The 115,343-nt window shown below is 54.4% G+C and carries 102 protein-coding genes, 1 tRNA gene and 2 pseudogenes (1 of these 105 only partly in view); 55 read left to right on the top strand and 50 right to left on the bottom strand.

The features are described 5' to 3' along the window. Together F8R23_RS21325 and F8R23_RS21330 are read right to left on the bottom strand one after the other, a co-directional pair. A protein-coding gene (locus F8R23_RS21325) for a threonine/serine dehydratase (RefSeq protein WP_112349461.1) crosses the window boundary here: on the bottom strand, positions 1 to 798 show its 5' portion. Its footprint begins 171 nt before the window's first position; the window shows 798 of its 969 coding nt (coding positions 1–798); its start codon is at positions 796 to 798; its stop codon lies off the left edge, out of view. Next, positions 795 to 1,400 (bottom strand): helix-turn-helix transcriptional regulator, encoded by a 606-nt coding sequence (locus F8R23_RS21330; RefSeq protein WP_129936199.1) that lies wholly within the window; start codon positions 1,398 to 1,400, stop codon positions 795 to 797. The genes F8R23_RS21325 and F8R23_RS21330 overlap by 4 nt, the downstream gene beginning before the upstream one ends. Positions 1,401 to 1,503: 103 nt before the next feature. Here F8R23_RS21330 and F8R23_RS21335 point away from each other — a divergent pair. Further along, positions 1,504 to 1,638 (top strand): annotated as a pseudogene (locus tag F8R23_RS21335) (MFS transporter); the annotation flags it as partial. A gap of 67 nt (positions 1,639 to 1,705) precedes the next feature. Beyond that, complete coding sequence (locus F8R23_RS21340) at positions 1,706 to 2,986, top strand: YidR family protein (RefSeq protein WP_151415968.1); 1,281 nt, start codon at positions 1,706 to 1,708, stop codon at positions 2,984 to 2,986. Between the two features lie 34 nt (positions 2,987 to 3,020). Here the strand turns inward: F8R23_RS21340 and F8R23_RS21345 are convergent, their stop codons facing one another. Further along, positions 3,021 to 3,365, bottom strand: a complete 345-nt coding sequence (locus F8R23_RS21345) for a YceK/YidQ family lipoprotein (RefSeq protein ID WP_129936201.1) — start codon at positions 3,363 to 3,365, stop codon at positions 3,021 to 3,023. 303 nt (positions 3,366 to 3,668) lie between these two features. On the opposite strand from F8R23_RS21345, the gene ibpA reads away from it, so the two are divergent. From ibpA to F8R23_RS21360, 3 genes are all read left to right on the top strand, one after another. Continuing rightward, positions 3,669 to 4,082 carry a small heat shock chaperone IbpA gene (ibpA, locus tag F8R23_RS21350; protein WP_099064446.1) on the top strand — a complete coding sequence of 138 codons (414 nt, stop codon included), beginning with the start codon at positions 3,669 to 3,671 and terminating at the stop codon, positions 4,080 to 4,082. A gap of 110 nt (positions 4,083 to 4,192) precedes the next feature. Next, positions 4,193 to 4,621, top strand: coding sequence for a small heat shock chaperone IbpB (gene ibpB / locus F8R23_RS21355; RefSeq protein ID WP_099064447.1), 429 nt, complete (start codon positions 4,193 to 4,195; stop codon positions 4,619 to 4,621). Between the two features lie 165 nt (positions 4,622 to 4,786). Beyond that, positions 4,787 to 6,445, top strand: a complete 1,659-nt coding sequence (locus F8R23_RS21360; RefSeq protein WP_112349455.1) for a putative transporter — start codon at positions 4,787 to 4,789, stop codon at positions 6,443 to 6,445. Positions 6,446 to 6,499: 54 nt separating this feature from the next. On the opposite strand, the gene F8R23_RS21365 is transcribed toward F8R23_RS21360, so the two are convergent. The 10 genes from F8R23_RS21365 to F8R23_RS21410 form a co-directional block, all read right to left on the bottom strand. After that, a complete protein-coding gene (locus tag F8R23_RS21365; RefSeq protein WP_099065693.1) occupies positions 6,500 to 7,753 on the bottom strand; it encodes a valine--pyruvate transaminase in 1,254 nt (417 codons plus the stop codon). Between the two features lie 134 nt (positions 7,754 to 7,887). Then, positions 7,888 to 9,954 (bottom strand): alpha-amylase, encoded by a 2,067-nt coding sequence (locus F8R23_RS21370; protein ID WP_151415969.1) that lies wholly within the window; start codon positions 9,952 to 9,954, stop codon positions 7,888 to 7,890. Between the two features lie 161 nt (positions 9,955 to 10,115). Beyond that, on the bottom strand, positions 10,116 to 11,093 hold the full coding sequence (gene ghrB, locus F8R23_RS21375) for a glyoxylate/hydroxypyruvate reductase GhrB (RefSeq protein WP_129936203.1): 978 nt from the start codon (positions 11,091 to 11,093) through the stop codon (positions 10,116 to 10,118). A gap of 158 nt (positions 11,094 to 11,251) precedes the next feature. After that, on the bottom strand, positions 11,252 to 12,520 hold the full coding sequence (locus F8R23_RS21380) for an MFS transporter (protein WP_112349451.1): 1,269 nt from the start codon (positions 12,518 to 12,520) through the stop codon (positions 11,252 to 11,254). 97 nt (positions 12,521 to 12,617) lie between these two features. Further along, positions 12,618 to 13,577 carry a sugar kinase gene (locus tag F8R23_RS21385; protein WP_099065698.1) on the bottom strand — a complete coding sequence of 320 codons (960 nt, stop codon included), beginning with the start codon at positions 13,575 to 13,577 and terminating at the stop codon, positions 12,618 to 12,620. A gap of 6 nt (positions 13,578 to 13,583) precedes the next feature. After that, a complete protein-coding gene (locus tag F8R23_RS21390) occupies positions 13,584 to 14,336 on the bottom strand; it encodes a sugar phosphate isomerase/epimerase family protein (protein ID WP_129936204.1) in 753 nt (250 codons plus the stop codon). A gap of 184 nt (positions 14,337 to 14,520) precedes the next feature. Continuing rightward, the gene (locus F8R23_RS21395; RefSeq protein ID WP_129936312.1) at positions 14,521 to 15,537 is read right to left on the bottom strand and encodes a LacI family DNA-binding transcriptional regulator; all 1,017 of its coding nucleotides are present in this window, start codon (positions 15,535 to 15,537) and stop codon (positions 14,521 to 14,523) included. 138 nt (positions 15,538 to 15,675) lie between these two features. Beyond that, the gene (locus F8R23_RS21400; RefSeq protein WP_085115192.1) at positions 15,676 to 16,338 is read right to left on the bottom strand and encodes an OmpA family lipoprotein; all 663 of its coding nucleotides are present in this window, start codon (positions 16,336 to 16,338) and stop codon (positions 15,676 to 15,678) included. 267 nt (positions 16,339 to 16,605) lie between these two features. After that, entirely contained in the window at positions 16,606 to 17,064 is a 459-nt protein-coding gene (locus tag F8R23_RS21405; protein WP_151416024.1) for an N-acetyltransferase, read from the bottom strand. Further along, complete coding sequence (locus F8R23_RS21410; RefSeq protein WP_085115194.1) at positions 17,040 to 17,603, bottom strand: DNA-3-methyladenine glycosylase I; 564 nt, start codon at positions 17,601 to 17,603, stop codon at positions 17,040 to 17,042. Before F8R23_RS21410 ends, F8R23_RS21405 begins: the two co-directional genes overlap by 25 nt. Before the next feature lie 198 nt (positions 17,604 to 17,801). Between F8R23_RS21410 and F8R23_RS21415 the strand changes: the two genes are divergently transcribed. Both F8R23_RS21415 and F8R23_RS21420 read left to right on the top strand, forming a co-directional pair. Next, positions 17,802 to 19,790, top strand: coding sequence for an autotransporter outer membrane beta-barrel domain-containing protein (locus F8R23_RS21415; protein ID WP_129937743.1), 1,989 nt, complete (start codon positions 17,802 to 17,804; stop codon positions 19,788 to 19,790). An 821-nt stretch (positions 19,791 to 20,611) separates the two neighbouring features. Then, positions 20,612 to 21,358: a LuxR family transcriptional regulator gene (locus tag F8R23_RS21420; RefSeq protein WP_129936206.1), complete on the top strand. Its 747-nt coding sequence runs from the start codon at positions 20,612 to 20,614 to the stop codon at positions 21,356 to 21,358. On the opposite strand, the gene F8R23_RS21425 is transcribed toward F8R23_RS21420, so the two are convergent. Beyond that, positions 21,317 to 21,976 (bottom strand): acyl-homoserine-lactone synthase, encoded by a 660-nt coding sequence (locus F8R23_RS21425; RefSeq protein WP_165367289.1) that lies wholly within the window; start codon positions 21,974 to 21,976, stop codon positions 21,317 to 21,319. The two genes, F8R23_RS21420 and F8R23_RS21425, sit on opposite strands and share 42 nt — an antisense overlap. A gap of 363 nt (positions 21,977 to 22,339) precedes the next feature. Then, complete coding sequence (locus F8R23_RS21430) at positions 22,340 to 23,680, bottom strand: MFS transporter (RefSeq protein WP_151415970.1); 1,341 nt, start codon at positions 23,678 to 23,680, stop codon at positions 22,340 to 22,342. A gap of 262 nt (positions 23,681 to 23,942) precedes the next feature. On the opposite strand from F8R23_RS21430, the gene glyQ reads away from it, so the two are divergent. The 6 genes from glyQ (at position 23,943) to F8R23_RS21460 (ending at position 32,305) form a co-directional block, all read left to right on the top strand. Further along, positions 23,943 to 24,857, top strand: coding sequence for a glycine--tRNA ligase subunit alpha (gene glyQ, locus F8R23_RS21435; protein WP_129936209.1), 915 nt, complete (start codon positions 23,943 to 23,945; stop codon positions 24,855 to 24,857). A gap of 9 nt (positions 24,858 to 24,866) precedes the next feature. Further along, positions 24,867 to 26,936, top strand: coding sequence for a glycine--tRNA ligase subunit beta (gene glyS, locus F8R23_RS21440; RefSeq protein ID WP_151415971.1), 2,070 nt, complete (start codon positions 24,867 to 24,869; stop codon positions 26,934 to 26,936). A gap of 320 nt (positions 26,937 to 27,256) precedes the next feature. Then, positions 27,257 to 27,976: a DUF3053 domain-containing protein gene (locus F8R23_RS21445; RefSeq protein WP_112349443.1), complete on the top strand. Its 720-nt coding sequence runs from the start codon at positions 27,257 to 27,259 to the stop codon at positions 27,974 to 27,976. Between the two features lie 553 nt (positions 27,977 to 28,529). Further along, entirely contained in the window at positions 28,530 to 30,449 is a 1,920-nt protein-coding gene (locus tag F8R23_RS21450) for a PTS mannitol transporter subunit IICBA (RefSeq protein ID WP_099062267.1), read from the top strand. Between the two features lie 58 nt (positions 30,450 to 30,507). Next, entirely contained in the window at positions 30,508 to 31,659 is a 1,152-nt protein-coding gene (locus F8R23_RS21455; protein ID WP_129936211.1) for a mannitol-1-phosphate 5-dehydrogenase, read from the top strand. Between the two features lie 94 nt (positions 31,660 to 31,753). Next, the gene (locus tag F8R23_RS21460) at positions 31,754 to 32,305 is read left to right on the top strand and encodes an MltR family transcriptional regulator (protein WP_221344842.1); all 552 of its coding nucleotides are present in this window, start codon (positions 31,754 to 31,756) and stop codon (positions 32,303 to 32,305) included. Here F8R23_RS21460 and F8R23_RS21465 read toward each other — a convergent pair. Then, entirely contained in the window at positions 32,302 to 32,910 is a 609-nt protein-coding gene (locus tag F8R23_RS21465; RefSeq protein ID WP_085115203.1) for a LysE family translocator, read from the bottom strand. The genes F8R23_RS21460 and F8R23_RS21465 overlap by 4 nt on opposite strands. Positions 32,911 to 33,049: 139 nt before the next feature. On the opposite strand from F8R23_RS21465, the gene F8R23_RS21470 reads away from it, so the two are divergent. Together F8R23_RS21470 and F8R23_RS21475 are read left to right on the top strand one after the other, a co-directional pair. Next, a complete protein-coding gene (locus F8R23_RS21470; RefSeq protein WP_151415972.1) occupies positions 33,050 to 34,516 on the top strand; it encodes an aminotransferase-like domain-containing protein in 1,467 nt (488 codons plus the stop codon). 72 nt (positions 34,517 to 34,588) lie between these two features. Then, positions 34,589 to 34,951: a YibL family ribosome-associated protein gene (locus F8R23_RS21475; protein ID WP_151415973.1), complete on the top strand. Its 363-nt coding sequence runs from the start codon at positions 34,589 to 34,591 to the stop codon at positions 34,949 to 34,951. Between the two features lie 34 nt (positions 34,952 to 34,985). On the opposite strand, the gene F8R23_RS21480 is transcribed toward F8R23_RS21475, so the two are convergent. The 5 genes from F8R23_RS21480 to fdhD all read right to left on the bottom strand — a co-directional run bounded on the left by F8R23_RS21480 (position 34,986) and on the right by fdhD (position 40,284). Further along, on the bottom strand, positions 34,986 to 35,765 hold the full coding sequence (locus F8R23_RS21480; RefSeq protein ID WP_151415974.1) for a class I SAM-dependent methyltransferase: 780 nt from the start codon (positions 35,763 to 35,765) through the stop codon (positions 34,986 to 34,988). A gap of 114 nt (positions 35,766 to 35,879) precedes the next feature. Next, positions 35,880 to 36,551 carry a 6-hydroxyaminopurine reductase gene (gene yiiM / locus F8R23_RS21485; RefSeq protein ID WP_129937749.1) on the bottom strand — a complete coding sequence of 224 codons (672 nt, stop codon included), beginning with the start codon at positions 36,549 to 36,551 and terminating at the stop codon, positions 35,880 to 35,882. Positions 36,552 to 36,645: 94 nt separating this feature from the next. Continuing rightward, positions 36,646 to 38,574 carry a methyl-accepting chemotaxis protein gene (locus F8R23_RS21490; protein WP_129937750.1) on the bottom strand — a complete coding sequence of 643 codons (1,929 nt, stop codon included), beginning with the start codon at positions 38,572 to 38,574 and terminating at the stop codon, positions 36,646 to 36,648. A 125-nt stretch (positions 38,575 to 38,699) separates the two neighbouring features. Then, the gene (gene sodA, locus F8R23_RS21495; protein ID WP_037421110.1) at positions 38,700 to 39,320 is read right to left on the bottom strand and encodes a superoxide dismutase [Mn]; all 621 of its coding nucleotides are present in this window, start codon (positions 39,318 to 39,320) and stop codon (positions 38,700 to 38,702) included. A 127-nt stretch (positions 39,321 to 39,447) separates the two neighbouring features. Continuing rightward, positions 39,448 to 40,284, bottom strand: coding sequence for a formate dehydrogenase accessory sulfurtransferase FdhD (fdhD, locus tag F8R23_RS21500; RefSeq protein WP_151415975.1), 837 nt, complete (start codon positions 40,282 to 40,284; stop codon positions 39,448 to 39,450). 144 nt (positions 40,285 to 40,428) lie between these two features. On the opposite strand from fdhD, the gene fdnG reads away from it, so the two are divergent. The 8 genes from fdnG to selB all read left to right on the top strand — a co-directional run bounded on the left by fdnG (position 40,429) and on the right by selB (position 50,673). Then, the gene (fdnG, locus tag F8R23_RS21505; protein WP_151415976.1) at positions 40,429 to 43,476 is read left to right on the top strand and encodes a formate dehydrogenase-N subunit alpha; all 3,048 of its coding nucleotides are present in this window, start codon (positions 40,429 to 40,431) and stop codon (positions 43,474 to 43,476) included. 12 nt (positions 43,477 to 43,488) lie between these two features. After that, the gene (gene fdxH / locus F8R23_RS21510) at positions 43,489 to 44,388 is read left to right on the top strand and encodes a formate dehydrogenase subunit beta (RefSeq protein WP_129936219.1); all 900 of its coding nucleotides are present in this window, start codon (positions 43,489 to 43,491) and stop codon (positions 44,386 to 44,388) included. Beyond that, positions 44,385 to 45,020: a formate dehydrogenase cytochrome b556 subunit gene (gene fdoI, locus F8R23_RS21515; protein WP_085115214.1), complete on the top strand. Its 636-nt coding sequence runs from the start codon at positions 44,385 to 44,387 to the stop codon at positions 45,018 to 45,020. Before fdxH ends, fdoI begins: the two co-directional genes overlap by 4 nt. Further along, complete coding sequence (gene fdhE / locus F8R23_RS21520; RefSeq protein ID WP_129936220.1) at positions 45,020 to 45,949, top strand: formate dehydrogenase accessory protein FdhE; 930 nt, start codon at positions 45,020 to 45,022, stop codon at positions 45,947 to 45,949. The genes fdoI and fdhE overlap by 1 nt, the downstream gene beginning before the upstream one ends. A gap of 139 nt (positions 45,950 to 46,088) precedes the next feature. Next, positions 46,089 to 46,736, top strand: a complete 648-nt coding sequence (locus tag F8R23_RS21525) for a DcrB/PsbP domain-containing protein (RefSeq protein ID WP_129936221.1) — start codon at positions 46,089 to 46,091, stop codon at positions 46,734 to 46,736. 34 nt (positions 46,737 to 46,770) lie between these two features. Then, entirely contained in the window at positions 46,771 to 47,376 is a 606-nt protein-coding gene (locus F8R23_RS21530) for a glutathione S-transferase (RefSeq protein WP_151415977.1), read from the top strand. A gap of 67 nt (positions 47,377 to 47,443) precedes the next feature. Beyond that, positions 47,444 to 48,835: an L-seryl-tRNA(Sec) selenium transferase gene (selA, locus tag F8R23_RS21535; protein ID WP_129937753.1), complete on the top strand. Its 1,392-nt coding sequence runs from the start codon at positions 47,444 to 47,446 to the stop codon at positions 48,833 to 48,835. Then, positions 48,832 to 50,673, top strand: a complete 1,842-nt coding sequence (gene selB / locus F8R23_RS21540; RefSeq protein WP_151415978.1) for a selenocysteine-specific translation elongation factor — start codon at positions 48,832 to 48,834, stop codon at positions 50,671 to 50,673. Before selA ends, selB begins: the two co-directional genes overlap by 4 nt. 23 nt (positions 50,674 to 50,696) lie before the next feature. Here the strand turns inward: selB and F8R23_RS21545 are convergent, their stop codons facing one another. Beyond that, positions 50,697 to 51,944: an MFS transporter gene (locus F8R23_RS21545; protein WP_151415979.1), complete on the bottom strand. Its 1,248-nt coding sequence runs from the start codon at positions 51,942 to 51,944 to the stop codon at positions 50,697 to 50,699. Between the two features lie 219 nt (positions 51,945 to 52,163). On the opposite strand from F8R23_RS21545, the gene F8R23_RS21550 reads away from it, so the two are divergent. Further along, a complete protein-coding gene (locus F8R23_RS21550) occupies positions 52,164 to 53,156 on the top strand; it encodes an acyltransferase (RefSeq protein ID WP_129936226.1) in 993 nt (330 codons plus the stop codon). Here the strand turns inward: F8R23_RS21550 and F8R23_RS21555 are convergent. From F8R23_RS21555 to xylA, 5 genes are all read right to left on the bottom strand, one after another. After that, positions 53,151 to 54,074, bottom strand: a complete 924-nt coding sequence (locus F8R23_RS21555; protein WP_151415980.1) for a GlxA family transcriptional regulator — start codon at positions 54,072 to 54,074, stop codon at positions 53,151 to 53,153. The two genes, F8R23_RS21550 and F8R23_RS21555, sit on opposite strands and share 6 nt — an antisense overlap. A gap of 2 nt (positions 54,075 to 54,076) precedes the next feature. Then, positions 54,077 to 54,628 carry a cysteine hydrolase family protein gene (locus F8R23_RS21560; RefSeq protein WP_129936228.1) on the bottom strand — a complete coding sequence of 184 codons (552 nt, stop codon included), beginning with the start codon at positions 54,626 to 54,628 and terminating at the stop codon, positions 54,077 to 54,079. Between the two features lie 100 nt (positions 54,629 to 54,728). Next, positions 54,729 to 56,123, bottom strand: a complete 1,395-nt coding sequence (locus F8R23_RS21565; protein ID WP_112349427.1) for an amidohydrolase family protein — start codon at positions 56,121 to 56,123, stop codon at positions 54,729 to 54,731. Positions 56,124 to 56,269: 146 nt separating this feature from the next. Next, positions 56,270 to 57,721 carry a xylulokinase gene (gene xylB, locus F8R23_RS21570; protein WP_151415981.1) on the bottom strand — a complete coding sequence of 484 codons (1,452 nt, stop codon included), beginning with the start codon at positions 57,719 to 57,721 and terminating at the stop codon, positions 56,270 to 56,272. A 45-nt stretch (positions 57,722 to 57,766) separates the two neighbouring features. After that, positions 57,767 to 59,086 carry a xylose isomerase gene (gene xylA, locus F8R23_RS21575; protein WP_112349425.1) on the bottom strand — a complete coding sequence of 440 codons (1,320 nt, stop codon included), beginning with the start codon at positions 59,084 to 59,086 and terminating at the stop codon, positions 57,767 to 57,769. A 366-nt stretch (positions 59,087 to 59,452) separates the two neighbouring features. Between xylA and xylF the strand changes: the two genes are divergently transcribed. From xylF to xylR, 4 genes are all read left to right on the top strand, one after another. Then, a complete protein-coding gene (xylF, locus tag F8R23_RS21580) occupies positions 59,453 to 60,448 on the top strand; it encodes a D-xylose ABC transporter substrate-binding protein (protein ID WP_129936230.1) in 996 nt (331 codons plus the stop codon). Positions 60,449 to 60,477: 29 nt separating this feature from the next. Beyond that, positions 60,478 to 62,019, top strand: coding sequence for a xylose ABC transporter ATP-binding protein (locus F8R23_RS21585; protein WP_151415982.1), 1,542 nt, complete (start codon positions 60,478 to 60,480; stop codon positions 62,017 to 62,019). Next, positions 61,997 to 63,181: a xylose ABC transporter permease XylH gene (gene xylH, locus F8R23_RS21590; protein ID WP_129936232.1), complete on the top strand. Its 1,185-nt coding sequence runs from the start codon at positions 61,997 to 61,999 to the stop codon at positions 63,179 to 63,181. The genes F8R23_RS21585 and xylH overlap by 23 nt, the downstream gene beginning before the upstream one ends. 96 nt (positions 63,182 to 63,277) lie before the next feature. After that, on the top strand, positions 63,278 to 64,456 hold the full coding sequence (gene xylR, locus F8R23_RS21595; RefSeq protein ID WP_129936233.1) for a D-xylose utilization transcriptional activator XylR: 1,179 nt from the start codon (positions 63,278 to 63,280) through the stop codon (positions 64,454 to 64,456). Positions 64,457 to 64,509: 53 nt separating this feature from the next. Here the strand turns inward: xylR and F8R23_RS21600 are convergent, their stop codons facing one another. After that, positions 64,510 to 65,364, bottom strand: a complete 855-nt coding sequence (locus F8R23_RS21600) for a LysR family transcriptional regulator (protein WP_129937758.1) — start codon at positions 65,362 to 65,364, stop codon at positions 64,510 to 64,512. Between the two features lie 126 nt (positions 65,365 to 65,490). On the opposite strand from F8R23_RS21600, the gene F8R23_RS21605 reads away from it, so the two are divergent. The 13 genes from F8R23_RS21605 (at position 65,491) to F8R23_RS21665 (ending at position 77,940) form a co-directional block, all read left to right on the top strand. Beyond that, positions 65,491 to 66,690, top strand: coding sequence for a CynX/NimT family MFS transporter (locus tag F8R23_RS21605; protein WP_151415983.1), 1,200 nt, complete (start codon positions 65,491 to 65,493; stop codon positions 66,688 to 66,690). Between the two features lie 76 nt (positions 66,691 to 66,766). Beyond that, positions 66,767 to 68,113, top strand: coding sequence for an esterase-like activity of phytase family protein (locus tag F8R23_RS21610; protein ID WP_151415984.1), 1,347 nt, complete (start codon positions 66,767 to 66,769; stop codon positions 68,111 to 68,113). A 101-nt stretch (positions 68,114 to 68,214) separates the two neighbouring features. Continuing rightward, positions 68,215 to 68,309, top strand: a tRNA-Sec gene (locus F8R23_RS21615). Positions 68,310 to 68,471: 162 nt separating this feature from the next. Further along, positions 68,472 to 69,638, top strand: coding sequence for a tyrosine-type recombinase/integrase (locus F8R23_RS21620; RefSeq protein ID WP_151415985.1), 1,167 nt, complete (start codon positions 68,472 to 68,474; stop codon positions 69,636 to 69,638). 22 nt (positions 69,639 to 69,660) lie between these two features. Next, a complete protein-coding gene (locus tag F8R23_RS21625) occupies positions 69,661 to 70,665 on the top strand; it encodes an ABC-three component system protein (RefSeq protein WP_170288000.1) in 1,005 nt (334 codons plus the stop codon). Continuing rightward, positions 70,653 to 71,126 carry an ABC-three component system middle component 2 gene (locus F8R23_RS21630; RefSeq protein WP_151415986.1) on the top strand — a complete coding sequence of 158 codons (474 nt, stop codon included), beginning with the start codon at positions 70,653 to 70,655 and terminating at the stop codon, positions 71,124 to 71,126. Before F8R23_RS21625 ends, F8R23_RS21630 begins: the two co-directional genes overlap by 13 nt. Then, entirely contained in the window at positions 71,119 to 72,948 is a 1,830-nt protein-coding gene (locus F8R23_RS24245; protein ID WP_211369082.1) for a hypothetical protein, read from the top strand. The genes F8R23_RS21630 and F8R23_RS24245 overlap by 8 nt, the downstream gene beginning before the upstream one ends. Positions 72,949 to 73,943: 995 nt before the next feature. Continuing rightward, entirely contained in the window at positions 73,944 to 74,207 is a 264-nt protein-coding gene (locus F8R23_RS21640) for a helix-turn-helix transcriptional regulator (protein ID WP_151415987.1), read from the top strand. Next, the gene (locus F8R23_RS21645) at positions 74,204 to 74,449 is read left to right on the top strand and encodes a hypothetical protein (RefSeq protein ID WP_151415988.1); all 246 of its coding nucleotides are present in this window, start codon (positions 74,204 to 74,206) and stop codon (positions 74,447 to 74,449) included. Before F8R23_RS21640 ends, F8R23_RS21645 begins: the two co-directional genes overlap by 4 nt. A 5-nt stretch (positions 74,450 to 74,454) precedes the next feature. Beyond that, positions 74,455 to 75,000: a host cell division inhibitor Icd-like protein gene (locus F8R23_RS21650; RefSeq protein ID WP_151415989.1), complete on the top strand. Its 546-nt coding sequence runs from the start codon at positions 74,455 to 74,457 to the stop codon at positions 74,998 to 75,000. Beyond that, positions 74,997 to 75,260, top strand: coding sequence for a hypothetical protein (locus tag F8R23_RS21655; RefSeq protein ID WP_017891201.1), 264 nt, complete (start codon positions 74,997 to 74,999; stop codon positions 75,258 to 75,260). Before F8R23_RS21650 ends, F8R23_RS21655 begins: the two co-directional genes overlap by 4 nt. After that, entirely contained in the window at positions 75,257 to 75,592 is a 336-nt protein-coding gene (locus F8R23_RS21660) for a DUF5375 family protein (protein ID WP_151415990.1), read from the top strand. The genes F8R23_RS21655 and F8R23_RS21660 overlap by 4 nt, the downstream gene beginning before the upstream one ends. A gap of 14 nt (positions 75,593 to 75,606) precedes the next feature. Next, a complete protein-coding gene (locus F8R23_RS21665) occupies positions 75,607 to 77,940 on the top strand; it encodes a primase-helicase zinc-binding domain-containing protein (RefSeq protein WP_151415991.1) in 2,334 nt (777 codons plus the stop codon). A 457-nt stretch (positions 77,941 to 78,397) separates the two neighbouring features. Here F8R23_RS21665 and F8R23_RS21670 read toward each other — a convergent pair whose 3' ends face one another. Genes F8R23_RS21670 through F8R23_RS21685 form a run of 4 tightly spaced genes read right to left on the bottom strand, consistent with a single transcriptional unit; the run spans position 78,398 to position 82,457 of the window. Beyond that, a complete protein-coding gene (locus F8R23_RS21670; protein ID WP_244953406.1) occupies positions 78,398 to 79,717 on the bottom strand; it encodes an FKBP-type peptidyl-prolyl cis-trans isomerase N-terminal domain-containing protein in 1,320 nt (439 codons plus the stop codon). Positions 79,718 to 79,725: 8 nt separating this feature from the next. Further along, positions 79,726 to 80,124: a hypothetical protein gene (locus F8R23_RS21675; RefSeq protein ID WP_151415993.1), complete on the bottom strand. Its 399-nt coding sequence runs from the start codon at positions 80,122 to 80,124 to the stop codon at positions 79,726 to 79,728. Positions 80,125 to 80,163: 39 nt separating this feature from the next. After that, positions 80,164 to 80,757 carry a response regulator transcription factor gene (locus tag F8R23_RS21680; protein ID WP_062869158.1) on the bottom strand — a complete coding sequence of 198 codons (594 nt, stop codon included), beginning with the start codon at positions 80,755 to 80,757 and terminating at the stop codon, positions 80,164 to 80,166. Beyond that, on the bottom strand, positions 80,754 to 82,457 hold the full coding sequence (locus tag F8R23_RS21685) for a PglL family O-oligosaccharyltransferase (protein ID WP_244953407.1): 1,704 nt from the start codon (positions 82,455 to 82,457) through the stop codon (positions 80,754 to 80,756). The genes F8R23_RS21680 and F8R23_RS21685 overlap by 4 nt, the downstream gene beginning before the upstream one ends. A 621-nt stretch (positions 82,458 to 83,078) precedes the next feature. On the opposite strand from F8R23_RS21685, the gene F8R23_RS21690 reads away from it, so the two are divergent. The 9 genes from F8R23_RS21690 (at position 83,079) to F8R23_RS21730 (ending at position 90,922) form a co-directional block, all read left to right on the top strand. Continuing rightward, positions 83,079 to 83,630: a fimbrial protein gene (locus tag F8R23_RS21690; protein WP_151415995.1), complete on the top strand. Its 552-nt coding sequence runs from the start codon at positions 83,079 to 83,081 to the stop codon at positions 83,628 to 83,630. Between the two features lie 38 nt (positions 83,631 to 83,668). Beyond that, entirely contained in the window at positions 83,669 to 84,241 is a 573-nt protein-coding gene (locus F8R23_RS21695; protein ID WP_244953408.1) for a fimbrial protein, read from the top strand. Between the two features lie 106 nt (positions 84,242 to 84,347). Then, positions 84,348 to 86,873 (top strand): outer membrane usher protein, encoded by a 2,526-nt coding sequence (locus F8R23_RS21700; RefSeq protein ID WP_151415996.1) that lies wholly within the window; start codon positions 84,348 to 84,350, stop codon positions 86,871 to 86,873. Between the two features lie 61 nt (positions 86,874 to 86,934). Further along, entirely contained in the window at positions 86,935 to 87,681 is a 747-nt protein-coding gene (locus F8R23_RS21705) for a fimbria/pilus periplasmic chaperone (protein WP_151415997.1), read from the top strand. Between the two features lie 35 nt (positions 87,682 to 87,716). Further along, positions 87,717 to 88,373, top strand: coding sequence for a fimbrial protein (locus tag F8R23_RS21710; RefSeq protein ID WP_170288001.1), 657 nt, complete (start codon positions 87,717 to 87,719; stop codon positions 88,371 to 88,373). Continuing rightward, positions 88,366 to 88,884: a fimbrial protein gene (locus F8R23_RS21715; RefSeq protein ID WP_151415998.1), complete on the top strand. Its 519-nt coding sequence runs from the start codon at positions 88,366 to 88,368 to the stop codon at positions 88,882 to 88,884. Before F8R23_RS21710 ends, F8R23_RS21715 begins: the two co-directional genes overlap by 8 nt. A 13-nt stretch (positions 88,885 to 88,897) precedes the next feature. After that, positions 88,898 to 89,386 (top strand): fimbrial protein, encoded by a 489-nt coding sequence (locus tag F8R23_RS21720; protein ID WP_151415999.1) that lies wholly within the window; start codon positions 88,898 to 88,900, stop codon positions 89,384 to 89,386. Between the two features lie 14 nt (positions 89,387 to 89,400). After that, positions 89,401 to 89,949 carry a fimbrial protein gene (locus F8R23_RS21725; RefSeq protein WP_151416000.1) on the top strand — a complete coding sequence of 183 codons (549 nt, stop codon included), beginning with the start codon at positions 89,401 to 89,403 and terminating at the stop codon, positions 89,947 to 89,949. Beyond that, positions 89,942 to 90,922, top strand: a complete 981-nt coding sequence (locus F8R23_RS21730) for a reverse transcriptase domain-containing protein (protein ID WP_151416001.1) — start codon at positions 89,942 to 89,944, stop codon at positions 90,920 to 90,922. The genes F8R23_RS21725 and F8R23_RS21730 overlap by 8 nt, the downstream gene beginning before the upstream one ends. Positions 90,923 to 92,410: 1,488 nt before the next feature. Here F8R23_RS21730 and F8R23_RS21735 read toward each other — a convergent pair. Next, positions 92,411 to 92,797, bottom strand: a complete 387-nt coding sequence (locus F8R23_RS21735) for a hypothetical protein (protein WP_151416002.1) — start codon at positions 92,795 to 92,797, stop codon at positions 92,411 to 92,413. A 590-nt stretch (positions 92,798 to 93,387) separates the two neighbouring features. Here F8R23_RS21735 and F8R23_RS21740 point away from each other — a divergent pair. The 3 genes from F8R23_RS21740 (at position 93,388) to F8R23_RS21750 (ending at position 95,207) form a co-directional block, all read left to right on the top strand. After that, positions 93,388 to 94,206 carry a winged helix-turn-helix domain-containing protein gene (locus tag F8R23_RS21740; protein ID WP_151416003.1) on the top strand — a complete coding sequence of 273 codons (819 nt, stop codon included), beginning with the start codon at positions 93,388 to 93,390 and terminating at the stop codon, positions 94,204 to 94,206. Then, the gene (locus tag F8R23_RS21745; protein WP_151416004.1) at positions 94,190 to 94,639 is read left to right on the top strand and encodes a hypothetical protein; all 450 of its coding nucleotides are present in this window, start codon (positions 94,190 to 94,192) and stop codon (positions 94,637 to 94,639) included. The genes F8R23_RS21740 and F8R23_RS21745 overlap by 17 nt, the downstream gene beginning before the upstream one ends. Positions 94,640 to 95,015: 376 nt before the next feature. Beyond that, on the top strand, positions 95,016 to 95,207 hold the full coding sequence (locus tag F8R23_RS21750) for a 3-deoxy-7-phosphoheptulonate synthase (RefSeq protein ID WP_244953409.1): 192 nt from the start codon (positions 95,016 to 95,018) through the stop codon (positions 95,205 to 95,207). Between the two features lie 131 nt (positions 95,208 to 95,338). Here the strand turns inward: F8R23_RS21750 and F8R23_RS21755 are convergent, their stop codons facing one another. The 13 genes from F8R23_RS21755 to F8R23_RS21815 all read right to left on the bottom strand — a co-directional run bounded on the left by F8R23_RS21755 (position 95,339) and on the right by F8R23_RS21815 (position 106,488). Then, positions 95,339 to 95,644, bottom strand: coding sequence for a hypothetical protein (locus tag F8R23_RS21755; protein ID WP_151416005.1), 306 nt, complete (start codon positions 95,642 to 95,644; stop codon positions 95,339 to 95,341). A 352-nt stretch (positions 95,645 to 95,996) separates the two neighbouring features. Next, the gene (locus F8R23_RS21760; RefSeq protein ID WP_151416006.1) at positions 95,997 to 96,581 is read right to left on the bottom strand and encodes a helix-turn-helix transcriptional regulator; all 585 of its coding nucleotides are present in this window, start codon (positions 96,579 to 96,581) and stop codon (positions 95,997 to 95,999) included. A 209-nt stretch (positions 96,582 to 96,790) separates the two neighbouring features. Beyond that, positions 96,791 to 97,624, bottom strand: coding sequence for an MrpH family fimbial adhesin (locus F8R23_RS21765; RefSeq protein ID WP_151416007.1), 834 nt, complete (start codon positions 97,622 to 97,624; stop codon positions 96,791 to 96,793). Between the two features lie 79 nt (positions 97,625 to 97,703). After that, entirely contained in the window at positions 97,704 to 98,216 is a 513-nt protein-coding gene (locus F8R23_RS21770; protein ID WP_244953410.1) for a fimbrial protein, read from the bottom strand. Positions 98,217 to 98,293: 77 nt separating this feature from the next. Then, complete coding sequence (locus F8R23_RS21775; RefSeq protein WP_139281213.1) at positions 98,294 to 99,121, bottom strand: MrpH family fimbial adhesin; 828 nt, start codon at positions 99,119 to 99,121, stop codon at positions 98,294 to 98,296. A gap of 282 nt (positions 99,122 to 99,403) precedes the next feature. Continuing rightward, positions 99,404 to 100,222, bottom strand: a complete 819-nt coding sequence (locus F8R23_RS21780) for an MrpH family fimbial adhesin (RefSeq protein WP_151416009.1) — start codon at positions 100,220 to 100,222, stop codon at positions 99,404 to 99,406. Positions 100,223 to 100,246: 24 nt separating this feature from the next. Further along, a complete protein-coding gene (locus F8R23_RS21785) occupies positions 100,247 to 100,753 on the bottom strand; it encodes a fimbrial protein (RefSeq protein ID WP_170288002.1) in 507 nt (168 codons plus the stop codon). Then, the gene (locus tag F8R23_RS21790) at positions 100,750 to 101,238 is read right to left on the bottom strand and encodes a fimbrial protein (RefSeq protein WP_244953411.1); all 489 of its coding nucleotides are present in this window, start codon (positions 101,236 to 101,238) and stop codon (positions 100,750 to 100,752) included. The genes F8R23_RS21785 and F8R23_RS21790 overlap by 4 nt, the downstream gene beginning before the upstream one ends. 10 nt (positions 101,239 to 101,248) lie before the next feature. After that, positions 101,249 to 101,911, bottom strand: a complete 663-nt coding sequence (locus F8R23_RS21795) for a fimbrial protein (protein WP_151416010.1) — start codon at positions 101,909 to 101,911, stop codon at positions 101,249 to 101,251. Positions 101,912 to 101,954: 43 nt separating this feature from the next. Then, a complete protein-coding gene (locus F8R23_RS21800; protein WP_151416011.1) occupies positions 101,955 to 102,713 on the bottom strand; it encodes a fimbria/pilus periplasmic chaperone in 759 nt (252 codons plus the stop codon). Positions 102,714 to 102,752: 39 nt separating this feature from the next. Beyond that, positions 102,753 to 105,287: an outer membrane usher protein gene (locus F8R23_RS21805; protein ID WP_151416012.1), complete on the bottom strand. Its 2,535-nt coding sequence runs from the start codon at positions 105,285 to 105,287 to the stop codon at positions 102,753 to 102,755. Between the two features lie 36 nt (positions 105,288 to 105,323). Continuing rightward, positions 105,324 to 105,869: a fimbrial protein gene (locus F8R23_RS21810; RefSeq protein ID WP_151416013.1), complete on the bottom strand. Its 546-nt coding sequence runs from the start codon at positions 105,867 to 105,869 to the stop codon at positions 105,324 to 105,326. Between the two features lie 88 nt (positions 105,870 to 105,957). Then, a complete protein-coding gene (locus F8R23_RS21815; protein WP_151416014.1) occupies positions 105,958 to 106,488 on the bottom strand; it encodes a fimbrial protein in 531 nt (176 codons plus the stop codon). 403 nt (positions 106,489 to 106,891) lie between these two features. On the opposite strand from F8R23_RS21815, the gene F8R23_RS21820 reads away from it, so the two are divergent. Next, positions 106,892 to 107,641: a winged helix-turn-helix domain-containing protein gene (locus tag F8R23_RS21820; RefSeq protein WP_151416015.1), complete on the top strand. Its 750-nt coding sequence runs from the start codon at positions 106,892 to 106,894 to the stop codon at positions 107,639 to 107,641. A gap of 198 nt (positions 107,642 to 107,839) precedes the next feature. On the opposite strand, the gene F8R23_RS21825 is transcribed toward F8R23_RS21820, so the two are convergent. From F8R23_RS21825 to F8R23_RS21840, 4 genes are all read right to left on the bottom strand, one after another. Beyond that, on the bottom strand, positions 107,840 to 108,331 hold the full coding sequence (locus tag F8R23_RS21825; RefSeq protein ID WP_151416016.1) for a hypothetical protein: 492 nt from the start codon (positions 108,329 to 108,331) through the stop codon (positions 107,840 to 107,842). Next, the gene (locus F8R23_RS21830) at positions 108,315 to 109,109 is read right to left on the bottom strand and encodes a winged helix-turn-helix domain-containing protein (RefSeq protein WP_151416017.1); all 795 of its coding nucleotides are present in this window, start codon (positions 109,107 to 109,109) and stop codon (positions 108,315 to 108,317) included. Before F8R23_RS21830 ends, F8R23_RS21825 begins: the two co-directional genes overlap by 17 nt. 302 nt (positions 109,110 to 109,411) lie before the next feature. Continuing rightward, entirely contained in the window at positions 109,412 to 112,747 is a 3,336-nt protein-coding gene (locus F8R23_RS21835; protein ID WP_151416018.1) for a GLUG motif-containing protein, read from the bottom strand. 66 nt (positions 112,748 to 112,813) lie between these two features. Then, on the bottom strand, positions 112,814 to 114,352 hold the full coding sequence (locus F8R23_RS21840) for a ShlB/FhaC/HecB family hemolysin secretion/activation protein (protein WP_232810869.1): 1,539 nt from the start codon (positions 114,350 to 114,352) through the stop codon (positions 112,814 to 112,816). Between the two features lie 613 nt (positions 114,353 to 114,965). On the opposite strand from F8R23_RS21840, the pseudogene rhuM reads away from it, so the two are divergent. Then, positions 114,966 to 115,332 (top strand): annotated as a pseudogene (gene rhuM / locus F8R23_RS21845) (RhuM family protein); the annotation flags it as partial. Between the last annotated feature and the right edge of the window lie 11 nt (positions 115,333 to 115,343).

Consider the following 115,343-nt stretch of genomic DNA (forward strand, 5'->3'; position numbering starts at 1 on the left):
ACGCATGGCCTGTTTGATTTCCGCTTCACTGACCAATATTTTGCGATTGATCACCTGCTGACACAGCGGGAAGGTGATGGCACCCGGTTCAACGCCGCCGGCAGTGCCATCAGACAGGGTGTCCTGCTCTTCTACCGGGTAAATATGACCGGCCTGCAGTGCGCTATACATGCTGGTGGCATTTTCCGGCCAGCAGGCAATAAGCTGGGTTTTCGGCGACAATTGCTGCAAAACGGTGCCAATTCCTGAGATATAACCCCCGCCGCCCACGGCGACGAATACCGCATCTAAATCCGCTTGCTGCTCCACCAACTCCATGCCGCAGGTACCCTGACCGGCAATCACCTGTGGGTCGTTATAGGGGGAAATATAGACCTTGCCCTGTTCAGCGGCGGCCTTTTCTCCCGCCTGTTCGGCATTCAGCGCGTCACCCGGTACCAGCTCGACCTTGCCACCCAGTGCACGGATGGTCTCGAGTTTGATCGCGGCCGCTGTCTCCGGGGCATACACCGTCACGCTGACGCCCATCAATTTTCCTGCCAGCGCGACGGCTTGGCCGTGATTGCCGGTCGAGGCAGCGATCACTCCGCGACTGCGCTGTGACTCACTCAGCAGCCGCAGTTTGTTGCTGGCGCCGCGAAACTTGAAAGAGCCGGTATGTTGCAGATGGTCGCATTTCAGATACAGCTCGCAGCCCAACTGCTGTGACAGCAGCACGCTGCGTTCCAGCGGGGTCACGCGAACCTGCGGGCGCAATTGCTGATGGGCGGTAACAATCGCGTCAAATAGCTGACTCATACAGACTCCTTGATATTTTTCAGATAGTTGTAGACGGTAGCGCGGCCTATTCCAAGGATTTTGGCGACGTAGCCGGCGGCATTTTTTCCTTTGAAGGCCCCCTGGTGATACAGAGCCTCCACCATTGCCCGCCGGCCCGCGCTGTTAAGCGTGTTGAGCGTCTGCTGGCGTTGTTGCAACCATTGGTGAATAAAGGTGTTGATGCGTTCCTGCCAGTCGTCCTGGAACAGCACGTCCGGCTGTGGTTGCAGGGCATTACCGCCAAGAAAGACTTCCAGCGCGGCTTTGGCGCTTTCCAGCACGGTGATATCAAGATTGATGCACATCAGACCAATAGGGTCGCCATTATCATCGCGCAATACTGCGCTGATAGAGCGCAGTTGACTGCCATCCCAATTGCGCTTCAGATAGGGGCCGATCACCTGCAAACCGCGATCGTCCTGTAGTTCGCTCAGGTTGGAGTCTTCGCCCAGCTCACGCTGCGATCGGTTATTGCTGATGTAAACCAGCTTCTGGCTGGCAAGATCGTGAAGTGCCACTTCGGCGTAAGGGGAGAACAACAACGTAATGGCATCGGCGATGGCGTGGTAGCGGTTCAGCATGGCGATCTTTTTTTGGATTTAAAAATCCAATTTAGAATTTATTTTCTAATTTGTAAATCACTAAGCTTCCCGATTCGGTGTTTTTTTTGATCAATCTTGTATTTTTGGTAACGGTTTTGCCTCCATCACCGGGTCGCTGGTGTCATCGCTGGCACCGACCCGGTTGATCGGTTTGACCGGCGGGGTGTTTAACTTTGTCGGTGGGCTGGGGGGGATCACGGTTCCGCTGGTGGTGGGTGATGTGAAACGCGTCTGCTGATCCGGTAAGATGGCGGCTCAGTGCCAGCATGAGCAGGGGAGCCGCCATGAGCCATCGGGAAAAACAGCTGACTTTTGATCCACGTGGACATCAGTTAACCAATATTAACGTCTGGACGCCGGACAGCCAGTGGCTGGCTTATGACGTACGCCCGAGCGGCGCTTCTTTCACCGGCCTGAGCATCGAACGGGTGAACGTTGACAGTGGGATGGTGGAAGTGGTGTATCGCGCTCAGCACGGTGCCCACGTGGGCGTGGTGACCGTCAGCCCTGATGCACCGGCGCGCTATGCCTTTATTCACGGCCCAGAGCATCCTGATAGCGTTTGGCATTACGATTTTCACCATCGTCGCGGGGTGATCGTCAGCGAACCGGATCGCGAACTGGCCATTACCCTCGATGCGATGGATATCACCGCACCTTATACCCCAGGCGCCCTGCGCGGCGGCACGCACGTTCACGTGTTTAGTCCGGACGGCAGTCGCCTGAGCTTTACCTACAATGACCACGTGATGCATGAGCTGGACCCGGCGCAGGATTTGCGAAACGTTGGGGTGGCCGTACCGTTACAGGGTGTGAATCCCCCCAAGCAGCATCCGCGTGAATATGATGGCAGCCATTACTGCGTGCTGGTCAGCGAGACTACGCCGCAGCCGCAACCGGGCAGTGACCAAATTAATCGAGCTTACGAAGAGGGCTGGGTCGGCCAACATGGCTATATTCGGCCAGACGGACGGCAGCAGCGCTGGGCGCTGGCGTTTATCGGCGATACGATTTCCAGCAGCGGTGAAACGTTACCCGAGGTTTTCATTGTTGATTTGCCGCAGGATGACGCCGATTACGCCAAAGCCGGTGCCCGTCCGTTGCAAGGCACCGCCACCCATTTACCTGCGCCTCCGTTGGGGGTACGTCAACGTCGGCTGACCTTTACCGGCCGGCGGCGTTATCCCGGCGTGGTGACCACTCCCCGTCACTGGCTGCGCAGCTCACCCGACGGCAGTATGATCGCCTGCCTGATGAAGGATGACACGGGAGTGGTGCAACTGTGGACGCTTTCACCCAATGGCGGTGAACCGCACCAGGTCACCCGCGGTGAGCAAGGGATCCAGTCGGCATTCAGTTGGCATCCGCAGGGGGGCCGGATTGCACTGGTGTGTGATAACAGCCTGATGTTGTGTGAGGTGTCCAGCGGACGGATGCAGCGTTTGACGCAACGTACTGCACTGCCGCCATCGGGGGATGCGATTGTGTTCTCGCCGGACGGCAGCAAAGTGGCGTTTATGCGTGAAATCGACGGATTCAGCCAGATTTTTGTGGCCGAGGTGTGAGCTAATGCGGGTACATGGCCCGCATCAAACTATTTTACTGCGGCGTGGCCGCGGCGGCATGAGCAGGGTCGCCGCTGGCGGCCAGGTTCTGCTCTTCACCGCGCAAGATGCGTGCTTTCGGTGAGTCTGCGGTGCCGTCACTGCCGGAGCGCATGTAGTCGTAAGGTAGTAATACGGTGTCCATCACCGCCGAGAATGGCAGGTCCAACGCGACCAGCGGCATCATTGCCCAACTGGTGTTGTCGTCCTTCAGAACATCCATGCTGGCACGGGTGCCGGGATAGTAGCCCTGATTCGGGCCGGTGTGACTCATCACACTGGAGCAGCCGTTGCTCGCTAACAGCATGCAACTGGTTGCAATCACTCTTATCGTTTTCATTTTCCATCCTGCAGGGTGCTGTTCCCCAAAATCTGCTGATCTATAACATCTTGTGGATGTTTTAAAAGGAGCAAGAGTCCGCTCTGTGGCGGCCGTCTCAGTTTATTGTAAGGGATAAAAAAACTTTCGCCGCACTGATTATCATTTTTTTGCTCGTCCGCGCTTGAAATGGTGAAAGCAACCCCCATTTTCTTATCAGATGTAAATTAAGAATTCGCCGTAAGGGAATTCTGATTATTTAGTCTGTCCCAATGGGAAGGCTTAATTATTAAACCTCGCTGAAGTGCCTTAGGAGGCTGTTTTATGCGTAATTTTGATCTCTCTCCGCTCTACCGTTCCGCGATTGGCTTTGACCGTTTGTTTAATGCGTTGGAGGCGGGCCAGAGTCAGGGGAATGGCGGTTATCCCCCTTATAATGTTGAGCTGGTGGATGAAAATCATTACCGCATCACCATCGCGGTGGCCGGTTTTGCCGAGCAAGAGCTGGAAATTACCGCTCAGGATAACCTGCTGATAGTACGGGGCGCCCATAATAACGAACCGGCGGAAAGAACCTACTTATATCAAGGTATTGCCGAACGCAACTTTGAACGTAAATTCCAGTTGGCCGAACATATCCAAATTAAAGGCGCCAAATTGGAAAACGGTCTGTTGTATATCGATATGGAACGTATCGTGCCGGAAACATTAAAACCGCGCCGGATCGAAATTAAATAATGCCTATTTCATCGGCGGAACGAACCGCCGGTGCAATGAATGTTAGTCAACTTGCCTGCCGTCAGGGGGCGATTTAAACATCATCTCGCTTCATAGAAGGAGTTAATACTATGCGCAATTACGACTTATCCCCGCTGCTGCGTCAGTGGATCGGTTTTGACAAGCTGGCCAGTTCAATGGGCGGCCAGGAGCCGCAAGGGTTCCCGCCTTACAACATCGAGAAAAGCGACGATAACCACTACCGCATTTCTCTGGCGCTGGCCGGGTTCAAACAAAGCGAGCTGGATATTGAAGTTGAAGGTCCGCGCCTGACCGTGCGTGGCAAGCCGACGCCAACGGAAAAACAGGTGGAATATCTGCACCAGGGGTTGGTGTGTAAAGAGTTCACCCTGACCTTCACGCTGGCTGAGCATCTGCAGGTGTCCGAAGCTCAGTTTGAAAACGGCCTGCTGCATATTGATCTGGTGCGTCAGGTACCGGAAGCCCTGCAGCCACAGCGGATTGCCATCGGCACCACGCCAGGGCTGGAAGCCAAATAATCGACTGAGAAATAGTTAAATTTTCAGGGGAAGTCCTAACGGGCTTCCCCTTTGCTTTCTGTGGCACAAGCCACAGTCACCCTTTCCCGCTTATGCCAAAATCCCTGTTAATTATGCGCCTTTAACCGCAAAGCGGTTGTTAAACTTCTGGCAAGGATGTGACCTATGAGCGAAATCGCCCTGACCGTCAGCATGTTGGCGTTGGTGGCCGTTCTCGGGCTGTGGATGGGTAACTGGAAGATCTATGGGGTGGGACTGGGCATCGGTGGGGTGCTGTTCGGTGGCATTATCGTTGGGCATTTCGCCCAGAGTTGGCAGCTCAATCTTAACGGCGACATGTTGCACTTCATCCAGGAGTTCGGCCTGATCCTGTTCGTTTACACCATTGGTATTCAGGTCGGTCCGGGTTTCTTCTCTTCATTGCGGGTCTCCGGACTAAGGCTCAACGGTTTCGCCATTTTACTGGTGTTGGTTGGCGGGGTCGTTGCTGCAGTGGTTCACAAGCTGTTTGCCGTGCCGCTACCGATCATTCTGGGCGTATTCTCCGGGGCGGTCACCAATACACCCGCGCTCGGCGCCGGGCAGCAAATTCTTACCGATTTGGGGTCTGACCCGGCCCTGGTCGATCGCATGGGCATGGGCTACGCCATGGCTTATCCGTTTGGCATCTGCGGCATTCTGCTGGTGATGTGGCTGATACGCCTGTTTTTCCGCATTAATATCGAGCGGGAGGCGCAGGCGTTTGAAAGTAGCCTGGGAAACCAGCGCGAACTGCTGCACACCATGAACGTGGCTGTGTGTAACCCCAATCTGCAGGGAATGGCGATCAAAAATGTGCCGTTGTTGAACGGTGAGGACATCATATGTTCGCGGCTGAAACGCGGCGATTTGCTGATGGTGCCGGCCCCACTTGAGAAGCTGGAACTGGGCGACTATCTGCATCTGGTGGGCAAGCGCGAAAGCCTGGAAAATGCCCGGCTGGTGATTGGCGAGGAGGTCGACGTTTCGCTGTCAACGCGCGGTACAGAGCTGCAGGTGGTGAGAGCGGTGGTGACCAATGAAAAGGTGTTGGGCAGTAAAATCCGCGATCTGAACCTGAAGCAAAAATACGACGTGGTGATCTCGCGCCTCAACCGTTCCGGCGTCGAGCTGGTGGCCGGCAGTAATGTGACGCTGCAATTTGGTGACATTCTCAATCTGGTGGGCCGACCTGAATCGATCGAGGCGGTGGCAGCGATTGTCGGCAACGCCCAACAGAAGCTACAACAGGTGCAGATGCTACCGGTGTTTATCGGTATCGGTCTGGGCGTGCTGCTGGGGTCGGTGCCGCTGTTTATTCCGGGTTTCCCGGCGGCATTGCGTCTGGGGCTGGCCGGTGGCCCACTGGTGGCGGCGCTGATCCTTGGGCGTATCGGCAGCATCGGCAAGCTGTACTGGTTTATGCCGCCCAGTGCCAATCTGGCGCTGCGTGAACTGGGGATCGTGTTGTTTCTGGCGGTGGTCGGGTTGAAGTCGGGCGGCAACTTTGTCGATACGCTGATTAACGGTGAAGGGTTAGCCTGGATTGGCTATGGTGCGCTGATTACCGCTATCCCACTGCTCAGCGTGGGCATACTGGCACGGATGGTGGGCAAGATGAACTACCTGACGCTGTCCGGCATGCTGGCAGGGTCGATGACCGATCCACCGGCACTGGCCTTCGCTAACGGTTTGCACCCGACCAGCGGCGCTGCCGCGCTGTCCTATGCCACGGTTTATCCGTTGGCGATGTTCCTGCGCATTATGTCGCCGCAGTTGCTGGCGGTACTTTTCTGGGCAATGTAAAAAACAGGGCCATGTAAAACGACGGGGCGCCACGCGTGCGCCCCATCTCAACGATCAGCCTGCGTCCTGGTGCGCGCGTTCGATCTCTTCCGCCAGAATTGCCACGCCACGCTCAATTTTCTCCGGATCCGGCACGTAGTTCATCCGCATGCACTGATGGGTATGCGGCCATTCGTGCTCCAGCCCCGGGAAGAAGTAGTGACCCGGTACCATCAGCACGCCGCGTTTTTTCAGGCGCTGATACAGCAGTTCGGTAGTGATTGGCAGATCCTTGAACCACAGCCAGAGGAAAATCGCCCCTTCCGGTTTATGGATCAGGCAGCGCTCCGGCGACAGGTAACGGCGAATAATCTCGATAGTGTGCTCGACACGCTGCTTGTAAAACGGGCGGATCACCTCGTTTGACAACCGCAGCAGGTCGCCGCGTTCAATCATTTCCGTGGCCATCGCCGGCCCGATGCTGCCCGGTGACAGGCTGATGATACCGTTCATGTTGGTCAGGGCGCTGATGGTCTTCTCATCGGCGATCACAATGCCGCAGCGTGAGCCGGGCAGGCCGAGTTTCGACAGGCTCATGCACAGAATGATGTTAGGGTTCCACAGCGGCGTTGCGTCGCTGAAGATAATGCCGGGGAAGGGCACACCATAGGCGTTATCGATCACCAGCGGAATATTGCGCTGTTGCGCCAACCGGTCGAGCTTCATCAGCTCTTCGTCGGTGATCACGTTGCCGGTAGGGTTAGTCGGGCGTGATACGCAAATCATGCCGATGTCATCACCGATGTTCAGGTGTTCGAAATCAACGTGATACTTGAACTGGCCTTCCGGCAGCAGTTCGATGTTGGGCTTGGCCGAGACAAACAGCCCTTCGTCCAACCCGGCATCGGCATAGCCAATATATTCCGGTGCCAGCGGGAACAACACGCGGCGGCGGCTGCCGTCGGCATAGCGACCGGCAAACAGGTTAAACAAGTAGAAAAACGCGCTCTGACTGCCATTTGTCAGTGCAATATTCTGTGGTGATATCTGCCAGCCCAGCTCGTCGCGCAGCAATTTGGCCAGGGCTTTCAGCAGGGCGTCTTTGCCCTGCGGCCCGTCATAGTTACACAGCGCCTCGGTCAGTTTGCCCTGGTCGAGCATCTCCTGACACAGCTGTTTGAAGTAGCTTTCCATCTCTGGAATTTGCGCCGGATTACCGCCGCCAAGCATGATGGCGCCGGGGGTGCGCAGGCCTTCGTTCAGGTCATCCATCAAACGGGTAATGCCCGCGTAACGGGTAAATTTGTCGCCGAAAAGTGAAAAAGTCATAGGTGCAGCTGTATTGTTTTTAGCAGGTAATCCCCCACCATACCGCCAGACAATTTTCGGTGCAATGCGGTTCATAAAACAACCTCCGGGAGCAAATTTCACCCAGTGGTTATTTATCAGCATATTCCGCTGAATTAATATGACCGATCGCCGACCCACACCACCATCACCTTATCGCCGCCGAGCCGGCGGCTGAAGGCGTAATAGTGCGCCGTTTGCTGCGACTGCTGGGTGCCGGCACCGATCGCCGGATGGCGGGCGCGGAATTGTCCCAGACGCTGCCAGTGGGCCAGCAGGGGAGCTTTGTTGCCCTGCAGTTCGCTCCAGTTCATGTCGGAACGGGTACCCTGCAGCGGATCCGAACCGGTCGGGCCAAGCTGACGGCCACTTTCATCACCGTAGTAAATCTGTACCGCGCCGGGGGCCAGCAGCAGCAGATCGGCGGCGCGCTGTTGCAGCGGCAGGGACCCTTTGGCATCGCTGGTAAAGAACAGCCGGGTATCGTGCGAGGAGATATAACTCAACACGTTGAAATCCTGTAGCTTGTCGGCCATCTGTTGATAGGTGGCGTCGATGCTGGAGAAGCAGCCCAGAGCCAGCGACGCCTGATCCTGGAAATCAAAATTGATCATCGCGTCGAAGCCGTTCTGGTAATAGTCGCTTTTCATCACGCCATGTCCCCAGGCTTCTCCGGTCATCCAGAACGGGGCGTTATCCAGCGCCTGCTGCGGATGGGCGGCTTTCCACTCGGCCAACGCCGCCGTGGCACGCTGTTTCAGCAGCGCCAAGGTCGGTTTCTCAACGTGCTTGGCGGTATCGACGCGGAAGCCGTCAATGCCGTAGTCGCGAACCCATTGACTGAGCCAGGTCGTCAGGTAGTCACGGGTAGTGGCACCGGCAATGTCCTGTGCGGCGCTATCGGGTTTGTGGCGATAAAACAGCGGTAGACCGCTGGCACCGGGCGCTTCAGTTTTGATGTCCGGGAGGAAAGCCAGCGACATGGTGAGGTCGTCATAGCCCGGCGAGTCGTAGTCGCCGATATCGGTGCGGATCCAGTTTTTGCCCCACCAGGCGTCCCAACCGGCCTTATCGCTGAAGTTGATGTAATCATTGAAGCTATGCCAGTTTTGACCTGCGCCCGGTCGCCAGTCGCTCCAGTTTTTACCCAGCGTTTTTTCGATCTCCGCACCTTTCAGATATAACGAGCCGAACTGGAAGGTCTGCATATCCGCCAGCGTGGCGTAACCGACGTGGTTCACCACCACGTCAAACAGAATGCGGATCCCACGCTGGTGCGCCTGCTCAACCAGCGTGCGCAGATCTTGCTCGCTGCCCATGTTGGCATCGAGTCGGGTCCAGTCCAGCGCGTAGTACCCGTGATAGGCGTAATGCGGGAAGTCGCCCTTGGTGCCGCCGCCGACCCAGCCGTGGATTTGCTCCAGCGGTGAACTGATCCACAGCGCATTGACGCCGAGCTGTTGCAGGTAATCGAGCTTTTGAGTGAGGCCGGCCAGATCGCCGCCGTGGAAGGTGCCTATTTCCTGCATGCCGTCACTGTGGCGTCCGTAGCTGTGGTCATTGGTCGGGTTGCCGTTCTCAAAGCGGTCGGTCAAGGCGAAGTAGACGGTGGCGTTGTGCCAGTTGAACGGGGCGACTTTCTCGCTGCTTGCCGACTCCAGCAACAGTAATCCTCCGCTGCCTGCGGCGGGTTGCAGGGTGACTTTGCCCTGGTTGACCTTCGCCGTTTGGCCAGAATAGAAATCACGCAGCGTTTCGCCTTCGGCAAAGGTGCCCGAAACGTCAAGCGTGAGCGGCTTGCCGTCCCAGCGTTGGCAGGTGTGTGCCACCGAAGCGGTGGCGGTTTCCGGTGCTGTTTTCAGACTGAGCTGCAACGTCGGCGTTCCGCTGCGGGTGTCGATACGCACCTGATATTCACCGGCGCGGAACAGCCGCCAGCTAACCGGCGGATTATCGCCGCAGGGTTGCAGCGACAGAGTTTGATTCAGTTTGGCCGTGGCAGTTGGCTGCCAGCACTGTTGGTCCTGGTAAATCTTCAGCGGCAGTTCGCCCTTGGGCAAGGTGGCGTGGCTGGTGAACAGGCCGCTGGCGGATTCGTCAAAGGCCGGGAAGCTTTGCAGCGTCCAGCTCGCCATTGCCGCTGGTGACAGCAGCATCAGCAGGGGAAGGGTCAGGCGTTTCATGGCTCTCCTTACGCGTGGCAGGAAGCGTTTTTATTGTAGGGTAATGTCCAGTGTGACTAATGATGAAAAAATAGCCTCATCCCGGCGGGGAATTTCGGGGGGTGGAGAAGGAAGGGGGAGAGGGATAGAACGAAATGGGCGGCGGTAGCCGCCCTTCATGACTATTTCTTCAGCAGCTGCGGATTAACACAGTTTTCTTTGACCGTGCCGGTCAATGCAGCAATCAGGTTGTCGACGGCGCATTCGGCCATACCGTAGCGGGTCTCATGGGTCGCAGAACCGATATGCGGCAGCGCGACTACGTTTGGCAGCGTCAGCAACGGTGAAGAAACGTCCAACGGTTCTTTTTCGAACACGTCCAGCCCGGCAGCGTGGATAGTGCCGTTTTGCAGTGCTTCGATCAGTGCCGCTTCGTCTACCACCGGGCCACGACCGGCGTTGATCAGAATGCCGCTCTTTTTCATCTTCGCCAGTTGATCACGGCTGATCATATGGAAGGTTTCATCGGTCAGCGGCAGCGTAATGCAGATGAAATCGGATTCGGCCAGCAGGGTATCCAGATCGCAGCGGTGGGCGTTAAAGCGTTGTTCCGCTTCTTCATGAGTGCGGCGCGCGTTGTACAGCACCGGCATGCCGAAACCGAAGTGCGCACGTTGTGCCAGTGCCAGCCCGATCCGCCCCATACCGAGGATGCCGATGGTTTTATGGTGCACGTCGACGCCAAACCAGTCCGCCCCGATACTACCCTGCCATTCGCCGGCTTTCACCCGCTCGGCCACTTCCACTACCCGGCGCGCCGTTGCCAGTACCAGACTCATGATGGTATCGGCGACGGTTTCGGTCAGCACGGTCGGGGTATGCATCAGCAGCACGTTATGGGCGTTAAGCGCGTCAACGTCGAAATTGTCGTAACCGACGGAGATGGTTGAGGCTGCACGCAGTTTGGGCGCCTGCTGCAGGAAAGCCTCATCAATTTTACCGCCTGAACCGATGATCCCTTCCGCCTGTTGCAGCGCCTGGCGCAGCTCATCGCGGTTTTCCGGGTTCAGGCCGTCGAAGGCGTGCACGGTGAAGTGCTGTTCCAGCCGTTCACGCAGGTCGGCGGGAATGCTTTTGTATAAAACGATAGAAGGCTTCATCACAAACTCCAGCAATACCCTTCGTCTTTCAGACTGCCGCGTTGTTAACTGCTCGAACTTCCCCCAGTTACTTAAGTCACTGGGGGAAGTTCGTTTGTCGCCTAGCTGCAGCCTGAAATCCATTGGGTATATTCAACAGAAAATAAATTATAACGAGACTAAGCCAGTTGTGGTTGGGCCTCGTTGCGAGCGGGCTTGACGATTAGCGTCAGCACCACCGCCACCAGCAGGGCAATGGCCATAAACATATAAGAAGCTGCCGGGCTGCCGGTAGCGCCGTTCAGGTAACCGACAAACCACGAGCCGAAGAAGGAGCCCAGTGCACCCATACTGTTGATCAGCGCCATGGCGCCACCGGCGACGTTTTTCGGCAGCATTTCAGGAATGATGGCGAAGAAAGGTCCATAAGGGGCGTACATGGCGGCACCGGCAATCACCAGCAGGGTGTAAGAGACCCAAAAATGGTTGGCACCGACGGCGTAAGAGCCGAAGAATGCCAGCGCGCCAATCAGCAACAATGGCCAGACGAACAGTTTACGGTTTTGCATTTTGTCCGAAGCCCAGGATACCAGGATCATGGCGATAGTCGCCGCCAGATAAGGCACCGCCGACAGCCAGCCGGCTTCCACCATACCCATCTGCATGCCGCTGCGCAGGATCGAAGGCAACCACAGCACGAAGCCGTACACACCGATACTCCAGGCAAAGTACTGCGCGCACAGCAAAATCACGTTGCGTGAGCGGAAGGCTTCACCGTAATTACGCACCGCTTTAATGCCTTTCTGTTCTTCTTCCAGCTGTTGCTGCAACGCCAGCTTTTCATCATCGTTCAGCCATTTGGCCTGCGCCGGTTTGTCTTTGGCCAGCACCCACCAGCAGAAGGCCCAGATCACCGCCGGAATACCTTCAAAGATAAACATTTCACGCCAGCCATAGGCGTGGATCAGGTAGCCGGAAACCACCGACATCCACAGCACCGTTACCGGGTTACCGAGGATCAGGAAGGTATTGGCGCGTGAGCGTTCTGATTTGGTGAACCAGTTGCTGATGTAAATCAACATCGCCGGCATGACCGCGGCTTCCACTACGCCGAGGATAAAGCGGATAGCGGCCAGCATGGGGATATTACTGACCATGCCGGTCAGCGAGGCGCAGGCACCCCACAGGATTAGGCACCAGAAAATCAGTTTTTTAACGCTGCGGCGTTCGGCATAGATCGCACCGGGGATTTGGAAAAAGAAATAGCCGAGGAAAAACAGCGCACCCAGCAGCGATGACATGCCTTTGGTGATGCCCAGATCGTCATTGATGCCGGCGGCCGAGGCAAAGCTGAAGTTGGCTCGGTCGAGATAGGCCAGGCTGTAGGTGATAAACACGATGGGCATGATGTACCACCAGCGTTTAGCCGCGAGAGTCGCTTTGTTCATGTTCAGATTCCTCAGTGTTCTCTCAACGCGTCCTGGTTGTAGGGCCAGAGGTACACGTCATGCAGAGAAGTCGGTTAACCGATTATGTTTGTTATATTTATTCAGCCAGTGCCGCGCGGGTCGGCAAACCTTCACTGTCGCCGATGGCCTGGATCGCCAGCGAGCCGATTTTGTTGCCGCGTTGCACCGCCTGTTTCAGCGTTTTGCCTTCCAGCAGGGCGCTAATGGTCCCGACGGCAAAACCGTCTCCCGCCCCCACGGTATCCACCACGTTGCTGACTTTGACGGCCGCGACGGCCGCCTGATCGCCTGCTGCGGTTTTAAACCAGGCGCCGTCCGGGCCGGTTTTGATGATCACCGCCTGCACGCCGCGCTCCAGGTAAAAATCGGCAATGCCTTCCGGCGTTGATTGGCCGGTGAGGATTTGTCCTTCTTTCAGCCCCGGCAGCACCCAGTCGGCGGCAAACGCCAGCTTGTTCAGTTGCTCGATCATCACCTGTTGGCTGGACCACAGCACCGGACGCAAATTGGGATCAAACGAAATGGTTTTGCCCATCGCACGCATTTCACGTGCGGCGTGGTGACACAGCGCCAGCGACTGGCCGGACAGGGCCGCGGCCACGCCACTCAGGTGCAGATGGCGGGCGGAACCGAAATAATCGCGGTTGAAATCGTCCGCCGAAAGATGACTGGCCGCCGAGCCTTTGCGGAAATACTCCACACTGGGATCGGTACCATCGGTGGTTTTTGATTTGATCTGAAAACCGGTCGGGTAATTGCCGTCTACCGTCACCTGCTGGGCGTTAATGCCTTCTTTTTTCAATTGTTGCAGGGTGAAACGGCCGAAAGTGTCGTTGCCGACGCGGCTGACCCAGCCGACGTTCAGGCCCAGACGTGCCAGACCGATCGCCACGTTCAACTCGGCACCGGCAATGCGCTTGGTGAAGGTTTCCACTTCCGCCAGGTCGCCGGTTTGGGTTGCCACAAACATGGCCATGGCTTCACCCAGAGTGACGACGTCCAATGGCGTGCTATGTGCGGTTGTCAGCATTTTCATGATGTTTTACTCCGCGCGCAGCAGGTTAACGTAGTAGCGGGTCACTTCTTCCAGACTGTCGCCCTGCAACGGGAATTCAATGCCGCGTGGCGCATCCAGTGGCAGGCGGGTCAACAGCTCACGCCATTTACCGTCACTGTCATCCAGCGCCACGGCGCGCCAGCCGCGCAGACCATGGGTGGCGGCCTTAACGTGGACATAGCTGACGTGGCGAGCTAAACGTTCGGCAGCGGCGAAGGCGTCTTGCCCCACCCAGTGCCAGTTGGCCATATCGAAAGTCATGCTGACCGGCAAACGGTTATCTTCCGCCGCGTGGAAAAAGGCATTGAGCAGCGACAAAATGCCACAGTCAGGGGTCTGGTCATTTTCAACCACCAGGCTGACCGGATGCTGCTCTAGTGCCACTTTCAGTTCGGTGAAATCGAAGCCCGGCTGGTAGTGGCCCAGAGATAATTTTAACTGGCGCGCATTCAGCGTCTGGGCTTCCGCCAGCAGCGCCAGCAGGTTGGGGTTCAACGTATGCTGTGGGGTAAACAGGGCTTCGGGTGCGGAGTAAACGACGAACAGGTGCTGCTGTTCGATGGCCTGAGCCAATGTCGGCAGGCTCTGTAGCTCCTGGGCAGAAAACAGTTCGCGGCGGATTTCTACGCCGTCGGCGCCTGCACCGGCGATGATCGGCAGTAAAGCGGCCTGGCCGCCGAGCTGCTGGACTGTATCGGTGCCGTAGGCACCGGTCACCACGATAATTTCTCTGGTCATTGTTTTGCTCCTGAGGTGGCGTTATTCCCACCGCTGCTGTTAAGCACAAGTTAAATGGTACCGGTTCCAGACGAAAGCGACAGAATGTAAAAATATGATCGCAATCACGAACCTGAGCAAAAAATAGTCTGAATAAGGCGTTGCAGGAGCGCCGTAAGCCGCGCTCCTGCCGGAGAGAAGGGAATTATCGGGTGGTAGAGCCGCGCACGATCAGTTCGCCGGGGAACATCTGTTCGCTGATTGGTGTACCCAGGCCCTGAATGCGTTGCACCAGTTGCTCAAGTGCCGCATGGCCCATTTGATAGGTGGGTTGTTTCAGGGTGGTAATGCCCACCCCGGCCAGTTCGGCCCATTCCAGCTCGTCAAACCCCAACAGGCCGATATCGCTGCCCCACTGAATACCCAGACGGCGCATGGCGCGCGCCACCTGCAAGGTCAGGGCACCGTTGGCGGAAATCACTGCCTTGCGCATGCCGCGATGACGGGTATTGAAGTCACCGATCACGGCTTCCAGTTGCTTAACGTCGTTAAGCGGTGTTTCGGCCTGTTCGGCCAACAGCCCGGCATGTTGCGCCATGGTTTGGTTGAAGGCATGCAGCCGTTCCAGCCGGGTATTGACCGTGCCGACCGGCTCGCTGAGAAACAGAATGGCTTCGAAACCCTGTTGCAGCAGGTGTTCCGTGGCAATCGTCGCCGCTTCGTGATTGTCGAGGCCGACCACGTCGCAGGCAAAATCATGAATTTTGCGGTCGATCAGCACCATCGGCAGCATCGATTGTTGCAGCGTCGACAGCGCCTCTTCGCGCATGCCAACCGCGTTGACCACGATACCCTCAACCCGGTAGCTGCTGAGCAGTTGCAGGTAGTGCTGCTCCTGATTGACCTCGTTATTGGTATTACACACCAGCAGGGTAAAGCCGTGTTGGCGGCAGGCCGCTTCGATGCCGCGCATCACGTCCACCGAGTAGGGATTGGTGATATCGGCGATGATCAGGCCAATCAGTCGCGTCTGTCCGCCCTTCAGGCTGCGTGCCATCTGGCTTGGCCGGTAGTCGAGCTGGAGGATCGCCTGTTCGATACGCTGTTTGAGATCGTCAGAAAGCAGGTGCTGCTCACCATTCAAATAGCGCGATACGCTGGTTTTACCGGTCTTGGCGGTTTTCGCCACATCGCTGATGGTGGCTCGCCCCGAGGCGCGGATTGCCTTAACACTGCTCACAGCCGATCTCCCCTGTGGTTAATTGCCAAGGAGACTAACACACCCGACGCGGAGCCGGAATGTTGAATGGCAGAGTGCCGGGGGAATCAGAAACGGCGGGGCATAGCGCCCCGCACGGGATTACTGCAGCGGGCTGAGGGTGATCTCAACGCGGCGGTTTTGCGCCTTGCCTTCAGCGGTGCTGTTGGAGGCGATCGGGTTATCCGGACCGGCACCTGAGGTGCGAACGCGGTTGGCTGCTACGCCCTGGGTGATCAACGCGCTGCCAACGCCGTCGGCACGTTGCTGCGACAGGGTCATATTCAGCGCACGGGAGCCGGAGCTGTCGGTGTAGCCGATCACGTTAACCGCGGTTTTCGGGTATTCCTTCAACACCATGGCCACGCCGGTCAGGGTGTTGGCACCCGCCGGTTTCAGGGTGGCGCTGCTGCTGTCGAAGGTGACGTTGTTTGGCATGTTCAGCACGATATTGTCGCCCTGACGGGTCACGCTAACGCCGGTGCCTTTCATTTTGTCGCGCAGTTTGGCTTCCTGCACGTCCATGTAATAACCGGCACCGCCGCCCAGTGCTGCACCGGCCGCTGCGCCGATCAGTGCGCCTTTGCCGCGGTCTTTTTTCGACGAGGACAACATGCCGACGCCTGCGCCCAATGCCGCGCCGATCCCTGCGCCAATGCCGGATTTACCGGCTTCAGATTCCCCGGTGTACGGGTTGGTGGTACAGGCTGACAGCGTGAGCGCCAGGCTCACCGCGCCGGCAATAATCGCAATGCGTTTTTTCATGTTTTATCCTTTGTGGCATCAAAATCTGTGTGCGTCAGTCCAAGCTGGGGGACGCTAAAAAAACCGTGGCCGCCTGGCATGCCAGATTGCGGCGCTACTATGACGCGTATCCTCTCCGGCAGTTCCGGAAAAAAACGTGACAAATTATAAGCGGCTCACGGGCTGCGCCTGTTATCCGACAAAACGGAGGGGAATACCATGCAGCGGATTCTGAATTGAACGCACCCCGGTGCGGGATGCGTTGTTTTTGGCCAGAAGTGACAAAAATCAAACGGTGGCGGACCAGTTCATGATCAACGTATAGGCTTGAGTTTCTTCATTTAACAGGCGCTGGGTCACCTGGAAACCCTGCTTGTGGTAGAACGCACAGGCGCGCAGATTCTGCTGATAGACCTCCAGGCTCAGCCGGGGGTAGCGCTGTTGGACATGCGCCATCAGTGCTTGACCGACGCCACGGCCGTGAAACGCCTGGTCAACAAACAGCGCGCCAATAAAGCGTTGATCCAACACGCTGATAAAGCCGACGATCTCCCCTTGATACCAATACGCCCAACTGTGTGCTCGCGGCAGGTAGTTCTCTCGTACCAGCGTTGCGCTTTCCAGCCAGTAGCTTTCCTTCACGAACGGATGGGCAGCGATGGTGCTGGGCAGCCACAGGGCCATCAGCCGCGGCAAATCGACCGGCTGGCAAGGGCGGATCGCTATGGCTTTGGGTAGCAGAGGCAGCCTGTCAGATGATCGTTCACCAGCCCGCTGGCCTGCATAAAGGCATAACAGGTGGTAGATCCGATAAATTTGAAGCCGCGTTTTTTCAGCGCCTTGGACATGGCGTCCGAGCGTTCGGTTTTCGCCGGGACCTCGCTCAGTTGTTGCCAACGGTTGAGCAGCGGTTCGCCGTCGACAAAGGTCCAGATAAAGCTGACGAAATCTTCACCGGCGGCCTCCATCGCCAGATAGGCCCTGGCGTTGGCGATAATAGCTTCAATTTTGCCCCGGTGGCGGATAATGCCGCTGTCCTGCAGCAGCGTTTCCACCTCTTGCTCACTGATCGCTGCCACCCGCTGAGGATCGAAATTGTGGAAGGCGCGACGGTAGTTCTCACGCTTTTTCAACACGGTGATCCACGAAAGCCCGGCCTGTTGTCCTTCCAGACAAAGCATTTCAAACAGTTCACGCGCATCGGTGGTCGGCGCTCCCCATTCCTTGTCGTGATACTCGAGATATAACGGATCTGCCGTCACCCAACCGCAACGTTCATTGACCATAATGACTGTCCTTGTGCTGTGTTTATTTACAGTAAGCATCGCCCGAAGTGGTGAACTTGGCAAGCCCCTGATTGTTTTATCATCAGCCAGCTTGACGTGGCGAAAAAGCCAGCAATATTTACTAGATGGCCGGTAGCCAAAAAGGCCAATGATAAAAATGTATTTTCCTTCATTTGCTTGGCTCTCAGGAGTCTGTTCATGCCTCTAAAAATAACTCGTATGCCCCGCCCGGCGGTGCTTGCAGTGGCAATATTATGCAGTATGACCACCCCGGTGCTGGCCTACGACCAACTCTACGTCTTTGGTGACAGTCTGAGTGACACCGGCAACAATGGCCGCTTTACCTACGACAGCAATAAGCACCTGTTATACGACGAAGTGCTGGCGCAACGTATTGGTGCCGCGCTGGTGGCATCGGATAACGGCGGTGACAACTATGCCGCCGGCGGTGGCGTGGCGGTACCGGCGCTTAACCCGGCGGATAACACTCAGGATCAGGTGCAGAGCTACCTCAACCGGGTCAATGGCCGGGCTGACGGCGAGGGGCTGTATATTCACTGGATTGGCGGCAACGACCTGGCGGCGGCGGCGTTAAACCCGACAAACGCGCCGGGTGTGGCCTACAACAGTGCTGCGGCCGCCGCAGCGCAGGTTCACTCTTTGCTGAATGCCGGTGCCGGTACGGTGATCGTCCCGACGGTGCCGAATATTGGCTCTACGCCGCAATTGATGGAGCTGATTATCCAGCAGGCGCTGACCCCGGTGCAAAACGCGGCAGTGCAGGCGGCCTACGCCACCCTGAATTCGCTGGCGACACCGGACAATGACTCGCGAACTCAGGCCATCCACCAGGCGCTGACGGCCGCTGCGGCGCAGGGCAGTGCCATCCCGCAGGTGCAGCAGGCGATTGCCACACAGCTGATTGCCGCCTTTGACAGCCTGAGTGCTCAGGCCGGGCAACTGACCGATTTTTACAACCAGAACGAAGACCGCCTGCTGGCACAGGGCAGCGGCAATATCGTTCGGGTTGATGTCAACAAGCTGTTTAGCGAGGCGATTGCCAACCCGGCGCAGTTTGGCTTTACCAATACCGCCGGTATGGCCTGTCCGCCGGGCGTCTCTTCCGCCGTGTGCAGTTCTGCCACGCCGGGTTTCGACAGTAGCCAATCCTACCTGTTTGCCGACCATTTCCACCCCAGCCCGCAGGCGCATCAACTGATTGCCGATTACATTCAGGCGGTACTGGACGGCCCAGCGCAGGTGGTGGCGCTGAATCAGGCGACGGCGGCCATGGCGCGCGACAGCCGCGCCACCCTCGACAGCCGTTTCCAACAGTTACGTAACGGTGATAATCCGCAAGGCGCGCTGGGCGTGTTCGGCGGTTATGCCGGGCAACATTATGACTATTCCTCCAATCTGGCAGCCGGTGACGGCAACGCCACCACCCACAATCTGACGGTTGGGGTGGATTACCAGTTGACCGACGGCTGGCTGATTGGGGCGCTGATTTCCGGCTCCAATGACGATCAGCAGCCCTCCAGCCGCTACGACTATAAGGCGCGTGGCCTGCTGTTTTCGGCCTTTACCGCCCTGGATGTGTTTGAGCACGGCTGGGTGAATGCCGATTTGCATTACGCGACGATGGATTACGATGATATTCGCCGCAGCATGCAGCTTGGGGCGTTAAATCGCACCGAAACCGGCAGCACCGACGGTAAACAGTGGGGCGCACGGGTCACCGCCGGCTATGACTTCCCGGTGACCTCTTACCTGACCACCGGACCGATGGCGCAGTTCGCCTGGGATTACAGCAATGTCTCCGGTTACAGCGAGGACGGTAACGACAGTACCGCCATGCGGTTTAACGACCAGACCTACCATTCGCAAATTGGTGCACTGGGCTGGCGGTTAGACAGCAACTTCGGCCTGTTTAATCCGTATGCCGAGGTGAGCTATCAGCATCAATTTGGTGATGATGTTTATCGGGCCGGCGGCGGGTTGAAATCCACACAAACCTCTTTCACTCGCGACAGTGCCAATCAGGATAAAAACTGGGTGGATGTGACGCTGGGGGCGAACATGCCGCTGACCGATCAGGTGGCGGCGTTCGCCACTATTTCGCAGACCGGTGGCCTGAGCAGCGGCGAACAGTTTATGTATAACGTTGGCGTCAGTGCTCGATTTTGAGTAGTTGATATATCAGTAAGGGGCCCGGACATCTGGCCCATAATCAATACCGGTTGATGTGGCGGATCGCAGATATAACGGTATGTTGATGTTGGCCAATTAAACAGTGTGGGCACATCTATGAGTATGAGGGATTATTCGGTTTGCTATGGATTATTTATGGCGCTGAGTGGGGGGGAATCAACGTTATAATGCGATAATTTTCGCTCTTTGCATGATGAAATACAGTATTTGACTGTACTTTAGTACAACTATCATTCGAGTTTAAAAAACTTTATTGTTATCTCAGAAAAACAAGACACACATAAAAAAAACTGATCCTGAATCAGGATCAGATAGCCAATTTGGCCAACACCAGGGAAACAATTTTAAATATTATTGTTTTATATATTTTGATTGTCAATTTCTTTCTTTCACCCTGTCATTTGATGGGGTGAGGAAGTTATTGGTTTTTTCCTCTGATGGCGAATCGTGTGTCTTCCTCCGTACTTGCTCGTAACTCGTAACTCGTAACTCGTAACTCGTAACTCCTCACTCCGTATGTTGTGTTCTTGTTTATTTTGTAATTAAAATTAACACGACATGTGTCTGCAATTTTTCTAAGATAACCACGATATTTTCCTTTTTTACCTATCCTTTATGAGGCTAAATGGCGATTGTTAATATAAATAAATTCCAATCAGTGATTATTTATATTGTATAGATAATTTTGGTTGTCGATTTTAATAATCTAATCTGACTTTTATCAGTTATGCCGCCAGTAATTTTTATGTTATAATTTTTATTAGCTAAGGATTTTTATTTTTTAAGGAGAGGGTTCAGTGTCAAATTCATTCTTCAATGATGAAACTATCAACACCACCATAAAAAATGATTTGGAAGGTAAACTTAGCGAGTATAGTAACGTGAAGTACGCTTATGCCATAATGAATAAAAGAAATCCGGCGAATTTTGCGATTATTTCTAACGGAACTGAATGGTTTGAGTTTTATACAGAAAACAACTATCAATTTATCGACCCGGTTCTTATTACTGCTTCGCGCCGTATTACTCCTTTCTCCTGGGATGAAAATATAATGATTGATCCAGGGTTAAAATTACCAAGAATTTTTGATATGGCTAAGAATTACAATGTAGTTAATGGCTATACATTTGTGCTGCACGATCATAATCATAATTTGGTGGTGCTTTCTATTATGATTGATAAACATTGCGACTATAATATAGAAGAAAGAATAATAGCCAACCAGGACAAGCTCCAAATGCTGCTAATTACTACTCATGATAAGCTCACTACATTTTACAAGGAAGTTAATAGCCCTACCTACTTTGATAAAATGAACAATAAAGGAATATTCTCGAAGCGAGAGAATGAGATAATTTACTGGGCAAGCATGGGTAAATCCTATCAGGAGATTGCGCTCATCCTGGGGATCAAGCTCACCACAATAAAATATCATATTGGTAATGCCGTCAAAAAATTAGGCGTTACCAATGCCAAGCATGCTATCAGGCTAGGCGTTGAACTACAGCTGATCAGACCCGTGCTTCCTGACGCGGAAGGTTAATGGCCAGGCATCGCGGTCCGGGGTTAAGCCAGGGTGGGCCAAGTTGATGCGATCGACCAATATCTGCTGGTTACGATCGTCAACCGGCATGTAAATCAGGTAAATTCGCTGGTTTTTCTCTGATTGCCCTTGCTCGACTACTGTAATTTCCCAACCGGATCTTTGGAAGATAATCAGCATGGGATGGCTGATAATTGCATAAATCCCTTGGTATTCATAATTTCTTGCATAATTTATCATAGATAAAAAAAGTAGTGAACTGAGCGGTTCATTTTGTAATTTCATCGCCTGCACACGTCCTTTATCGATAAAAAGCCTACTGGCCTCAACAAAGTTACCTTCAGGAAGTTCTATTTTATTAAAATAGGATTTAAACGTGCCAGTAATCATATTGTTGTATTTTGTTTCTATAAATCGCAGACTGCAGACTACCATACTTTCATACATACCAAAAAGGTACGTAGTATGATTATTATCATACTCGTCAAATTCCATATTGTTTTCGCAATTAACAATCCAGTTGAGACGGTCTTTAAATGTCCTCTTTCTTAAAGAGAATAATTCTTTAGATCGGTTATCCGACAGTAGATTGTAATTAACATCAAAGATTTCTATCATTTCTACATCTTCCATAATCGAATTTTAAATTTAATTTTGTCTTACGACAATGCTGGGGTGCGGTAGACAATCCTACCAGAGTCAAGTCGGCAAGTAAATTTTTAGCCTTTGAGGTAAATAATTGATGATTGGTTTTTATAATAAAGTGTTTCTTTTATGTGATGATTGTTATTTTAACAATCACATTTTTGTTTGCGAATTATCTCTTGGAATGTTTCACATGAGGATGTATTTTTAAGCACGATTATTGTCGGTATGTTATCAATTTCGTGAATAATAGAAATGTTATTGTCTGCAGGTACAGAAATTAACTTAATTCGACAGACGCTAACCTGACGGCATCCTTGCCTCATGATTTTGTTGTTATCGCTGCGCTGCGTGCTGAATACCTCGGTGGTGCGGCGAGCTGTCGGCCCCGATCTTTATTTCCGGCTGCAGCAAGGTCATGCACAGCATACTGCAGAAGGACACCACGGCGGTGGCGAAGAACATGGCGCCATAGCCGTGGTGTTGTGCCAGCCAGCCGCTCAGCATCGGTGCGGTGATCGAGGCAATATTGGCAATCGCCAGCGTCATACCGCTGTAGGCGCCTACTGAAGCCTTCGGTGTGACGTCGATCACCACCGACCAATACACATTATTCACCAGCGCATTCAGCGCGTTACCCAGTGTCATCAGCAGAATGATTTCGGTCGGCGTGCTCATAAAGGGGATCAGCAGGAAGCAGGTGCCGGTCAGCAGCAGTGTCACTGCCGCAAATAGATTGCGGGCCAGCCGCAGGTTGCCGAAGCGTCTCAGTAGCGCGTCGGCGATGCGACCGCCGAGCAGAACGGTGAAACAGGCACCACTCCACGGGATCATCGCCACATACCACAGCGAGTGCAGATCGTAATTAAAGGTGTCTTGCAGGTATTTGGGTCCCCAGGTGACCAGCACAAAGGTGACATAGAGGAAAGAGAAGTAACCCAGGGCGTTAAACACCAGCGTGCGGTTGGTGAAGAAAGCCCACCACGGCAGACGTGGTTGCTGGCTGTCTGCGTCCTGATCGGCGCTAATGGCTGCCAGTTCAGCTGCGTTGACCTCCGGATGCTCTTGCGGCGTGTCGGTGAAGAAGCGGGCAAACAGCAGAATGGCGATCAGCGAGAACAAACCCAGCAAAATAAACATGCTGCGCCAGTCATCGGTCAGCAGTAGCAACCCCACCGCCAGCGGAGCGGTCAGCAGCGATCCCACCTGGGTGCTCAGCAACCCGATGCCCAATGAAAACCCACGCTCTTTACGCGGTGCCCAGTTAGCGATGGTTTTGTTCATCAGCGCATAGGCCGGCCCTTCGGCAAAACCGAACATGATACGCAGTGCGGCGAAACCCATGATTGCCGAGCCCCCGAACAGCGCAACCCCCAGTTCACCTGCCCAAGCGGTGGCGATCTCCAGCAGCGACCACAGTGCCCCGGCGATCAGCCAGACCTTTTTAGTGCCGACGCGGTCGGCCAGAAAGCCTCCGCACAGCGAACCAAACAAATAGCCAAAGCCGAAGTAGCCGAGTACGGCACCCAGTTGGGCTTTGTTGAAGTTGAATTCACGAGAGATATCGTTGGCGGCGAAGGAAAGCGCACCGCGATCGACGTAGTTGATCAACGCAATAAAGAACACCATGGCGAAAATACGGTAGCGATAGCGGCTGTCGGTTAAGGTGGTAGTCATCAGCGAACCTCCTGAAATGTTGATTATCAGGACGCAAGCAAGGTTAGTGCCATTCTCGGCGGCCAGGGAGGGCTGGGGTTCGTTATGTATCCGCAGCGTGAAACCGTGCCATGCGGGCGCATTTGCCCCATTTCAGTGCGTAAAAACAGCGCGCTTCTTTGATGATTCGCACTTGTTGCCGGATTCGGGCTGTATATCTTACGGTCAACGGGTATACTGGCGCATCCCATTTAAATCCACTTGTATCGCGTGCGAATTCAACATGCAAAAGTTTGATACCAAGACCTTTCAGGGCCTGATCCTGACACTGCAGGACTATTGGGCGCGCCAGGGCTGCACCATCGTTCAACCATTGGACATGGAAGTCGGCGCGGGAACCTCACACCCGATGACGTGCCTGCGCGCACTGGGCCCGGAGCCTATGGCCACTGCCTACGTGCAGCCATCCCGCCGGCCGACCGACGGCCGCTACGGTGAAAACCCGAACCGCCTGCAACATTACTATCAGTTCCAGGTGGTGATTAAGCCGTCACCGGACAACATTCAGGAACTGTACCTGGGCTCGTTGAAAGAGTTGGGTCTGGATCCGACCATTCACGACATCCGTTTCGTAGAAGATAACTGGGAAAACCCGACGCTTGGCGCCTGGGGCCTGGGCTGGGAAGTGTGGCTGAACGGCATGGAAGTGACGCAGTTCACTTACTTCCAGCAGGTTGGCGGCATGGAGTGCAAACCGGTAACCGGCGAGATCACCTACGGTCTGGAACGTCTGGCGATGTATATCCAGGGCGTGGACAGCGTCTACGATCTGGTGTGGAGCGACGGCCCACTGGGTGTGACCACCTATGGTGACGTGTTCCACCAGAACGAAGTGGAGCAGTCTATTTACAACTTCGAATACGCCGATGTGGACTTCCTGTTCTCCTGCTTTGAGCAGTACGAGAAAGAAGCCCAGTCGCTGCTGGCGCTGGAAAAACCACTGCCGCTGCCGGCTTACGAACGTATTCTGAAGGCCGGCCACACCTTCAACCTGTTGGATGCGCGCAAGGCGATCTCGGTGACCGAGCGTCAGCGTTATATTCTGCGTATCCGCACGCTGACCAAAGCCGTTGCCGAGGCCTACTACGCTTCTCGCGAAGCGCTGGGCTTCCCAATGTGCAAAAAGAACAAGAGCTAAGAGGCAGCCATGACTCAACAGACTTTCCTGGTGGAAATCGGCACGGAAGAGCTGCCGCCGAAGGCTCTTCGTTCACTGGCAGAAGCTTTTGCCGCGAATTTTACCGCCGAGCTCGATAGCGCCAACATCGAGCACGGCGAAGTGAGCTGGTTTGCCGCTCCACGCCGTCTGGCGCTGAAAGTGGCTAATTTGAGCGCTGCACAGGCCGATCGCGAGGTCGAAAAACGCGGTCCGGCCATTGCCCAGGCGTTTGACGCCGAAGGCAAGCCAAGCAAAGCGGCCGAAGGTTGGGCTCGCGGTTGTGGTATTACCGTCGATCAGGCCGAACGTCTGGCGACCGACAAAGGTGAATGGCTGCTGTATCGCGCCCACGTTAAAGGCCAGTCCGCGCAAGCGCTGCTGGCGGGCATGGTCAGCAATTCACTGGTCAAGCTGCCGATCCCGAAACTGATGCGCTGGGGCGATTCCGAGGTGCAGTTCGTGCGTCCGGTGCACACCGTGACGATGCTGTTGGGTGCGGAACTGATCCCGGGCACCGTGCTGGGCATCGATTCTGCCCGTACGGTTCGCGGCCACCGTTTCATGGGTGAAGCGGAATTCACTATCGACAATGCCGACCAATATCCGCAGATCCTGCTGGAGCGCGGCAAGGTGATCGCCGATTACGAAACCCGTAAGGCAATGATCAAGCGTGACGCCGAGCTGGCTGCTTCGACCATTGGCGGCAAGGCCGATCTGAGCGAAAGCCTGCTGGAAGAAGTGGCCTCGCTGGTGGAATGGCCGGTGGTGTTGACCGCCAAATTCGAAGAGAAGTTCCTGGCGGTGCCGGCGGAAGCGCTGGTGTACACCATGAAAGGCGACCAGAAGTATTTCCCGGTGTATGACGCCGCGGGCAAACTGCTACCGAACTTTATCTTCGTGGCCAATATCGAATCCAAAGATCCGCAGCAGATTATCTCCGGTAACGAGAAGGTAGTGCGTCCGCGTCTGGCCGATGCCGAGTTCTTCTTTAACACCGACCGCAAAAAACGTCTGGAAGACAACCTGCCGCGTCTGGAAACCGTGCTGTTCCAACAACAACTGGGCACCCTGCGCGACAAGACCGACCGTATTCAGGCGCTGGCGGGCTGGGTTGCCGGTCAGATTGGTGCTGACGTTAACCACGCCACCCGTGCGGGCCTGCTGTCGAAGTGCGATCTGATGACCAACATGGTCTTCGAATTCACCGACACCCAGGGCGTGATGGGCATGCACTATGCGCGTCACGACGGCGAAGCGGAAGACGTTGCCGTTGCACTGAATGAGCAGTACCAGCCGCGCTTTGCCGGTGATGCGCTGCCAGAGTCGCTGGTGGCCTGTTCGCTGGCGATCGCCGACAAGATGGATACCCTGGCCGGTATTTTCGGCATTGGGCAACATCCGAAAGGCGACAAGGACCCGTTCGCACTGCGCCGTGCTGCACTGGGTGTGCTGCGTATTATCGTTGAGAAAAACCTGTCGCTGGATCTGCAGACCCTGACCGAAGAGGCCGTGCGCCTGTACGGCAGCAAGTTGACCAACGCCAAGGTGGTCGACGAGGTGGTCGAGTTTATGCTGGGTCGCTTCCGCGCCTGGTATCAGGAAGAAGGCCACGCGGTCGACACCATTCAGGCGGTGTTGGCACGTCGTCCGACCAAACCGGCAGACTTCGACGCTCGCGTTAAAGCCGTAACCCACTTCCGTACCCTGGAAGCGGCAGCAGCGCTGGCCGCGGCCAACAAACGCGTTTCCAATATCCTGGCCAAATCTACCGATACGCTCAATGATCGTGTACACGCCTCGGTATTGAAAGAAGCGGCTGAGATCCAATTGGCGACCCACCTGGTAGTGCTGCGCGATAAACTGGAGCCGTATTTTGCGGCAGGCAACTATCAGGATGCGCTGGTGGAGCTGGCAGACCTGCGTGAACCGGTCGACGCGTTCTTTGACAACGTCATGGTGATGGCTGAAGACGAAGCGGTGCGTGTGAACCGTCTGACGCTGCTGAGCAAACTGCGTGAGCTGTTCCTGCAGGTAGCGGATATCTCCGTGCTGCAATAAGCGGTTCTGCTGTGAAAAGGCGCCTTAGGGCGCCTTTTTTATTGCTGTTGCCGCAGTGGGCGGTTTTGTGTCAAACCTGTTCCTTTTAACGCTGCCAATAGCTCACCGACTTGGGGGGAGGGCTTTATTTCAGCGATCTGAAATCATGTTCAACATGGTTTCAGATATCGCTATTACTCCCCTTTCACCGAAGAATAAGCCCCGAAAGGTGAATCGCGTATCGTATCGCACTCAGTTGATCTATTCTTATAGGCGCAGGGAGTGCAGAAAAAGGGACGGAGTCCGATGAAAAAGCAGGTTTATAACAGGAGTTATGTCACATGGCGGTAGGGATCCAGAGCAGAAATTTCGCGCGTTGGTTGGCCCCGGTATTGGCATTGTTGGTGGTCATGCAATTGACTGCTTGCGGCGATAAAGAGCCGGAACAACGCAAGGCGTTCATTGATTACATACAGAATACGGTGATGCGCAGCGGCGCGAAAATCCCGACGCTGAGCGAAGATCAGAAACAGAAGTTCGGCAACTATGCCGGTGATTACGCCATTTTGGTCGGTTTTTCACAGCAGTTGTCCAAATCACTGGATGCCAGCCTGACGCCGGCGTTGGATCAAATTAACCAGATCCGCACCGCGCAGGACTACATGAGCAAGCGTGATATGCTGCAACAGTCCGTGGGGGCGCTGAATCTGCTGGGGCAGCAGATCCAGTCAGCCAAGTCACAGGCGGATACCGCCCGGGTCGCGCTGAAGCAACCTGACGACCTGAAAGCGGTGTATAACCAGGCCTATGACAAGATTGTCACCGGGCCAGCCAATGCGCTGATGCCGGTTATTCCTACTACCGCCAGTTTCGTTCAGGATCTGGTGCAGGTTGGGGATTTCCTGCGTACTCAGGGTAATCAGGTGAGTTTTAACAATAACGGCGTGCAGTTCCGTACCTCCCAGCAGGCAACGCAGTACAACACCATGATGTCGAATCTGGTGGCCAAGCAGCAGGATTTACTGAACGCACAGAAAACCGTTTCAAGCGTCACCCAGTAATAGTGTAAACGCAGAAGCCGGCAAACGGCTTCTGCCATTTTCCTCCTACCATTGCTTTCCCTTCCAGTCTTTCCAACAGCTTGCTCACTTCCTGACCGACGCTTCTGTACTACACTTCAATTAATCATCGTTTTCCAATATGTAGTTTTCTTTCATTCATCGCACCGCTATTTCCCGACGAGATGAATGCTCACAGGGAAGAACGTCCCCCAAACCAGGATTCGGTAGCCACTGACAAATAAATTGTGACCAATGTCACAATTCAAAAACAAACACGCAATGTCAATATGTGATGCGTGTCTCATTTTTATCGGTTTTCAGGGCGAATTCAGACCATTGTCTTTTTTTTACACCGAGTAAGTGTGACGCATATCACTATAATCACCCTGCCAATGGGGTGTTGTTGGTGATCTGCATCACAAATATTCGGCAGGTTCGCCGGGCAAAAAACAGCGTGATAGAGTCCATTTAGTAGACAGCACCAACACAGCTGGACCGTTACAACAATAATCACGCGCTCTATTGTCAGCGCGTAACAATAGGGGTGTGTTTTATGTTTTCACCAGACATCAAAGTCAAAGTTCAAAACTTTGGCCGCTTCTTAAGCAACATGGTGATGCCCAACATTGGCGCATTTATCGCCTGGGGTATCATCACCGCGTTATTCATTCCTACCGGCTGGCTGCCGAACGAAACCTTAGCCAAACTGGTTGGCCCAATGATCACCTACCTGCTGCCGTTGCTGATCGGCTTTACCGGTGGCCGGTTGGTGGGCGGCGATCGCGGTGGCGTGGTCGGTGCCATCACTACCATGGGTGTGATTGTCGGTGCGGACATGCCGATGTTCCTCGGCGCGATGATTGCCGGTCCGTTGGGCGGCTGGGCGATCAAGCATTTTGACCGCTGGGTAGACGGCAAGATCAAAAGCGGTTTTGAGATGTTGGTGAACAACTTCTCCGCCGGCATTATCGGTATGTTGCTGGCCATTCTGTCGTTTATGGCGATTGGTCCGCTGGTAGAAGGGTTGTCGCATATCCTGGCTACCGGTGTAAATATCATGGTGACCAACAACCTGTTGCCACTGGCGTCGATCTTCGTGGAGCCGGCGAAAATCCTGTTCCTGAACAACGCCATTAACCACGGTATCTTCTCACCGCTGGGCATCCAGCAGGCGACAGAAACCGGTAAATCCATCTTCTTCCTGATTGAAGCCAACCCAGGTCCGGGTATGGGCGTGCTGATGGCCTACATGTTCTTTGGTCGCGGCAGTGCCAAGCAGTCTGCGGGTGGTGCGGCGATCATCCACTTCTTCGGGGGTATCCACGAAATCTACTTCCCGTACGTGCTGATGAACCCACGCCTGCTGCTGGCGGTGATCCTGGGCGGTATGACCGGCGTATTCACCCTGACCCTGTTGAACGGCGGTCTGGTTTCTCCGGCTTCTCCTGGCTCGATTCTGGCGGTGTTGGCAATGACGCCGAAGGGCGCTTATTTTGCCAACCTGGCGGCTATCGGTGCGGCATTTGTGGTGTCATTTGTGGTCGCCAGTTTCTTGCTGAAAACCTCAAAAGTGAAAGAAGAGGACGACCTGGAAGAGGCGACTCGCCGCATGCAAGAAATGAAGTCGCAGTCTAAAGGCGGCGCAGCAGCTCATGCCGCCGTGGATGGTGACCTGACCACGGTACGTAAAATCATCGTTGCCTGCGATGCCGGTATGGGCTCCAGTGCGATGGGGGCCGGTGTGCTGCGCAAGAAAGTGGCAGATGCCGGGCTGAAAAACATCTCGGTGACCAACAGCGCGATCAACAGCCTGCCGGACGATGTGGATCTGGTGATCACTCACCGTGACCTGACCGAGCGCGCGATGCGCCATGCGCCACAGGCCCAGCATATCTCGCTGACCAACTTCCTCGACAGCAAGCTGTATAACGATCTGACCGAGCGCCTGGTGGCGGCCAACAAAACCACCGATAACCAACAGAAAGTCATCAGCACGCTGGACGACAGCTTTGAAGCGAGCGAGCAAAACCTGTTCCGACTGAGCGAAAGTAACGTGTTCCTTAACCTGCAGGCCAGCGACAAAGAGCAGGCGATCCGCTTCGCCGGTGAGCAACTGGTCAAAGGTGGCTACGTTGAACCGGAATACGTCCCGGCGATGCTGGAGCGCGAAAAACTCACCTCCACCTATCTGGGCGAGTCGATCGCCGTGCCGCACGGCACCATCGAAGCCAAAGACCGGGTATTGCGCACCGGCGTGGTGTTCTGCCAATACCCGCAGGGCGTGCGTTTTGGTGATGAAGAGGATGAGGTGGCTCGGTTGGTCATCGGTATCGCGGCTCGCAATAACGAACATATCCAAGTGATCACCAGCCTGACCAACGCGTTGGATGACGATGGTGTCATCGAGCGGCTGGCGAATACCACCAGTGTGCAGGAAGTGTTGGATCTGCTGGGTGGCAAAAAAGTCGGATAACAGAATCATTTTAAGGGGTGCAGCTTGCTGCACCCTTCGACATTAGAAAGGTAGGAATATGAAAGCATTACATTTTGGTGCGGGAAATATTGGGCGTGGTTTTATCGGCAAGCTGCTGGCAGACGCGCAGGCCGAACTGACCTTTGCCGACGTTAACCAGACGGTGCTGGACCTGCTGAACAGCCGTAAAAGCTATCAGGTTCACGTGGTCGGCGAGCAGGCCCGGGTCGATCAGGTCAACAACGTTAGCGCGGTGAACAGCGGCAGTGAAGAGGCCGTTGCGCTGATCGCCGAAGCGGATATCGTGACCACCGCCGTGGGCCCGCAGATCCTGGCCAAAATTGCCGGGACTATCGCCAAAGGGCTGATCAAACGTCATCAGCAGGGCAACAGCCAACCGCTGAACATCATCGCCTGCGAGAACATGGTGCGTGGCACCAGCCAGTTAAAACAGCACGTGTTCGATGTCTTGCCACAGGATGAGCAGGCATGGGTCGAACAGCATGTCGGCTTTGTCGACTCGGCTGTTGACCGCATTGTGCCGCCGGCAGAAGCAGGCAGCAGCGATCCGCTGGAAGTGACGGTAGAAACCTTCAGCGAGTGGATTGTCGATCAGACCCAGTTCAAGGGCCAGCCACCGGCGATCGCCGGCATGGAGCTGACTGATAACCTGATGGCGTTTGTTGAGCGCAAGCTGTTCACGCTCAATACTGGCCATGCGATTACCGCCTATCTGGGCCAACAGGCTGGCCTGCTGACCATTCGCGATGCCATCCTTGACCCGGCGATCCGTCGCGTGGTGAAAGGCGCGATGGAAGAAAGCGGCGCGGTGCTGATCAAACGCTACGGTTTTGATGCCGCCAGGCACGCCGCTTACATCGACAAAATCCTCAGCCGTTTTGAGAACCCGTATCTGCACGACGACGTTGAGCGTGTGGGCCGTCAGCCGCTGCGTAAGTTAAGCGCTGGCGATCGCCTGATCAAACCGTTGCTCGGCACGCTGGAATACGGTTTGCCGCATGCCAATCTGATCCAGGGGATTGCTGCTGCCATGAGCTACCGCAGCGAGCAGGATCCGCAGGCCAAAGAGCTGGTGGAGCTGCTGGTCAAACTGGGGCCAAAAGCGGCGCTGGCGCAAATTTCCGGCCTGCCGGCGGAAAGTGAGGTTGTAGAACAGGCTGTTGCTGTGTATAACGCCATGCAAAAGTAGATTCGGCATGATGAATCTTCGGGCGCAGCCCATTGCGCCCCTACACCCCGACTTCGGCATTGACGGCGCCACCCAGGCCATTCGAAAAGCGACGATGGAAGAAGCACAGGCATTTGAAAATCAGGTTCTGGAACGACTGAACGCAGGCAAGACGGTGCGCAGTTTTCTGATCGCGGCGGTAGAGCTGCTGGCGGAAGCGCTCAACGTGCTGGTGGTGCAGGTGTTCCGCAAGGACGACTATGCGGTGAAGTATGCCGTCGAACCCCTATTGTCCGGTGCCGGTCCATTGGGTGAACTGTCGGTGCGCCTGAAGCTGATGTATGGGCTGGGGGTGATTTCGCGTCACGAGTACGAAGATGCCGAACTGCTGATGGCGATGCGCGAAGAACTGAACCACGATGGGGAGGAATACCGCTTCGTCGATGATGAAATTCTCGGGCCGTTTGGCGAACTGCATTGCGTGGCCGCACTGCCACCGGTGCCCACCTTCCTGCAGCCTGGTGAGGCGGACGAATCGCTGATCGCCATGCAGCGTCAGCGATATCAGCAGGTATTGCGTTCGACTATGGTGCTGTCGGTCACCGATCTGATTGCCGGCATCGGTGCCAAGCAACCGTCCCGGCTTTCCCCGCTCGGCCGCAATTAAGCAAAGGCCGCGCGCCACTCGTCGAATAACAGCCACAGAGCCGTGGCTGCCATCAACCCCGCCATGACGCCATTAAACACCCGCAGTTTCCAGGTCACGCGCAGCGCATCACGCAGGCGATCGCCCAATATCGCCCATACCAGTACGCAAGGAATGTTCAGGGCGGTGAAACCGGCAATGATCATCAGCGTATGGCTGAGGCTGGCCCCTTCGCGTGGGGTGAACAGAATGGCCACGTTAATCGCCATCAGCCAGGCTTTGGGATTGACTGCCTGAAACAAGGCACCGTTGATTAAGCGCATCGGCTGGGCCTGCTGTTTACCATCCGGCGATGCCGCCCTGAACAATTTCCATGAAAGCCACAGTAGGTAGGTACAACCGATCACCGCCAGCGGAAAGCGAATCATACCGGCTGAACTCAGGATCAGGGCCAGCAGGGTGGTGGTTAGGGCCAATTGCACCGCACAGCCGACGCTAATGCCAAACACCATTGGCAGGGTGCGACGCAGACCAAAATTAACCCCGGACGATGCCAGCAGCAGGTTGTTGGGACCAGGGGTAATCGACATGACTGTGACATAACTGATAAAGGCGGAGTCCAGCATAACGGGTTCCTTTTAAGGCTAAGAAGCAAGGGAACCAGCATAAAACCTACGGGCAGATGGTGACAGAACCAAAAACCCGCTATTGTCATGGTTACAGTTATATCAGATTCGAACTGTACCCATTACCTGGAGACAAACTGTGACCCTGCTCGATGAAATGCCGGAAACGCGTTATCAGCAACTGGCGGATACGCTGGCGGAAGCCATACACCGCGGTACGCTGCTGCCCGGTAGCCGTTTACCTTCGGTGCGCCGCTGCGCGCAGACCCATAGCGTCAGTATCAATACCGTGGTGGCGGCTTACCGCACGCTGGAAGATCGCGGCTTGATAGAAGCACGGCCACAGTCTGGTTTCTATGTGTGCAACACTTTACCGGCGCTGAAAGCCGCCTCACCGACCAGCAGCCGGATAGAGTCACCGGCGGATGACGTACTGGCGTTGATCGACACGGTGTTCGCCGCCCAGCAGAATTCGGCGTTTACCAACCTTTCGCTGGCCTGCCCGCAGACCTCCGATTTCTATCCCGGCGGCAAATTGGGGCGAATGCTTTCCTCGCAGTTACGCCGTCAGCCGAATCTGATTGGCCAATATGCACTACCGCCGGGTAGCCTGAGGCTACGACAGCAAATCACTCGTCGTTCGATGGCGCTGGGCATGCTGCTGGAGCCCGGCGATATCACGCTGACTCATGGCTGCATGGAGGCGCTGCAACTGGCGCTGCGGGTGACCACCAAACCGGGTGATTGTATCGGCCTGGAATCACCGACCTATTTTTATCTGCTGCCGCTGCTGGCCAGCCTGGGGCTGAAGGCGCTGGAAATTCCTACCGATCCGCAGCACGGGCTGTCGCTGGATGCGCTGGAGCTGTTGCTCAATGAGAAGCGGCTGAATGCGGTGATTGCCATGCCGACGGTGCAAAACCCGCTGGGCTGCACCATGCCGCTGGCGGCCAAAAAACGTCTGGCGCGGCTGATGAACGATCATCAGGTGCCCTTGATTGAAGACGGGCTGTACGCAGAGCTGCAGTTCGGCGGTGCGCTGACCCCGGCGGTGAAAGCTTTTGATCGCGACGGCTGGGTGCTGTTCTGCTCCAGCTTTACCAAGACGCTGGCGCCGGACTTCCGCATCGGCTGGATAAGCGGCGGCCGCTTTAACGAGGCATTGCGCAAGCTGAAGGCGGTGTCGTCGATGTCGGAGTCGCAGCTGCTGTCGGAAACCCTGGCGATGTTCCTGGAAACCGGCGGCTACGATCATCACCTGCGCAATCTGCGAAAACGCTACGCTGCCCAGGTGGATGAGGCGCGGTCGCTGATTGCGCGCCATTTTCCACGAGGTACCCGGGCGACTCAGCCGGCAGGCGGTTTTGTGTTTTGGGTAGAGTTCCCGGCCGGAGTCGACAGCGTGGCGCTGTTCCACCAGATGCTGGAGGAACAAATATGCCTGACGCCGGGCACGCTGTATTCCCCCAGTGGCCGCTATCGCAACGCATTGCGGCTCTCCTGTTGTTATCCGTTTAATGCGCGTTACAGCCAGGCGCTGGCGCGTGTGGGTGCCAAAGCCTGCGAGATGAGTGGCTTGCCGCCGGGCATTGCGCAAGACGAGTAACCACGCGCGCATTTTGCTACAATGTGGGCATCATTGATTAGCGTGCCGTACAGGCACAACAGGCCAGAAACCATGAAAGAGATAGAAAAGGCAGAGATCAAGCGCCTTAGCGACCTGCTGGACGCACTGAAGCACAAAGATACCCTGGTAATCCAACAGGGCAATCTTGACCTGATCGCTCAGCACACCAAAGAAAAAGAGAAGATGGCAGCGGAAATCGAGCGCCTGAAAGGTGTGCGCATTGAGAAGCTGAGCGCAGAAGCGCAAAAGCTGAGCCAACTGCCGTTTAGCCGCGAAATCACCAAGAAAGAACAGGCGGACATGGGCACGTTGAAGAAAAACGTGCGCGGCCTGATCGTGGTGCACCCGATGACCGCACTGGGCCGTGAAATGGGCCTGAAAGTGGTCACCGGCTACGCCAAGAAAGCCTTCTGATTGCCGGGGCGCCGTTGATTGTGGCGCCCGGTTTTCAAAGCCTGGTGGTGAAATACGCTTTGGTCTGATAGGGCACAGTCACAGTGTCTTTGCCCTGCAGTTCCCCTTCCTCTGCCACCAACTGCCGAATCTGTTCGATCACCTGTTCCTGCTGCTCGAGCGGCAAGGCGGCGATAAAGCTGGTGGAGCGCACTCGGTTAAAAATCACATCCTCAACCGCACCCTGATGGCCGAGCATAAACACCTGCTCCTGCAACGCATCTAAGCCTTTGAACGGGAAAAGTTTACGCCATTCACCGGTGTAGAAACGCGGCGCGTCGCCTTCGTGACGGTCAACAATCTGATTCAGCTTACGCACCCAACTCACACGTGCATCACGCATGTTCCACACCAGGCCAAGTTTGCCGCCGGGCTTAAGGATACGTTGGATTTCGGCCAAGGCCCGCGCTGTGGCGAACCAGTGGAAGGATTGCGCGCAGACCACCGCGTCGACCGACTCATCCGGCAGCGGGATCGACTCCGCGGTGCCCGCCAGGGTTTTTACCTGCGGCAGTACGGCCGACAGCTTTTCCAGCATTTGTGCCACAGGTTCAACGGCGATCACCTGCGCACCGGTTTCCAGCAGGCGCGGGGTGAACTTGCCGGTGCCGGCACCGAGATCGATCACCGTCATACCGGCGTGCAGGCCGATGGTGTCGCGCAGCCAGGTGGTGATTTCCGGTGGGTAGTCCGGGCGACCTTTAACGTAACGATCGGCATTGGCCTGGTAGCCTTCGGCTGCCGCGTGGTGGATCGAATGAGACGGGGTGTTCATAACTTTACTCCTGCCTGAAAGAGGGGGGCGGAACGACCGACGCTGAACAGTATAGGTCGATGAAAGCTTTTAGCGCTGCATACGGCACCCGGGTTTATGCCCGAGCGGTCTTGTTCAGCGGCCGAGCAAACGGCGATTAAAGTCTTCAAGGCGGCCTTCGCTGATGCGCGTCAGCATGGTTTTGCTCCAGCTGGCGGACAGCCCGGCTACCGCCAACAGGCGGCGATACTGTTCTTCATCAAACGGCATATGCCAGGCGATACCGATGGCTTCGGCAACCGAGACATTGCTGTTGCGTGTCACCAGCTCCAGCGGATGATCGCCGCTGACTTTACCGGCAGACACCACGCGGTACAGCCAGCCACAGCGGCCGCTTTGCTGCATCAGCACCGAGATGTCATCGATATCAAAATGGTAGTTGAGCTTAAAGCACGGAGAGCGCGGTTGGGTGACCTGGATCAGCGCTTCGCCCCAGCGGAAGATATCGCCCATAAATACGTTGTGCTCAGTCAGCCCCAGGGTGGAAATGTTCTCGCCGAAGGCCGGTGCGCAGAACTGTTCTGCCTGCGCCGGAAACTGCTCGCGCCAGTGGTGGTAATGTTCCCGCGGGTAGTGACACAGCGCGCGGTCTGGCCCGCCGTGATAACTTTTTTCCGCCTGTTCGTCGCCTTCCAGGCCGAGTGGGGTCAGCTTGACGGCTCCGTCCACCAGACGTTTGGCAATGCCGCTGGGCCGCCCGCCTTCATAGGGTTGGATAGTGCCGATGTAAACCTCTGGGTGATGCATATGCGCCTCCATGTCTCGCGTCGAAGGTCCAGCATAGCCTGAGTTGGCAGGGAGGAACAATAACCCGCCCGAGAGGTTTCGGGCGGGGGAAATATCAGAAGGTGGTCCAGTTGTCTTGCGCGGCGGTATGAGCCGCCGGGAGGGGGCTGGCCGGTGTTTTGATGGCGGTGCTTTTCACTGCAGCAGGGGCCTGATGCTCCGCCAGTCGGAACACCGAGACGCTCTGCAACAGCATTTCCGCCTGTTCTTCCAGCGAGTCGGCGGCGGCGGCGGATTCTTCCACCAGCGCGGCGTTCTGCTGGGTGGTGTGATCCATTTCGACAATCGCCTGACCAATTTGGGCGATGCCGCGGGTTTGCTCGTCGGAAGCGGCAGCAATCTCCGCCATGATGTCCCGCACATGGGTGACCGACAGAACGATTTGCTCCATGGTATTACCGGTGTTTTCCACCAGGCTGGTGCCGGTCTGTACCCGGCTGACCGATTCGGTAATCAACCCTTCGATCTCTTTGGCTGCCTGGGCGCTGCGCTGTGCCAGGTTTCGCACCTCGCTGGCTACCACTGAGAAGCCGCGCCCTTGCTCACCGGCGCGCGCGGCTTCTACGGCTGCGTTGAGCGCCAGAATATTGGTCTGGAAGGCAATGCCGTTGATCAGGGTGGTAATTTCGGCGATCCGCTGTGAACTGCTAGATATATCACGCATGGTGTTGACTACGCTCGCCACCAGCTTGCCGCCCTGTTGGGCCGTCTGAGAAGCATCGGTAGCCAACTGGTTGGCATGGTGGGCGTTTTCGGCGTTCTGCTTCACCGTGGCGGTCAGTTGTTCCATGCTGGCGGCGGTTTCTTCCACCGCGGCGGCCTGCTGTTCGGTGCGGGAGGACAAATCGGTGTTACCGGCGGCAATCTCTGCGGCGGCGGTGGACACCTGGCTGACCCCCATCTGGATTTTTTCAATCATATCGCGCAGGTTCTGGCTCATCGCTGCCACGGCGTTCAACAACTGACCCAGTTCGTCGCGACGGGTGCTGGTTTGCGCCTGACGCAGATCGCCGCTGGCGATGCGTTCCGCCAGCGCCAGTGTACTTTGCAGCGGCCGGGTGATCTGCAGCGTGATGCGCCAGGCCACCAGCAACCCGGCGATAATGGCGATCAGCGTGGTGATGCCCATCTGCCACTGCGCCGAATTGATGTCGTTATGGGTTTGCGTCAGTTCGTCCTGCATAAAGGCGTTAACCAGCGTGCCCACTTCCTGCGCGCTGTTGCCCAGCCGTTGGCTGATCGCTTGTTCCTGCTGATAGGCCGGCAGGTAGGCTTCGATACGATTTTTGTAGTCGTCGAGCGCGGTCAGCAAGGGTTGCAACAGAGGGCGCTGGGCGTCGCTGAGCCGCCGACTGAGCGCATTGGCCGCGCTGCGTGCATCGTCAATCGCCGCCACCAGCGGGGCTTCAGATTCCGCGCTCAGGCTCAGCAACAGGCCACGGGCCCCGTAGCGCACCAGAGTCAGCTTCTGGTTCAGCTGAATAAAGGCCAGTTGCAGGTCAGCATTGGTGATTTGGCGCTCCACCTGGTTAAGGCTGTCCTGCACTTCCGACATGTTCCAGCTTTGACGTACCGCGTCTTTCGCCGCCACCGCTTGCTCGAAGGCGTTTTGCTGCTGCTGGTATTGGCCGATCAGCCCAACCAAACGCTGCAGGTCTTTTCGGCTCTGGGGATCCCAGTCCAGTTCCTGGCCCTGGTTGATCAGCTTCACCGCGTTTTCGATATTGGTGCGGTTGTTTTTCAGGTATTCCGGCCGGTAGGTTTGGCCGAACAGCGCACGGTTGTATTTGGCCTGATTGATCTCGTCGTTCAGCCGGTTGCTGAAGTCGATGCGATCGGCGCGGGATTCGATAATATGCAGATACTGCGCGCCGGTTCCGGCGATGATTGCCGTCAGCAACAGCATCAGACCAAATCCAAGGCCGAGCTTTTTACCCACGGTGAGATGAACGAATTTTCCTGCCAATGTTTGCAATGCCGCCATAGTGATTTTCCTTTCCGGGCGAACGTCAATTGAACAAACTATCGGCAAAGGAAGGTCAAACTTTAGCGAATTTTGGGCAAAAAAAATGCCCGCATTAAGCGGGCATCTTCATAGCCGGGGACGAATTACTTCTTCGCCGCGAAGCGTGCTGCTGCTTCGTCCCAGTTAACCACGTTCCAGAATGCCTTGATGTAGTCTGGACGTTTGTTCTGATATTTCAGGTAGTAAGCGTGTTCCCACACGTCCAGGCCGACGATTGGGAAGCCTGAAGCGCCGGCAACGGCTTCGCCCATCAGCGGGCTGTCCTGGTTAGCGGTAGAGACCACTGCCAGTTTGTCGCCTTTCAGCACCAGCCAGGCCCAACCTGAACCGAAGCGGGTCGCTGCGGCTTTCTCGAATTCTTCCTGGAATTTCTCAACGCTGCCGAAATCACGTTCGATAGCAGCTTTCAGATCGCCACCCAGGGTGGTGCCGATTTTCAGGCCTTTCCAGAACAGGCTGTGGTTAGCATGGCCGCCGGCGTTGTTACGCATGAAGGTGCGCTTGTCAGCAGGGACTTTATCCAGGTCCTGGATCAGTTCTTCAACGCTGTATTGAGCCAGCTCTGGGTAGGCTTCCAGCACGGTGTTGGCGTTGTTAACGTAAGTCTGGTGATGTTTGGTGTGATGGATTTCCATCGTCTGCTTGTCGAAATGCGGTTCCAGTGCGTCGTAGGCGTACGGCAGGGATGGCAGTGAATAACTCATGATCATCATCTCCAATGGTATAGGGGCGGCGCAATATGTGAGCACCGCGTAAGCAGTCGGATCATTATAGTTATTTAAATGATATTGAAAATGATTATCAATGCCCTACTTGTTGTGTGGTTTTTGGTTAGTCCACAATACGCTGCGGGTGGGTAAACACCGTGGCGCGGCCGGGTTTGCTGAAACCGACCAGCGTCAGGTTGCTGCGCTCGGCAATTTCCACCGCCAGTGAGGTGGCCGCAGAAACCACGAACAGGATCTCGACGCCGCACATGGCGGATTTTTGCACCATTTCATAGCTGGCGCGGCTGGAAGTTAATACCGCACCCTGCTGCCAGTCTTGTTTTGCGCGCACCCCGAGCAGCTTGTCGAGTGCGACGTGGCGACCTACGTCTTCACAGCCACCCAGCAGTTCACCCTGCGGCGAAATCCAACTGGCGGCGTGGGTACAGCCGGTGAGTTGGCCGACGGCCTGCACCTGCTTGAGTTGCCCCAGGGCACGGTCGAGGTTGGTGAGGGAAAAGGTCTGGGTGAACGGTAAAGCAGGCAGCGGGCGAAAAATATCCGCCAACTGTTCGATGCCACACACCCCGCAGCCGGTGCGGCCTGCCATGGCGCGGCGACGTTCTTTTAAACCGGCAAAGCGACGGCTGGAGAGCTCGATTTGCACCTCCAGTCCATTACAAGTTTGGTTAATCTCTATACTGTAGATATCGCGCGGTGACTCAATGATGCCTTCGGACAGAGAAAAACCCAGGGCGAAGGCCTCCAGATCCTTGGGGGTACACATCATCACCACGTGAGAGATGCCGTTGTAGACCAGTGCGACCGGGACCTCTTCCGCCAGCCAATCCTGTTGTGCGGTAGTGAGTTGCCCACGTTGATAAACCTGAGACTGGGTCACCCCGGTGAGCAAGGTCTCATTGATGTCATTGATATGTTGGTCTGGCTTTATATTGTTCACTTAAGTGGCACCTGTCTGTAACAACCACATACACGCTGTGGTAATATTGCCGCGTAAAAACAACAGTAATTTTAGCGCTTCCCGCTTCCAGGGGGAAAGCGCCATTTGAAACAATGTGACAATCGCAAGTGAAAGGAGACCCCCATGCAGGTCAGCAGAAGGCAGTTCTTTAAGATCTGCGCTGGCGGTATGGCAGGGACGACGGTGGCTGCTCTGGGCTTTGCCCCGGAAGTGGCGTTAGCGGAAACCCGGCAGTACAAACTGCTGCGCGCCCGTGAAACCCGTAATACCTGTACGTATTGTTCCGTCGGCTGTGGGCTGTTGATGTACAGCCTTGGTGATGGCGCCAAAAACGCCAAAGAAAGCATTTTCCACATTGAAGGCGACCCGGATCACCCGGTCAACCGCGGCGCGCTTTGCCCGAAAGGCGCGGGTCTGGTCGACTTCATCCACAGCGCCAGCCGTCTCCAGTACCCGGAGTACCGTGCGCCAGGTTCCGATAAATGGCAGCGCCTCAGTTGGGACGACGCCTTCACCCGCATCGCCAAGCTGATGAAGGAAGACCGTGACGCCAACTTCGTTAAAACCAACGAACAGGGCGTGACCGTCAACCGCTGGCTGAGCACCGGCATGCTGTGTGCCTCGGCTTCCAGTAACGAAACCGGTTATTTAACGCAAAAATTTAGTCGCGCTCTCGGCATGCTTGCCGTAGACAACCAAGCACGTGTCTGACACGGACCAACGGTAGCAAGTCTTGCTCCAACATTTGGTCGCGGTGCGATGACCAACCACTGGGTTGATATCAAGAACGCGAATCTGATTATCGTTATGGGCGGTAATGCGGCGGAAGCGCATCCGGTGGGATTCCGCTGGGCGATGGAAGCTAAAATACACAATAAAGCCAAGCTGATCGTCATCGATCCGCGCTTTACCCGTACCGCATCGGTGGCGGATTTCTATACGCCGATCCGTTCCGGGACCGACATTGCCTTCCTGTCGGGCGTGTTGCTGTACCTGATGACCAACGACAAGATTAACCGCGAATACGTCCACGCCTATACCAACGCCAGCCTGCTGGTGCGGGAAGACTTTACCTTCGAAGACGGCCTGTTCAGCGGTTATGACGCGGAAAACCGCAAGTACGATAAAACCACCTGGAACTACCAGTTCGACGAAAACGGCTTCGCCAAGCGCGATCTGACGCTGCAGGACCCGCGCTGCGTGTGGAACCTGCTGAAACAGCACGTCAGCCGCTATACGCCGGAGGTGGTGAACAACATTTGCGGTACGCCGACCGAAGATTTCATCAAGGTCTGTGAATACATCGCCGAAACCTGCGTGGCGGATAAAACCGCGTCGTTCCTGTACGCCCTGGGCTGGACTCAGCACTCGGTCGGCTCGCAGAACATCCGCACCATGGCGATGATCCAGCTGTTGCTCGGCAACATGGGCATGGCGGGCGGCGGCGTCAACGCGCTGCGCGGCCACTCCAACATTCAGGGTCTGACCGATCTGGGTCTGCTGTCTCAGAGCCTGCCGGGCTATATGACGCTGCCGTCGGAGAAACAGACCGATCTCGACACCTACCTGAAAGCCAATACGCCGAAGGCGCTGCTGCCGGGCCAGGTGAACTATTGGAGCAACTACCCGAAATTCTTCGTCAGCATGATGAAGAGCTTCTACGGCGACAAGGCGCAGAAGGACAATGGTTGGGGCTTTGACTGGTTGCCGAAGTGGGACAAAGGCTACGACGTGCTGCAGTACTTCGAGCTGATGTCACAAGGCAAGGTCAACGGTTACTTCTGCCAGGGCTTCAACCCGGTGGCGTCGTTCCCGAACAAGAACAAGGTAGTGGCCTCGCTGTCAAAACTGAAGTTCCTGGTGACCATTGATCCGCTCAATACCGAGACCTCCAACTTCTGGCAGAACCACGGCGAGTTCAACGACGTTGATCCGTCGAAGATTCAGACCGAAGTGTTCCGCCTGCCGTCCACCTGCTTCGCCGAAGAAAACGGTTCGATCGTCAACTCCGGGCGCTGGCTGCAGTGGCACTGGAAGGGCGCGGATGCCCCGGGTGAAGCGATGAACGACGGGGAAATCCTGGCGGGTATCTTTATCCGTCTGCGTGAGATGTACGCGCGTGACGGCGGTGCGGTACCGGAACAGGTACTGAACATGACCTGGGATTACCTGACGCCGGAAAATCCTGCTTCGGAAGAAGTGGCGATGGAAAGCAACGGTAAAGCGCTGGCGGATGTGCTCGACGCCGACGGCAAAGTGTTGGCGAAAAAAGGTGAGCAGCTCAGCACCTTTGCCCATCTGCGTGACGACGGCACGACGGCCAGCGGCTGTTGGATCTTCGCCGGTAGCTGGACGCCGGCCGGTAACCAGATGGCGCGGCGCGATAACGCCGATCCGTCCGGCCTCGGCAATACGCTGGGTTGGGCCTGGGCCTGGCCGCTCAACCGCCGCATTCTGTACAACCGTGCGTCGGCCGATCCACAGGGCAAGCCTTGGGATCCCAAACGTCAGTTGCTGGAGTGGGACGGCACCAAGTGGGGCGGGGTGGATATCCCGGACTACAGCGCCGCCGCACCGGGCAGTGACGTTGGGCCATTCATCATGCAGCCGGAAGGCATGGGCCGCCTGTTCACCACAGATAAAATGGCCGAAGGGCCGTTCCCGGAACACTACGAGCCGTTTGAAACGCCGCTCGGCACCAACCCGCTGCACCCGAACGTGGTTTCCAACCCGGCGGCAAGGGTGTTCAAGGACGATCTGGCGGCAATGGGCACGTCCGACAAGTTCCCGTACGTAGGGACCACTTATCGCCTGACCGAGCACTTCCACTACTGGACCAAGCACGCGGTACTCAACGCCATCGCGCAGCCGGAACAGTTTGTGGAGATTGGCGAGAAGCTGGCGGAGAAAAAAGGCATTCAGCACGGCGATACGGTGAAGGTCAGTTCCAACCGCGGCTTTATCAAGGCCAAGGCGGTGGTGACCAAGCGTATCCGCACCCTGCAGGTGAATGGGCAAGACGTCGACACCATAGGTATCCCGATCCACTGGGGTTACGAAGGGGTGGCGAAGAAAGGCTTTATTGCCAACACGCTGACGCCGTTTGTCGGTGATGCCAATACGCAAACGCCAGAGTTCAAGGCGTTCCTGGTCAACGTGGAAAAGGTGTAACGGAGACGAATTATGGCAATGCAATCTCAGGACATCATTCGTAAATCCGCCACCAATGGCTTCACGCCGGCGCCTCGCGCCCGTGACCACCAGGAGGAAGTGGCCAAACTGATCGATGTCACCACCTGTATCGGCTGCAAGGCCTGTCAGGTGGCCTGTTCCGAATGGAACGACATCCGCGATGAAATCGGGCATAACGTCGGGGTGTATGATAACCCCGCCGATCTGACCGCCAAGTCGTGGACGGTGATGCGCTTCTCCGAAGTGGAGGAAAACGGCAAGCTGGAGTGGCTGATCCGCAAGGACGGCTGCATGCACTGCGCCGATCCGGGCTGCCTGAAGGCCTGCCCGTCGGAAGGGGCCATCATCCAGTACGCCAACGGCATCGTCGACTTCCAGTCCGAGCACTGCATCGGTTGCGGTTACTGCATCGCCGGTTGCCCGTTCGATGTGCCGCGCATGAACAAGGACGACAACCGGGTGTACAAGTGCACCCTGTGTGTCGATCGCGTTGATGTCGGCCAGGAACCGGCCTGTGTGAAGACCTGCCCGACCGGCGCTATCCATTTTGGCACCAAGGACGCCATGAAGGAGATTGCCGCCGAGCGCGTCAGCGAGCTGAATACCCGTGGTTATCAGAACGCCGGTCTGTACGATCCGGCGGGCGTGGGTGGCACCCATGTGATGTATGTGCTGCACCATGCCGACAAACCGCAGCTGTATCACGGTTTACCGGATAACCCGACCATCAGCCCGGCGATCACGTTCTGGAAAGGCGTGTGGAAACCCCTGGCGGCCATCGGCTTTGCCGCCACCTTTGCAGCGAGTGTGTTCCACTATGTCGGCGTCGGTCCAAACCGCGTCGAAGAGGAAGGCAACGACGAACTGCACGATGAGGAGACGCGCAAATGAGGAAGGAAAAGCGTATTCAGCGCTACAGCGCGCCGGAGCGGATTAACCACTGGATTGTGGCGTTCTGCTTTGTGTTCGCCGCCATCAGCGGGCTGGGGTTCTTTTTCCCCTCCTTCAACTGGCTGATGAACATTTTCGGCACGCCGCAGTTGGCGCGCATTCTGCACCCCTTCGTTGGGGTGATTATGTTTGCGGCCTTCCTGCTGATGTTCCTGCGCTACTGGAAGCATAATCTGATTAACCGCGAAGACATCGTCTGGGCCAAAAACATCCAAAAAATCGTCATGAACGAGGAAGTGGGTGACACCGGGCGTTATAATTTCGGACAGAAGTGCGTATTCTGGGCGGCAATCATTAGCCTGGTGCTGCTGCTGGCCAGCGGTGTTGTGATCTGGCGGCCGTACTTTGCGCCATCTTTCCCGATACCGCTGATCCGCATCGCGCTGCTGGTGCATTCGCTGGCTGCGGTGGGGTTGATCATCGTGATTATGGTGCACATTTACGCCGCGCTGTGGGTAAAAGGCACCATTACCGCCATGGTGGAAGGCTGGGTGCCGGCGGCCTGGGCTAAAAAACATCATCCGCGTTGGTACCGAGAGGTCCGCGAGAAACAACAGGAAGACAAACCCTGATGAGCATCCGCATTGTTCCTAAAGAGCAACTAGGGGCACAGCGTGAGAAGTCCACAACGGCGGAAACCATCCCGCCGTTACTTTTCGCGAATCTGAAAAGCCTTTACAGCCGCCGTGCTGAACGCCTGCGCAAGCTGGCGACCGACAACCCGCTGGGCGACTACCTGAACTTCGCCGCCCAACTGGCCGAGGCGCAACATCATGCGCTGCACGACAACCCGCTGACGTTGGATTTGACCGACGCGCTGCAGCAGAGTGCCGCCAGCGGCAAACCGCCGCTGGATCTGAGCATCTACCCGCGTAGTGAACACTGGCACAAGCTGCTGGCTTCGCTGATTGCCGAGTTGCGCCCGCAGGCGCCGGAACACATTCTGGCGGTGCTGGATAACCTGGAAAAGGCCTCGTCGCACGAACTGGAACTGCTGGCCGATGCCTTGCTTAACCAGGACTTCGGCAAAATTGGCAGCGAGAAAGCGCCGTTTATCTGGGCTGCGTTGTCGCTCTACTGGGCGCAGATGGCCGGGCAAATCCCTGGCAAAGCGCGTGCGGAATATGGCGAACACCGCCAGTTCTGCCCGGTATGCGGTAGCATTCCGGTGTCCAGCGTGGTGCATATCGGTACCGTCAGCGGCCTGCGTTATTTGCACTGCAACCTGTGCGAAAGCGAATGGCACGTGGTGCGGATCAAATGTAGTAACTGTGAGCAAACGCGCGATCTCAACTATTGGTCGCTGGACAGCGAACTGGCGGCGGTGAAGGCGGAAAGCTGCGGTGACTGCGGCACTTACCTGAAGATTTTGTATCAGGAAAAAGACCCGCAGGTTGAAGCGGTTGCCGACGATTTGGCCACGCTGGTGCTCGACGCCAAAATGGAAGATGAAGGCTTTGCCCGCAGCAGCATCAACCCGTTCCTGTTCCCGGGGTCGTAATCTCTGACATATTGGGCTGAATGTATTCGGCCCTTAGCATTTACCGGATGATTAATTTCGGATTGGGCTTCTGGCTTTCGCCCGGGCGAGTTGCTACGTTTACGCTATGACGCGCGAAGCGAAAGGAAAGGGATTGACGATGTTGAAGACCATTGCGAAATTGACGGCGGTTGCAGTTTTGACCCTTGGGCTGGCGGCCTGCGACAACAAGGACGACACCAAGCCGGAAGTGCCGAAGCCGGATACCAAACCGACCGTCACTCAACCTGTACCGCCACCGCCGGTGGTGGAGACGCCCCCCGCGCCCCCTCCGGGCCTGAAAGTCTCGATGCAAAAGGGCAAGATTACCTTTGAGTTACCGTCGGGCTTTAGCGATCAGACCGAGAACAGCGGCATCATCAACGACAGCAAATCCACCATTCAGCGCTTCCTGGACGGCAAATCGCGTCAGAGCACCGTTTCTTCCGAAGTGATCCCACCGGACGATATGAAGCTCAACAGCAGCGATAAAATGCTCAAAGATCTGACGCAGAGCATCATCACCGAGCTGGCCGACCGTTATCAAAATATCCAGACCACCAAAGAAGAGAACTTCACCGTCGGTAAGCAGAAATTCCGCCGGGTGGATACAGAGCAGAGCATTAACGGGCAGAAGGTGGTGTCTACCATCATGCTGACGGTGCTCAACAAGCGGGTGGTGACGCTGCAAATGTTGTCGCCGGCCAAAACGCCGGAGGCGCATCAGGCGCTGGTTCAGCAGGTTATCGACACGCTGGCGGTGAAATAACACCGCTGTGGTTTGCAAACCGAGGGGAAGACTGATGAAGCTTATTGGCAGTTACACCAGCCCTTTTGTCCGCAAGATTTCCGTGATGTTGTTAGAAAAAGGGATCGCGTTCGAATTCGTTAACGATCCGCCGTATGAGCCGGGCAGTCGGGTGGTGGAGCTGAATCCGCTCGCCAAGGTCCCGGTGCTGGTGGCCGAAGACGGCGCCGTCTTTTACGACTCGCGGGTGATCGCCGAATACCTCGAACTGCTGTCGGTGGCCCCGGCGTTTTTGCCCGCCGATCGCGCGGCAGCGCTGCGCATCCGTCAGGTGGAAACCCTGGCGGATGGCGTGACCGAGGCCGCTGCCACGCTGTTTCGCGAGAGCAAGCGGGCGCCGGAAAAGCAGGACGAAAACTGGATCCTGCGCCAGCGCGCCAAGCTGACGCACGGACTGGACGCGCTGGAAAAGCTGGCGCAAGAAAAAACGCTGCTGAACACCGACACGCTAACGCTGGCCGATATCGCCACCGGCTGTGCGCTGGGTTACCTTAATTTCCGTCGCATCATGCCTAACTGGTGTGTTGAGCGACCGGCGTTGATCAAGCTGGCCGAACGGCTGTTTGCCCGCGAAAGCTTTGCCCGCACCTCGCCCCCCTGATCTCCCTCACCCCGCTGCAGCGGGGTTTTGCTTTATGCCGAGACCACTACATTAAAACCGAGCGACCATGAGCACTGAATCCCAGTATCTTTACAGCCAGTTACCCGCAATTGACCGCCTGCTGCGCGATCCCGCTATTGAACCGCGGGTGGAACAACATGGCCAGACGCTGATTAGCGACCTGCTGCGCCAACTGCAACTGCAGGCGCGTGAAACCATTAAACAGCATCAACGGCTGCCCGACTGGTGCGCCGATTGGCCGCAGGCGCTTGGCGCAGCGCTGGCACAACGGCAGCGCACGGCGTTGGCACCGGTATTCAACCTGAGCGGTACCGTGCTGCACACCAATTTGGGCCGTGCCCTGCTGGCGCAACCGGCGATTGAGGCAGTGACGCGCTCAATGGGAGAGCCGGTGACGCTGGAATACGATCTGGATGGCGCCGGGCGTGGGCATCGCGATCGCGCCATCGCGGATTTATTGTGTCAGTTGACCGGCGCGGAAGACGCCTGCATCGTCAATAACAATGCGGCAGCGGTGCTGCTGATGCTGGCGGCAATCGCACCCGGCAAGCAAGTGGTGGTGTCGCGCGGTGAACTGGTGGAAATTGGCGGTGCATTTCGCATACCTGACGTGATGCGTCAGGCAGGCTGCCAGTTGGTGGAGGTGGGCACCACCAACCGCACCCACCTGAAAGACTACCGTAACGCCATTAACGACCAGACCGGGTTGCTGATGAAGGTGCATACCAGCAACTACAGCATTCAGGGCTTTACCGCCGCGGTGGACGAAGCCGAACTGGCGCAGCTCGGTGCAGAGCACGGCCTGCCGACCGCCACCGATCTGGGCAGCGGCTCACTGATTGATATGGCGCAGTACGGCCTGCCGGCCGAACCTATGCCGCAGCGGTTGCTGGCCGCCGGGGTTGATCTGGTGACCTTCTCCGGTGACAAACTGTTGGGCGGCCCGCAGGCCGGTATCATCGTCGGTAAAAAGGCGCTGATTGCCCGACTGCAGCAGCATCCTTTGAAGCGTGCGCTGCGCGTTGGCAAGCTGACGCTGGCAGCGCTGGAGGCTACCTTGCGGCTCTATCAGCAACCCGAGCTGCTGGCACAACAACTGCCGACGCTGCGATTGCTGACTCGCCCACAGCAGGCGATGCAGCAGGCTGCCGAACATCTGTTACAGGTGCTGACGCCACAATTTGCCGGGCATTTCCAACTGCGTGCCGAGCCCTGCTGGTCGCAGATTGGCAGCGGCTCGTTGCCGGTGGATCGGTTGCCGAGCTATGCATTGACCTTTACGCCGCAGGACGGCCGCGGCGCGACGCTGGAGGCACTGGCGGAACGCTGGCGCCGTCTGCCGCAGCCGGTGATTGGCCGAATTAACGACGGCAGGCTGTGGCTCGATCTGCGCTGCCTGGAGCAGGAAGAGGCGTTGATTGAGGTATTGAGCGCATGATTATTGCTACCGCAGGCCATGTCGACCATGGCAAGACCACCTTGCTGCAGGCGATCTCCGGGATCAATGCCGATCGCCTGCCGGAAGAAAAACGTCGGGGCATGACCATAGATCTGGGCTACGCCTACTGGCCGCAGCCCGATGGTCGGGTGCTGGGCTTTATCGATGTGCCTGGCCATGAAAAATTCCTCGCCAATATGCTGGCGGGCGTTGGCGGCATTGACCATGCGCTGCTGGTGGTGGCCTGCGACGACGGTGTGATGGCGCAAACCCGCGAGCACCTGGCGATCTTGCGCTTGAGCGGCCGCCCGGCATTGACGGTGGCGCTGACCAAGGCCGATCGGGTGGATGAGGCGCGTATTAATGAGGTACGGCGGCAGCTTGGCGAAGAACTGGCCCGCCAGGGTTGGTATCAGGTGCCAATGTTCGTCACTGCTGCGCTACAGGCGCGGGGCATTGATGCACTGCGTGCGCACCTGTTGGCGTTGCAGCCAGACAAACATGCGTTAACCCGTCGCTTCCGTCTGGCGGTGGATCGCGCGTTCAGCGTGAAGGGTGCGGGTCTGGTGGTGACAGGTACTGCGCTGGGTGGGCAGGTGGCGGTGGGTGACTCACTGTGGCTGACCGGTGTCGATGCCCCGGTGCGGGTACGAGGTTTACACGCTCAAAATCAGCCGGTTGAGCAAGCGCAGGCCGGGCAGCGTATCGCGCTGAATATCAGTGGTGACGTCAGCAAGGAACAGGTGGTACGCGGTGACTGGCTGCTGGCACAAAAGCCGCTGGCCGCTGCCGAACGCATTCTGGTCGCACTGGATGCCGATCAGCCGATACGGCACTGGCAGCCACTGCATTTGCATCATGCCGCCAGTCATATCACCGGGCGAATTTCGCTGTTGAATGAAGGCTTGGCTGAGCTGATCCTTGATCGCCCGTTGTGGTTAGCGGAAAACGATCGGCTGGTGCTGCGAGATATTGGCGCACGCCAAACGCTGGGGGGAGCCAGGGTGCTGAGTTTGACGACGCCGAAGCGTGGCAAGCGCCAACCTGAGTATCTGGCCTGGCTGGCAGCACTGGCACAGGCTGACGACGACCGACAGGCGCTGGCGTTGCATCTGCCTAACGGCGCACTGGATCTGGCCGCTTTTTCCTGGGCACGGCAACTGACCGAAGGCGAGCTGGCGTCGCTGTTGGCGGGCTGTGAGTTGCTGATTAGCGGCAATATGGCGCTGGCGCAGGTGAATGCCCAGCAGGGCCAACAGCGTCTATTACAGGTATTGGCCGAGTATCATCAGCAGCACGCCGATCAACTCGGTCTGGGGCGGGCACGCCTGCGGCGTATGGCCTTGCCTCAGCTTGCTGAACCGCTGGTATTTATGATGATCGATCGGCTGCTGGCCGAGGGGTTTATACACAATACGCGGGGCTGGTTGCACCTGCCGGAGCACGGTCTGGCGTTCAGTGCTGAAGAGCTGGCTCTGTGGGTGCGTATCGAGCCATTGTTCGGCGACGAGGCTTGGTGGGTGCGCGATCTGGCGACCGAATTGGGCGAGGATGAGGCCCTGGTGCGGGCGACGTTGCGTAAAGCGGCGCAGTTGGGGTATGTCACGGCTGTAGTGGTGGATCGTTACTACCTAAGCCGACGCATAGAACAGTTCGCCGCGCTGATCCGTGAGCTGGATGTGGAGCAAGGCAGTGCCAACGCCGCCGATTTTCGCGATCGGCTCGGTGTGGGCCGCAAGCTGGCGATCCAGGTATTGGAGTTTTTTGACCGCAGCGGTTTCACCCGCCGCAAAGGTAACCAGCACCTGCTGCGCGATAGCGGTCTTTTTGGTGGGTAAGCGGGGCAATTGCCCCGCTTGGATTACAGTGCAGCGTTAGGCGTCGGCGTTGCGTCGCCGCTGCGGCGTTTGCTGAGGAACAGCGCCACCAGCGCCAGCCAGCACAGGCCGCTAATCAGGTTGAACAGATTGAACAACCCGCTGCCGCCCCAGACGTAGGCCACTTTCGCCATCTCAATTCCGACAGTGAATACCATCATGCTCAGCATGCCCATGGTGGCGGAAACCGTGCCTTTGCTGACATTGCTTGAGAACAGCGTCAGGCGGTACAGCCCGGCGTTGGCCAGCCCGATACCGTAAGCGTACAGACTCAGGCCCGCAGTCATCCACAGATAGGCGTGAGTTGAGAACAGAGTGGCCAGCGCCGCGATCAGCAGCCCCAGCATCATTGGCCCTGCGCCCAGTTTGATCAACCGTTGGACGCTGTTCTTGCCGGTCATCCGCGCCAGCGTCAGGTTGCCGAGGATCAGCGCACCGAACACCGGAATTTGCAACAGGCCGTAATCCAGCGTCGACAGCGACTCGCCACTGATCAGGATCACCGGTGATTGGGCAATCCAGGCCAGCAGCGGCAGGCTGGCGAAGCCAATGGCCAACGCACCGCAGACAAAGCGACGGTTGGACAGCACCTGGCGATAGTCACGCCACAGGTTGGCGGCCGAGAGTTTCTCACCCTGCAGCGACGCGGTTTCCGGCATCGCTTTCCACAGGCCGTAGAAGGCAAAGGCCGCCAGCGCCGCAAACAGCACGAACATGCTTTGCCATGGCGCGACGTGGATCAGTGCTGCACCGGCCAGCGGCCCGAGCAGCGGGGCGATCAGTGCCACGTTGGCCATCAGCGCGGTGATTTTTATGCACACCGATTCCTCAAAGGATTCCTGTATCGTGGCGTAGCCCACCGCACCGATAAAGCACAGGCCAATCCCCTGCAGGAAACGCATAAAGATAAACTGTTCAATGCTGGTCACCAGCAAAATCGCCAGGCAGGCGACGATAAAGAACGCCACGCCAGCCAGCATCACCGGGCGACGGCCACGGCGATCCGACAACGGCCCCAGCAGCCATTGCAGGAAAATACCGCCGGCCAGATAGGCGGTCATGGAGGTGGGCACCCACTCTTCACCGGCGTTGAAATCGGCCACCACCGCCAGCATGCCAGGCTGGATCATATCGTTGGCGATATAGGTGGCGAATTCGAACAGCACCAGACACAGAGGGAATAAAAGCGCCTGTCGACCCAAGCGAGTCGCAGGTGGTAATGTTGTTTTCATATTTATCGTACTGAAAGTAAAGAAGAAATAAGGAACTGTCAGGGCGGGAAGCGCTATCTGAGCGAGTTGTGGCGGCTATTTTGCCGCCAATTGTTCACCTTGGCAATCATAAGGTGTCGTTTCAGCACATTCTGATATTACCCGTCAGGGTTGCCACCCACACTTTCGCTGGTTAACCTCCTTTTAACAGACGAAGATGACAATATTGCGGGCGACCTTTTGAGTAATAAAATTGGCTGGATAGATAACTTGCGCGCGGTGGCGTGCATGATGGTGGTGATGATCCACGCGACCACCTATTACGTCACCAGCGGGGTGGCGGTGGGGGAACACAACTGGGATATCGCCAACCTGTTGAATTCGATGTCGCGCGTCTCGGTGCCGTTATTTTTCATGATTTCCGGTTATCTGTTTTTCGGTGAGAAAAGCGCCGGTAAGAAACATTTCATCCGCATTGGCTGCTGTATCTTGTTCTACAGCGCCATCGCGCTGATCTATATTGCAACGTTCACCAAGATTGGCTTCTGGCCGTCGCTGCGTGGCATGTTGCTGAAACCGGTGTTCTATCACCTGTGGTTCTTCTATGCGATCGCGGTCATTTATTTGCTGTCGCCGCTGATCAACGTCAAACCGGTATCGCGCCGCTATCTGGCCGCTGTACTGGTGATCCTGGCGGTGATCGCCAACCCCAATACCAGCCCGCTGGCCCTGGGCAATGCGCACCTGCTGCCGGTGAATCTGTATATCTATGGAGACACTTTCTATTACCTGCTGTATGCGTTGGCCGGCCGGGCGATTGGCATGATGGACACCCAGGGACGTGGCATCAGTTGGCTGGCGGCGTCAGGTTTTGTGTTTAGCGTGGCGTTGATTATTCACGGCACCAAAAGCCAGATGTTTATTAACGGTAATTTCGCCGATACCTACTACATCTACTGCGGCCCGCTGGTGTTTATCGCGGCGGTATCACTGCTGATCTGGTTTAAAAACTGTCTGCCGGAGCCGATTGGCTGGTTGGGCGTTTTTTCCCGCCATTCGCTGGCGATCTACGGTTTTCACGCCATTATCGTTAACTTTATGCGTAACCGGCACCTGGAACTGACGGCTCATCCATTGCTGGATATCTTCTGGGTGTTCGGGGCGGCGTTGGCACTCAGCCTGCTGTTGTCGATAGGGCTGCAGAAAATAGACCCTCGACGGCTGGTGTCATAGCTCGGCTAAACCGCGCTGTTGGGCGCGCCTCAGTTGGCGGCCGGAGGAGAACCCCGCAGCCAAGGCCGCTTTCTCCAGCCCATAGCCTTGCTGCAGGCGCTGCTGCGCTACTGCCAGCCGTAGCTGCTCATGATACTCGCGCACGCTGATACCGATATGGCTACGGAATAATCGTGCCAGATGACGGCTACTGACGTGGGCCTTTTCCGCCACCTGCGGCACCGACCATTCTGCTTCCGGTTCGGCGGCCATCACGTCTTGCGCACGGTGCACCGCCGGGTGTAGATGGTTACGGTAGCGCAGCCAGGGTGAAAGCTGCGGGTCGTCGCCGGAACGGCGAAAATACACCACCATTTCCCGGGCAATCTCCATCGCCCGGGTAGCGCCACACTGGCGGTTAATCAGGTGTAGAGCCAGATCGATACCGGCGGTGATCCCCGCGCTGGTGTAAACGCCGCGGTCTTCAACAAAGATGCGATTTTCTTTCACCTGCGCTGCCGGGGCCTGCTGGCGCAGGCGATCGATCACGTCGTGATGGGTGGTGCATTGGTAGCCGTCGAGCAAACCGGCCTGCGCCGCCAGCAGGGCGCCGGAACAGACGCAGACCAATGTGATACTTTGCTGTTGCAGCTCGGGTTGCAGCGCAGCCAGCCAGCGGCGGGCCTGTTGGGCTGGCGCAGTGGCGAAGAAATGCTGCGAATCACTGACGCCCGGTACCACCAGAATAGCGCCGTTTTCCAGCCGGTCAGGCAGCGGCTGTAGCTGACTCAACGTCATGCCGATCGAACAGGTGACCTGCTGCAGTGGGCTGATGTATCGCAGGCTGAACAGCCCGGCCAGGCGCAGAGTTTCCGCCGGGCCGCTGACGTCCAGCGACAGCACCTGGGGTAGCATCAGAAAGTAGACGGCCTGCGGCATGATTACTCCTGTGAGAGTTGCGCCAGTGCCTCATCCACGCTGGCGATGCGGGCGAAGCGATCGACCAGCACCGTCTCAGTATGCCGCTTGAGCTGTTCGGTGGTAAAGACTTGTCCGTCGGGGTGTTGCATCGGGAAGGTCAACGTGGCTTCGGTGACAAAGGTGACCTGATAGCCGAGATCGGCCGCTACCCGGGTGGTGGTTTCACAGCACTGCTCGGTACGGATGCCGCAGATAATCAAATGCTTGATATGTCGCTCAAGCAGCCAGGCATCCAGGCCGGACTCGGTCAGTGCGTTGTGCACCTGTTTGTGCACGGTGACATCGGCCTGATGGTCGAGGAATGGCAGGCGCTTTACCCAGCCGGACGCCAACGAAAAGGGTCCCTCTGGCGACACGTGGAATACGTCAACCAGCGGCACGCCTTGCTGCTGACAGCCTGCGATCAACCGCGTCAGCGCCTGTTGGAAAGCCGGTAGCTCCTCCTCTTGCCAGAATGGACGATGTTGGAATGATTGCTGAACATCGATGATCAATAACGCGCTCTGTGACATTTTCGGCCCTCCGCCAATTAGGTATAACGCCATACTGCGCCGTTATCCTGCAGAGAAGAAGGCCAAAAACGGCCATCATGGTGGCGTCAGCGGACCAGCATCAGGCTTTGCCGATCTGGCCGGCGACCAGCCGCCCTTGATGGAAGGTGACGCGGCGAGTCGGTAGGCGGGCTACCGCTTCGGCGGAGCAACTGGCGTTGATCAGCACGAACTCTGCGCTGTCACCGGCTTTGGGCCACACTCGTTGGCCTTTGTCGTTCAGCGGCAGCACGCCGCCGGTGGAAATAGCCATGGCGCGTGACAGATGAAACTCGTCAGAACCCCGGTAAAGTTGGGCGTAAAGGTTGGCTTTTTCCAGAATGTCGCCAGTGCCGAATGGGGACCAGTGGTCGATCACGCTGTCGGTTCCGGTCATCACAAATACCCCTTTCTCACTGAGCTGTGGCAGCGGCATCATCAGCCCGCCAATCGGCACCGTGGAGGCGATGGTGATTTGCTGCGCGGCCAGGCGGGTGGCGGTTTCTTCCAGCTCATTCGGGTTCAGCGCGGTCAGGGCAAATGCGTGGCTGATGGTGACTTTACCGCGCAGCGAAGGATTCTTTTCTACGGTGGTAATCATGTAGTTGATGGCGGCCACCCCGGCCGGGCTGGTTTCATGCAGGTGGATATCGACGCCTTTGCCGGTGTCGAGCGCAATCTGGAACATGGCGTCCAGTGACTGTTCCATCGCACCGTCGACGTTGGTCGGATCCAGCCCGCCAACGTATTGCACCCCCATCTGCATGGCTTCACGCATTAAGCCGTCAACTTTAGAGTGCAGCAGGCCGTGCTGTGGGAAGGCGACGATTTCACAGCTGAAATCGGCCTGGTGAATTTCCAGCGCGCGCTGCAGGTGTTCCAGGCTTTTCAGCCCGCTGACCGGATCGATATTGCAGTGGCTACGCGCCACGGTGCTGCCTTTGGATTGCAGCAGGGCGATCAGGTTTTCTGCACGTTGTTGTGAGGTAGGCAACAGCTTGGGGATCAGCGTCTGTTCCAGCGCGATCATATCCATAATGGTTTTGCCCTGGCGCGGACGCGGTGCCTGCCATGGGCCGCTGTAAAAGGTTTTATCCAGGTGGATATGCATGTCGCGAAATGCCGGCAGCAGCAACTGGCCCTGTGCCTGATAGCGTGGCACGCCAGTGGGAACCGCCGCCTCCTTCGGGTGGATGGCGGCAATTTTTCCGTCTTTGATTTCAAGCTGATAGAGTGCGGTGCGGGTGCCTATCACCGTGTCGCCATCGTACTCAAAACCGTCTTCCAGCCGCACATCGCTCAGCCAGTAGTGACTGTCGGTCAGGGTCATGGGTTGGGTCTCCGGTGTACAGGGGCTGCCCGTCGGCACGGCGGCCTGCGCCACGCCACCGGTCAGGCCGATCACCGCACAGGCAGTGGTAATTTTGCCGGTTTGGCTGAGGAAAGCTCTGCGGCTTTGTTGTTGATTTTTTTCCACGTTCAGTTCCTTAATCCAGAGGTGAGGTGTGTCAAAAGACAGCCACCAATTTAGGAGAGGAGCCGACGGGTTGGCAGTGACATTTGCCACTGGCGACTATTCGATTTGGCAATAATAAGGGGGCGGGTATTACCCCACCCCTGTTTTTACATCAGCGGTAACAGATGGGTATAGAGTTCGCGGAAGGTGCTGCGTAGCGTAGCGTACTCTTGGTGGTGCTCGGCATCTGGGGTATGTACCTGCTCCAGCGTTAATTCAGGTAGCAGTTCGCCGAGTGGGCGCTGCGGGTTCAGTGCGATCTGCGCCAGCCGCGCGGCCCCCAGCGCCGGACCGACGTCGCCACCGGTACGGTATTCCAGCCGCTGGCCACTGATGTCCGCCAGCATTTGCCGCCAGAATGGACTGCGTGCGCCGCCGCCAATCAGAGTGATGCTGGAGGGCTGCAGGCCGCTGGCGTGCAGCACGTCCATTCCGTCGGCCAGGGCGAAACCGACGCCTTCCAGCACCGCACGCGCCAGATCGTTTGGACCATGTTGATGGGTGAGCCCCCAGAATGCTCCCTTGGCGTTCGGGTTGTTATGCGGCGTTCGCTCGCCGGACAGATAGGGCAAAAACCACAGCGGGGCCGCCGCCTGTGGGGCCTGTTCGACGTTACGCAGCAGGGTGGCGACGTCTTCGACATTAGTCAGTTTGCAAACCCAGTCCAGACAGGAGGCGGCGCTGAGCGTCACCGACATCAGGTGCCAGGTGTCAGTCAGCGCATGGCAGAAGCTGTGCACCGCGCTGGCCGGGTTGCTGAGAAAGCCGTCGCTGACTGCAAAATACACCCCCGAAGTACCGAGCGACAGCATCGCCTGCCCGGCCTGATACAGCCCCACGCCGATCGCCCCGGCGGCATTATCGCCGCCACCGGCCACCACCGGTACCGGCGACATGCCCCAGCGGCGGGCCAGTTCGGTATGGGTCTGGCCGGTTACCTGATTGCCCTCGAACAGTTGCGGCATCTGGCGGCGGGTCAGGCCGCAGGCGGCCAGCATCTCGTCGCTCCAGTCACGTTGCGCCACGTTCAGCCAGCCAGTGCCGGCGGCGTCCGACATGTCGCTGGCGAAGTCGCCGGTGATGCACCAGCGCACATAATCTTTAGGCAACAGCACCTTATCAATGCGATCGAACAACTGGGGTTCATGCTGTTGCACCCACAACAGTTTAGGGGCGGTGAAGCCCGGCATCATCAGGTTGCCGGTAATTTGCCGTGATTGCGGCACCGCCTGTTCCAGCGCCATACATTGCGCGGCGCTTCTGCCGTCATTCCACAGGATCGCCGGGCGCAACACCTGTTGCCGTGCGTCCAACAGCGTGGCGCCGTGCATCTGGCCGCTGAGGCCGATGGCTTTTACCTGCTGCAGGCTGTGCTGTTTGCCCAGCGCCAGCATCGCGCGATCGGTAGCGTGCCACCAGTCCTGCGGCGCTTGCTCTGACCACAGGGGATGGGGGCGGGAAATGGGCAGCGACTCACCGTGGCTGGCAAGCAGTTGGCCCTGCTCACTGAGCAAAATGACTTTTACGCCGGAGGTGCCGAGGTCGATGCCGATATACATGGTTAAGGATCCTTAAATGCGCGGCGGAGCGCCGCGCGGGGTCAGTTAGCCGAACAGGTAGCGGTTCATCAGGTTTTCAAGCTGCTCCTGGCGGCCGCTGACGTGCTGTGGCGCCAGTGCATGTCCTTCAGCGTACTGCGCCAGAGCTTCGAGCGACAGTTTGCCCTGCAAAATTTGCTGGCCCAATTCACCATTCCAGCCGGCATAGCGTTTGGATACCTGCTGGTGTAACTGACCGTCAGTCACCATTTTCGCGGCTACCTTCAGCGCCAGCGCCATGGTGTCCATGGCACCAATATGGCCATAGAACAGGTCGTATTTGTCGGTGCTTTGACGGCGTACCTTGGCATCAAAGTTCAGCCCGCCGGTGGTAAAGCCCCCGGCCTTGAGAATTTCGAACATCACCAGCGCGTTTTCTTCTACGCTGATCGGGAACTGGTCGGTGTCCCAACCCAACTGCGGGTCGCCCCGGTTGGCATCGACGGAACCAAAGATGCCGAGCGCAATGGCAGTGGCGATCTCATGGTGGAACGAGTGGCCCGCCAGCGTGGCGTGGTTGGCTTCGATATTCACCTTGATCTCTTTCTCCAGGCCGAACTGCTTGAGGAAGCCGTAAACGGTGGCGACATCGTAGTCGTATTGATGCTTGGTCGGCTCCTGGGGTTTGGGCTCAATCAGCAAGGTGCCCTGGAAACCGGTTTTATGTTTGTGCTCCACCACCATCTGCATAAAACGGCCAATTTGCTCACGCTCCTGGCGCAGGTCGGTGTTCAGCAAGGTTTCATAGCCTTCGCGGCCGCCCCACAGCACGTAGTTTTCACCGCCCAGGCGTTGAGTGGCATTCATGGCGGTAAACACCTGAGTGGCAGCCCAACTGAACACTTCCGGATCGGGGTTAGTGGCAGCACCGGCACCATAACGTGGGTGGGTAAAGCAGTTGGCGGTGCCCCACAGCAGTTTTACGCCGCTGCCGTGTTGTTTTTCCTCCAGTACGTCGGTCATGACCGCAAAGTTATGCAGATACTCTTTCAGCGAAGCGCCTTCCGGCGAAACGTCGACGTCATGGAAGCAGTAGTAGGGGACGTTCAGCTTGTGGAAGAACTCGAACGCCACGTCGGCTTTGCGTTTGGCCAGCGCCAGCGCATCGCCCGGTTGCTGCCAGGGACGATCGAAAGATCCGACGCCGAACATGTCCGCGCCGTTCCAGCAGAAAGTATGCCAGTAGCAGGCGGCAAAACGCAGGTGCTCCGCCATGCGTTTGCCGAGCACCATTTCATCCGGGTTGTAATGGTGAAAGGCCAGCGGGTTATTACTGGTGGGGCCTTCGTAGCGCACTTGCTCAAGCTGATCAAAATAAGATTGCATTATCGACTCCTGGGTAGCAATGCCCGGTTTACGGGATGCCTTTATCTTCGGAGTTTGCGACAGGCTGCTCAATTACGTTATTTCACACTTAAATTCACAGAATTATTAAATGTGCGACAGATCTCATAATCTGTTATTAACCGCAGTTTATTTAAGGCTTAATTCATTTTTATTTGTCGACCTGCTGCTTTTCAGCCTGAAAGCATGACCGCCATCATAAAAACAACATTAAACCAAAAATCATAATTGGCCGGTAAAAATCAGTAATTGCTGAATATTAAATAACCGATAACAATCCGCTCTAAGCTGAGTTACTGGCCCGTTTCAATTATTGCCCCTACCCGTTAAATAACAAAGGTATATAAGATGAAATTCAAACCTGTGTTCCTTTCGGTCTGCGCACTGCTGGCGCTGGCCAGCCAACCAGCGTTCAGCAAAGAAGTCAAAATTGGTATGGCGATCGACGACCTGCGCCTGGAGCGCTGGCAAAAAGATCGCGATATCTTTGTCAGTAAAGCCAAATCACTGGGGGCAGACGTGTTTGTTCAGTCGGCCAACGGCAATGAAGAAACCCAGATGGCGCAGATTGAAAACATGATCAACCGCGGCGTCGACGTGCTGGTGATTATTCCCTACAACGGCAAGGTGTTGAGCAACGTGATCAGCGAAGCCAAGCGGGAAGGCATTAAAGTGCTGGCTTACGATCGCATGATTAATAACGCCGATATCGATTTTTACATCTCCTTTGATAATGAAAAGGTCGGTGAACTGCAGGCGCAAAGCCTGGTGCAACGGGTGCCGCAGGGCAATTATTTCCTTATGGGCGGCTCGCCGGTGGATAACAACGCCAAGCTGTTCCGCCAGGGGCAAATGAAGGTGCTGCAACCGCTGATCGACGGCGGAAAAATCAAGGTAGTGGGCGATCAGTGGGTCGACGGATGGTTGCCGGAAAACGCATTAAAAATCATGGAAAATGCGCTGACTGCCAACAATAACAAGATTGATGCGGTAGTGGCTTCCAACGACGCCACCGCCGGTGGCGCGATCCAGGCGCTGGCCGCTCAGGGCCTGGCGGGCAAGGTGGCCATTTCCGGTCAGGATGCCGATTTGGCGGCGGTGAAGCGCATTGTCGGCGGTACCCAGACCATGACGGTGTATAAGCCAATCAGCAAGCTGGCCGACGAGGCGGCGGGCATCGCGGTGCAACTGGGCAAGGGTGAACAGCCGAAGGCCAACGCCACGTTAAATAACGGCAGCAAAGATGTGCCGTCCTGGTTATTAACGCCAATCCCGGTAGACAAATCGAATATCGACAGCACTATTATTGCCGACGGCTTCCACAAAAAAGCCGACATTAATTAATTCCGACAGTCGGTAATGCGGAGGGAATAATGCCCAGCCTATTAGAAATGAAAAATATCACCATGCAATTCGGGGTGGTTAAGGCGGTGGATAATGTCAACCTGAAATTAGAGGCCGGACAGGTGTTATCGCTGTGTGGTGAAAATGGTTCGGGAAAATCCACCCTGATGAAGGTGCTGTGCGGGATATATCCGCACGGCAGTTATCAGGGCGATATTTATTTCTCTGATAATTTATTAGCGGCAAAAAACATTCGCGACACCGAGCAGAAAGGCATCGCCATCATCCATCAGGAGCTGGCGCTGGTGAAGCAGATGACGGTGCTGGAAAACATGTTTCTCGGCAATGAATGGTGTCGATACGGCGTAATGGATTACGACGCCATGTACCTGCGCTGTCGACGGATGCTGGCGCAGGTCAAGTTGGAGGTGGATCCTAACACCCCTATCGGCGAACTGGGGTTGGGCCAGCAGCAGCTAGTGGAGATCGCCAAGGCGCTGAACAAGCAGGTGCGGCTGCTGGTGCTGGATGAGCCGACGGCGTCGTTGACCGAAAGTGAAACCGCTACGCTGCTGGCGATCATTGGGGATCTGCGCGATCACGGCATCGCCTGTATTTACATTTCGCACAAGCTGAATGAGGTGAAGGCGATCTCGGATCTGATCTGCGTGATCCGCGACGGCAAGCACATCGGCACGCACCCGGCGGCGGAAATGAGCGAGGACGATATTATCGCCATGATGGTCGGGCGTGAGTTAACCGAGCTGTATCCGCAGCAACAGCATGATATCGGTGAGGTGATCCTGCAGGTGGATAACCTGACCGCCTGGCACCCGGTGAATCGCCATGTTCGGCGGGTGGATGATGTTTCTTTCAGCCTGAGACGCGGCGAAATACTCGGTGTGGCCGGCTTGGTCGGCTCCGGACGGACCGAAACCATGCAGTGCCTGTTCGGCGTCTACGCTGGCCGGTGGCAGGGAAGCATTACCCTCAATGGCCAGCCGGCCGTGATCAACAATTGCCGCCAGGCGATGCGATATGGCATCGCCATGGTGCCGGAAGACCGCAAGCGTGATGGCATCGTACCGGTGATGGGCGTGGGGGCCAATATGACGTTGGCGGCGCTGAGCGACTTTAGCGGTGCGCTGACGGTGATCGATGATGCTTTGGAACAGGCGACCATTCGCCAGTCGCTGGCACAGCTTAAGGTAAAAACTTCCTCGCCTGAACTGGCGATTGCCCGGTTGAGCGGTGGTAATCAACAGAAGGCTATTCTCGCCAAGTGCCTGCTGCTAAAGCCGAAAATTCTGATATTGGATGAGCCGACGCGCGGTATCGACATCGGCGCCAAACATGAAATCTATAAGTTAATCAATCAACTGGTACAGCAGGGGATTGCGGTGATCGTGGTGTCTTCGGAACTGCCGGAAGTGCTGGGATTAAGCGATCGTGTCCTGGTGATGCACCAGGGGCGCATCAAGGCGTCGTTGATCAACCGGGGACTGACCCAGGAACAGGTGATGGAAGCCGCATTGAGGAGTGAAACAGATGTCGAAAAACACGCAGTCTGAAGCGATCGTGCCGGCAATGGTGGAGAAAAGACCCATAGTGAAACTAAAATCCATCAATTTGCAGGTGTTTGTGATGTTGGCGGCGATAGTCGTCATTATGCTGTTCTTTACCTTTACCACCGAGGGGGCTTATCTCAGCGCGCGTAATATTTCCAACCTGCTGCGCCAGACGGCGATCACCGGCATTCTGGCGGTCGGTATGGTGTTCGTGATTGTGTCGGCAGAAATCGATCTATCGGTCGGTTCAATGATGGGGTTGTTAGGTGGGGCGGCGGCGATTTTCGACGTTTGGCTTGGCTGGCCATTGCCGCTGACCATCGTGGTGACGCTGCTGGCCGGTCTGCTTTTAGGGGCCTGGAACGGTTGGTGGGTGGCTTATCGCAAGGTTCCGTCGTTTATCGTTACCCTGGCGGGGATGTTGGCCTTTCGCGGCATCCTGATCGGCATTACCAATGGCACTACCGTGGCACCGACCAGCGGCGCGATGTCGCAAATTGGCCAGAGCTATTTGCCGAACGGTCTGGGTTTTGGCATCGGTGCGGTTGGGCTGATGCTGTTTGTTGCCTGGCAGTGGCGGCGGCGCAGTCGGCGTGCCCAGCTCGGTTTGCCCGTGGCCACACCGACCGGTGATGTCACCCGGCAAAGTATTTTGGCACTGCTGGTACTCGGTGCCATCTATTTACTCAACGATTACCGTGGGGTGCCGACGCCGGTGCTGATCCTCACCGCGCTGATGCTGGCGGGGATATTTATGGCCACCCGTACCGCCTTCGGCCGTCGGATCTACGCCATCGGCGGTAATATTGACGCTGCGCGGCTGTCGGGTGTCAACGTCGAACGCACCAAGCTGGCGGTGTTTGCCATCAACGGCCTGATGGTGGCGATTGCCGGTCTGATCCTCAGTTCACGTCTGGGGGCCGGGTCACCTTCGGCGGGCAATATTGCTGAGCTGGACGCCATCGCCGCCTGTGTGATTGGCGGCACCAGCCTGGCCGGCGGCATCGGCAGCGTGGCCGGCGCGGTGATGGGCGCGTTCATCATGGCATCGCTGGATAACGGCATGAGCATGCTGGACGTGCCGACCTTCTGGCAGTACATCGTTAAGGGCGCCATTTTGCTGCTGGCGGTATGGATGGACTCCGCCACCAAGCGGCGGGCATAAGAATAGCGTCTGAGCTCACAGTTATGAGGTGATGCCTGCTGCTCTCCCGGATGGGTTGTGCTATGCCAGAGAGCAGTTCATTTATCGGGGATGCCCATGTTCGAGAAGCGCTTTCGCATTACCTTGCTGTTCAATGCCAATAAAGTGTACGACCGCCAGGTGGTAGAAGGCGTCGGCGAGTATTTACAGGCTTCACAATGTGACTGGGACATCTTTATCGAAGAGGATTTTCGCTGCCGTATCGACAACATCAAGGACTGGCTGGGCGATGGGGTGATCGCCGATTTCGACGACGGTGAAATCGAACGGTTACTGCATAACGTCAGGGTGCCGATCGTCGGGGTGGGTGGCTCTTATCATCGCGATGAGGACTACCCACCGGTGCACTACATTGCCACCGACAATCAGGCGCTGGTGGAGGCGGCATTTACTCATCTGAAAGAAAAAGGCATTAACCGTTTTGCCTTCTACGGTTTGCCCAGCGAAGGCGGTAAACGCTGGGCGCAGGAACGTGAGCATGCCTTCCGTCAGCGGGTGGCGCTGGAGCAGTATCAGGGCGTGGTGTATCAGGGTATGGCGACCGCGCCGGAGAACTGGCAATACGCGCAGAACCGGCTGGCAGACTGGGTGCAGACCCTGCCGCAGCAGACCGGCATTATCGCGGTGACCGATGCGCGGGCACGGCATTTGCTGCAGGTGTGTGAACATCTGGATATTGCGGTGCCGGAAAAGCTGTGCGTGATCGGCATCGACAATGAAGAGCTGACGCGCTACCTGTCTCGGGTGGCGCTGTCTTCGGTGGCGCAGGGAACCCGGCAGATGGGGTATCGCGCCGCCAAATTGCTGCACCAATTGCTCGATCGCCGCGAACTGCCATTGCAGCGCATTTTGGTGCCGCCGGTGAAGGTGATTGAACGTCGCTCTACCGATTTCCGCTCGCTGCGCGACCCGGCGGTGATCCAGGCGATGCATTACATTCGTCATCACGCCTGCAAGGGCATCAAGGTCGAGCAGGTACTGGACGCGATCGGCATGTCGCGCTCCAATCTGGAAAAACGCTTCAGGGATGAAACCGGCGAAACTATCCACCATGTGATCCATCAGGAAAAGTTGGATCGCGCCCGTAACCTGCTGACGGCTACCTCACTGACCATCAATGAGATCTCACAGATGTGTGGCTACCCGTCGCTTCAGTATTTTTATTCGGTGTTCAAGAAAGGCTATGACATGACGCCCAAAGACTATCGCCAGCGTTATGGCGAGGTTGGGTATTAGGGCGGGTGTAGCCGTTATGGCTACACATGTAGTTAATCAAGCTACAGGTTTCCTCACATCAGCCCACAAAACGCCTTTAGCCGTTCGGCCAGCGCCGGGGTAGCGGCGGGGGCACCATCGCGGTAATACAGCGCCAGTTCAATGTTGTCGATCGGCGGTAATCCTTCGGCGATGCCCAGTACCCGGTGGCTGGGCAAACGGCAGCCGGCTGGCAACAGGGTGACACCCAGCCCAGCGGCGGACGCGGCGGTAAGAGCGGCCAGACTGGCGCTGCTGTAACCGATGCGCCAGCGTTTGTCGAGGTTATCCAGCGCCTGACACAGGGAGTCGCGGTATAACCCATTGAGTGGGAACACAGCCAGCGGCACCGGCGATTGTTCAATAGCCGGGAAGGCCAGACTGTCCAGCCACAGCAGTGGCTCCGGCCTGGCGGCACGCGGTGGCTGGCTGCGACGTTGCTTAACCAAGATCAGATCCAGTTCTTCGCGGGCGTAGGCGCTGTGCAGATCGGCACTCAGGCCGCTGGTGACATCCAACCGCAGATGCGGGTTTGCGCGGCTGAACTCTGCCAGCAGTTCGGTGGTGGGTGCGGCGAAATCCTCCGGCATCCCCAGCCGCAGTACACCGTCACGCCAGATGCCGGTCAAGGCATCGTGCGCCTCTTCATTCAGCGCGATGATGCGCCGCGCATAGCTCAACAGCTTGACGCCTTCCTCGGTCAGCAACACCTGATGGGAAGACCGTTCAAACAGCGGTTTGCCCAGCATCTCCTCCAACCGGCGTACCTGTTGGCTGACGGTAGATTGTGACAGAAACACCCGTTCTGCGGCGCGGGTGAAGCTGTTGCTGTCACACACCGCGACGAAGCTGAGCAGTAACTGCGGATTGAACATCGGATAACGATTCATTTTCCCACTGTTGGCTATTTTATTATTTAATTTCCCAATACTAGCGGGGATGCCTAGAGTAAGGCAACGCTGCGGCAGCCACTCTGTGACTCCGCACTCTTCATCCCGGAAGTTCAGGAATAGACCGTGTTAAATCATTTTGTTGTTCCCTCCTTGTTACGCCGCTGGTTCAACCCCCTGCTGTGGGCGCTGGTGCTGATTGGCCTGAATATGCGGCCGTTGCTGACCTCGATCGGCCCGTTGTTACCGACGCTGCGGCAAGCTACCGGACTGAGTTTTGGCGGCGCAGCCCTGCTGACTACCTTGCCGGTACTGATGATGGGGTTGATGGCGCTGGCGGGTGGGGCGATCAACCGACTGTTCAGCGAACGCGCCGGCGTGGTGTTGAGCCTGCTGGCGATTGGTGTGGGTGCCGCCTGGCGTGAGCTGGCACCGGACAGCACGCAATTAATGCTGAGTGCGGTACTGGGTGGGCTGGGGATTGGGGTGATCCAGGCGGTGATGCCCGGCATTATCAAACATCACTTTCTCAAGCAGATGGCGCTGGTGGCCGGGCTGTGGTCGGCGGCACTGATGGGCGGTGGCGGCCTGGGGGCGGCGATTACCCCCTGGCTGATGAGTGTCGGCCATGACTGGCATAGTGCGTTGGCCTGGTGGGCGGTACCGGCGCTGGTGGCATTAATCGTCTGGTGGCCGGTCAGCCGTGGTTTGGCGCGCCTGACGCCGACGGGGACCTCCAGTGGGCCGAGCCTGTGGTTCAGCCGTCGTGCCTGGCTGCTCGGCGCTTATTTTGGTTTGATCAACGGTGGCTACACCAGCCTGATCGCCTGGCTGCCACCCTATTATATGCAGCTCGGCTGGCAGCCGCAGGCCAGCGGATCGCTGTTGGCGTTGATGACCTTCGGTCAGGTGGTGGGGGCACTGCTGTTGCCGGCGTTGGCTCGTTCGGCAGATCGTCGCCCGCTGTTATTGCTGGCACTTGCCATGCAGTTGGTTGGTTTCATTGGCCTGATTTATCTGCCGCAGACGCTACCCTGGCTGTGGGTGTTGCTCTCGGGCCTGGGGCTGGGTGGTGCCTTCCCGTTGTGCCTGGTGCTGGCGCTCGATCATATCCCACACCCGGCGGCTGCAGGGCGGCTGGTGGCTTTTATGCAGGGTATCGGTTTCCTGCTGGCGGGTACCACGCCGTACATTTCCGGTCTGCTGCGTGATTACAGCGGCAGTTTTGTACTGGATTGGCAAATCCATGCGCTGCTGGTGGTGGTGCTGATCGCCATCACCTGGTGCTTCCATCCGCACAGCTACCGGCGGGCGTTCGCCGAATAATATTACTGTCATTGCGGTTCCCTATAGTGACGTTGCTTTTACTTCTGGGTGATAACAACAAAAAGGGAACCAAGACATGCACATAACCAAAACCCGCCTGGCACTGTTGGCCGGCTGTATGGCGCTGAGCACTAACCTGTGGGCGCAAGCCCAACCGGTGCCGGCAACCCTGGCCGGGCACGCGTTACTGGCGGTGAAATCCAACGTTGCCGCACCGCAGGATGCCCCCGCCGATTTACAACAAAGCGGTAAATACACCAGCGGCAAACGCGTGACCGAACTGGGCAGCGTGGCGGGTAAATCCGCCGATCGCATGACCGGTATTGGCCTGCCGATCAGCGGCCAGCCGCTGCAGGGCCATTCCGGCATCAAACATATGCCCGACGGTACCTACTGGGTGCTGACCGACAATGGTTTTGGCAGCAAGGCCAATTCGCCGGACGCCATGCTGTACCTCAATCACTACAAAATCGACTTTGACAACGGCACGGTGACGCCGCTGAAAACGGTATTTCTGCACGATCCGGACAAAAATGTCCCCTTCCATATCATCAATGAGAGCACCGATAAACGTTACCTGACCGGCAGCGACTTTGACCCGGAAAGCTTCCAGTTTGCCGATAATGCCCTGTGGATTGGCGATGAGTTCGGCCCCTACCTGATTAAGGCCGACCTGAACGGTAAGGTATTGGCGGTGTTCGATACCAAGGTCGACGGCAAGGTGGTGAAGTCGCCGGATAACCCGACGCTGACTCTGCCGGGCGCACCGGACGGCAAACAGAACTTCCAGGTGGCACGTTCCAAGGGTTTTGAGGGCATGGCGGCATCACCGGACGGCAGCAAACTGTACCCGTTGCTGGAAGGTGCGCTGTGGGACGGTGAAAAATTCGAGAACATCGATGGCAAACGCTACCTGCGGGTGCTGGAATTTGACGTGAAACAACAGGCCTGGACCGGGCGCAGTTGGCAATACGTGTTGGAAGACAACCAGAACGCCATCGGCGATTTTAATATGATCGACGCAACTCATGGCCTGGTGATCGAGCGCGATAATAACGAAGGCACGGCGGACCAAGCCTGCGCTGCGGGTGCCCCCACAGACAACTGCTTCAGTCAGGTGGCGAAGTTTAAACGGGTATATAAAATTGCCTTTTCTGACGATAACGTCGGTAAACCGGTCGATAAATTGGCCTATATTGACCTGATGAATATTCAGGATCCGAACAAATTGGCGCACAAACCGCTGAACAACGGCGTGCTGACCTTTCCGTTCTTCACCATTGAAAATGTGGATGTGGTGGACGGTAGCCATATCATCGTCGGCAACGATAATAACTTCCCGTTCTCCTCCAGCCGTCAGCCGAACGTGGCGGATGACAACGAGTTTATCCTGCTGGACGTGAAGGATTTGCTGAAGCCTTAACCCTGCCAGCCTCCGGTGCATTGCCGGGGGCTAGTGCTATTTCCCTCTTAGCGCTAAGGGTAAACTGCGCTATAATCAGCCGCTTGCTTCCTATTCCCGAAGGAAGATCCTCGTCCCCGGTGGGGCGGCCGGACTTCAAATCCGGTTGGGGCCGCCAGCGGTCCTGGGCAGGTTCGACTCCTGTGATCTTCCGCCAATGCTTGTCCTGATAGCTCCCGTAACATCCATAAAAACCCATTAAATCAATGCATTGATTCGGTTCTTTGTCCGTATAAGTCCGTACGTGACTGCCTGAATCCGTGAAAAATGTGTATAGTGATGCGTATAGATTTTTTATACACAGAATCCACTTATACACATGCTCCTAACTGACATACAAATCCGACGCTCCAAACCGCAAGAAAAGCCCTATACCCTCAACGATGGTCAAGGCTTGTCCCTTCTTATCAATACTGACGGCAGTAAAGGCTGGCGTTTTCGCTATCGCTATGCCGGAAAAGCCAAGCTGATGTCCTTTGGTACCTACCCATTGATAACGCTGGCTGAAGCGCGAGAAAAGCGTGGGGAGGCCCGTAAGCAGGTTGCGAATGGCATTGACCCAGTAGCCGAGAAAAAGGCGCAAAAGCTCGCTCAGAAGCTTTCTGTCGAGAATTCCTTTGAAGCGATTAGCCGTGAATGGCACACGAACAAGGCTGACCGGTGGACTCTGGCCTACAGGGAAGAAATCATGCGCACCTTTGAGCAGGATGTGTTTCCGTATGTTGGTCAACGCCCCATTGCCGAGATTAAGCCGTTAGAGTTGCTGGAAGTGCTGCGGCGCATTGAGAAGCGTGGGGCATTGGAGAAGACCCGTAAGGTACGCCAGCGCTGCGGAGAGGTCTTCCGCTACGCCATTATTACCGGTAGGGCGGAATATAACCCAGCCCCAGATCTTGCCAGCGCATTAGCCGTTCCCAAGCAAAAGCACCATCCGTTCCTTTCGGCTGAAGAGCTGCCTTATTTTGTTAAGGACTTGGAAGGGTATACCGGTAGCACCATCACCAAGAATGCAGCGAAGATCGTTATGCTGACCGGCGTACGCACGCAAGAAATGCGCTTTGCTACGTGGGAAGAGATCGATCTTGAGCGTGCCATCTGGGAGATCCCCGCCGAACGTATGAAAATGCGCCGCCCGCACATTGTGCCGCTCTCTACTCAGGTGGTTGAACTGTTTAAACAGCTACAACCGATCACCGGTCACTATCCTTATATTTTCATTGGACGAAACAACCGTAGAAAGCCTATAAGTAAAGAAAGTGTGAATCAGGTTATAGAGCTGCTGGGCTATAAGGGACGAGCCACCGGTCACGGTTTCAGGCATACGATGTCTACTATCCTACATGAGCAAGGGTTTGATTCCGCATGGATTGAGATGCAACTTGCTCATGTGGATAAAAATGGCATTCGGGGAACTTATAATCATGCTCAATATCTTGAAAGTCGTAGGGATATGATGCAATGGTATGCAAATAACTTGTCTATTTAGCTTAAAAGGGTGGATGTATCGCATGGGGAAGCCACTAGCGACGATCATGACTTGGGATGATGCTACATGGGAAGAGTTCATACATGATTGGCTAACAGAGTGTCATGCGACTAACTATACCACTCATGAAAGGCTTGGGGGGGCTGGTGATAAAGGACGTGATATTGTTGGTTTTCTAACTGACCCTAATGTAAATGGTTACAAATGGCATAATTACCAATGTAAGTTTTATGCTAATAGATTGAGTTTCTCAGATGTTGTTGTTGAGTTTGGAAAGCTTATCTATTTTTCTAAGTGCGGTGAATTTCCGGTTCCAGAAAAGTACTATTTTGTGGCACCAAAAGATCTGTCTACTGCTTTCTCTGAATTATTAAAAAATCCTGATGCATTGAAAGATAAAATTTTAAGCTGTTGGGATAAGTCAATTAGCAAGGAAATCACAACAAAAACTAAAATTCCACTCGACCAAGAACTCATTAATTATATAAATGATTTTGAGTTTGATATTTTTTACTCGTTACCATTATCAAGAGTATTGAGTGAAATTTCAAAAACGCCATTATTTTTCAAATATTTCAACGAACTTTATTGTGCTAGAGAGTTTCCTTGTGTAACACCAGAATATGACCCGATCATTGAATCTGTATATGTAGGTCAGTTGTTAGAGGTTTACTCTGAAGTGTCTGCAATGGACAATATGGATCTAAAAAGTCTCATTAGCCCATATAATAATCATTTTAAAGGGTGCAGAAATGATTTTTATTTCGCTTCATCTCTTAGTAGATATATGAGGGATTCATTTATAGAAGATAATTTCAGGATATTTAAAAGCTATATTAGTTCCTCTATCGAAAGCGTAATTTATAAAAACCATAGCAATTCATTTGATAGATGTAATGATATTCTCAATCAGGCATCATTGACAAGTATATCTCATCCTATTCTATCTAAAATATGTGAGGTTCCTGATAAGAAAGGTATTTGCCATCATTTGATTAACGATGGAGATCTGAAATGGAAGATATAGCTATGATTAGTGTTTATAATTCAAACCTTGAGATATCTATACGTATAGCCAAAATATTAATGGAGTTCAACCCAACTGGTTTAAGTATTGAGAGAATAGTCTGTATTGATTTTCTGGTTCTCAACCTCAAGGACTTTCTTCCTGACCAAGAAAGTCTGCATCCAGCCATCCCAAGAAGAGATACACAATTAGCGATAAAGAGGAAGATTTTTAACGATTCATTAGAGTTGATGAAAAAATATAGAATAGTAACGGAGGTATTTACGAGAGAAGGATTTTTATATATGGTCACGGATAAAACATTTTCATTTACCAACGCAATACAAAATGAATATATAGTAAAAATGGAGCGAAATATAAAATTAATAAAAAAAGAGTTTGGCTCCTTGAGTGTTAAAGAATTAAAAAAGATGGTGGCATCAAAGTTTGGGAGATTAGATATGGAGCTAAATAATGAGTAGTTATTTTAACATTAAAAAAATAGCAATAACCGGGATGTTATCTACTACCGTTTCGATAGAGTTTGGCTCAAAGTTGACGATCATTGTCGGTGGTTCAGATTCTGGTAAAACATATCTTTATAATTTGATTCGCTATCTTTTTGGTGATGAGAAATTAGAAAATGCAGATATTGGTGAAGCCAAGGGATACGATACGGCTTATATTGAGTTTTTATTAGGGGGCGAGCCTCTCACAATAGAAAGGGCTTTGCATGATAATAGTAACTATAAGTTATACTCGGGTGGAATAGATACGGCTGGTCCTAATACATTTATCCAAAACATAGTGAAGACTGCAAGTTCTAAAAATAGCTTCAACACTATTTTTTATGGAAAGCTATCTTTCAATAAAGCTCAGGTTAGAGTAAATGGAAGTGGTGGGGTTAATAAGGTAAATTTAGGAAATGTACTCAATTTCTTTTTTATAGATGAAATACGCATTTTAACTAAACAGTCGCTTTTATTATCTGACCAATATACAGATCATGTCAAAAATAAATCTGAATTTAAATTTCTTATTACTCAGAGAGACGATGCGGCTATAGGTGAGGAAAAGCCAAATAAGAAAGCAAAGATTTTTTTAAAAAGGCAAGTGAATGAGTTAATAGATGAAATTAAAAAAGATATTATATATCCTGAGTTGTCACTTATTTCCATTAATGAAAAAATAGATAGCATTGAAATTGAAATAGAGAAATTGATGAAAGCAAATGATGACTTGTTGGACATCTATGATGAAAAAATAATTTTGATTAATGAAATTAGAGGCGAAATTAGTAATCTACAGAAGAAAGAAAGTTATCTTGCCATGCTGATTAATAGGTTTTCTATATTAAAGGATTGCTATATATCAGATTTGCAAAGGGTGAACTCTATTTCCCAAGCCAACTTCTTTTTGGAGAACTTTTCTGATGAATTGTGCGAGAAATGCGGGCATCCAATAAAAAACACACCTGAGATTAGTTATGATGATTATCATTTTTCCTGCATGGTAGAGTCAAAAAAAATAAACTCTCAGCTGTCTGGGTTAATCAAATCAATAGAGTCAAATGAAAAGGAGCTTGATTATGTTGTCCTCTCCATCTCGGATAGTGAGCGTATTCTACACGAGGAGTTAGAAGGTCATGATCAACTACATAATATTGATTTGAAAGATTCAAGAAGGAAGATTGAAGAGCTTTATGAGTATAAGGAGTCTATTTTATCTGATTTGACTAAGCACAAGATTATTGATTCATTGATGTCTAAAGAGGAGAGTATTGATGAGGATAAGTACGATTCTAGTGATTTTGATAGTTTAAAAGCATATGAAATAAATGGATTGGTAGAAGAGTTTAAAAGTAGACTTAATGCTATTAGCTTTAATGATAGTAGTGATAATGAAGTTTATTTTGATGATAATGCTTATGACTTTATTATAAATGGTAAAAAAAGATCGCTATATGGAAAAGGTAGTAGAGCTGTTATATATGCTTGTTTTACAATATCTTTAGCTGAATTCCTTGCTAAAGAAAAAAAACCTCAGACTGGATTGGTTTTATTGGATAGTCCATTGGTTACTCACTTTGATAAGAAAAGGGATATACAAAAAAAAGACGTCAACCCTATTAGTCTAACGGATAATTTTTATAAACATTTAATTTCTTGTAAATTAGATATTCAAGTGATTTTGATAGAAAACAAAGGTCCTTCATTTGTAGTGAATAATAGCGATGATATAAAGCTTGTTGATTTAAATTTAGATGGTTCAGCAGGGATTTTTCCCAAGAATAATTTGAGCTAAAATGGGAATTGGTATGTGTATTATTAAGTAAGTCATGTGGAGCAGCGTGGCAAGTTGAGCACTGCGCCACACTCTCATTTACTTTGTAAAAAGTAGAGTGCTGGGCGGCCTGCTGAGTTAAATCGCAATAAATCGACGCCTCAGCGACGTGCTGACGCATTAAACGAAAAGGCGTTCAAACCTCTGCGCGCGCAATACTCCCCCCGCCTCGCCTGCCCGCTTTATGTGTCGCTTTTCATGCAGGTGCATAACGGGCTGTAAACCGCGCCAGTACTGGTGTGGGAGGATCTACGACATACATTTTATTGCATGCAAAATCATGCACCCTATGCATGCACGCGTAATTTGGCACAGGCTAGCCAGGAACAAGGCTGTTTTCGGGTGAGGATTGAGGGTGTGACAACATCGGTTTGACAGTGCGCCTGGTCATCACATCATGTTGATGGTCGGGAATTATCTCTGGTTTAGCCTGCGTCCTATGTGAGGCCAATCGAATCGACTACCGTGCAGCATCGCAGTTTTCCCGGTAGAGCTTTGTATTGGATATCCCTTCAAAACGCTGGTTGAAAGGCCACCATTGAAATTTTAGTTCTTATATAAACTCTTCACTACTGTTCACTTAAGTAAAAAATATAATTAAATCAATAAATAAAACCGTGACTAGTGAGTTTTAAACTCATCACTCAGTGTTCACCACTGTGCACTCAACCAAAAATAACCTCTTCTCTGGCTAGCCGCAGTTAGACTTATTTTTGATGTTCCTACCTATTTATAACCCTTCATTGATTGCTAAAAATTATGGGGTAATAACGAGGAATGACGAAGAGTGATGGGTTAATGTGATTCGGTGTAATTTGTTGTTTTTACATACGATTCCTTAACACACCACACAACAACCCCTTGTTGCCAAACCCCAAAATATTCACATAATAGGGCGCTACCAGAGTTCACACAGTCCCGGCCAGAGCTGACCGGACACAAAGAGGTAGCAATACATGCTTTCAGTTTCCCGTCCCGTTAACACTACATCAGCCCCAGTTGTTTACAGTGATTACACCCCACGCGAACGCTTTATTCGTCTGCCGGAAGTGCTTTACACCACCGGTCTGTCACGCTCTACCGTTTACGAGATGATGACCCGCAAGCAGTTTCCGGCCCAAATCTCGCTGGGCGGCAAAAACGTCGCCTGGCTGGCCTCCGAAGTGGAGCAGTGGATGGATGGGCGCATTGCCAACCGTCATCAGGGGGCCACCGCATGATGCAGTTAACCCTGGGCCGACACCGTTTTACCCTGAGCGACAACGACGCGCTGTTTGTGGCCGAAGCTATCCTGCTGCAACGCCAGTATCCGGATATCGTCTTGCCGGAACACCGCAGCACTAAACACGGAGTCATCCGTCTGACCAGCCGCCAGGGCGCACCTCACCTGTTTTGCGCCGGGCCGGTGCCTCTGAGCGACGCAGCCGCCGACCCCCATTACCACCTACAAACCGGTCGTTGATCACTATGCGATCGATTGAACGTCCGGGGGTGTCTTACGGCTTGCCCCCACGTCCGGCCCTGCGCTATAGTCCCCCCGCTGTCGCACAATCGGCAGCCGGGCGTGGAAACCCGTGTAACTCAATGGCGACACCACACGCGCCTAGCGTGTTTTTTTATGTCGCGGCCTTAGTGCGCTCATTTTTTGCGCGATGGATGTTATACTATCGCAGCAGTCAAACAATGGTGGCTCAGGCGGGGCTGACTTCGGTCAGGCCGGTATCCATTGAGGCCGGTATTTCCACCCCCGTCTGGGCTACCACCCATAAGCGTGGAAACTTCGGTGGTAGCAATAACCATTACTCAATGGAGGCTGCCACCATGGCTACGACCCTCACCCCGACTCATCCTGAATTCTGTTTCCTGTTTGCGGCCATTCGCCGTACTGCCCTGACGGCAACCCCGTGCATGCTGCGTACCGTGGCGGATTCCGAGCTCAGTGCCCGACGTTTGCTGGCGCGTGATTACATTCTGGCGTTTGCCGGTCGCCTGCCCGTACAGGGGGTGGCATGAATACGCTGGCCGCCCGTTTCCACAGTGAAACCCATTACGCCATTCCGCATGCGGACTTCCTGCGTCTTCAGCACGCGCATTCTACCGGCGTGCTGTTCCTCGACATGCTGGACAGCCTTGACCTGAGCGGGCAACGTCCCGACGGCTTTCAACAGGCGGCTTTCGCCTCCGTCATCGCCGTGCTGACTGACCAGCTCGGCCACGTCGTCAACACCTGTGAACCCCAACTTCTTGCCAGCATGGAGGCACCCGCCGCATGAGTACCCAATCCTGTTTACCGATTGAAGTCCGTACCGCCGTTTTCCGTCGCGCCGTGGCACAGGCCTATAGCGACACCTGCGCCTTTTACCGGGTGAGCCTCGGCTACACGCTGGACGAACTGCAGATGCTGATTGCCAATCGCCTGGAAGGGTACTTTGTGCAACAGCATGGTGCGGAAGCGGGCATGGACATGGCGTGCACCATGCTCAGCGATATGGTGCAGCCGGATGTGTTGGTGGCACCGCCGCGCCTGACAACACTGGGGCAAAAGCTGATGGACGAGCTGTGCTGCGACCATCTGGCAACTGCCAGCCACGCTACCGTGCATTAAGGGAGAACAAGACGATGAATGCCCATTTCGTATCACAGACCGTACGCACCGCCACCGGCCAATGGCCGGTGATACTCCCGGCCCTCGGCATTGCCCTGCAACCGAACGGCAAGCCCCAACCGTGCCCGGCCTGCGGCGGTAAAGACCGTTTTCGCTTTGATAACCAACAAGGGCGCGGCACCTGGTTCTGTAATCAGTGCGGCAGCGGTGATGGTCTGAATCTGGTTGAGAAAGCACTGGCCGTGACCGCCAAAGAGGCCGCCGTGAAAGTGGCCGGGGTATTGGGTGAGCAAACCGAACCCGTATGGTCGGAGCAGAACCTTCAACAGGAACAGCAAGACAAAGCACAGGTGCGCCATCATGCGGCACAGCAGGCCAGACAACTGCTTGCCAGCGCCCGGCAACACGCGGGGAATGCCTACCTGACCGCCAAAGGTTGGCCAGACAGCGACACCCTGACATTACAAGGGCCGCCACTGCGCGTGGGCGGCATCACTTACCAGCCCGGCGACCTGTTGTTACCCCTGACCGACAGCGCCGGTGAGGTGGTCAACGTCCAGTTGATTAACGCCGCAGGTGACAAGCGCACGCTGGCCGGGGGGCAGGTGAAAGACGCCTGCCATTTCCTGTCTGGTCAGAATACTGACGTTATCTGGCTGACCGAGGGCTATGCCACCGGCCTGACCGTACATCAATTGACAGGGGAAAGTGTCTGCGTGGCTCTCAGTGCCAATAACCTGCCCGCAATGGCACAGCAACTGCGCACCCGCTACCCTGATGCGGCGTTGCTGCTGGCGGCGGATAATGACGAAAACGGCACCGGCCAGACCCGAGCTGCCGAGGCTGCCCAATTGAGCTGCGGCAAGCTTGCATTGCCCGCAGAAACCGGTGACTGGAACGACGTTTACCTGCAACAGGGCAAACTGGCCGCGCTCGTACAATTGACGGCTTTCAGCCAGCCCCAGCAGCCCAGCCCGTTTGATACGCTTAGCGATGCCGACCTGAAAGCCTTGAGTGCCAGTGAAAAGGCCGAACTGTTGTCAGAGCATTATGGCAATACCCTGGCGGTGCCATTAGTCGGTGAAGAACTGTGCCGCTATACGCAGGGTGCCTGGCAGGTGCTGCCCCATCGGCAGCTCAGCCGGGAGATTGCCGCGCTGTTTCAGAAGGTCCGTGCGCCGTTCTCGGCGGCGGGTATCAACAGCATTCTGGATACACTCAAGCTGATGGTGCCGCAAATGGGCGAACCGGTGCGACGTCTGATAGGTTTTCGTAATGGGGTGTTTGATACCCTCAGCGGACAATTCAGTGCACACCGTAAAGAACACTGGCTGCGTACCGTCAACAGCGTGGACTACACCCCACCGCGCTCGGGAGAAAACCTGGCCGACCATGCGCCGCATTTCTGGCAGTGGCTGACGCGGGCGGCAGGGAACAGCCAGGACAAGCAGGAACGCATTCTGGCGGCACTGTTTATGGTGCTGGCGAACCGGTATGACTGGCAGCTGTTCCTGGAAGTGACCGGTCCCGGTGGCAGTGGCAAAAGCGTGATGGCCTCCATTGCCCGCTTGCTGGCAGGCGCAGATAACACCACCTCTGCGACCATCGACAACCTGGAATCGGCACGGGAGCGCGCCTCTGTGGTGGGGTTTTCGCTGATAATCCTGCCCGACCAGGAGAAATGGAGCGGTGACGGTGCAGGTATTAAAGCCATTACTGGGGGCGATGCGGTGGCTATCGACCCGAAATACCGCGATGCCTACTCTACCTATATCCCGGCCGTGATTCTGGCGGTGAATAACAACCCGATGCGCTTCAGTGACCGCAGCGGCGGTGTCTCGCGTCGACGGGTGATCATCACATTTCCGGAAGCGATACCGGCGAAGGAACGTGACCCGCAGCTGTTGGAGAAAATCAGTGGAGAGTTGGCGGTCATTGTCCGTCACCTGATGCAACACTTTGCCAACCCGAACGATGCCCGTGAGTTGCTGCAGGCGCAGCAGAGTTCGGAAGAAGCATTAGCCGTCAAACGTCAGTCCGACCCGTTAATGGACTTCTGCGGCTACCTGACAACCCTGAATACCCCGGCGGGCATGCTGATGGGGAACGGGAATATCAGACCGGCCAATCCGCGCCGTTACCTCTATCACGCCTACCTGTCATTTATGGAGGCACGCGGGCATCAAAATACCATGAACCTGACCTCATTCGGGTTAGCCGTACCGCAAACGCTCAAAGAGCATGAGCTGACATTGCTTAAACGCAGAACCAATCAGGGTATGCAAACCAACCTGACGTTGAGTGAGGAGTGCGAGGCGGACTGGTTACCCAAGTGTGATATCGCATAAAGTGACGTTGACGATCGGTGTGGCCGATCAATAGGCGGTTATTGATCTGCCGAACCCATTGGACGCCTGCTGATGAGGTTGCCTATAGTGGCAGTGAACAAAATACACACGGCAACACCAGGGCATCGCGCGGGCCACATTGCGGCTGATATAATAAAGAAAGTCCCCCCAAACCGGCTTAGGCCGGTTTTTTCTCTTAGCCTAAGCTCTTCAAACGAAGTGCCTCGTGAAACAGTAATGAGAGGTAGAAGTTAATTTTTTTATTTTAATTAGTCGATATGGGAGGAACATAAGGGACAGTAAATCCTTTATAGCTGGTCAAACAGTGTTGGAGGTAAACATCACAGTGAGCGTAAATACTCATACCGGCAGGCGTTGCAGGACAGGCTTGCCGGTAGCTTGCCGGTAGAATGTTATGCAGTTCGCTATCCTGCCTTACCTGTTGTCCTCCCGATGTTCACTCTCTCTTTACTTTCTCACGTTGATGCTTTCCCGGGTACATTTCCGCAATACGCAACTGATATACCATGGTGGCGTTTGGCGGCACTTTGGGTGGGTAGCCTTTCTCGCCGTAAGCCAATTCTGGCGGCACCACCAGGGTCATTGAACCGTGGTTTTTCAGCAGCGAGATGGCTTCTTTAAATAACGGCGGGAAATCCGCCACCGGTTGCGATAGCGTTGCGCCGCTGGCATCCATATCCTGGATTACCGTGCCGTCGGTTAGCATCTCTTTCACTACCACATCAACGCTTGCCCCTGCGGCGATCGCCGTGTCCCCGGCATAGTCAATTTTGTACCAGAACCCGCTGTCGGCCTGTTTCACCTGTTTGTTTTGTTTGAACTTCGCCAGATAGTCGCTGGCGGACTTGGTCTGGCCGTTCAGGGTTTTCTCACGTGCCGTATTCACTTCTTTATCCGCACTGGCGAGCGCGGCATTGAGCACGTCGTCAGCCAACCGGCGTTCGCCAGCAAAGGTGTCGCTAATGCCAGCCAGTATCAGTTGCTTATCGGTTTTCACTCCCCAGCGTGAACGTTCCGCCTGCATTTGCAGTATCTCCTCACCCAGCGAAACACCCGCAGCATAATCCTGTCGATTTTTTGCCGTTTTAAGGCCCTCAGCGCTCACCTGTTGCGGTGAATTCGCCTGTGCTGCGCTTAGCTGCGTTCGCAACTGGGTGATTTGCACCTCATTGTTTTTGCGTAACGCTGCCAGGGCGTTATCGCTCTGCGTTACCCGGCGTTCAGCGTCGGTTCTTGCCAGCAGCAGTTGATGCTGGAGATCGCTATTTTTCGATGTCAACGTGGCTAACTGGGTACGTTGTTGTTCGGCCTGTTTTAATTGCTCAGCCGCCTGCTGCTCGGTGGGCGTGACGGCTAACGCCTGCCGCAGGTTTTTTGCCAGTTGGCTGATACCGGTGAAATCGATAGCGGGTGTTTTCACCTCTTCTGGCTGTTGCTCTCGCAGAGCAGCAAGCTGTTGTTTGAGCTCGGTGATGGTGGCCTGCTGGCGTTGCACCTCTGCGTCCTTGGTTTGCCAACGGCCGGGGCGAGGCTTGGGTTCGGTGATGGCAGGTTTCGCCGAACGCGAGATTATTTTCTCGGCTTGTTTGCCAGGTTCCGAGTTGCGTTGCGGCTCTTTTTTGGGTGGCGTTTGTTGCTGATATTGCTCGGCAAATTGCAGCAAGGCGGGAATGTTATTTTGCGGGTTGGTCTCGGCGTGCGCGATAAAGGCGGGTAACAGCCCGCCAAACATACCCAACCAGGCGAGATGTGGCATGTCTATTTTCATTGTGCAGACTCACCGCGTTCGGCAAGGCCCAGCAGCACCGCCTGATCGATCTGCGCGCACAGTTTATTGACGCGATAACGGTACAGGGCATCGACGGTGTCCTGGGTTTCCGCATTCACCCGGGTGCGCAACCCGGAATACTGGGCTGCGCCGTTCATCAGGCGATCGAAATCCTGTTTATAGCCGGTGAACTGCTTGGGTTGTACCGTACGCAGGGCCTCCAGTTCTTTCTGGCATTGTTGCAGGCGTGCCGCCTCCAGTTCTGCCTGGGTTGGGGTCTGCGTTTTCTGTTCAGGGAGCGGTTTCTTCGCGGTTTTTTGTGCAGTCTGGCAACCCGTCAGTATTAGAGCAAAAGCCAAAACGCTGGCCTGTAATACGATCTGATGATGTTTCATTGTCTTCCTTGTTTCTCGATGTTTTTTCATTGTTTTGGGTTACGCGGACGTTCGCGTAATTGGGTTGTTGATCAGCCAGTCATGTAATTCTGTGGTGCGCTTAAGCCGCAATTTGTCCATTGCGGCCCGCTTATGGCTACTTACCGTTTTTTCATGTAACTGCATGTTGTCGGCGATCTTATTAACCCTCATGCCTTTGGAAACGTAATACATCACTTCTTGCTGGCGTGGCGTCAGTAAGTCCACTGAATTGAAACCGGCAGCCAGTTCCGGATGGCTATAGGGGACCTTTTTACTGAGTGCTTCATCCACCAGTGCCAGTAGAACGGTGCAAGACTGGCGCCGATTAAACACGCGTTGAAGAATGCGGTTTGTCAGGGGCGTTTTATCGCCAGAGGTAATGATGAATAGCCTGGATGACAGATAGCGTTCAGTCAGTAGCCCTCTCGGAATCTGGCTACCAGAGTAACCTGGTGCCCAGAAGATCAAATCAGCCATGGGGTACGACAGCGGGTTGTTCATAAAGCGCAAAGCGATGCCTTTGGCATGAAAATGCGCTGTTAATAGTTTTGTTATCCCGGCGGCGAAAAATTGATCCGGATCTATGATCAGTACTTTTAATCTCGGTGTCATAAAACAGCTTCCGGCCGTTGTTGTGGGATAAAGGGGGCTAGAAAACGTTCGTCGTTAGGGAACAGGCTGTGTGCCTCCTGGCGTAATTTGTGGTGGGTTTGCGCATCTTGCCTGTATTGCGCGATAGCCAGCCAGGAAGCGTAAACGTTCTTGTCGACCCGGCGGGAAAGGTAGTCGTGCGCCCAGCGTACATAGCCGTCGAGCAGAGCAGGATCGCGGGTTTGGTTAAAGGCCAGCAGAGCGTGTGTCTGTTGGTCGTAGTGCCAGCGTTCGCTATTCACCCACAGGTCATATTTCATCGCCGTACGGGCTGGCTCAATGTTGGCTAAATGGTTACGTTCAACGGTGGTTAATGCCAGGTTGGCATACAGTCCACAACCCGCAAGCAGCAGAGTTGCGATGGACAGCGCCGGGATCATGCCGCCAAGAAAGGCACTTGTGGGTGCTGAAAGCGAACGTCGCTCTGTTACTCCGCTGGTCAGCCGATCCAACTGTGCCAGCAGCAGTAAAAAGATCGCCCAGTGTGCGGTGGAAAGAATAAAGGGGTATTCGGTTTGGGTGTGCAGCAACATGGGTAGTAACACGATGCAAAGTGCGGACGCTTCACCTGCCGGGTGTTTCGATATACGGCTATTGGCGCGATCCTGCTTTAATGCCGCCCTGACCAGATTCAGCCCATACCCTAACAGCAATAGCATACCAGCCAGTGCCACCAGGCCCCCTTCAACCCACCAAAGCAGTAGTTCATTGTGCGGATGCCGGGCGATTTCGGTGATAGCTGTGGGTGGCGTCTGAGCCAGGCGAAAATGCTGAAAACTGTACTCGAAACCGCCGTAGCCCCAGCCGAATAGCGGTTTCTGACCAATCATCGCCAGCGTATCGCGCAGCATGGTGTAACGCGCATGGTTGGAGAAATCATGGCTAACATAGCGCAGGCCATCTTCTGCATAAAACCCCTGTAACAGCGCCGTTACGCCAATCAGCAACCCTGCGGATATCAGCCCGGCAGCTTGTTTGGTTCGCCGGGGGGCCACATGCCTATAACGGCATAAAAACAGCAATGCAACGGCCGCTCCGGTTAACCAGCCAATTCGTGACTGCAGCCAGACCAGCACAACCGGGAACAGTACCAACAATAGCCCTAACCCACGGGTTCGCAGGCGCTCATGGCGGCCTTTGCTGCAGGTAAAGCCGGGGAGCAGAAACAGCATTAACGTCAACGCCATTCCGGTAGCAATAAAACTGGCTAACACGTTTGCCTGTTGGAACACCCCATAGGCTCGGCCATGTAGCACCGGGTAGGCAAACCACGCAGGGATCATTGTCGGTACGGTGAACTGCAACAGAGCGATAAATGCCTGGAAAGCGGTGGCTGCCAAAATTGCGTAATATAGCCAGTAGCGGCAAAAGCGAGGTCTGTTGTACTGCAGCAACGACAAATAGAAAACCCAGCCGCCCAGTAGCCCCAACCAGCGTGCGACAGCGACGTCGTGCCAGGGTGAGGATGTATACAGCAAAGGAATGCCCAAAATCACAATGCCGAACAATAACCCGCAGGCCGTCGTGGTGAGATGAACGGTTCGGCCTGCGGGCAGTGTCAACCAAATAGCGGTGACGGTGGCGGCCATAGCGGACCAGGAAATAATATTCTGTGGCAGCGTTAATCCACTCCCCCCCATATTAGGTAGATAAAGTGGCATGATAAGCAGTAACCAAAATAATATTATCCCCGATGGTAACCAGTGACGACGCGTATATTGCGGTAATTGCATAAGATTATGCATGTTAATTGTTGAGCCTCATTAACGGTCTATACTTTCGTGATACCCCACCTTTGATGGATAGGGGGTAACCTATTGTTATTCATTGAGTAAAACTATGTTTTCAGCGGAGTATGTCTAGAGTGCCTGCGTGGCGTGTTTTTGCGCATTATCCCACGATTATGTCGCAAATCAACATTTGTCAGATCATTGCATCGCATATATTTGTTTTTGTAGTGTTATGTTCTTTTCATGGTGCTTTTGGTGGTTTTTTTGTTTTTTCGCGTGACATTATTTAAATTGAATTGGGGTTTCGTGGCGAAATTGACCTGTGTCTATTTTTTGACTTTTCATCATGTAACTAATTTTGTAATAATATGTTCCGACGCAAAGGGCTTTCGCATTATCAATAGTGAGTTCCTGATCGTAAATTTGTATCAACTATTATTGTTGTTATCAATAATGTCGTTAAGTATTCAATAAATTCTGAGAGCCGTGTGATATATATTCAATATATTCGCATTGGATGCTCTCACCATTAAGCATTTAAAGGAATATAGAATGAAACTGAACAAGATTGTTCTGGGTGTCTCTTTGGCCTTCGGGATCGCTTCTTTTGCTCACGCAGCTGGGGAGGTTGCTTATAAAGAACAGGGCCACGGTACCGTAACCTTTACCGGCTCGATCATTGATGCGCCATGCTCCATCGATCCAGACACTATCGACCAGACCGTCAACTTGGGGCAGATCTCTAACTCGGCATTGGCTGCAAATAATAAAACGGGCACCTCAATGCCAAAGAATTTCGAAATTCGTCTGGAACAATGCAACTTTGGTACTGCAGGTAAGTCCGTTAAAGTAAAATTCACTGGGGTTGAAGGCGTCACGAAAGACACTCTGGGTATTACTGGCACAGCTAGTGGCGCCAGCATCGTTTTGAAAGACGGTGGCGGCAATCGGATTACGCTGGGCAAAGCGGCTGAAGCACAGACGCTCCTGACAGGCAATAATACCTTGTCATTCTCAGCCTACCTGCAAGGGGACGGCGCGTCCGCGACTATCGTCCCGGGTGACTTCCAGAGCGTGGCTAACTTTGGTTTAGATTACGAGTAAGACCCTAAAAGGTTATGCATGTGGGGTTACCCACATGCATGTCTCCTCAGCAGCCATTTTCGAGCAACTCTATGTCCAGAAAAAAAGGTGGTTACACCCTATTTTTGCTGTTGAGTCTCTGTGCTGCAGGCCCTGCCTGGGCCGCTCAGCCGCAGGGGTGGGGGCGGGTAAGTATGTTAGGGGCGATTATTGAAACCGCCTGCGCGATAGACACCCGCAGCCGCGACCAAACCATCAATATGGGCGTGTTGCCAATTGGCCAAATTGCCCGTGATGGTCAGGGAGTCATTCGGCCCTTTTCTATTCGCTTGGTGAACTGTATTTTGGTGCGTAACGACAAAATGTTACCAGACTGGCGGTATTTTCAAATCACCTTTGATGGGCATGCGGATACTGGATTGTTTAGCGTATCCGGTGCGGCCAAAGGTATTGCGCTGCAGATAACCGACGGTCAGGGTCATATCGCCACGCCAGGTGAGCCGCTGCCCTTCGGCGAAATTACGCCGAGTGAGATGCTGTTAAATTATTCTTTACGCCTGGTGAGTAATCGGCAGGTTTTACGCGCTGGCGAGTACAGCTCGACAATTAAATTTAAAATGGATTATTACTGATTCAACGCCAGCAGTTCCCCACTGATGATGGGTAAATTTATTGCGTGGTCATTATTTAAAATAATGGAAATAGCGCTTAATGGAATAATATAAAAGGTCTGAAATAATGGCGTTATTTTATTTTAAGGCATTGCCTTCGCGTCCGCGCACCCTGGGATTAATAATCAGCTATATCATCAGCGGCGCTATCGTGTCTGCGCAAGCCCATGAATTCAGTTTTAACACCGACGTATTGGATGTTAACGATCGCAGCAATATAGATTTAGATCAGTTTTCCCGCAGCGGTTACATCATGCCGGGCGACTACGTGATGGCGGTACACATTAATAAGCAAGAGCTGCTGGAGCAGCCCGTAACTTTTTATGCGCCGGATGATGACCCGAAAGGCAGCGAACCCTGCGTCACACCGGCCCTGGTAGAGCAATTAGGCTTAAAGCCGGAGATGAAGAGTAAGCTGACCTGGTGGCATCAACAACAATGTGTGGTGCCCGGCAGCTTGCCGGGTATGAGTGCCAAAGGGGATTTGGGCGCGGCAAAACTCTACCTGAGCATTCCGCAGGCCTACCTGGAATACGCCTCAGACAATTGGGACCCGCCTTCGCGCTGGGATGAAGGCATCCCTGGGTTGCTGCTCGACTACAACATAAATACTCAAACCCAGCGGCAACAAAAGCGCGGCACGCAAAGCTATAACCTTAGCGGCAACGGCACTGCAGGTGCCAATTTTGGTGCCTGGCGGCTGCGTGCGGATTGGCAGGCCCGGCTCGATCACCAGACCGGCTCGGGGCAGTCAACCCAGAATAGCTGGGACTGGAGTCGCTATTACGCTTACCGGGCGATCCCACGTTTGGGTGCCAGGTTGACGATGGGGGAGAACTATCTTAACTCCGACATTTTCGACAGCTTCCGTTTTACCGGTGCCAGCTTGGCGACCGATGACAACATGCTGCCGCCGAACCTGCGCGGCTATGCGCCGGAAGTCACCGGTATCGCAAAAACCAACGCCAAAGTGGTGATCAGCCAGCAGGGGCGGGTATTGCAAGAGACTCAGGTGGCGGCAGGTCCGTTCCGTATTCAGGACATCAATGGTGCGGTCTCTGGCCAGTTGGATATCCGGGTAGAGGAACAGGATGGCAGCGTGCAGGCGTTCAAGATGGACACTGCCAATGTGCCCTATCTGACTCGCCCAGGAACCGTACGCTACAAGCTGGCGGCTGGGCGGCCCAACGACTGGCGTCACCATGTCAACGGCCCAGTGTTTGCTACCGGCGAGTTTTCCTGGGGCGTTAGCAACGGTTGGTCGCTGTATGGCGGTGGGGTAGCCGGGGGTGACTATAACGCATTGGCACTCGGGGTTGGCCGTGACTTGTTGATGTTTGGCGCATTGTCATTTGACGCGACCCAGTCCCGCGCTCGTTTGCCGTTTACCGACAAAACGTTGAGCGGCGGCTCTTACCGCCTGAGCTATTCCAAACGCTTTGATGACTATGACAGCCAGGTCACTTTCGCCGGTTACCGCTTCTCAGAGCAGAACTACATGAGCATGAGCGAGTACCTGGACGCCCGTACTTATGGGACGCGTTCGCAAAACAGCAAGGAGATGTACACCATCACCTTTAACCAGCAGTTCCGTAGTTTAGGGCTGAGTGCCTATTTGGATTATCAGCACCAGACCTATTGGGATCGACCGGCGAATGACCGTTACAACCTGTCGCTGCAGCGTTACTTCGATATCGGGCGATTCAGAAACCTGAATATTTCAGTAAATGCTTACCGAAATAAATACAACGGCGTCAACGACGACGGCATGTTTTTGCGTTTTTCAATGCCCTGGGGCAACCAAGGTTCCCTCAGCTACGACAGCAGTTGGGATCGTAATGACAACAGCCAGCAAGTGAGTTACTTCCAGCCGGTGAATGGCCACGACAGCTATCAGCTAAGTGCGGGGACTTCACGCGGCGGGGCAAGGAGCAGTGGCTATTATAGTCACCAAGGGGATATCGCCCAGATGAATGGTAATGCCAGCTATCAGGAAGGGAGCTACTCCTCACTGGGGTTGTCGTTCCAGGGGGGGGCTACCGCCACGCTGAAGGGCGCTGCACTACACCGTGCTGGCAGCATGGGGGGTACTCGAATGCTGCTGGACACCGATGGCGTGGCCGGTATCCCCATCCAGGGCTATGGCGCCAGCACCGAGTCAAACCGTTTTGGCAAAGTGGTGGTGGCCGATGTGGGCAGTTATTACCGCAATCGGGTGAGCATTGATCTGAACAACCTGCCCGATAACGCCGAAGCCACCCGCTCGGTAGTGCAGGCAACCTTAACCGAAGGGGCGATCGGCTATCGGCACTTTGAAGTGATCGCCGGTGAAAAAGCCATGGCGGTGATCCGTCTGGCGGACGGTTCCACCCCGCCGTTTGGTGCCACGGTGCTGAACCATAAGCAGCAGGAAGTGGGCATTGTGAACGATGGCGGCAGCATTTACCTGAGTGGCATCAACGCCGGTGAGGCCATGACCGTGCACTGGGCTGGGCAGGCGCAGTGCGAGCTGACGTTACCGGGCGTGCTACCCAACAGCGGCGTGACGGACCTGCTGTTGCCATGCCGCCTGCTGGAAGAACAAGCGATCTGAACTCGGCCCTGGCCGTCAGGTTTTAACCAAGACTGAATGTTTTTTGAATGAGAACCACCAAATGAAATTGACCATGACAACAACACTGATTACCGGCGTACTACTTGCCCTGACAGCGCAATCAGCCCAGGCCGCGATCGCTTTGGATCGTACCCGGGTGATTTACGACGGCAGCCAAAAATCCCTCAGCCTGAACATCAGCAACGAGAACAAGCAGTTGCCTTACCTGGCGCAGGGTTGGATTGAGGATGCACAGGGCAACAAGATCACCACTCCGTTAACCGTTTTGCCGCCGGTGCAGCGTGTGGAGCCGGGGGCCAAGAGCCAGGTCAAAGTGCAGGGGCTACCGGCTGCCAACCTGTTGGCGCAGGATCGGGAATCGCTGTTCTATTTCAACCTGCGCGAGATCCCGCCGCGTACCGACAAACCCAATACGCTGCAGATTGCGTTGCAAACGCGCATCAAACTGTTTTACCGGCCGAAGGCGTTGATGACCAGCTCTGGCGATACGCCATGGCAGGAGAAAATCACCCTGAGCAAACAGGGTGACAGCTATGTGGTGAATAATCCGACGCCGTATTTCGTCACCCTGGTGGACGGTAGCAGCAAGGTGAAGGGCGAGTCACTTAAAGATTTTGATCCGCTGATGGTGGAGCCAAAGGGTAAAGGCACCCTTAAAGCCAGCGCCAGCGCATTAGGCAATAGCCCGGTGCTGACCTACATCAACGATTACGGCGGTCGTCCGCAGTTGCAGTTCACTTGCAATGGCGGCAACTGTACAGCCAAGCCGATAAAAGACAGCCACTGACGGCGTAACACAACGACGCGGGAAAGGAGTGAGAGATGCAGCATAAAACGGGGAAAAGCTTTCGCCACCGGCTGTCACGCCATGAACGCCATTATCTGTTAACCCAGGCAGCAGCGGTGCTGATGGTGCCGTTGGTGATTGGTGCGGTGTTTTCGTTGCTGCCGGGTGCTCAGGCGGCGGATAACTGGCAGGTTGAGGGCACCAATGGCGTGTTGCGTGTACAGGGTGCTTTAACTGAAAGTGCCTGCCGGTTGGATATGACCTCCGCCTGGCAGGAAATAGATCTGGGCGAGGTGGGAAGCGGGCGGTTGCGCAAGACAGGTGATCAAGGTACGTCGGTAGCAGTGCAGTTAAAACTGCAAGACTGCCTGCCGGGCCCATCGCGCAGTCTGGATACCCGCACCGGCAACCGGTTATGGAGCGCCGATCAGCCTGCGGTTACCGTCAGCTTTAACGCACCGGCAGATGCCGATAACCCGCAGTTGGTGAAGGTGCAGGGGGCGGGCGGTTTGGGGTTACGGTTGACCGATGTACGCGGGCGCGATGTGCGCCTGGGCAGCCGTGGTGCGCCGCTGTTGCTGACCCCGGGGCAGAACGAATTGACCTATCACATCACTCCCGAGCGCACCCGCGCGCCATTACAGGCTGGCGCTTACTGGGCGCAGATGAACTTTGGGTTGAGCTATGACTAGTGCTTTGCTCGGCATCACCCCGCGTGGACGCCTGGCACAGCTGTGCCTGAGTTGCGCTCTGTTGTTACCCGGCACGCTGGCACAAGCGGTGACCACGGTAACGGTACGGATCACGGTAGTAGCACCGCCGCCTTGTACCATTAACTACGGCCGTACTATTGAGGTGGATTTTGGCAATGATGTGCTGACCACCCGGGTGGACGGCAGTAATTATCGACGGCAGATACCTTACAGTGTGCAGTGCAGTGGCAACACGACCAACGCCATGACTTTGCAGATAGAAGGCTCCGGGGCGGGATTTGGCTACAACGTATTACGCACCAATAAACCTGATTTGGGTATCGCACTGTTTGTCACCGATGCCAATGTACCGCTGCCGCTGAATACCATGATCAAGTTTACTTACCCGGGGATACCGACGTTGAATGCGGCACCGACCAAACGCGCCGGCAGCACGCTGACCGCAGGCGCTTTCTCGGCAGGAGCCACCCTAAAAGTGGATTATCAATAGCAGGAGCACTGCGATGACGTGTGATTTACCCGTAAGGGCATTGTTGCTGCTGGGGGCCTTGCTCAGTTCGCCGTTATGGGCAGCGGATAATCTGCTGTTTCGCGGCACCCTGATTGAGCCACCGCCTTGCAGGATTAACGATGGCGCAACGGTAGACGTCGATTTTGGCGACCGCGTCGGGGTGAAAAAGGTTGACGGGGTGAACTACCAGCAAGCCCTGAACTACCGAATCAGCTGTGAGCCGGGGGCTAGCGGGCTGGATATGACCTTGACCCTGAGGGGGCAGCAGACCGGTTATGACATGGCGGCAGTTCGAACTAATCTGGCGGATTTGGGCATTCGGGTGCTGCAAAACGGCAAACCGTTCACTCTGAACCAGCCGATCGGTATTGACCCGAAGAGCCCACCGCTGCTTGAAGCCGTGCCGGTAAAAACCCCGGGTGCCACCTTAAAGGAGGGGGCGTTTGTCGCCACTGCGACGCTACAGGCGAATTATCAATGATGGGGGCGGAATGGATGCAAAGGAATAACGGCTGCCGTTGGTGTTGGCTACATGCTGGTTTGGCCGGGGTGGCGCTGCTGCTCAGCCCGCTGGCGACAGGGGCGGACAACATGCGTTTTCATGGTGCGTTGGTGGCTGAGCCCTGCGTGATCCCGCCGGGTGAAGAGAATATTCAGCTGGATTTCGGCACGGTGATCGACAAATACCTGTACCTGAATCAGCGCACCCACGGGCAGCAGTTTGCGTTGCATTTGGCGGAATGCGATCTCAGCCTGGGCGCGACGGTGCGGGTACGTTTCAGCGGTAATGAGAACCCGCACTTACCCGGTTTGTTGGCCCTGGCAGGCGGTAGCCAGGCTTCCGGCATTGCCATCGGCATGGAAACCCCTGAAGGCAAGCCCTTGCCGCTGAACCAGAGCGGGCAGAAATACCCCTTGGCCAAGGGCGACAACCTGCTCACCTTTAAAGCCTATGTGCAGGGTGAGCCTGAGGCGATAGCCAAAGCAACCATCGAGCGCGGGCCGTTCAGTGCGGTAGCGACTTTTAGTTTGGAATATGAATAACGCGGAGATTTGCTGGCAACGTGCCTGGCAGTGGCTTTGCCTGCGGCGCAGGCATGCTCCGGCAGACGCGGATATTTGGCATCTGCGCTATCACTGGAAACAATGTGGCGAGGCGTTGTTCGAGAGCGCAAAGTCTGGCCGATATCGGCTAACTGCCATGCAGGTACATCATCGCTTTGGCTATTCCTGGGTACAGTGGTGCGCGTCGGATGCACTGGTATTGAAGTGGGTGGCGATGCAAGTGGAGCACCTGTTGCCGACCCATGAACGTTGCGCCCATGTGAAAGGCCAGGGCGGTGGTCGGCAATCGATCCGTCAGGTATGGCAAGCCCTTACCAGTGACGAATATGCTTTTGTTTACCGTACCGATATTCGGGGTTATTACCGGCATATCCGTAAAGGGCAAGTACTGTCGCAGGTGGAGCGTTATGTCTCTGACCCCATATTGGTGGGGCTGATAACACAATATCTGTATTACAGCGTTGAGGATGCGGGCGAGTTTCACACCCCAGAGTTTGGCATTTGTCGTGGGTGCGCGCTGAGTCCATTAATTGGTGCCAGCCTGTTACATCACGTAGACAGTTATTTTGCAGCACAGGAGGGAACCTTTTATGCGCGTTACATGGATGATTTTGTGGTGCTTACCCGCAGCCGCTGGCAATTGCGACGGTCGGTTAAGCGATTATATGAATTTTTCGAGCTGGGCGGTTTTGAAGTTCATCCGGATAAAACCCAACTGGGGAGAATTGAACGTGGATTTGACTGGCTGGGGGTATGGTTTACCCCCACAGGCACCACCATAGCGCCCAGAGCGTTAGATAACCATCGAGCAAAACGAACGCGGCTTTACGAGCAAGCCAAAGCTAAGGGGCTGACTCCGTCAGCGATCGAAGCAAAGGTGCGGGCGTATGAAGCTCGGTGGAAAATTTGGGCAAACAGTCAATTGCAAGCGGCTGAATCCAGCTGGTATTGAGTGTTTGCTGTTGAAATTACTGAGTGCTGCGCGGTGGGTTGTGGCGCGCTACAACGGAGAATTACCAGATGTTACACACACCTATGTGCCGATTAGCGATCATGATATGGCTCGGCTGTGCGAACGTCGCTGAAGCCACGTCTTATTCAACCAGCGGCAGAATAACCAATAACGGAGGCCTCCTATCCATGGAAGTCACATTCGGATGGCCTACTGTGGACACCCCCGACACGCCTCTGCCTTGCGTACGAGCATCGTGCTGGCTGGGTCCGTCTGTGACGATTCTCACCCCTTTTGACAATTGGCAACGTGCCTATAACCCGCATGTATCACAACTCACCATAAGATACACCAAGGGGGAACTCCTGTCCGCAGTCCGCGCCCGGTGGGTCTCGCAATACGGCGTTACGGGGACATTGAATGAACCCGCGTGGGCGACAAGTGCAGGGATTCCCTACGTAACAAGCGCACTGGCATGTTTCCAGTACTGGCCTAATCAGACCGGCTCGGAGCCTGCCGTCGGCATCAACTTACCCGGGACCGTGTGTTCCACGCCAGCGCCGCCGAACGTTAATTGCGACAGTATCCCGTCTATGATCTACGATTTTGGGACCGTGGCTGCTGGGCGAACAGACAACCTGCGGATAAGCCAGCGCCATTTCTTGTCTTGCACGAACGCGACCAACGTTACTCTGAAACTACAGTCTGCCCTTGTCCTGACGCGTTCCTTGACCGCCAACTTATCCGTTAATGGACGGACGATCGGGCCACAAGGGGTAACACTGGATGCGCGCGGGGATTCTGTGCCGTTGGACTTCGTCGTGACGACGGTCGGGACGGAAAACACTGGGGGGGTATATAACGCGAGCAGCGTATTGATCATGGAGTATAACTGAACAACGTCCTTCTTGGGTAATACTGGCGGGCCTAAATCCTGACTCGGCGGTTCCATCTACGATGAGCGATCTATAGTGTATGGGACACACGTACGATGGACGGAAGGCCCTGTACCATAAGGTCCTGATAGCAACATGACGTCCTCGCTATAGGTGATGAGTCTATACAGTCTTGATGGCCTGGAATCAATTCACCGTCTTCCTGGCACGGTCTTTGTTCGAGGCTGATGGTGGGATACCGCGAACCAGCGGACCAACAACCCCGGTTTTTCGGTGGGGGAACATGAAGGAGTCCTATACATGAATCCATTGAACGTGCCGCGGTTTCACATTCTCGGACAAGTGGAGCAATGGCGGTTCCTGGACGCAGGGTGATCTTGGATGCTTGTATGAATGGCACCCCGGGCTCCGATTTTGGTGCTCTAAGTTTTCCATAAAAAATAAAATTTCCCCTAAAAGAAAGCTCCAGGGGACGATTTAATTATTCACGGAAATAATCCTTATCTTTAATATGATTTTTATAGAGATGTTTCAAAACCTGCTTATGAATGCGTTGTGGCTAATTTTTAGTTATGACTGCTATCATCCTGCCTTAAAGAACTGCATGATCATTATAAATATTCATTGATAGTTTGTTGGGTATCACCGACTTTTCCATCAGCTTATTGTTGATGCATAATCCGTAGTTTGGAATAGTGACAATGGTATCATCAGGAAAACCATGTGTTGCCAATATTGCCCGGGTCCGACGGACCAGTTGACGGTAGTTACTCTCGTTTTTCTCGGCGTCCCCCATGCCCCAGATATAATTGATGATGCTGTTCTTTTCCTGTATTTCATTGATCAGGCAGAGTAGCAATTTCGCCTGGTTCTTACTGATGCCGACAGTTTTTTGGATATTACTCATCGTTAATTTTCTGTCTTTAATAATCAGGCAGTAATTTTTAACCCTACCTCTTTGTTTGATTAGTTTTTCCATTGTTACTTTCCTTTGGTGTGAAAAATCCCGCATGAAATAAAAAGTTTTCATGGTAATGGGCGTGCAACTTGTCGGTTTTCTAGGTTATTAATTCGGTTTCTAAGGCGTGATATACACCTCAAAAAATAAAGATCATTGACGTTTTTAGGCTTATGATTAGTCAGCTTGCTCGTCAGGCTTTCGATAAGACAAATCTTAACACCCGGAAAGTTGCCATCTCCATATATACTTGTTTTTACTGTTTATATAAAATTTTATGCTAAATTTTGTATTTATTTATATTTTTATTCTGATATCGGTTGGAGGTTGGTTCTGTTGCTTATGCTGAAGGAGTGCTATATTCAGTCGATTTTTAAGAATTTTCCTGTAAAATCGCGCGCAGTTTTTAACGTAAAGGGAAAAACACGGTGGCGCTTATAAAGCGGCGTTGCTGAAAACAATAACAAATAGAATGCGGTACATCAGACAGGTTTAAAATTACCGTGTGGAAGTCAAGCTGCTTAGCTTCAGGGGATGCGTACAGGATGATACTGCACTTGCAGCGTTGCCACTGTAAGCATAGAGAAGCAAAGAGTCATTGAGGAGAGGGTATGGAGTGCATCATTAACGGTGTTGTTAAATACAATTCGGATGACGGGACCTTGCTGAGCCCAGATAACGCTATTGATATGATCAAGCTCTCTCGGGTAGTCAATGAGCTGTTGCTGTTGTTAATTAAAAATAATCATCAGTTGTTAAGCAGGGATACTCTGCTCAACGAGTTATGGGATAAAAGAGGCTTGAATGCCTCAAGTAATAACCTAAGCAATTATGTCTCTATTCTCAGGAAAACGTTGGCGAATTGCGGTTGTCCACAGTTGATCACTACCGTCCCGAAGCACGGTTTTTTGTTCGAGGCAGATATCACGATCCTGGCGAAAACAGATGAGGAAAAACTACCGTCATTGGTAGGAAATATTGAAAAGAAATTAGTTTTACCTTCTGCTTCTACTTCTACTGTAAAGGGAAACATGTTTGTTTCTCTTTCCTGGCTAAAAGAAAACATAGGGCTACTGGGTGGCGTTATAGCCCTGGCGCTGGTTTTGTGGTTACCGGGAGCTTATGAGCAATGGAGTATGAAATCCTTGCGCACGGAAGTTCTCACACTTGATCAATGCAAATTTTTTCTTATGGATGATGTCACCCGTGGGTTGGAAAACACAGATACTCTTTCCATCCTCAGGATGATCGTAAACAACGAAAAGTTAAACTGCGATCGTAAAGCCAATGTGTATTATTTTGCCGATAAGAAAATGGATGCCTCCGGGCATGTGATTATGACCGACCTGCTCACTTACTGCGCGTATGATGGAAAAGCGCCGTGCGACAATTACTATATGTCGAAGAAAGAAAATGAAGATAAAAAATAAGCTCGGTATTGTGATGTGGGTGATTAGCGTGGTTGCCGCTGTTAATATTGCCTGGCAACGCACTACGCAGGATCCCGCTTTTGAATGTCGGGCCAGGATACACAGTAAATTACTGGCAGATAAGTGCGACAGGAACAGCGTCTTTGATGTGTTTCTCGCCATGCACGCTAACGGGCGCGGATACTGGCTGATTTCGGGAACCTCGGTATGCCCGAACTCCCCCCAGACATTGACCAATGGGATTGTCGAGTTCACCTATAAAAAAGAGGGTGGGTATTTTTCTATGCATATGGACAAGAGGAGTTCCGACATCACGGAGGTTTTCAGCGCGTTGAGGTACGATGACCTTAAAATGAAAATCACAAGAGTGAATACGTGGGATTATGCTCTCTCTCTGACGAATCAAACGCTGATGATCTGCACTGAGGATTGAACAAGGGACTTGGTTTTCTTCAAGGGAGTAAAAGGCGGGGCTTGCAGCTGGTGAGTTCAGGTGCCTATCGGGGTTAGTAAGCAGGCGATCATGCCGGAGCACTGTTCACCCTGATGTGAAGGGTTATGTAGAGTTCAGGAAAACCGATCACAGGTTAATATTTTGATTTATATTGAAAAATTATAAAATGAACACTGTGACCAGTTATCCAATAAATCTTTTTCTCTGGCTAAAGCCGCTTTACATGTGTGAGTAAGAATTTTTCACGTTGGTGTTTGTGTATAGCGACATGTATAAAATTAATTTTTATTTTAAAAATAATAAAAAATATCAAATGTATAGGTGTTATTTATCACTCCTGTGATCTTCCGCCATAATGCATCAGCACGGCGTCCACCCCGGTGGACTGCACGTTGAAATGACCGGCCTGGAGGTGACCGAATGCACCGGCGGGCTTCAGCAAATCAGTGAGCGGGATTTATCCCATCGTTATTACACCGCCTGTGATCCGCGCCTCAACCGGATGCAGGCGCTGGCTTTCTTGCTGGGTCAGGCTTGGCAAAACTAGCCGATTTCAAATGCAGGTCACTACCTATAGCGGTTTTTTTGTTTTTCAGGCGTTGGGCTCGCCGTTGAACATACGACGATAATATAAAAAAGCCCGCCATAAGGCGGGCTTGGTCAAAACAGATATGGACATTACTGGCAGATGGATGCGTACTTCTTCATAAACGGACTGGCGCACATTGACGCATAAATATCTTTCTGCAATTGATCTGCAGCCCCGTTGTCTTGTTGAACACTGCCGTTACCGCCGACAACGGTACCTACGCCATTGCCACCTTTTCCATCACCGGTGGCATTGCTGCCAATAGCGACGCTTATGCCGCCAGGACCACTCGAAGTGTTGCTGTTGATGCCACCTTCAATGACAATCCCGGCATAAGAAAATTGAGCGCTCATCAGGAGCGCACAACCCAGCAATAAGTGTTTTTTCTTCATCATAAATATCTCCTTTTACTTTATTGAATAACCCTGTCGGGTTATTTACCCTACGACGTCACAAAATTAAACAATGTCTGCAACACAGCTTGCTTCCTGGCTTAATATCAGAAGCCATCTTTATTTGACCCAAGAACATCATTCCATAAACAAATGATTTACGAGGAGCGATTTCTTACCCGACACACGTGCAGCTCTCGCTTTCTAACATGTGTAAAATGTTTATAAAAGGAATATATACTTAGCAGAGACAAAATTAAAGCAATGCAAATTTCCATGAACATAATCCCTTGGTTCATCAAATTATAATAAAAACAATAACACTAGTTATAAAACTCCATTTACAACGCCAACGTTATTGGATCAGCCAGTAAATAAAGTCATGCTTATTTTTCAAAGCCATTTTCTGCATCAGCGAACGTTTATGCGAATGCACAGTTTTGACGCTAAGTTGCATGCGCGCGGCGACCTGCGACTGACTAAACCCCTGGCGTAAATAAGTCATTACCTGTTTTTCCCGCGAGGAAAGATACTTCCCGGCACAGGAAGGGCAGCGCTCCAGGCGCTCACCTGGCGAGCGCCTGGCCAGAGCGCCTGTCAACATCTCATCGAAGGCGTCGTAAGACGCACGCCGCGGCAGCGAACCGGCATAACGCCAGCCGCATCCGCCCCGTATTTCTCTGCATCTGCCTGGCGTGCCGATATGAAAAAACATCTTCGCCGCGCTGTGAGTATCGCTATCCAAATGATAGGGAAGATGCCGGGCCTTTTCCGATGCCGAGGAAAAAATCAACTCGATATGATTCTCCCTGCCATTTTGTTCATCATCAGTATTCACAGAGATGTTGCGCCGTGAGAAATAATCCTGCAACAAGTTCTTCAACCCCAGGCTGAAGTATTGGTCTTCATCATAAATAGCTATGGAAACCTGGTCCTTCATATAAACTCCCTTGGTAATCAACGTAGATATGCGTTAATTTTCGACAGGCGGAACTCGTCATTCTGGATGGAGAGTGTAAACAATCCGATAATTGGCAACGAAAAAATAAAATAACTGCGTTTTATTACCCCAGAATAATAAAACAATTTACAGCCGCTATTCGTTTTTCGGCAAGACTGCGGCGTTGGCCGCACCATGAGTTTCACGATTTACAGTATATCAACCACCACTATACCGCTGCCCTGGAAACTGCCGGCTGCCGGAGCGCTCGACTGTAATGTAGAAGTAAAGGTGATGTTCTGGCTCCCTTTAGCATAAAAGGTTAACTTTACGCCGCTGCCGCCACTGTATCCGTTCACTTTCAACTGCGACGAAAGGCCGCTTTGCTTATCCAGCACGATCTTATCCCCTTGTGCGCTGCGGGCAGTAACCCGCACCTGCGCACGCCCGCTGCAGGATAAGGCTGCAGTGGCGGTGGCGATGTTGCCGTTGACCTTTTCCACCTCCAGCACCCCATGCTGCAGCACAATATCTTTATCCATGGCGCATTGGATAAAGACTGGCGGTGGCGGCGTATTCTGGGTGCATGAGTTTTCAGGAACGGTTTCCCCCCCGGAGGTAAAAATTTCGGCGATAAAACACCGTTCTTCAGGGAAAGAGTCGTTACGAACCACAACGTTTCCTGACCACGGCAAGAGTTCCGCATTTATTCTCGCCACCACCTGCGCCAGCGTCAGCAGCGTTTTGCTGGAAACGTAGTCGATAGTCATAGGTGAGCCACCATTGCCTGAATAAGGCGCTATCAATAATCTGCAGGCATAATCACATAACAGCGGATAACGAGGATCGTTATCTGACGTTAACCGCACAACGGTGAAAGGAATGCTTAATTGCCCATCCGGATTCTGTTTCCATTTCCCCCAGACTATTTCACTTTTAATCCAGTAAGCACCGGCCGAAAAAGGCATGGCGAAAATAAAAAAGGCAATTAGCAACTGACTAATCAGCCGCCCTCCCACTCCCCTGAACGCGATTTTACCCACTCTTATTTATCCAACAGTTACATTAACAAAAACGTTGAGAGAATAACTAAATCTCAAACCAAGGGAGCGCAACGGCACATTATTCGTATTGCAAACTGAAAGTGGCGATGGCGTTGAACGCGCCAAGTCGAATGGACTTTTGCGCCAACGCCTCCGGCTCAGCTTGCACATAGGCCTTCAGCTGCATTACCGTTCGGCCAGCCGCCAAAGGATACTGGCTGCCAGGCTTATTCAATACCAGGGGCTGCCCTTCATAGGTTTCCATGCCGATCGCCACGCCGGCTGCCTGGCTGCCGGCGTCCAGCGCCAGCAGCCCCGGCAAGCCGACGCTCTCGACGCCGCGAAAAGCCACGCTGACCGTTTTACCCAGGCTGAGATCGCAATCTTGCAGCTGTATTTCAAAGGCTTTGCCCAGCGTGCGGCCATTAAGATAAAGGTATTTGTTTACCACGGTGCCGATATCCAGTTGGATAGCCTCATCGCCGGGGCGCAGAGAACAAGGTTCCTCCACCAACGCGCCATGAAAACGCATATTTTCAACGGCGGCGCAGTTGCCCATTACCGCTCCCAGCAATATTGCCGCCGCTGTCATTTTTCGGCACGCATCTTTTATTTTCATGGTGTTTTATTAGCCCCTGTCATTTTTGCAACCCAAAAATTCATCGCCCTTTAGAGAATATCAAGCACCGCCACTCCAGAGCCGGTAAAAGATCCCGGCACGAGCGCACCGTTGGAAATAAGAACCGAGGAGAACGTCACCGCTTTTCCGCCAGTCCCCGGCACATCCAACAACACGCCATCATTGCCGGCATAGCCCCCGACGCTCAAAGAAGACTTGAGGCTGCCGTCAGCGCGCAGATTCACCACATTGCTGTTGCCGCCAAGGCTGGCTAAAGCTTGCAGTTTTACCTTTGCCGCACGTGTGCAATACAGGTTAGCGACAGTATCGGTCTTGTCGCCCGTGACGTTATCTGCCGCCAGGGTGCCGTGCTGCAAATAGATATTGCCGTTTAAATAGCAGGATACGGGCGGCTCCGGCGGATCTACCGGCGGCGGAGTAACAGTACCGTTACAAGAACTAGCAAATGACTCTCCATAATTACCGTCACTAACAGCATCAAAAACTATACAGGGAGCCTTCCCGTTATTTTCCTTAACCCATTTACCCCAGTCCGCTATTGCGCCGCTTGCCGGAAGACTTTTACTCCACGTATCGATTAATGTAGTAAATGTCTGCTTACCTTTTAAAGGTAAAAAAACATTATATGGAGGAGTAAACCTCCCACCACGAGCTATCATTATCTGACATTTTGGCTTAGAAAGAATACCGCCGCAGTCAAATATGCTGTCGTTACGGATAGGATCAACCGATAAAATATTAAAACGTAAAACCTCTCCCCCTTGAGCCAATTGCCAATCAACAGTAACATTAGCATTGACAAACGAATATGCTTGGTGGCAGAAAATAATAGTCAAACAGAAAATTATTCGTCTCACTTCCCTCTCCAAATAAAACCATTACGCATAATAAATTACTGCACCACTGGTAGATAGCATCATCGCCGGGGCGCAGAGAACAAGGTTCCTCCACCAAAGCGCCATAAAAACGCACATTTTCAACGGCGGCACAGTTGCCCATAATATCCCCCAGTAATATTGCCGCCGCTGTCATTTTTGCAACCAAAAAAATTCATCGCCCTTTAGAGAATATCAGCGCCGGTGGAAAGCCCAGGCGTGAGCGCGTTTTATTTAAAGGCGCCGCCTGCCTGGATAGTTTTGCTATAAAAACGAGATAACCATTACCGTAGAGCCTTGAAAATGCCCCATTTCTGTTTGGTCATAGCCCGCCAGTTCGGAGGTGATCCGTACCGGCGTTCCCGCAGGGGTTGCCGATATCTCTACGCCTTTAGCCAGATCCACATCGTTAACCTTTATCCGACTTCTGAAATTGCTCATTGGAGATAGCCTGATGTCATTTGTAACACCATCCTGAGAAATAACTGTTATAGGCAGAGGTGTGACACAACTGACGTGGAATATCCCCGAGGCGATATTGCCGTTCACCCTGCCGGGTGCCAGCATGCCATGCTCCAGCGCAATATTTGCTTCCTGGACAGAACATACGTTGGGGCCAACAACCGGCGGCCGACATTGTGATACATCCCCGGGAACGCGTACATATCGGTTATAACTGACGCGTGCAAGTAATCTGAAACAGTCGACACGCATATTTATACTGTAATGTTTAGGACTTTCAAGATAACCACCAGTTAGAGCAACGATATATTTCCATACCCCACCCATGGTTTTCACTGTCTTCCCTGAATGATTAATATCAATCATGCGTTTGATCTGTGAGTGTGACCACCTATCACCATATTCTATCTCCAGGACACACTTATCGATGCTTCCGATAGAAGGATCACACTGCAAAAATGGGTTTGGGCTAGGGTCATTATAGTCTATATCCTTAATCCAAAGAGTATATGCATTATAACCGCTACCAGGCGTAACCTCAGATTCTAGATAAAAAGCCAACGCAGGGGTGCTGCTAATACCCCAGAGGCCAACCAACCATAACAAAATCCATTTCTTCATCGTCTATCCTTCGCATAACTCTTATTATTGATAGTCAGCCAACAGAGTCGCCGTTGCGAGGAATGCATTGGCCTTCAGGTTGCTGCCCGGCCGCTTTACCGGCACCGCCTGCAGCAGCGGTGGGGCGGCGCTATCAATATTGACGCGCTTGTTCAGTACAAACGGCTGGCCGGCCAGCAACACCCGAATAGCCAAATCCGGTATATTGGTTTGCACCGCGGCGGAATCAAAACTGCTGGGGCCTGCCGTCAGGCTCAAACCCAGCGCCAACCCGTGCTGATTCGGTTCGCAATTGATTTCATAATTTACCGTTTGGCGGTAATTTTCCCCATCGACCTTATTGACCCCCACGCGCTCGCCAAAGTTAACGTCAATGCGCTGATTATTATTGATGGTGCAGGCCGGCGGGGCGTTCAGCACGCCCTTAAACTGCATGGCGGCCTCGTTATCCGCCGCCCATAACTGGGGGGCGAGCATTGCCAGGCAAATGAAGAATGCCCCGCGCCCGAATAGCGCCGTTACTCTATTCATTGGTAGTCCACCATCAACGTTGCCCCGGCGGAAAAACTGCCCGTCTTCAGTACGCTGTTATTGCGCTTTACCGGCACTGCCTGCAGAGTGGGGGCGTTTGGATAGGTAAAATTCAACCAGCCGTTGATGGCTAACGGCTGCCCGTTGGCGCGCAGCTCGATGCCCAGGTTGCTCTGCTGGGTTTGCAACGCATTGCGATTAAAGTCTGTAGCGGTGCCCACCACGCGCATTTTCATCGCATTGCGGCTGTTGCCCCGGCAATCCAGCGTGTAATCGACCGTCTTCACATAGTTGTTGCCGTTAACCCGCGTGGTGACCAAATCAGTGCCGAAATCCACCAAGATGGCTTTGCCGCCGTTAACGGTGCAATGCGGCGGAGCAATCACGGTAACGCTCACCTTAATGTCGGTGGCCAGCGCGCTTCCCGATGCCAGCAGGGAGACCAGCGCCATCCTGCGCCATCCATTGGTTATTTTATTCTTCACTATCCCTCCCTCAGTCATAGCTCAGCCGAAAATCCACCGCAGCGAAATAGGCCCCCGCCACCAACGGCGCGCGGGTGCGCTCCGGCGTCACCTGATACGCCAGCGCGTTCTGCCCCGGGGTCAGCAGCAGCGGCTGCCCCCGGCTGCCCAGCCGCACGTCCTGCCCCAGCGGATCGGTCAGGCGCAGTCCCAACCCGGAGACGCCCTGCGCCTTCACCAATTGCGGATTGTTAACATCCGCCGGGGCGCTGAAGCTCACCGTTACAGCCGGCTGATGCGCCGCCCAGGTCAGGCCGCCGGTGCGGCTGTCGCGGCTGCCCGCCGGGCTGCGCAGGCAATCTTGCAAACGCAGCTCAAAGCCCACCGACGTGCCCCGGTCACCGACGTTTTGCAGCCTGCCGGTGCCGGTTTCACCCAGCTGGATGTCCTGCCGCGCGCTGCCCATTTCCAGCCGGCAGGCGCTTTCGGTCAATGCGCCGCGCACCTGCAGCACGCCGTTGGCACCGTCGGTGTACCAATTATCCACCGCCTGCCCGTGGGCAGTCGGCAACAACAGCAGCATAGTGCCGAGCGCGATCGGCACCATCAGCGCCAGTGCCCCCAGAGTGCCGTAGTACTGCCAGTCGCGGTAACCCGGCAGGCGTTGACTCAGTGTTTTGCTTATCCGTTGCATCGTTCTTCCTCCTGTTCACCTGCCCCTGGCTTGGCCTGTGGCGTTATGACTTGCTCTTTTCCGGTGCCACCTGGCAAGCGCTGCCGCTGCAGCTGAAGGTCAACTGCGGGCGGCCGCCGTAGTCGTTGATGTAGGTCAGTACCGGGCGACTACCGAGCGCCGCGGCGCTGACACCCAGCGAAACATTGCCCAGCGGCGGCACCATCAGCGGCTCAAAGCCCTTCACCCCTTCGGCCCCTTTCTTGCTGCCGGCATCTACCAGCGTGATGTAATACGGCGTCGGGTTATTCACCTGATATTTGTCACCCTGCTTGGTCAGCGTCAGCTGTTCCTGCCACGGCGCAGCGTTCTGCTGCGGCGCGATCGCCGCCGGGCGGTAGAACAGCTTGATGCGCGTCTGCAACGCTATCTGCAGGGTATTCGGCTTGTCGCTCTTCGGCGGAATTTCCCGCAGGTTAAAGTAGTACAGCGTCTCCCTATCCTGCGGCAGCTGTTTGGCCGCCGGCAGCGCCTGGATTTTCACCTGGCTCGGCTTGCCCGGCTCTACCCGCTGTACCGGTGGCAGCACCACCAGCGGGCTCTGCATTTTGTTGCCCTGTTCGTCTTCCAGCCAGGCCTGCGCCAGGTACGGCAACTGTTTGTTCTGGTTACTGATGTTAAGGCTGACCGAGTTCTGGCCGCCGTCAAAAATCACCCGGGTGCGGTCCAGTGCTATCGCCGCCTGCACCTGTGGGGCCAGCAGGGCGCCCAGCAGGGCGGCGGTGGTCAGGCATTGTTTGTTGATGACAAAATGCGTTTTCATAAAAAGCCTCTCTTACTGATTCAAATAGGGTGTCTGCACTTACTGCGCGTCTGGCTCTTCCGCCGACAGCGCCCTGCACGGCAACAACAGGTTGCTCAGCGTGCTGTCCGGCAGCGTCTTCGGCAGGCTGATGGCACACTGCGCTGCGCCGCTCCAGTGCACCGTCATACGGTCACCGGCCTGAATGCCGCTCAGGTAGACGCTGCCGCCGTCGTTCACTATCCCTGTTTCCTGTTTATTGGCGTTCATCACCGTGGCGCCGAACGGCGGCGTGCGACCGTCCGCCAGGGTAATGACTGCCATCGCCTTCTCCCCGGCGATCACGTCAAACTTGCGGTAACCAATCGCGCCTTCGGTCAGGGTGGCCTGTACCACAGATTTGGTGGCCTCGGCGTTATCCCCAAGCTTGTTCAGGTCAATACTGGCCTTGTTGCGGTAGTAGCTGTTCACGTCTGTGACCACTGCCTTGCCGAAGCGGTTGGTATCCACCGTGCTGCCGTAGCCACGCACCGGCACCCCGGCTACCCCGCCGGTGTCCACCAGCAGACGCGTCGCCCCCGGCATACCGATGCGGTGCAGCGCGCCGCCCTGCGGCGTCAGCGTCGCGCCGCCCTGGGCGGAGAAGCCCAGCGCGCTGTAGCTGCCTTCCTGGTAGCTTGCGTTGGCGTTCATCTGGGCAATATCGCCCTCGCGGCTGTAGTAACCGCTCAGGTTGGCACCGCCGCGTGAATGGCCCGCACTCAGCTGGTAGTTGCTGTGCTCGTCAATCCGGTCATAGATCCCCACCCTATGAGTGGTATCGTTACGGTTCACCGAGGTGTTGTAACTGACGCTGGCGCCGTTGCCCCACGGCATCGACAGCGACAGGTAGATGCCGTCGTCATTGCTGCCGTTATACTTGTTGCGGTACCCGGACAGCGACAGGCTCAGGTTCTTGAACCGGCCGATGTCGAAATAGTTCGACAGCGTCAGGCTGTAACGGTCGTCCACCGGCCGGTCCCAGTAGGTCTGGTGGTCGTAGTTCATGTACAAACTGACCCCGGCGTCGCGGAACTGCTTGTTGAAGGTGATGGTGTACATCTCCTTGCTATTGCCCATCCGACGGCCCTCATAGCGCGCGTCCAGGTACTCGCTCATACTCATAAAATCCTGTTCCGAGAAGCGGTAGCCGGCGAAGGTCACCTGGCTGTCTAGCTCGTCGAAGTTCTTCGAATAGCTCAGGCGGTACGAGCCGCCGCTCAGCGTGCCGTCCTGTTGCGGCAAACGCGCTCGCGACTGGGTGGCGTCAAACGACAGCGCGCCCAGCACCATCAGGTCACGGCCGATACCCAGTGACGCCGCGTTGTAATCGCCGCCGCCCAGTGCGCCGCCGTACAGCGACCAGCCGTTGCTCACCCCCCAGGAAAACTCCCCGGTGCCGAACAGCGGGCCGTTGGTATGGTGCTGCCAGTCGGACGGCCGCCCCACAGCCGCCTTGAAACGCACCGATCCAGGGCGCGTCAAATAAGGAATGCTGGCGGTATTCATCTTGAATTCCTGCACAGTGCCGTCCTGTTCTTCCACCCGCACGTCCAGCTCACCGGATACCGCATCGTTGATGTCCTGAATGCGGAACGGCCCCGCCGCCACCTGGGTTTCGCTAATTACCCGGCCCTGCTGGCTGATGGTCACTTTGGCGTTGGTCTTCGCCACCCCGACCACCTCCGGCGCATAACCGCGCAGGTTTGGCGGCAACATATTGTCGTCCGACACCAGGCTCGCGCCGGTAAAACGGAAGCTGTCGAACATCCCGGAGCTGAGGTAGTCCTCTCCCAGCGTCAGCCGCGAGCGCAGCGCCGGCAGTGCCCGGTAAGCGTAATAACGACTCCAGTCCAGCCTCTGGTCGGTACCCCGCCCGCTGCCGGTCTGGTGGTTGAGTTGCCCCTGCCAGTCGGCGCGCAGCCGCCAGGCGCTGAGGTTGGCGCCGGCGGTGCCGTTGCCGCTCAGGCTATAACTCTGAACGCCATCACGCTGCTGGCGCTGAGTCTGGCCGTTGAGGTTGTAATCAAACAACAGCCCCGGAATGCCCTCATCCCAGCGCGATGGCGGGTCCCAGTCCGCCGAAGAATATTCCAGGTAAGCCTGCGGAATGCTCAGGTACAGCGCCGCTGTGGCCAGGTCGCCGCGGGCTTCCATCCCTTTCAGGCTGGTGATATCCAGACATTCGTTCTGATGCCACCAATGCAGCGCTTTCTGTGCATCCTCTTTCAGCCCCAGCTGATCTACCAGCGCCGGTGAAAGGCAGGCTTGGCTGCCTTTCGGATCGTCGTCCGGCGGGTAGAAATGGATGTTCTGCTCAGGCAACTCATTTTTATTGATGTGCACCGTCAGACTATATGCGCCCGGCATCATGTAACCGCTGCGGGAGAACTGGCTCAGGTCGATATTTTTCCGGTCATTCACGTCCAACACGTCGGTATTAAACTGTATGCCGTCATCGGCATAGCCCTGCGGCACCGCAGTACTTATCGCCAGACAAATACAGATCCTTAACAGTTGAATACGAAACAGCTTCCTTGCAGGAATAAACACCATAGCCACAATCCCGTTATTTAATAATTTTTATCCGCGTCAGTAATAATCCAATTTAAAACGCACGGCGGTAGAATATGCACCTGCCCGCACCGCTTGACTATTACTCACCAGCCGCATAGCATATTTCAGCTGCATGGCGCCTAATGAAATATCCCCAAGCGGCAGAGGTTTCCCTGGCGTGGCAATATTTCCCTGCCCATCGGCAATTTGCAGCGCAACGCCTTTTGCTTCTCCCTGCACACCAAATAATTCGCCGTCCGCTTCACCGTCGAAGGTCACCTGAAAATGCTGCCAGTCCGGCAATGTATTATTCGGTCGGGTTAATATGCAGTTGATTAACTCAATAGAGAAAGGTTTGGTTATTCCCTGGCCGTCGCGAATAATATCGGCAACGGGTATGCTTCCCATATCAATAACCTGTTCCCGGCTGCCGGCGGCAATGGCACAGGCGGTATCAATAATGGCCCCTTGCATATTGATGCGTCCCCATCCTTGCGCCTGAGTGGCAGCCTGCGTTTGCGGGGGAATAAGTGCGCCAATCAATATGCAGGGAGCCACTACAAAGCGAATAAGCTGATTCATTGAACACCTTTGACAAATACCTTCCCATCTCAGGAAAAATGCATGCGAGATATCTCGCATGCACAAGTCATCACATCAAGGTTGATGCTTACTGGTAAGCCAACTTGAAATCGGCCACGGCAGTGAAATCACCTGGAACCACTTCAGCATCTTTAGTGCCATCACCCTGCAGGTATGCGGCGAAACGCAGCGTGTTGTTACCGTCATTCAGCGTTTGAGAAGGCGTTGCGGTACCCAGTTTGATCGGGTTGCTTGCCATATCGGTGATAGCGATGCTGGCGCCGCTGGCGGTACCGATGATGCCCAAGCGATCTGCGCTCGCCGCTGAGGATTTGCCGCTAAAGGTCGTGGTTACGGACTTCATCGTGGTGGTGTCACACTGTTCTAATTTAATGTCAAACTGACGTGGTACGGATTTACCGCCATTTTTCAGTGCAACGTTTGACACTTGACCCATTTCCACAGTTTGGTCAACAGATTCAGGGGCAATAGAACAAGGTGCGTCAATAATTGCGCCTTTAAAAGTCACAGTGCCGTGGCCCTGGTCAGCCGCTTGCGCCATCATAGAAGTTGCGCCGAAAGCCAGTACTGCTGCCATCATGATTTTGTTCAGTTTCATATAAAGCCCTTACATTCCATATAAGAAAAAATATCGATAATTGCTGTAAAACTCGCAAAACAGAAAAACTGATTATCTGTATATCTGTTTTGGTTGTTATTTCCGGCCAATCGTTGCCAGCCACACTAATCTACCCTAGCTGAATTCAATTCGAAATATTATGTCGTAAAAATAACAAAAAACAGGATTTATATATAAAAAATATAAGATTTGTAGATTTTAAAGCCAAAAAATAGATTTAAAATATCAATAATTATTAAATTATAAAATGTTTATTACCTTCTAACGTTAAATATCGTAGAAATATAAGGATAATTCTCATTGCCAACCCGTTCTGGGGATTGAAAAAAGCGAACCACGCCCGCAGAATCAAATCTCGACAGGAAAGTTGAAAGGTAAAAATATGATTTTTATTATTAATGGTAACGTAAGTTATAATGAACAAGCGGGCACGCTGGAGATAATTAATGATTCAAGCAGTAAAATCTTGCTGCTTAAACCCACGGCCAGATTGCTCTCTTTATTTGTACGGAACAATAACCTGCTGGTCACGCGTGAGCAGCTGCTTAATGACGTATGGGAGGATTATGGATTAAAGGCGTCAAACAATAACCTGAACAACTATATTTCAGGCTTAAGGAAATCACTGGCTCAGCTGGGGGAAGATGAAATACTTGTCACCTACCCGCGACAAGGGTTTAAGTTTGTCGCCAAAACAATCCATCGTATGGATGCCAGCGCAGCGCAAGAGCATCCAGATGCTATAACGCTGCACGATGATCAGGGGGCAAACAGCAACGGGAAAAGAGCCTCACTGGCCGTAAGAGCGCCTTATATGATTATGATGTTGTATCTTCTAATCAGTATCCTCATGCTAGCCGCCGTTTTTTTATACAACAACCATAATCAGACCAGCATGACCAAACTGGGACAATATAAGAACTGCAACATATATACGATTAAAGTTGATGGGAAACATCTGGAAGATATAAAAGACATGATTTATGACATACGTTACAATTGCAATGTGAAGGCGAATGTTTACTACTATGGTGATATGGAAAGCAAAGAAAGTGAGAAAAAGTCGCCATTGTTGACCTATTGCCCGCTCGATGCAGTAAAACCTTGTGAAAACTCTTACATTTCAAATTAAAATAGATTTTATTAAATCAATAATTACCATAGTATGCATATTCAAACGCCAATAGGGTCAAAGAAATAACCAGAGCACTGCCATTGATAATAATTGTCATTAATGCCAGTAATAATATTCAGGCAACACCTGAATATCTGAAAGTCACTTTTACCATCACACTCCCCCTTAACAACATGCATTGATCCTCGCGTGTTGTTAAGGGTGTTTTGACTTATTGCAAATAAATACTGGAACATTATTATTCAAAAACATAAAGCTATTTTCATTTAACTGTGAAATATGCAGGTAAAGATTATTCTTCCATTTAGGGAAAAGCGCATTGAGATCGGGCCTTTTAACGCCATCACGCGGATTAACCAACCCCTCTTTGATATTGAAGTAATAATAGCCGTTTTTGTATGAGTACTCCGTAACAACCTGGCGGCTTAGCAGATAACTTTTATTTCCATCTGAGATGTTCCCATGAAACTCAAATGTCGCCTCGCGCCATCCCGATTTGATAACATTAATAAATATAACTTTTTTTATCACTCTGCCATCATTAAGTGTATCAAACATCTTGACCACGGTAGAACACTCTGGAACTGAGTGTTTTTCAATATAAAGATATGCTGATGCGGCGATGCTCGCTAAAAATACAATTACGCCGAAAACTAAAAAAAACTTAAAATTAAGCATTTTTTTCATAGTAATTCTCACACTTTACCTCTGAATTACCTTTTGCCGGCAATGGGCAATAAGAATAAAACGTAAAAACATTATTTAACGTTGTTGCACTACTTAACATATTGCTGCTGTAATAGTAAATAACCGCCGGCGACGCACAGTTAATTCCCCAGGAACTTAGCTTGTTTTTAAGTGCGGGGTAATCGATATTTATTTTATTTAGATTATGATAATCAACGGCAACTTTAACATTACACTTCCCCACCATCCCAATGCTTTTTTCATCAATTTTCTTATAGCCTCCCGTGTTCAATACCAAAGGGGGCAGAGCTAAAGACGCAATGAACAAAAAACAAAGTAAAATAATTTGGATAGGTTTTTTACTGGTTGTGATTGGCGTTATTTCTTCATCGCTGCTATCTGGAAATTGATTCGGTTCATGCTGTTCGGAATTGATAAATACGTCACTGTCTATAGTATTAACCTCGGCAGCGTTGAACATGAAACCTTGCCGCGGCAGAGTGCTAATAATGTCTTCTTCGCCGAGCGTGGCGAGGATCTTTCTGAGCATCGAAATATAGTTATTAAGGTTATTGTTTGATGCCGTCTGCCCGTGATCATCCCAAACCTGAGTCAGAATATGTTCACGGGTCAGTAACACATTATTATTTTTAACCAAGAGTGCTAATAACCGATTTAACGTTGTGGTAAGGGCAATGGGCTCCATATTGTCGTCAATGGCTTCGATTATTGACCTATCCTCATGATATTTAAGTCTTTTGTTTATTATGAACTTCATTTTTTCGGCTCAATGGTTACCCAATTTCATGTTACGTGGCTGAATGCTCACTTACTGAATTCCATTGTATATTATTAAAATACAAACACATAGAGGTAAGAATAATCCTAGTAAAAAGAATGACATAATATTTTGCCCCTTTGAAAGCAAAGGTTCTCAAGCAGTTCACTGGACGGTATAAGAAGAGGGGGCAGTCAAGATATAGTTGCAATCGCTAAGGATAAGGTGGCGTGGATGAGGTACCGACCATCCTGCTATGCCAGATCACCCGGCAGGCGCATGGCCCGCCGGGTGGGGGAGGGTTACTTAATGGAGCCTGGGCGCAAATTCAACCCCGCCGCCGGCAGTTTTTCAACGTCTCCCGAGACGCGGTTTCCTTCCAGGGAACCAAAATTGGCGCCCGCCAAGCTACCAACTCTCAGGCCTTCCGCCGTCGGTGATACCTTAATATTTCCGGAGAACAGCGAACGCGTGATTTTACCGAAATTCATCCCGGCCAACCCGCCCAGCGTGGTGCCGTTTCCACCACGCAACAGCCCGGAAGCGCTGGAGTTGGTAATCAGCGCTTCGTTTTGCCCAACCAGCCCGCCAACGTAGCTCTTATTGCCGCCCGTGACGTTCCCCGTAGAGCTGGCCTGGTTTATATCGCCATAGGCCCCCATGGCGTGCAGGCCTACAAGCCCGCCGACATAACTTTCAGCACCTCCAATCACATTTCCCTTGGCATTGGTCAGAATTAATGCACCGCTGTTATGCCCCACCAGACCACCGGCGTAGCTCTTATCACCGCCCCTGACATCGACGCGAGCCGAAGAGTTATTGACCGTACCGCGCTCGTTGTTGCCGATCAATCCGCCGACCCGGCTATTATTACCGGCAACGGCCGTTCCTTCTGCTTGCGCATTGGCGATGGTGCCGCCGATATTGTTGCCGACTAAACCACCAGCGTAAGCCCCGCCACTGACGGCGCTACGCGCCTGAACGTTGCTCAATGCACCCCCTTGATTTTCGCCCGCTAAACCGCCGACAGAGGCGCTACCCGTACCGATGACACCGCCGTCCGCTTTTGCATTGGCGATGGCGTAACCCGACTGGATGCCGACCAACCCACCGGCGATGCTGCCTTTGCCGGAATAAACATCACCGATAGCGCTCGCATTAGATAACTTCCCTCGGTTGTAACCGATCAGGCCGCCAATGTTGCTGTTCTCTCCCCCTCGGGTGGTTCCCGTCGACTTAAGGTTGTTTAGGTCGCCGTTTTCATTATGGCCAATCAAACCGCCAATATAGGCATTTGCGCCGCCGGTAACATTATTGGACGCCTCGGCGTTCCCCACTCGGCCGCCGGTATTGCGGCCAACCAACCCACCAATGTACGTGCCGGTTGTATCCGTCACCTCGCCGCTGGCTTTAACATTGCTCAACGTGCCCTGCTCGTTCCAACCGATCAATCCTCCCGCTGAACGTGTTCCCCAACCTTCTACCCGGCTGCTGGCATCGGCATTGATGACAATGCCGCGGTTCAGGCCAATCAGGCCGCCAACATGGCTGTCTTTTTTCCCGATGATCGCGCCGGATGCCCCGGAGTTAATGATTTGCCCTCGGCTGGCATTTATACCGGCCAAACCGCCGATGTTAAGCGCTGAACCGCTGACGTTGATCGTCGCCTGGCTACGAGAATTGATGACCTTGCCCTGGTTTTTCCCGACCAAGCCGCCAACACCGGTTTCAGTCTGGGCATTCTGCATGTCTCCCGAAATATCAATCGCCGCCCGGCTATTGATAATCTGTGCGTTTTCGTTCGAGTTGTTGCCGACCAAACCGCCAACGGATTGCGTATAACGCCCCGCGATAACCTTACCGGATGCCGAAGCATTGGCGATGGTCCCCAGGTTTAAGCCCACCAAACCACCGAGATCTACGCCACCGCTCACGCGTATCCCGGTTGCTTCAACATTGGCGATCTCGCCAGTGTTGAAACCGGTTAGCGCGCCCACCATGCTCCCGCCTGACGCTGCGCCGTTCCCCGATACGCTCAGCGCATCCAGTTTCACGTTGCTGATGCTCCCGCTTGACGTGGCGAAAAGCCCGGTGAAAGGCCCGGTGCTGTAAATGGACAGCCCTTTTATCGTATTGCCCAGACCATCAAAAACGCCGCTAAAATCAGCGTTATCGCCGATGGATTTCATTCGACGCGTCTCGCTGATGCCGTTGCCAAGCACATAGCGCCCATTGAGATCGTTATCGATATCCTGTAGCTGGGCCACATTCTGAACGACCTTATAATCTTCGCCGTTTACGCTGAACGAGGCGCCGGTGCCGGACAGAGTTACTGCCGCCCCGTTATTCAGCTTATGACCGGTTTTGTGGTTAAGTGCCAGACCCGCGCCCGCTCCCGTCGCCTTCAGCGGCGCATTGATGTTGACGCCTGCCCGTTCGGAGGTCAGCGTGAGCTTATTGCCGCTCTGCCACTCAACCGGCGCGGAGACAGAGACATTCCCCTGCGTGCTGGCCAGTTCAATATTACTGTTGGCCAGAGTAGCCGACAGGGTTTCACCCTTGATGGTCCCCGTTTCCGCGACATTAACCTCCGCCGCCGCTATCTGCCAACTGCCGGTTTTGCCGTTGGCCGCGAGAGTGGTTACCTGTGCTGCAGGCTGTACCGCCACGCGTGCGCCTTTGGTTTCTATGCGCCCGCCATTGCCCGCCGCCGCACTGGCGTCCAGCGTACCCGCTACGTTAACTACACCGCTGTTGCTGCCATCCAGCACGATGCGTCCCGCCTGGTTGCGCAGCGTGGTGGCGGTGATGGTCCCCTGGTTATTCACCACGGTTTGCAGCATGTCACCCGCCGCTTTGGCGGTCATCAGCACCTGGCCGCCCTCGGCCTTCAGCAAGCCGCCGTTCTGCGCTAGCGCATTCACCGCCGCGCTGTCTACCTGCAGGTTCAGCAGTTTGTTGCCGTCAAAGTTCAGCGTGATGTCATCACCCGCCCCCAGCGCGATGCTACCCACCTGCGCCTGAATCACCCCTTGGTTGCTGACGCGGGCGCCCAGTAGCGCCACGCTGCCGGCCTGCGCCGCCGTCAGGGTGCCGTCGTTGCGCATTTCCGCCTGAGATTGGCCGACGAAGCGATTTTTACCCGCCAGGAAATCGGCATTGCTGATGTCACGCGTCGAAGCCACCAGCCCGCCCACGTTCACCTGGCTGTTTTTGCCGAACACCACACCATTCGGGTTCACCAGGAACACTTTGCCGTTGGCGTCGATTTTCCCCTGGATATCACTGCCGTTAACGCCTACCACGCGGTTCAGCGCCACCGAGCTGCTGCCCGGCTGATGGAAGGTGACACTTTCGTTTCCGCCCACACTGAAGCTGTCCCATTGGGTGATCAATTTGTCACTCTGTTGGTTGATCGTCATTTGCTGGCCATTGGTGGAGATATTCCCCTGACCAGAAACGATATTTTGTCCGGTCGGCAGCGCGTAAGCCGGCTCCAGCGCCGCCAGGCCCAGCAGCGACAGCACTACCGCCAAACGGCGCTTGCTGCTGCGTTTGCCGCGACGGCTGCAGTTTTCGCTAACCACGTTCCAGCAGTCTTGTGCAGGGTTCCATACTAATGCGTAGATTTTATTCATTATCTTATTTCCTTATTGATTCACTTTATGCTGCTCTCCGGCAGCAAGGGCTTCATCATCAGACGCTCAGAAATATCTGGCCGCCTGAATCCAAATTCGCGGGGATTTTTCCGTACTGCCGCCGGTGCCCGAACGGGCCAGCGGCAAAGCGGCGGTAAGGGAGACCTGATGATGCTCGCCTCCCCACCCCAGAGAGCCGCCTGCAGCGGCCATATGTACGGTGTTTTTTTCCGTGGTCCATGGCTGTTTATTGATGCGCGCCTGCCCCTGATCGACAAAGGTGCTCAGTTGCCAGCCGGGCATAAGGGAATAGCGCAACTCCAGGCTGCCCTGCCACCCTAGGTCGCCGTTGCCGCTGCCGGGCGCAAAAGCGCGTACGCCATAGGGGCCGCCAATGCCGAACTTTTCTGATGAATCCAGGTTGCCAGACGCCCATTGGCCATTCAGTTGGGCGTAGAGTTGGAAACGCTCGCTCAAATTTTGCAGGCGCAATGCGCTGAACGTCAGCTTGCGGAACTGGCCCGCAGTATCCGCCGTCAGGCTATCCCAGTGACGGGCATAGGGGTCATCGATAGTCAGTTTGCCAAATCCATAGGTCAACGACGTTGCGCTTTGGCCGCCGCCAAACAGGCGATCCTGCGCGTTGGCGCCGATCTCCGCGCTCCACAAAGCCACCGTCTTTCGGCTGCGGCTATCAAAAAGATCGATATCATCCCGCAACCTTTTATCCTCAAACTGCAGTTGTGCGTTGATATTTGCGGCGCGACTGCGCAGCAGTGGCTGGGAAATAAATATGCTGTTGATAATGGCATCGCCATGAGCCTGCAACTCGCTGAAATCCTTTCCTAATCGGTAGTTCATCTGCGAACGTGCGATACCCACGTGGCTGGACCCAGGTCCTACCGGGAGTTGATAAGCCGCACGGTAGTAGCGCTGGTGTTTATCACTGCTCAACAAGCGCAAATCTAACTGATCCCCCAGCCGCAACGGGCTATTGACACTGAGCACTCCGCCGCCACGGTATTCACCTGTGTAGGTATCGCCATAATTATCGACCTGTAGCGAACCGCTCAACCACGGGGCCGACGCAGCATCGACAGTGAGATCGGTCGTGCCGGGTTGTGCGCCGGGTGAGAGTGTATTTTTGACTAATAAACCTGAGATATCGCTGAGCAGCAGCAGGCTGCGCTCAAGCGTATCGCCGCGGACAATATCGCCGCTGCGTAAGCCTGATAGGGGCTGTTGCAATACAGTGCTACGAACGTGCGACTTGTTGGCCAAACGGATTTGCCCGTATCGGCCTTCAACCACCGCGATACGCACATAGCCGTCAACGATTTCCTGCTTGGGCAAATAGGCATGAGCCAGCACATAGCCTTGTTGACGGTAATAAGCCGTCACACGCTGTGCAGCCTCCTGTAATTGCGCCAGGCTTGATTCATGTCCACCAAGCTTGTTCAGCAAAGACGCCAGCCGTTCGGCAGAAATAGCCTGATTACCCTCAAACCGAAAGCCGGCAACCCAAAAACGTGGCGAGGTGGCGTCGCTGACAGCAACCTGTGGTTTCTCAGGATGAGAGGAAGGTAAAGCTACCGGTGGCGGCAAACTAGGCTTCGTGGTTTCTACGTCTCTGATAGCCTGGCCAGCACTGGGCAATGCAGCCTGTGTGAGTGGGGAAAACAGTATAAATAAATTGAGTACAGACCAACGCCAAGAATAAATAAGGCACGTCTTCTTTAACGTAAGAATAATACTTAATAATCTATTCATACATAGCGTGAATACATTCATTGCTTTACCGATCTTCCTTTATACATTTACTAACGGAATATCCGTATCCATTACCATAAACAGTAAGCCATTTTCCCGTAGTCAACCTGCACGCCAATAGGATAGGCGCACGGCAATGTGAAGGATAAGTTTTATTGGATTACTTAAAAGGTATTAAAATGCTGCGGTTGTTGCAACAAGGCTAATTTAAGACGTAACGTTAATGCAAGACGTATGATGATACAACATTAGGTGTAATATATAACACTGTAGCTATTTTAAATATAAATACCCAGATGGTTGTTCTGATATTAAATTAAGTATAAGTATTTAATATTGCTGCGGCCGCTACGACAGGTGAGTGATGTAGCGTTATCGCCACACTAAACGCCACAAATTCCCCTGCTAAACGTGCCGGAGGGGGAAATGTGAGCTTATACCGTCGAGCGATTCAGTTGGATACCCCGCTCAGCCGCCCCGGCGCCGAAATCCGCCAGTGGGTGGCCCAAACGCTTCAGGAATATCGGATCAAAGGCTTCGTGATGGATGACGAACGGCTTAAAAAACCGCCCGTGGGTTCATCTGCAGTGCCGGATTACTTTGATGAGATGCTGGAACGCATCCGTGATACCCGTGCCAGTGAGCGTCGGGCTTATTTGCGGGTTCGGGAGACCTTCGCATTAGCCGCCGACTACCAACCCTCACTCAAAGAGACAACGCTGCTTTTTCAAACCATCCAGAACAAGCTGCATTTTGCTTGTACCGACTACACTGCTGCCGAACTCATCCATCAGCATGCCGAGGCCAACCAGCCCATATGAGTTTG

The sequence above is a fragment of the Serratia proteamaculans genome (genome assembly GCF_008830365.1).
GTDB classification, from domain to species: domain Bacteria; phylum Pseudomonadota; class Gammaproteobacteria; order Enterobacterales; family Enterobacteriaceae; genus Serratia; species Serratia proteamaculans.

Excerpts from the sequence above, each read along its gene's own strand:
- F8R23_RS21330 (WP_129936199.1), bottom strand. The coding sequence starts at position 1,400 with ATGCTGAACCGCTACCACGCCATCGCCGATGCCATTACGTTGTTGTTC.
- F8R23_RS21340 (WP_151415968.1), top strand. The coding sequence starts at position 1,706 with ATGAGCCATCGGGAAAAACAGCTGACTTTTGATCCACGTGGACATCAG.
- F8R23_RS21345 (WP_129936201.1), bottom strand. The coding sequence starts at position 3,365 with ATGAAAACGATAAGAGTGATTGCAACCAGTTGCATGCTGTTAGCGAGC.
- ibpA (WP_099064446.1), top strand. The coding sequence starts at position 3,669 with ATGCGTAATTTTGATCTCTCTCCGCTCTACCGTTCCGCGATTGGCTTT.
- ibpB (WP_099064447.1), top strand. The coding sequence starts at position 4,193 with ATGCGCAATTACGACTTATCCCCGCTGCTGCGTCAGTGGATCGGTTTT.
- F8R23_RS21360 (WP_112349455.1), top strand. The coding sequence starts at position 4,787 with ATGAGCGAAATCGCCCTGACCGTCAGCATGTTGGCGTTGGTGGCCGTT.
- F8R23_RS21365 (WP_099065693.1), bottom strand. The coding sequence starts at position 7,753 with ATGACTTTTTCACTTTTCGGCGACAAATTTACCCGTTACGCGGGCATT.
- F8R23_RS21370 (WP_151415969.1), bottom strand. The coding sequence starts at position 9,954 with ATGAAACGCCTGACCCTTCCCCTGCTGATGCTGCTGTCACCAGCGGCA.
- ghrB (WP_129936203.1), bottom strand. The coding sequence starts at position 11,093 with ATGAAGCCTTCTATCGTTTTATACAAAAGCATTCCCGCCGACCTGCGT.
- F8R23_RS21380 (WP_112349451.1), bottom strand. The coding sequence starts at position 12,520 with ATGAACAAAGCGACTCTCGCGGCTAAACGCTGGTGGTACATCATGCCC.
- F8R23_RS21385 (WP_099065698.1), bottom strand. The coding sequence starts at position 13,577 with ATGAAAATGCTGACAACCGCACATAGCACGCCATTGGACGTCGTCACT.
- F8R23_RS21390 (WP_129936204.1), bottom strand. The coding sequence starts at position 14,336 with ATGACCAGAGAAATTATCGTGGTGACCGGTGCCTACGGCACCGATACA.
- F8R23_RS21400 (WP_085115192.1), bottom strand. The coding sequence starts at position 16,338 with ATGAAAAAACGCATTGCGATTATTGCCGGCGCGGTGAGCCTGGCGCTC.
- F8R23_RS21410 (WP_085115194.1), bottom strand. The coding sequence starts at position 17,603 with ATGGTCAATGAACGTTGCGGTTGGGTGACGGCAGATCCGTTATATCTC.
- F8R23_RS21415 (WP_129937743.1), top strand. The coding sequence starts at position 17,802 with ATGCCTCTAAAAATAACTCGTATGCCCCGCCCGGCGGTGCTTGCAGTG.
- F8R23_RS21425 (WP_165367289.1), bottom strand. The coding sequence starts at position 21,976 with ATGATAGAAATCTTTGATGTTAATTACAATCTACTGTCGGATAACCGA.
- F8R23_RS21430 (WP_151415970.1), bottom strand. The coding sequence starts at position 23,680 with ATGACTACCACCTTAACCGACAGCCGCTATCGCTACCGTATTTTCGCC.
- glyQ (WP_129936209.1), top strand. The coding sequence starts at position 23,943 with ATGCAAAAGTTTGATACCAAGACCTTTCAGGGCCTGATCCTGACACTG.
- glyS (WP_151415971.1), top strand. The coding sequence starts at position 24,867 with ATGACTCAACAGACTTTCCTGGTGGAAATCGGCACGGAAGAGCTGCCG.
- F8R23_RS21445 (WP_112349443.1), top strand. The coding sequence starts at position 27,257 with ATGGCGGTAGGGATCCAGAGCAGAAATTTCGCGCGTTGGTTGGCCCCG.
- F8R23_RS21450 (WP_099062267.1), top strand. The coding sequence starts at position 28,530 with ATGTTTTCACCAGACATCAAAGTCAAAGTTCAAAACTTTGGCCGCTTC.
- F8R23_RS21455 (WP_129936211.1), top strand. The coding sequence starts at position 30,508 with ATGAAAGCATTACATTTTGGTGCGGGAAATATTGGGCGTGGTTTTATC.
- F8R23_RS21460 (WP_221344842.1), top strand. The coding sequence starts at position 31,754 with ATGGAAGAAGCACAGGCATTTGAAAATCAGGTTCTGGAACGACTGAAC.
- F8R23_RS21465 (WP_085115203.1), bottom strand. The coding sequence starts at position 32,910 with ATGCTGGACTCCGCCTTTATCAGTTATGTCACAGTCATGTCGATTACC.
- F8R23_RS21475 (WP_151415973.1), top strand. The coding sequence starts at position 34,589 with ATGAAAGAGATAGAAAAGGCAGAGATCAAGCGCCTTAGCGACCTGCTG.
- F8R23_RS21480 (WP_151415974.1), bottom strand. The coding sequence starts at position 35,765 with ATGAACACCCCGTCTCATTCGATCCACCACGCGGCAGCCGAAGGCTAC.
- yiiM (WP_129937749.1), bottom strand. The coding sequence starts at position 36,551 with ATGCATCACCCAGAGGTTTACATCGGCACTATCCAACCCTATGAAGGC.
- F8R23_RS21490 (WP_129937750.1), bottom strand. The coding sequence starts at position 38,574 with ATGGCGGCATTGCAAACATTGGCAGGAAAATTCGTTCATCTCACCGTG.
- sodA (WP_037421110.1), bottom strand. The coding sequence starts at position 39,320 with ATGAGTTATTCACTGCCATCCCTGCCGTACGCCTACGACGCACTGGAA.
- fdxH (WP_129936219.1), top strand. The coding sequence starts at position 43,489 with ATGGCAATGCAATCTCAGGACATCATTCGTAAATCCGCCACCAATGGC.
- fdoI (WP_085115214.1), top strand. The coding sequence starts at position 44,385 with ATGAGGAAGGAAAAGCGTATTCAGCGCTACAGCGCGCCGGAGCGGATT.
- fdhE (WP_129936220.1), top strand. The coding sequence starts at position 45,020 with ATGAGCATCCGCATTGTTCCTAAAGAGCAACTAGGGGCACAGCGTGAG.
- F8R23_RS21525 (WP_129936221.1), top strand. The coding sequence starts at position 46,089 with ATGTTGAAGACCATTGCGAAATTGACGGCGGTTGCAGTTTTGACCCTT.
- F8R23_RS21530 (WP_151415977.1), top strand. The coding sequence starts at position 46,771 with ATGAAGCTTATTGGCAGTTACACCAGCCCTTTTGTCCGCAAGATTTCC.
- selA (WP_129937753.1), top strand. The coding sequence starts at position 47,444 with ATGAGCACTGAATCCCAGTATCTTTACAGCCAGTTACCCGCAATTGAC.
- selB (WP_151415978.1), top strand. The coding sequence starts at position 48,832 with ATGATTATTGCTACCGCAGGCCATGTCGACCATGGCAAGACCACCTTG.
- F8R23_RS21545 (WP_151415979.1), bottom strand. The coding sequence starts at position 51,944 with ATGAAAACAACATTACCACCTGCGACTCGCTTGGGTCGACAGGCGCTT.
- F8R23_RS21555 (WP_151415980.1), bottom strand. The coding sequence starts at position 54,074 with ATGCCGCAGGCCGTCTACTTTCTGATGCTACCCCAGGTGCTGTCGCTG.
- F8R23_RS21560 (WP_129936228.1), bottom strand. The coding sequence starts at position 54,628 with ATGTCACAGAGCGCGTTATTGATCATCGATGTTCAGCAATCATTCCAA.
- xylB (WP_151415981.1), bottom strand. The coding sequence starts at position 57,721 with ATGTATATCGGCATCGACCTCGGCACCTCCGGCGTAAAAGTCATTTTG.
- xylA (WP_112349425.1), bottom strand. The coding sequence starts at position 59,086 with ATGCAATCTTATTTTGATCAGCTTGAGCAAGTGCGCTACGAAGGCCCC.
- xylF (WP_129936230.1), top strand. The coding sequence starts at position 59,453 with ATGAAATTCAAACCTGTGTTCCTTTCGGTCTGCGCACTGCTGGCGCTG.
- F8R23_RS21585 (WP_151415982.1), top strand. The coding sequence starts at position 60,478 with ATGCCCAGCCTATTAGAAATGAAAAATATCACCATGCAATTCGGGGTG.
- xylH (WP_129936232.1), top strand. The coding sequence starts at position 61,997 with ATGTCGAAAAACACGCAGTCTGAAGCGATCGTGCCGGCAATGGTGGAG.
- xylR (WP_129936233.1), top strand. The coding sequence starts at position 63,278 with ATGTTCGAGAAGCGCTTTCGCATTACCTTGCTGTTCAATGCCAATAAA.
- F8R23_RS21600 (WP_129937758.1), bottom strand. The coding sequence starts at position 65,364 with ATGAATCGTTATCCGATGTTCAATCCGCAGTTACTGCTCAGCTTCGTC.
- F8R23_RS21610 (WP_151415984.1), top strand. The coding sequence starts at position 66,767 with ATGCACATAACCAAAACCCGCCTGGCACTGTTGGCCGGCTGTATGGCG.
- F8R23_RS21620 (WP_151415985.1), top strand. The coding sequence starts at position 68,472 with ATGCTCCTAACTGACATACAAATCCGACGCTCCAAACCGCAAGAAAAG.
- F8R23_RS21625 (WP_170288000.1), top strand. The coding sequence starts at position 69,661 with ATGGGGAAGCCACTAGCGACGATCATGACTTGGGATGATGCTACATGG.
- F8R23_RS21630 (WP_151415986.1), top strand. The coding sequence starts at position 70,653 with ATGGAAGATATAGCTATGATTAGTGTTTATAATTCAAACCTTGAGATA.
- F8R23_RS24245 (WP_211369082.1), top strand. The coding sequence starts at position 71,119 with ATGAGTAGTTATTTTAACATTAAAAAAATAGCAATAACCGGGATGTTA.
- F8R23_RS21640 (WP_151415987.1), top strand. The coding sequence starts at position 73,944 with ATGCTTTCAGTTTCCCGTCCCGTTAACACTACATCAGCCCCAGTTGTT.
- F8R23_RS21645 (WP_151415988.1), top strand. The coding sequence starts at position 74,204 with ATGATGCAGTTAACCCTGGGCCGACACCGTTTTACCCTGAGCGACAAC.
- F8R23_RS21650 (WP_151415989.1), top strand. The coding sequence starts at position 74,455 with ATGCGATCGATTGAACGTCCGGGGGTGTCTTACGGCTTGCCCCCACGT.
- F8R23_RS21655 (WP_017891201.1), top strand. The coding sequence starts at position 74,997 with ATGAATACGCTGGCCGCCCGTTTCCACAGTGAAACCCATTACGCCATT.
- F8R23_RS21660 (WP_151415990.1), top strand. The coding sequence starts at position 75,257 with ATGAGTACCCAATCCTGTTTACCGATTGAAGTCCGTACCGCCGTTTTC.
- F8R23_RS21665 (WP_151415991.1), top strand. The coding sequence starts at position 75,607 with ATGAATGCCCATTTCGTATCACAGACCGTACGCACCGCCACCGGCCAA.
- F8R23_RS21670 (WP_244953406.1), bottom strand. The coding sequence starts at position 79,717 with ATGCCACATCTCGCCTGGTTGGGTATGTTTGGCGGGCTGTTACCCGCC.
- F8R23_RS21675 (WP_151415993.1), bottom strand. The coding sequence starts at position 80,124 with ATGAAACATCATCAGATCGTATTACAGGCCAGCGTTTTGGCTTTTGCT.
- F8R23_RS21680 (WP_062869158.1), bottom strand. The coding sequence starts at position 80,757 with ATGACACCGAGATTAAAAGTACTGATCATAGATCCGGATCAATTTTTC.
- F8R23_RS21685 (WP_244953407.1), bottom strand. The coding sequence starts at position 82,457 with ATGCCACTTTATCTACCTAATATGGGGGGGAGTGGATTAACGCTGCCA.
- F8R23_RS21690 (WP_151415995.1), top strand. The coding sequence starts at position 83,079 with ATGAAACTGAACAAGATTGTTCTGGGTGTCTCTTTGGCCTTCGGGATC.
- F8R23_RS21695 (WP_244953408.1), top strand. The coding sequence starts at position 83,669 with ATGTCTCCTCAGCAGCCATTTTCGAGCAACTCTATGTCCAGAAAAAAA.
- F8R23_RS21700 (WP_151415996.1), top strand. The coding sequence starts at position 84,348 with ATGGCGTTATTTTATTTTAAGGCATTGCCTTCGCGTCCGCGCACCCTG.
- F8R23_RS21705 (WP_151415997.1), top strand. The coding sequence starts at position 86,935 with ATGAAATTGACCATGACAACAACACTGATTACCGGCGTACTACTTGCC.
- F8R23_RS21710 (WP_170288001.1), top strand. The coding sequence starts at position 87,717 with ATGCAGCATAAAACGGGGAAAAGCTTTCGCCACCGGCTGTCACGCCAT.
- F8R23_RS21715 (WP_151415998.1), top strand. The coding sequence starts at position 88,366 with ATGACTAGTGCTTTGCTCGGCATCACCCCGCGTGGACGCCTGGCACAG.
- F8R23_RS21720 (WP_151415999.1), top strand. The coding sequence starts at position 88,898 with ATGACGTGTGATTTACCCGTAAGGGCATTGTTGCTGCTGGGGGCCTTG.
- F8R23_RS21725 (WP_151416000.1), top strand. The coding sequence starts at position 89,401 with ATGCAAAGGAATAACGGCTGCCGTTGGTGTTGGCTACATGCTGGTTTG.
- F8R23_RS21730 (WP_151416001.1), top strand. The coding sequence starts at position 89,942 with ATGAATAACGCGGAGATTTGCTGGCAACGTGCCTGGCAGTGGCTTTGC.
- F8R23_RS21735 (WP_151416002.1), bottom strand. The coding sequence starts at position 92,797 with ATGGAAAAACTAATCAAACAAAGAGGTAGGGTTAAAAATTACTGCCTG.
- F8R23_RS21740 (WP_151416003.1), top strand. The coding sequence starts at position 93,388 with ATGGAGTGCATCATTAACGGTGTTGTTAAATACAATTCGGATGACGGG.
- F8R23_RS21745 (WP_151416004.1), top strand. The coding sequence starts at position 94,190 with ATGAAGATAAAAAATAAGCTCGGTATTGTGATGTGGGTGATTAGCGTG.
- F8R23_RS21750 (WP_244953409.1), top strand. The coding sequence starts at position 95,016 with ATGCATCAGCACGGCGTCCACCCCGGTGGACTGCACGTTGAAATGACC.
- F8R23_RS21755 (WP_151416005.1), bottom strand. The coding sequence starts at position 95,644 with ATGATGAAGAAAAAACACTTATTGCTGGGTTGTGCGCTCCTGATGAGC.
- F8R23_RS21760 (WP_151416006.1), bottom strand. The coding sequence starts at position 96,581 with ATGAAGGACCAGGTTTCCATAGCTATTTATGATGAAGACCAATACTTC.
- F8R23_RS21770 (WP_244953410.1), bottom strand. The coding sequence starts at position 98,216 with ATGACAGCGGCGGCAATATTGCTGGGAGCGGTAATGGGCAACTGCGCC.
- F8R23_RS21780 (WP_151416009.1), bottom strand. The coding sequence starts at position 100,222 with ATGAAGAAATGGATTTTGTTATGGTTGGTTGGCCTCTGGGGTATTAGC.
- F8R23_RS21785 (WP_170288002.1), bottom strand. The coding sequence starts at position 100,753 with ATGAATAGAGTAACGGCGCTATTCGGGCGCGGGGCATTCTTCATTTGC.
- F8R23_RS21795 (WP_151416010.1), bottom strand. The coding sequence starts at position 101,911 with ATGCAACGGATAAGCAAAACACTGAGTCAACGCCTGCCGGGTTACCGC.
- F8R23_RS21800 (WP_151416011.1), bottom strand. The coding sequence starts at position 102,713 with ATGAAAACGCATTTTGTCATCAACAAACAATGCCTGACCACCGCCGCC.
- F8R23_RS21805 (WP_151416012.1), bottom strand. The coding sequence starts at position 105,287 with ATGGTGTTTATTCCTGCAAGGAAGCTGTTTCGTATTCAACTGTTAAGG.
- F8R23_RS21810 (WP_151416013.1), bottom strand. The coding sequence starts at position 105,869 with ATGAATCAGCTTATTCGCTTTGTAGTGGCTCCCTGCATATTGATTGGC.
- F8R23_RS21815 (WP_151416014.1), bottom strand. The coding sequence starts at position 106,488 with ATGAAACTGAACAAAATCATGATGGCAGCAGTACTGGCTTTCGGCGCA.
- F8R23_RS21820 (WP_151416015.1), top strand. The coding sequence starts at position 106,892 with ATGATTTTTATTATTAATGGTAACGTAAGTTATAATGAACAAGCGGGC.
- F8R23_RS21825 (WP_151416016.1), bottom strand. The coding sequence starts at position 108,331 with ATGAAAAAAATGCTTAATTTTAAGTTTTTTTTAGTTTTCGGCGTAATT.
- F8R23_RS21830 (WP_151416017.1), bottom strand. The coding sequence starts at position 109,109 with ATGAAGTTCATAATAAACAAAAGACTTAAATATCATGAGGATAGGTCA.
- F8R23_RS21835 (WP_151416018.1), bottom strand. The coding sequence starts at position 112,747 with ATGAATAAAATCTACGCATTAGTATGGAACCCTGCACAAGACTGCTGG.